Consider the following 115343-nt stretch of genomic DNA (forward strand, 5'->3'; position numbering starts at 1 on the left):
GCCGGACTCGGCGATGAGGTCGCCGGCGCGCTTCGCCTCCTTCTCGCCCAGCTCGCTGAGCCGGACGTCGACCCAACCGGTGAACAGGTTCTTCTGGTTCCAGTCACTGTTGCCGTGACGGAGCAGGACGAGCGTGGAGGTCATGGTTCCGAGTCTACCGAGCGGTACCGGCCCCGTACCCTTGACGCATGCCCATCGGGAACGTGACGCGCGGGACGACCGGGTACAACCGGCTCCGCCGCGTCGACCGGTGGATCGCGACCCTGCCGGTGCTGCGCCGGACGGACGACCCGCTCGTCGCCGACGTCGGCTACGGGGCATCACCGACCACCACCCTCGAACTGCGCGACCGGCTGGCCGCCGTCCGACCCGACGTCGAGGTGACGGGCATCGAGATCGAGCCGTCGCGGGTCGCGCTCGCGAACGCCGGGGCCCGCGACGGCGTCACGTTCCGACTGGGGGGCTTCGAGACGCCGACGCCCGGGCAGCGCCGGCCCGCCGTCATCCGGGCCTTCAACGTGCTGCGGCAGTACGACGAGTCCGCGGTGGTCGGGTCGTGGCGGATCATGCAGGACCGGCTGCAGCCCGGCGGTGCGCTCGTCGAGGGGACCTGCAACGAGGTCGGTCGGGTGGCCTCGTGGGTGACGCTCGACGACGTCGCGCCGCAGACCTTCACGGTGTCGCTCCGGCTCGCCGGGCTCGACGTGCCTTCGATCGTCGCCGAGCGCCTGCCGAAGGCGCTGATCCACCGCAACGTGCCCGGCGAACGGGTGCACGCGTTCCTGCGGGACCTCGACCTGTCGTGGGCGGTCGCCGCACCGCTCGGCACGTACGGGCCCCGGCAGCGGTGGCTCGCCACCGCGCGCGGGATGCGTGACCGCGGCTGGCCGGTGCTGCACGGGGTGACGCGCTGGCGGCTCGGTGAGCTCAGCGTCCCGTGGTCGGCCGTCGAGCCCGCCTGACGCCGCGATGCAGGACACCGGTGTTCGCGCTCCGAACACCCGCGAACCGCGGTGCGACCGGCGAACACCGGTGTCGTGCGACCCTCAGCGCGCAGGCTAGGAGCGCTTGACGGCTCCGAGGCGGGGCAGGCGCGGGACGTTCGCCGTGGCACCGGCCTCGGGCGGGACGATGGTCTCCTGCGCCGCGGTCACCACGACGTCGTCGGCCTCGAGCCGCAGGGTCGCGGTGGGGTCGAGCGAGCGCTTCACCACGGCGAGTCCGATCGGACCGAGCTCGTGGTGGATCGCCGACGCCGACAGCCGGCCGACGGGCTTGTCGTCGAGCAGCACCGGCGTGCCGGGCGCCGGCAGCACGCCGTCGGACCCGTCGAGGTGCAGCAGCACGGCTCGTCGCGGCGGGTGCCCGAGGTTGTGGACCTTGGCGACGGTCTCCTGCCCGCGGTAGCAGCCCTTCGACAGGTGCACGCCGGAGCGGAGCCAGTCGAGCTCGTGCGGGATCGTCCGCTCGTCCACGTCGGACAGGGTCGGGCGCCACGCGGCGATCCGCAGCGCCTCGTACGCGAGCAGCCCCGCGACGGGCACGTGCGACCCGGCGATCGCGGTCGCGGTGCCGGGGGTGACCACGGCGATGCGGAGGGTCCAGCCGGAGCCGGGGTGGGCCTCCTGATCGGCGTAGCCCCACCCGCCCGGCGTGACGGCGCCCCACGGGTCGACCCACTCGGCGACGGGCGGTTCCGGCAGTTCGACGGACGCGAACGGGGCGTCCGCCCCGAAGCAGCCGAGGGTGACGAAGTCGGCGGAGCGGTCGGCGACCTCGACCCGGAGCATGAAGCGCATCGAGTCGAGCCACCCGGCGAGCGGCGCGGCGTCAGCGCGCTCGGTGAGCAGCCAGGCCGTCGCACCGTCGTCGACGACGCGGGCCGCGTGCTCGACGCGTCCGGCCTGGTCGAGCACGAGCGTCTCGGTGCTGACGCCGGTCGGCAACCCGGTGAGCTGCTGCGAGGTGATCGAGTTGAGCCACGACAGCCGGTCCGGTCCGGTGACGGTGACGACACCGAGTCCGAGCTCGACGACGGCACGCCCCCGGGTCAGCAGGCGCTGCTCCCCGATCGGGTTGCCGAAGTGCGCGGCGACGGAGTCGGCGGCGACGAAGCCGTCACGCGCGGCGAACACCGACATCAGTCGACCTTCGCGAGCTGCCCCGAGGCGTGCGAGGTGAGTTCGCGACCGAGCGCGGCGATGTCCCACGCCCAGAAGAGCTTGCCCTCGACCAGTCCGTACAGGCGGGTCGCGGCGGAGTAGTCCTTCGCGTTCGGCGAGCGCAGCACGGCGTCGGTCGACAGGTCGATCCGGCCCTTCAGCACACGGCCGACGTAGAGCTCGTTGACGCCCGTCGGGTGGATGATCGCGGCCTCGACGTCGAAGCCGTCCGTGGTGTTGCGGAGCGCTTCGACGCTCTCGACCGTGCTGAAGGGCGTGGGCCCGTCGCCCAGGAGCATCGCGGGGCCGCGGTCGCCGGGCTCGGTCGGACGGTCGATCCGCCAGTAGCCCATCTCGGCGGCGAGCGGGGTGTGGTCGTCGTCGAGTAGCCAGGTGGTGGACGAGTAGTTCAGGTACGGCAAGCCGTCGTGGCTGAAGCTGACGCGCTGGCCGAACTCGTAGTTCCGGACCTCGTCGTCGTCACCGACCGGGTACTCGACCACACCGGTGCCCTCCCACACGCCGACCAGCCACGACAGCGGGACCAGTTCGGGGGCGAGGCCCTCGGGCAGCTCGATCAACGCTGGCCCTTGAACAGCTTCACGACGACGACCACCGAGATGAACGCGATCGCGAGCGACGCCAGGCCGAGGAGGCCGACGTAGAAGAGCTCGAGCGCAAGCAGCGAATCCATGCTCGGAGTCTACGCGGCTCGGCTCAACGCGCCAGGAGCACCACCGCGGTGACGAGGACCACGACGAACGCCCCGGACGACGCGATGCTGATCCGTTCGACCAGACCGTCCTTCGTGGCGGTGATGAGCTGCAACACGAAGCTGACCATCACGCAGGCGACGAAGACGAGCAGCAGCCAGGCGAAGGCGTCGCGCTCGGCCACGGTCAGCACGAGCACGGCCCCGACGACCGCCAGCACCCAGACCGGCAGGACGGACGTCAGCCGCAGGCGACGCTGGTCGGTGGGGTGCACGGGCTCGGTCACGCGCTCCATCATGTCAGGGACGTGCGGAACGCATGCACTGCGCGGTGCGATGCGTGCACCGTGGGGTGCGGTGCTCACACCGCGGGGTGCGGGACGACGCGCAATCCGTCCGGCCGGATGAGTCCTTCCCGAGCATCACTAGGATGTCTCCACGACGTCATCCACCTCCGGAGGTCCTGTGGCACAGCTCCTGGTACTCACCTCGACCGCGCCCGGAGACGTCCTGCCGAGCCTGGGCCTCCTGAGCCACCGGATCCGCCACGTGCCGGCCGAGGCCGCGCAGCTGGTCAACGCCCCGCAGAGCGACCTGATGTTCGTGGACGCCCGCACCGACCTGGTCAGCGCCAAGGCCCTGTGCAAGATCCTCGCGTCGTCGGGTTCGACCACACCGATCGTGCTCGTCGTCACCGAGGGCGGGCTGACCGCGGTGAACAGCGACTGGAACGTCGACGACGTCGTGCTCGAGAGCGCCGGCCCGGCCGAGATCGACGCCCGCATCCGGCTGTCGGCCGGTCGTGCGGCGAAGGGCCAGACGAGCTCGAAGATCCAGGCGTCCGGTGTCGTCATCGACGAGGCCAGCTACTCCGCCAAGGTGCGCGGCCGGCCGCTCGACCTGACGTTCAAGGAGTTCGAGCTCCTGCGCTTCTTCGCCACCCACCCGTCACGCGTCTTCACCCGCGAGCAGCTGCTCAGCGAGGTCTGGGGCTACGACTACTTCGGTGGCACCCGCACGGTCGACGTGCACGTCCGACGGCTGCGCGCCAAGCTCGGCGACCTCGAGTCGCTCATCGGCACCGTCCGCAACGTCGGGTACCGCTTCAACGTCTACGACGACGAGGCCGAGCGCCTGATGGGGCAGTAGTGCTCCCCGATCTCGGCAGCTTCGTCGCCCCCGGCGAGGCTCCCCCGTTCTCCGACCAGACCCTGGTCGACGTCCGCGCGGGGCGCGCGACCGTCCTGACCGTCGACCACGGGGTCGCGGTGGTCCGTGACGGCGAGCTGGAACTCGTCGTCGCCCAGGAGGCCCGTGGCCGGGGCATCGGCACGGCCCTGGTGTCGCAGGCACTCGCGCTGGGCGGCGGGGCCGCTCCCCGGCTCGCGTGGGCGCACGGGGACCACCCGGCAGCGCGTGCGCTGGCCGACCGGTTCGGCTGGCGCGCGGTCCGCACGCTGCTGCAGCTCCGGGCACCCGTCGCCGAGTCCGATGTCGACGTGGCGCTGCCAGACGGCTACTCCCTGTCGGCGTTCCGCCCCGGCACCGACGACGAGACCGACTGGCTCGCGCTGAACGCCGCCGCCTTCGCCCACCACCCCGAGCAGGGTCGGATGACGCTCGACGACCTGCACGCACGCGAGGCCGACGACTGGTTCGCAGGCGAGGACCTGCTGCTGCTCCGCGACGCCTCCGGGCAGCTCGCGGGCTCGTGCTGGCTCAAGGTCGAGGACGGCATCGGCGAGTTCTACGCCGTCGCCGTGCGGCCCGACCTGCAGGGGCAGCGACTCGGCGGTGTGCTCATGCGTGCCGGGACCGCTCGGCTGCGGGGCCGCGGCCTGACCGCCGCCGCACTCTACGTCGAGGGGGACAACGAGCCGGCGCTGGCGCTGTACCGGCGGTCGGGGTTCACGCAGCACGCGATCGACGTGCAGTACGCGGCGCCGGAGCAGGCCGCCGGCCGGTAACATTGCGTGGTCGGCGAGGGGTCGGCCATCGGGGGGATCGGGGAACGCGTGGCGCAGGACCGTCAAGGGCAGTACGGCCAGGGCGAACCGCTCGGTGCGTCTTACCGACTGGTCGAGCTCCTCGGGACCGGCGCCACCGGAGAGGTCTGGCTAGTCGAGCACTCCGCGACCGGCGAGGCCTTCGCGGCCAAGCTCCTGCGTGCCGAACTCGCCGCCGACCCGCAGATCGTCGAGCGCTTCGTCCGCGAACGCTCGGTCCTCCTCGCCCTGCAGCACCCGTCCATCGTGCGCGTCCGCGACCTGGTCGTCGAGGGTGACCGGCTCGCGATCGTCATGGACCTGGTGCCGGGCGGGTCCGCCCGCGACCTGCTCGCGTCGAACGGTCCGCTCCTCCCGCGGGACGCCCTGACGATCACCGCCGAGACCCTCGACGCACTCACCGCGGCGCACGAGCAGGACGTCACCCACCGTGACGTGAAGCCCGACAACGTCCTGCTCCAGACCGCGTGGGTCCCCGGTGCCACCGGCGCTGTCCGGGTCACCGACTTCGGGATCGCGTCGGTCGTCGCCGAACGTGAACGCACGACCACCGGGCTCCTCGGCACGCCGCAGTACATGGCACCCGAGTCGATCAGTCACGGACGCTCGGGTCCGGCCGCCGACGTCTACGGTGCCGGGGTCATGCTGTACGAGCTGCTGTCCGGTCGCACACCGTTCGCCGGACCGGGCACGGACTTCGCCGTCGCCTACCGCCACGTCACCTCGAACCCGCCCCCGCTCGACGTGCCCGACGCCCTGTGGGCCGCGGTGTCCGCCCTGCTCGCGAAGGACCCGAACGCGCGGCCGTCGGCGGCCCACGCGGCGGGGACCCTCCGTCGACTCGCACGGTCCCTCGCCTCGGCACCCGCACTGGTCGCCTCCAGCGACCCGGACTCGTTCGACGAGGTCGAGCGTCCGGCGACCGTCGTCCGTGGGGTCCGTCCCGACGACGCGGCGGGATCCCGGACCACCGCCACCGGGGACGACGCCGCGGTCGTCGGGCCGGCCCCGGAGCTCGGCCCCGCCGGGTCGCAGACCGTCATCCGGCCGATGGCGCGGCAGCCACTGCCCGCCGCACCGGCCGCTGAGCCCGAACCGACGCGTCGGTTCGCCCGCCCCGAGTGGCTGACCGACCGTGCACTCCTGTTCGGCGGCATCGGCGTCGTGCTCGTCGCCGCGCTGGTCGTCGGTGGCGTCGTGTGGCTGCCAGGGGCCCTCCGGAAGACGCCGGGCACCGGGACCGCGACCGCACAGGCCGCCAACGCCTACCAGCAGGACCGGCCACTGCCCACCGGACTGGCGACCACACGGCGCGCCACCGTCGACCCGGCGAAGGGCACCGTGGACCTGCGCGTCACGTACGCGGCACAGGCGGCCACCCTCAGCGGACCGTTCCTCGCGGTGCTGCCGGGTGCCCGCTCGGGAGCCTCCTGCCCCGCGGTCACCTGGTCCGGCGAGGGCATCACCGCGAAGCGCAACCAGCCGTCACTGACCGGCGTGGACACCGCGTGCGCGTGGAGCCTGTCCGGCGTCGAGGTCCCCGCCGGCGGAGACGTCACCGTGGAGGCCTCGGTGCCACTCGCCGTCGAGGACGGTGCAGCGCTGCAGACCTGGCTCGACGGCGTCGGCGAGGCGACGACCGCAGCCGTGACCGACGACACCGTGCGCGGGACGGCCTACCCCGTCCAGCGGCTGCAGGGTGTCGAGGTCCGGACGCCCGACCGGACGGTCAGCCAGACGGCGCTGCCGGTGACCCTGGTGCCGGTCTGGCCGAACGGTGCCGACGAGCTCAACCCGCTCTACCGCAGTCCGAGCAGCGGGCGCCCGTCGCAGATGCTCGTCGACGTGGCCGGCGGGGAGTCCGGAGTACGGTTCGCCGACGGCTGCTCGGGCGCGTTGGCCGTGTCATCCGACGGGCTCGTGGTCACCGCACTCTCCGTCGCCCCGTCGTGCACCGTCCGGGCGACGGTGGGGAACTTCACGAACCTCGAGAGCTCGCCCTTCGGGATCACGACGCGCGACTGAGCGCGTCTGCCACGCGCGTCCATCGCACGACTGAGCGCGACCAGCAGACGGACTGGAGGCCCGTGGCGGCGTCGCCACGGGCCTCCAGTCCGTCAGTCGGTCGGGTCAGCTGCCTGCGGACGCGGTCTGGACCAGGCGGACGGCTCCGCCGGACGACGCGTAGCCGCGTCCCACGGTCAGCGCGACCGGTGCACGGCGCGGGAGCGTGACGCCGAGCAGCTCGCCGTCGTAGTCGACGTCCGGCTGCAGGAGCACGCCGCACCGCGACTTGCGGACGGCGCGGGTCCAGTGGCTGTAGAGCGACCGGAGGTCGGCGGACCGACCGGCGGCGACCACGCACAGACCGGGACGCTCCGTCGCGAGCAGGGTGGCGATCGCCTGGTCGCCGTCGTCGAAGCGTTCGGCGTCGTCGATGAGCAGCAGGACCGGACCGCGCTCGAGCCGCAGCCCGGCCAGCAGTGCAGGGACCTCGTCGGGTCCGACGGCGACGCGGTCGAACGATCCCGAGGCGAGCGGTGACCGACGGTCACAGATCGCCCAGACGGCCGGGCGGACGCCCTCTGCAGCGCGTGCCAGTGCCGCCAACGCCAGCAGGACGGTCGACTTGCCCGAGCGGGCCGGCCCCGCGACGAGCACGTGTTCGCCGTCGTAGACCTCGAGTGCGGCCGGAGCGAGGTCGTCCTCGGCGATCCCGACCGGCAGCCGCCACGGCTCGCTGGAGAAGACCGCACCGGCACCGAGCTCGTCGACCAGGACGGCGTCGGGCAGCCGCCCGACCGCACTCGCCTTCGGAGCGGTGCCGGACCAGCGCTCCTCGAGGCGCTCGACCGCCTGCGCGAGCGGGACGTCGGGTGTCGCCACGTGTGACTGCAACCGCAGGACCGAGTCGATGAAGCGACCCGGCACCGGTGGCGGGACGTCCTTGGGGCGGACGCCGATCGAGGCGTAGTCGTACGGGTCCGCCAGGCGGAACATCCACTTCTGGGTGGTCACTTCGTCCATCGCGGACGGCACGGCCTTGGCCCGTGTCGTCGACACGGCGAACGAGATGCCCAGCGCGGGCCCCTCGGCGTAGACGCGGTACAGGGCGTCGAGCAGCAGCTGGCCCTCGAAGTCCTGGTACTCGTCGCGCAGTGCGGCGAGACCGTCGATCAGCACGACGGCACGGCGGCCGCCCGGAGTGGCACGACGGCGCTCGAGCTCGACGCGCAGGTGGCGGAGGAACCGCGCCTGCAACTCCCCCGCGCCGGCACCGGAGCCGACGTAGGCCGTGGTGTGCGGCAGCCGGGCGAGCGGAGCCAGGTCGCCTGGACCCATGTCGAGCACCAGCAGGTCGAGGTCGTCCGGGCTCGTCCGGTCGGCGAGCTGCAGTGCGAGGGTGGCGAGCGCGGTGCTCGTCCCGCTGCCGGGGATGCCCATGAGCATGAGGTTGCCCTCGTCGAGGTCCCATCCTGTGGTGACCTGACGCTGGTGGTCGGGGTCGTCCGCCAGGGCGACGGGCACCGTCCGCGACGTGTCAGCGGCGCCGGCTGCCGACAGCGCACCCAGCTCGACGCGGTCGCCGAGTGCCTCGGGCCAGATCGGGCGCGGCGGAGCGTAGCCGGCGGCGGCGTTCGCCTGACCGATCGACTCGATGAGCTGGTCGAGGTCGGTCACGTCGGACGCCGTCGGAGCCGGGGCGGGCATCGGCGCCGGAACGCCGAAGACGTCCGTCGGCCGGACGGACACCGGCTGTTCGGCGCGTTCGTCACGGGCTCGGCCGGTGACGAGGGCTGTCTGCACCGGGGTGATGTCGTCCTGCCCGAGCTTCACGTAGGCACGACCGGTCTGCTGGCGACCGATGCCGGCGGCCGCGGGGACGCCGATCACGTTGGTGGAGTCCTCGCGGCTCTGCACCCGCAGCGCGACACGCATGTTCGTGTTCGCCAGGATGTCCTCGCTCACCACGCCGGCCGGCCGCTGGGTGGCCAGGATCATGTGGACGCCGAGTGTGCGCCCGACCGCCGCGACGGCGACGAGCGAGGTCAGGACGTCGGGGAAGTCCTTCGCCAGCATCGCGAACTCGTCCACGACGAGGAGCAGGCGCGGCATCGGCTCGTCCGGCTTCGTCGCCAGGTAGGCGTCGAGGTTGTCGATGTCCGCCCCGGCCGCGGCGAACACCCGCTGCCGTCGCTCGAGCTCGGCCTCGAGCGCACGGATCGCCCGGTCGGCGAGCTGCTCGTCGAGGTTGCTGATCGTGCCGATGGTGTGCGGTAGCCGCTCGCAGGCGGCGAACGCGGCCCCGCCCTTGAAGTCGACGAGCAGGAAGTTCAGGCGCGTCGGGTCGTTCCGCGCAGCGAGCCCGGCGACGAGCGACCGCAGGAACTCGCTCTTGCCCGATCCCGTCGTGCCACCGACCAGGCCGTGTGGTCCGTCGCGGACGAGGTCGATCTCGAGGACGCCGCTCTCCGACGACCCGATCGGGGTCGAGAAGCCGGTGCGGGCGTCCCAGGCCGTGCGGATCGCATCGGCTGGGCTCGTGCCCGTCGGGGTCCGCGCGACCGTGTCGTCACCCGCGAGCAGCTCCGGCAGGCGGACGAGCGACGGCAACGACGCACCCGGCACCAGCAGTTCGGGATCGTCGAAGTGCGCCACGCTGCGGGCGCTCCGTTCGGCGGTCTCGGCGCTGAGGCCGGCGAGCACGACGTCCTCGACGCGGGTCCGGTCCTCCGGCCGGTAGACCGTCGCTGCGGCGTCGGCCCCGACCGTGATGATCGTCGTGCAGGCTGCGGGGAGCTGCTGCTCGTTGGTCGCGATGACGATCCCGCTCACCCGTCGGGGCTGCTCGCCGGGACGGAGCGACTGTCCGGGCACGGTGCGCCCTTCGCCGAGCAGGTTCCGGGCGGGTGCGTCGCGGCCCTCGGTGAGCACTTCCGAGTCGACCACGACGAGCAGGTTCGGGGTCGGGAGTTCGTCGAGCGACTCCCGCAGCCCCCGGAGCATCGCCGCGCTCTGGTCGCGCTGCGCCGACATCCAGCGGGCACCGGTGCTGCTCCCCGCCACGCGCGCGTGCGGCAGCCAGGAGGCCCATCCCCAGTCGTCCGCGCGGCCGGCGTCGCAGAAGATGCCCACCGTCAGATCGGCGGGCCCGCAGTGCACGGTGGCCTGCGTGAGCAGACTGCGCGCCAGCGCGAGCGCGCCCTCGCGGTCGCCGACGATCCCGACGACGCCGGCGTCGGACAAGTCCGCCACGACCGGCGCAGCGGTGAGGCGACTGTCGGCGACGGCGGCCTTCGCCTCGTCCTCGAGCTTGGACGACGCCGCCCGCTGATCGAGTTCGGGGCGCCACGGTGCGTCACCGGTGCCGGCGTGCAGGCTCAGGAAGTCAGCGTCCTCGGAGCGACGCTGCCACAGCAGGGTGGTGGGGAGCTCGGCCCGGCGGACGACGGTGGCCGGGTCGGGGACGAGTTCCTGCCGACGGGCCGCCTCGACCGCTGCGGCCTCGGCGATCTCACCCCGGAAGGACTCCACGGCCTCGGCGAAGCGGGTGTCCTCCTCCTTCAGGTTCTTCGCCCGACGGTGCTTCTGCTCGAACCACATGCCGATCGCGGTGACCGGCGACAGCAGCGCGAACAGGGCGAACCGGGCGTCGCCGAGCAGGAGCACCATCGCGCCGGCGAGGACCAGAGGCGCTGCGACGGTGATCCAGCTGAACTTCGAGGCCTGCGGGACCTCGCGCTTGGCCGGTGGGTCGACGGTCTCGGTCTCGGTGTTCCGCCCGGCTCGGGGCGGGCGGTTGAACGGCGCGGTCGCCGCGGGCGTCAGGTTGGCCAGCGAGCCCGCGGCCGGCACGGGGACCTCGTCCAGCGCTGGCCGGACCAGCAGCACGGCGCCGCCCACGATGACGCTCGTGGTCCCGGTGAGCAGGACTCCCTCGGCATCGATGCGCTCGCCCGCGATCACGGTGCCGTTCGTCGAACCGGCGTCACGCAGGCGGACCCCGTCGTCCTCGCGCTCGATCGTGCAGTGCTCCCACGAGGCGCTCTCGGTGGGCAGCACGACGTCGGCTTGCGGCGCCCGGCCGACGACGAGCTTCCGGCTGCGCGGGACCGGTACGACGAGACCCGCGTCGAGTCCCCCGGCGAGGGTGACGCTCCACCCGTCGATCGTCTGCGGTCGCTCCTGTGGTGCGCGGCCGATGCGGGACCCCTCGAGCAGGACGAGGTCGCGCAGCGGGGTCGCCGCACTGGTGCGGTGACCGTCGACCGCGAGGGTCGTCTCGGCATCGAGCTCGACGCCGATCGCCGCCGAGAGGAGCTCCCCCAGCGAGGACGCGCCGGACCACCCGTCGACCTCGACCGCTTCACGTCGGTCGTCGAGCTCGATCAGCAGGCGCATGCTCGCGGTGTCCTTCTCGGGTTGTGCGTGGGTGGGTCAGCGTGCGGTGGAGTCCTCGAACCACACCAGCGAGGTGGCCTGAGCCGCGTCATCGCCGGATGCGTCTTCGGAGCCAGCAGCGGCGGCGTTGTCGGGTCGGAGTCCGAGTGGCTGTGCCGAGGCCGCCAACACCGTCGCGGACGCACCGAGCGCCTGCTGCCGCGTGAAGTCGAGCGCCGGACCGGCGATGCCCGCCGCGGAGTCGAGGTCGAGCGCGGCGAGGGCATCGGTCACGTCGGAGGGCTCCGTGCTGCCGGCCTTGCCGACCGCGCGGACCAGGGCGACGACGGCATCGTGGCTGCGGGCGTCCGCTGCCCCGGCCACCGCCGAGAACGGCCGGTCGCCCGTCAGGTTCTGGGCGTCGGCATCGTCGGCGAGCACCCGGACCCCACCGAGGAACGCGGACATCGCCCGGCCTTCGGCGTCCGAGGAGAGCGCCCGTGCGTCGTCGGTGGCCACCCCGACGGTGCGGAAGGAGCCGCTCAGGCTGCCGCCGGCATCGATGAGTGCGGCGCCGAAGGCCGGACTCGTCGCGTCCGGGGTGAGGACGACCGGCACGGTGACGTCTGCGGCCTGGAGTGCTGCCACCAGGGCCCCCTGTCGTTGCGCGGACCCGCTGACGACGACAGCGTCCGAGTCCGGCGCGGCCTTCGGGTCGGCGTCCGCGGCCTCGGCGGTGTCGTCGTCTGCGTCGGTCGCGCCGGTCCGCGAGGCGATGGTCGAGGCGAGCTCCGCGGTGTCTGCGGTGTCGTCCCCGTCGAGGACGTGCGCCACTCGGAGGTCTGCGGGCGCACCACCGCCGAGGTTCACCAGGAGCGGCGACTTCGCGTCGCCGAGCGCCGTCGTCATCGCGGCGCCGATCGACTCGGCGGTCGGCGCGGTCGACCACGAGTCCTTCTCGGCCGAGGCGTAGGGCACCACCACCGGGATGTGCTTCTCGGCCGCCGTCGTCAGCGCTCCGGAGACGTGCTTGCCGGACGACGCGACGACGATGCCCGCGACGCCGCTCTTCACCAGGGACTCCACCGCGGTCTTCGCCCCCGCGGACGTCCCGCCGTCGTTCTTCGTGACGAGCGAGATGTCGGTCCCGCCGAGCGCCAGTCGTCGCTCGGCGACCAGGGCGCCCTGTGCCGCCTCGTTCCACTCGGAGCCTTCACCGTCGCCCAGGGTGACGACGACGCCGATCTTCGTGGTGTCGGGGACGTGCTTGACGGTGATCTCCACCGGCACGGTGGCCGGGACAGCCTCGGCCGGTGTGCTGCTGCCGATCGCCCGGAAGGTCAGGACGGCGGCGACCACCGCGGCGACCAGGAGCACCGCGATGGCGGCGATGACCAGCGGACGGCGATTACGCGGACGTCCCGCCTCGGTGCCATCGGACTCGTCGATCGTCTGGTCGCTCATCGGTCCGCCCCGATCCGGAAGGTGTACAGCGTGGTCGAGGTCGCGCTGGCCGGCACCTTGAGCTGGAAGGCGGGCAGCGTCGTCGCGGCGTCGAGGGAGGCTCGGAACTGCTCCTGCTGGAGCAGGATCCCGGCGACGTCCTCGGCGCGGACGTTCGCGTAGCCCGCGGCGTTCTGCGATGCCAGGGCGAGCTGGTAGTCGGCGGAGTCGGACTTCGCCGCGCTCGTGGCCATCGCGCCGAGGATGCCGGATCCGTTCACCTTGCGGTCGCCCAGGTCGAGCATCACCCGGTTGAGGTCGCCGGTCAGCAGCGTCGAGGCTCCCTGCACGTCGCGCGTCGAGGCGCTCGTGCTCGCAGCGATCTGCTCGAGACTCGAGGCCGTCTGACGGTCGACGGCGGATGCCAGCTCGGAGCCTTCCTGCTCGAGCGTCCCCCGCTGCTCGTCGATCGTGCCCTTCGAGTCCTTCGTGACCTCGCCCGAGGTGGACCGGAGCCCGGAGATCGACTTGTCGAAGGCCGAGATGACGGCGTCACGGCTGCCCTTCGCGGTCTCACTGACCTGCCGCACCTGCTGGTCGATGATCTTCTGCACGTCCTTCTCGGACTGCGTCGACGCGTCGGCGAAGGCCTTGCGGACCGCGTCCTGCAGCTGGGTCTGCTGCGTGCTGATGGCGGTCAGCTGGGTGCCGACCACAGCGCTCGACTTCGTTGCCTGCTCGACGAGTTCCTGGAGCTCCTGTGCCGCTCCCTCCACCGAACCACCGTCGTTGCGCACCGCCCGGCGGACCGCGGCGATGCCGTCGTCGAGCGCGTCGACGTCGTCGGACAGCGTCGTGACCGCGGCACCGATCCCGGTCTCGGAGCGGAGATCGGTCGCCGCGACCACCGCGTCCCACTGCTTCGCCTGCTCTGTGAGGCGTTCGTCCATCGGGGTACTGAAGCGTCCACCGGGCTGCAACGTCGTGCCCTCTTCGGCACCGGGGCACGGCGTGGCGGTCAGGTACCCGCGCAGCGCATCGGCCTGCTCCGCGTCGAGCTGGTCCGTCGCCGCGAGGGCGCAGAGCTGGTCGGCGACCTCGAGGTTCTGCGCCTGCATCGAGGTGCTGAACAGACCGTCGCCGGCGTTGCCCACCAGCCCGCGCGCTGCGACTGCCTGCCGGTTCACCGTCGTGACGGCATCACGCACGGGGCCGAGGTCGTCGGCGGTCTGGTCGCGGAGGTCCTGCAACGCCTGCAGGGTGCGCGCAACCTCGCCGGTGCCGTCGGCGCCGAGGGCCTGCACGGCGGTGTCGATCTCGCCGAGCTTGGCACGCAGGGCGTCCGACTGCTCGATCGCCGTGTCCGCCAGCTTGGGGTCGAGTTGGTCGGCGAGCTGCTGCCCGGTGCTGACCAGACCGATCAGCGAGGTGCTCACCGCACGCGACGAATCCCAGAGCGCGCAGGTCAACGATCCACGGGCCTCCTGGGGGGCGCACGTCGCTGCGTCCGGCGACGCCGGACCGACGGCTCCCGCCAGCTGCGCGCTCACCTGCTGCTTGCACGCCTCGCTCGCATCGGCGTAGCCGGTGAGCTGCGCCGAGACGCGGAGGAGGTTGCCGTAGACACTGCCCCCGGCGGACGGGGTCTTCGGCGTGGCCGCGCACCCGTTGCCGTCGAGCACCGTTGCCGGCGCGGTCGCAGACGTGTCGCCGAGCAGGCTGTCGAGACTCGTGGTGGTCTGCTGGAGCTGCTGCAGCACCGTCGACTGCGTGGCCTTGACCGTGGTGCCGAGGTCGCTGTTCAGGGAGCCGAGCTGTCCGGAGAGGGACTGCATCGTGCTGGCAAGGGAGGAGCTGCTCTCCTTGAGGCGCTCGGCCGTGCTGACGCCGAGGGTCTCCGACGTCGTCTCGAGGTTCGACCGGACCTCGGTGATGGTGCCACCGGCACGCGCCAGCACCTCGTTCACCTGCGAGATCAGGTCGATCGTGCGGCGCTGGAGCGCGAGTTCGGAGTCGCTGTCGGACCCGAAGGCCGCGTTGACGACGCCCGTGGAGGACAGGTCCGTGGACAGCCCGGGCTGCGCGGCGACGTCGATGGTCGGCGCGGTGAAGTCCTCGACGTCGGCGACGAGGTGCAGCGTGCTGCTCGCACCGGAGGTCGGCGGGGCGAGCAACCGGCCCCACTGGACGACCGCGTCGCCGTCCTCGTTGGTGCTCACGACACCGTCGGTCGACGAGCCGGAGTCGGCCGAGTCCGTGACGACGCGGTCGGCGGCGGTCCCCGTCAGCACGGTCGACGCCGCGATGCTGAAGGGCGCGCCCACGAGTGCCGGGGTCGAACGCGACGTGCCGGCGACGTCGTAGGTCAGGTTCTTCGAAGTGACCGTCAGGTTCTCGATCGTCAGGTCGATCGACACCCGACCCGAGTACCCGTCGAGGTCAGCCAGGTCCGTGCCGGTCTTCTTCTTGGTCGAGTACTGCGTCGTGATGCGCAACGGCAGGTCACTCGCCGCCTTCGCGGGGTCGTGCTCGGTCGTCGCGGACGACGAGTCCTTGCCTGCGACGGAGATCGCGGTGTCCGAGATCGAGGTGATCGAGCCGTCCGCGGCGAGGCGCGTGTCGACGGTCTGCAGGACCCTCGCCGGGTCGGCAACAGGCTTGTCGTCGGAAGTGCAGCCGGCGAGCACCAGCGCAGCGATCCCCGTGACGGCGACCGTCCCCGCGATCCGTCGTCCGGTCCGTCGTGCTCCGGTGTTCCCGGCACGCTGGTTCATCACGGTCTTCCCCCCAAGAGAATCGTCGAGCACATCGATGCTAGTTGCTGAACGGCGTCAGATCCGGGCTGGTCTCCCCCGGGAGCCACCCCCGTTCGGGCCACAGCTCGCTACTGAAATCCAACATAGAGCATCCGCGAGGGTGCTCGGGCCTGTCCACAGGGCGCTGATACTCTGCACGCATGATCCAGGGGGACCAGGGCGTCACGCCCTTCGAACGACGGCGCACGAACACACGAACGGGGGCGGACCGGTGAACATCAACCTGTCGCCGGTGCTCATCGCGCTGATCGCCATGATCGCCATCCCGGCCGCCGTCAGCGCGCTCGTCCGTCAGAACGACCGGAAGCGGCCACCGTCCACCGTCGTGGGCGACGAGGCGTACGGCGTGCTCTTCACCGTCCGCGCTCGCCGGTTCAGCTACCTGCTGCTCCGGATCATCGGGATCGTCGTCATCGTCGTCGGCGGGTTCTTCTTCCTGGCCACGCTCAGCCTGCTCGACGACCCCGACGCGATCGGCATGCTCATCGCCGGCGTCGGCATGGTGCTGTTCGGGATCCTGTTCGTCTACCTCGGCGTCGGTCAGAAGCGCCGTCGCGTCGAGGCGTACGACTCGCAGCTGGTCGTGACGCCGATGTTCCGTGCCGCGCGGACCGTCGACCCGGCGGCGATCAAGCGCATCCGGCCCACCACCAACCGGTTCGGTGGCCTGGACATCAAGGTGAACGGCCAACGCGGCGTGATCAGCGTCCTGTCGATCGACGCCGCCTATCCCGAGCTCTGTGCGTGGCTCGAGCAGCGGGCGCCCGCGCAGTGGGGTGAGTTCATCGGGGCCTTCGGGCGCTGAGCGGCGCGCTGCTGCTGCACTGGGCCGACGGACCTACCGTGTTCGCACGGGCTCGAAGCTCTTCACGTACACGGCCTGGCAGATCGTGTTCAGGAATGCCCGCATCGTGAAGGAACCCTCGCCGGCGTTCAACCGGTAGCGCTCCCCCTCGATGACGTCCCGCGCCAGTTCGTCCTCGTTGTCGCGGCTCACACCCCCAGCTCTGCACGAGCGTTCCGCAGTCGGACGTCTCGAGCACGACCTGCGACGTCGACGAGCCGACGCCCTTCAGGGAGTGAGACGAGTCCGCACTGCTGTGCGCGGAGCTGACGGTGCAGCCGTTCAGTCCTGGGTCACTCGACTGCAGCCCCGATGTCCGTCGTACGGTGCGGGGCAACTTTCCGTCGCACCGCTTCGGAAAAGGCCAGCACCAGCGCCCCCAGCTCGCTCTCGTAGGGCCAGGTGTCGGCAACAAGGCGGGCGGCGCCCTGTATCCCGCTGCGGTACGCCGGATGGCCGGGCGCCTGCTCGAATGCGGCAATGAGGACAGATCGTACGGCTGCTATCTGCACAGCCGACGCGGCGTCCTCGACGGCGTGATCGTCGAGTTGCTTGAGCAATTCCGACAAGGTCATGTTCTGCCGTGCCCCTTCAGCGCTGGAACAGCGAGTCCATCACGGGAATGTGCGCGTCACCCGCAGCAGCGCGGAGAGTGACCGCTGGAACGCTTCGGTCGCAGGGACATCGCCCGCGCCGTCAGGCGTGACCACGAACATGTCGCCCATGCCCCCTGCCCCCGTGTTCGACGCGGAGTAGATCCTTCGGTAGATCCGCCGCCGAGCAAGCCACGCCTCCTCGACGCGGAGTGCCTCGGCCTGGCGGAGGTAGAAGCCCTCCGCCTCACGAACCCCCATCCGGCAGAGGAATCCGGCCACCTCGTTGCACAGCACGACGACCTCGTCCCGTGTGCTCCTTCGTCTCAACATCCCCGCTCCGGCTCACTCGTCGTTTGGGCTGTCACGCGATCCACGCCGGGGCGTCTCCGAGGCGAGCACTGCGGTGTAGCTGTAGATCTCCGGCGCTACCTTCAGGATCTTGAGGCCGGCACGCAGCCTGAACGAGCCAGCACCGACCGTGAATCGGTAGCGCTCGCCTGGTTCCACCGCGGACGCTATCCGCTGCATGCTGGACCGATCGACGCCTTCCAGGTAGAGGAGATTCCCGCAATTCGTGTGGAAGGTGACCTGGGGTTGTGCACCGCCGGCTCCCTTCGCGGACCGGGAAGACGACATGTTCGCCTCTGCCGAATCGACCCGACACACAACCTTCATGCGGTGCCCATCGTCGTACCGCCCGAGAATCGACGGGCCGAAACCGAACGTGGCCACCGGGAGCCCGATGATCAAGAACAACAGTCCGACGGCCTGCAACCGCTCAAGGGAGACACGTGCAGGACTCTTATGAGCAGGACGAAACGTGCCATCAGGAGCAGCGATCATCAGTTCTTGCACCTCCCCTATTGCGAAACGCGGACATGAGGCAGGCCCGCCGCGACGAACCCCGCCAAGCCACCGAGGACCGAGTACGGCGTCGTCGCAAGAGCATGATCACCAGCGAGCACGAGGGGTACGGCGATCCCGAATGCGTGCGGGTATCCGACCGATAGAGACCGTGCGTGAAAATGGAGGCCGCCTCTCACGTTACCCCTCGGTTGCCTTGAAGTCGCGCACATCCGGTGCGACCTTAAACAGCTGAAGAACAGAGCGAAACCGGTAAGTCCCTTCTCCAACTATGAATCGGTAGCGTTGCCCCACCTTGAGCTCGTCGGCTACCCGATCGACATTCTCCTTGTTGATACCTGAGTCGATCAGCAACCGCCCACAGCCTTTGGTCTCGATGACAACTTGACTGCCCGAACTCCCAACGCCCTTCACCGAACGACTCGAGATGCTCCCCGCTTTTGCTGATTCAACGGTGCAAGTCACTGACATTGGATGAGAATCGTCGTACACGCCCAGAGCGATCGGCGCTACAAAGAATGCCATAATCGGGACGACAACGACGAGGAAGAGCAAGAGCACGGCCATCACGCGGTTCCGAAATACACGCCGCCGGGCGACGTCCGCCCCAAGCCGGGTCTCCGTCTTCGGCACGGGTACGCTCTCCTTCTCTCATCGCCCATCACATCCGCCAGTGCTCTGATTCTTCATGCCTTGTCTCCGCCGCTTGAATCGGCCATCGACTGCCACACATCATTGTTCGGACTCGAGGGCCGTCGGATATCGATTCATAACCCAGAGCGCACCTCGGAACCACCACGAAGATGCGCCAAGCGAGAACTGGAACGTCCTACCTCTGCACGCAACCCGCGCAATCTCGAAGGCGCGGGCCGGGCAGGCAGAGCTAAATGGCCTGATTGACGACGCCGATCCAGAAGGAGGAAGTGGATGTCAAGCGGGTTCTAAGCTCTTCACATATACGGCCTGACGAATCGTGTCCAAGAACTGTCGCACATTAAAAGACCCTTCGCCAACATCGAATCTATAACGCCCTCCCTTGTCCACGCTTCGGGCAATTTTGTCCTCGTTGTCGCGCGTGACACCCCACTGCAACACGAGCGTCCCACAATCTGACGTTTCAAACACAACTTGAGATGTCGACGATCCAACGCCCTTCAATGAACGAGACGAATCAACGCTGCTGTGCGCGGAGCTGACGGTACAGATCAGGCGAACCCGATGCCCCGCATCGTATGCCTTCAATGTCACCGGCCCGACGAAGAAGCCAAGCAATGGAACCAGGACAACGATCACCAGCACAATGGAAGCTAGGACCCTCCTCCTACGCGCAAGCCTTCTCTGCCCTGTTCGATCAGGCGCCGATCTCGTCAACTACAACTCCGATGTTCAGTGTTTCTCATCAGCGGGCGTGCGCACCAACAGTAAGGCCCACCCGCGCCCGAAACGGCGCCGTTGATGGCGTCTTTCAAGTAGTCACCCGGATCCTTCTCGGTGAGGACATCGTTCAAGACAGCGCCACCATCTCCAGCAGACCGATGGATGGCCTCCGACGTGATCGTGTTCCATGCCGCTGTCGCCCCTCGCACCGCGTACTCAGGGACAAAGACGTGCCGGCCGCTGGGCTCAGGGAGCATCACACGCCGGCCACTCGCCGGACTGAATGGCTTGGGGGCGAAGGCGCACTTCCAGGCCAGCCGGCCGGGAAAGTCAGCTACGGAATCCAGTCAGCTAGCATCACTTGGCCAGGACAGGACAGTCGCTCACGGAAGGCGGCGCCTCCTAGTCAGATCGTAATCCTGCCTCTGTTTCCGTGGACGCGCTACCCCTTTGCTCGTAGGAACGTCCTCGTGAAGTGCGCCACCGTCAATCACGGCAGCGAAGGCCGAACAGTCAACACCTCACCACCGCGCCAGGTTCCTGCGCCCTCATCAACCCTCTTCTTCGCAAGAAACGCTTCGACGATCTTCAACGCCGCTTCAACGTCCAGCGTGAGGCCTCGAGCCACGGGAGCGGAAACGTTTCCCATGGCGATCTCGACAAGATCCGACGCATCGATCGGGCCACCGAGCGGAAGCTCCCACCGCTCTTCATCGGTTGCGTCCTCAGTCCTGAACACGATGATGTCCCGTGCGGCATCACCGCAGATGTTGATCTGACGATCTCGGTCGATGACGATGACCAATGTTCGTTCACGGCCGTCGAGGCCACGAACCTTCGCCTCCACTTGAGCCGCAGTCGGGGAGTTCTGCACGTATCGCCGGCCGCGCACCCACCACTGCAGCGCAGGTCCCGAGGCTCTGTCACGACCAGGAAGTCCCCTATCGACGTACCGCCGGGCCAGTGCCCCGAGGGTCCAACCAGCGATGAGGCTCATGAACCAGGTCTGAATCGACAGCTGCGCGCCGACGAGCAAGAACTTGGTTGCAAGGGGCCCTCCGAAGAACGCGACCGCAAGGCCGACCATTGCCCACCCCGAGCCGAGGAACCCCAGCAGGCCGGCAACGGTGACGGCGAGCAGCACATTCGCCAAGACGACCGGAAACGTCAGCTGCTGCAATCCGAAGAAGAACGCGACCGCGGCTGTGAGGGCGATTAGCGTGACGTTACCGACGACGCCCGCTCGACTCAGCGGGCGATAACGGCGCTCTCGAGTACTCAATTCACCATCCCATCACGCCACTCACGGAATCGTGGATGACGTCTCCTCCAGCGCCGACAGCAGAACCGATCGCCGCGCCTCCCCGAAGGGCCACAGCGTTTCGCCCGCTTCCGGTCAATCCCTGCCACGTCTGGGTCTGAGTATAGGGAACCTTCCGAAGGGCATCGAAGTTGGTCTGGGTGTACTTCTCACCGAACGAGAGGTGGGGGGCGGCGGCACCCGACGCCGTGCTCCAGATCACGTCGTTCCAGGACATGTCCTCGCCGGATATCCAGTGGTCGACAGTCGTGCCAGCCGTAGCTCCCACCGATCCCACGGCCGATGTGCCCAACTTTGAGACCACTGACTCCACCGGACGCTGCAAGTGCTCTGCGATGCTCCCTCCGGCTGGACCGGCAAGGCCACTGACGGAGCCGGCCACGAACCCACCTCCAGCGGAACCAAGCAGCCCTCTCGCAGTGATCGGCTTGTTCGACGTCACGCTCGTGACGACGTTCGCAGCAACACCGAAGCCAGAGCCAGCCGCGCCGTTGACTGCCATGTTCGTTGCTAGGGACTTGACGACCCTCGTCGTAGGGGCAGCGACGTTTTCGGCGACACGAAGCCCTTGCCCGCCGTACTTCGCGGCCTTGAAGAGCGACCCTGCCCCTCCCGGGATCGCGCCAAGCGCGGTTGCGCCGGCCACCTGAGCCCAGTTGACGTTGTTAGTGGTGGCCTTCTGCGTGATGACATCGATACCGCCACTGATCAGCATCATCCCGGCTGGTCCGCCAACTCCCGTGAACATCAGGATGCCGCCGCCCACAATCGCAGCTCCGCCAACGACGTACTCCCAGTTGTCCTTCCACCAGCCGCCATCGAACACCCCTTGATGCGCATCCCGGTACGTCTGGAGGTCAGCGTCGGTCGCCGGCCGGAGACCTAAGGGATCCACCGCGTGCAACGGATCGTTCCCGGCGTAGGAGTACGGGTTCCCCGACCATCCCGACCCGGGCACGGGCGCGAGTGGGTCAACAGACAGGAAGCCACGGGCGGCAGGGTCGTAGACGCGAGCACCGAGCCACTCGAGGCCGCCGATGCTGATTCCACCGGTCGCGGTGAGTCCGACGGTTGCGGGCAGCGCGGCGCCGGACACCCCGGCGAGCACCGCCCATGGGTCGGACGCATCGGTCGCCCGGGCGTCGCGCCAGCCCGGCGTCGTCCACTTCGTTCCGACGGCGGTGACGCCACCCGGGAGGTCGAGGACGCTCGTCCCACCGATCGACACCAGGGAGGGCACGGCGGCCGCGGTGTCCCACCATGCCTCGACGTCATCCACGGCGGCGAGTTCGCCGAGCGCGTCCGTCCACACGTCGTTGCGCGCGGTCTCGGCGTAGGAGGCGTCGCGGGTTACGAGCCCCGCGAGGTACCCCAGCGGCGACCAGGTGTACTCGGTCGTCGAACCGTCCGGTTCGGTGCGACGCACCCGGCGGCCGAGCCCGTCGTGCACGTACTCCGTCCGCTGACCGTCGCGCAGCGTGGCGGTCAGCTGTCCGGCGCGGTCGTACTCGTACGTGGTCGTGACGCCGTCAACGGTCTCGGACACCAGCCGACCGGCGGAGTCATACTCCCAGGTGGAGTCGCCTGCGCGGACAAGCTGCCCGGCGCTGTCGAACGTGTAATCGACGCGTCCGTCGGGGCCATCGATCGCGGCGATCCGGCCGTCGTCGTCGCGTGCGATCCGGGTGACCTGGACACCGTCGGGCGTGGTCGTGGTGTGCGCCACTAGGACACCACCCTCGTACGACCACGCCTGCACGAGGTCCCCGGTCGCCGACTGGACAACGCGTCCGGCGGCGTCGTACGCGAAGGTGCCGGCTCCGAGACAGCCCCGCTCCACCGCGGTCACGCGTCCGACGGCGTTCCGGCGGAACGCGGTGTGGGTTCCGGCAGGGTCGATGCGCGCCGTGCTGTTCCCGTCGGCGTCGTACTCCCAGTCAATCGCCGCCGAGCCACGGCTTCGACGGACCAGGAGCCCCCGTCGGTCGTGGTGCAGCTCGTGCTCCACACTCCGTCCGGCACCGCGGGTGTGGTCGGTGACGACCAGAGTCCGGCCGAGGGCGTCCCGCCGGAGCTCGAACTGGACGACACCGTCGACGCCGACGTCCCGCTGCCGGCCAGCCGCGTCGTAGGACCAGGTGACGGTGTGGCCGTCGGGATCGGTCTGGCCGACCTGACGGCCCGCCGCGTCGTAGGCCGCGGTCGTGGTGCGCCCGAGCGGGTCGGTCACGCCTGTGATGCGGTCAGCGTCGTCGTACGTGCGGGTTGTGACGCCGCCCGTTGGGTCGGTGACGGTGGTGAGCCGACCTCGCACGTCGTGGGCGAAGGTGGTGACACCGCCGAGACCATTGACGATCGCGGCGAGCTGACCCGCGGCGTCGTAGCGGAACCGGCGACGGCCGTACCGTGCGTCATGGGCCGAGACGAGCCTCCCGGCAGCGTCGTAGCGGAACCGACTGGTGCCGGAACCCGGCGTCGTCCGCGCGACCACGCGCCCGACTGCGTCGTAGATGACCTGCTCTGTGTCCCCAGTGGGCAGCGTCCACCGGACGACACGCGAGTGCGCGTCGTACTCGAGCACGGTGCATGCGCCGGTCGGATCGGTTGCCGCCGACGGACGGCCGCAAACGTCGTACTCGTAGGTTGTGCGTGCGCCGGACGGGGTGGTGAGCGCGATCACCCGGCCCGCGAGGTCGCGTTCGATCCTGGTCAGTCCGCCCTCCCCGTCGACGAGTTCGATGGGGCGTCCCGCAGCGTCGTACGTGACGAGCTCGGAGCCGAACTCGTCGCTGGCGCTCTCGACCGGTCGTCCGTAGGCGTCGAACCGCACCGTGACCGCGTCGAAGGCGTCGCGCAGCGACGCAACCCCGGTCTTGACATCCTCCGAGAAGTCCTGACGGACCCCGGTCGGGTCGACCACGCTCGACAGGCGGCCGTTCACGTCGTATTCACGGCTCCACGTCGCGCCTGCCGGGTCGGTGACGGCCTGGAGGCGCGACAAGGCGTCGTGCGCGAACGTCCAGTCCGCGCCGCCCGGCATCTCGAGCCGCGCGAGGTTCGCCTGGTCGTCGTACGTCCCGGTCGTGGTGCGACCCAGGGGGTCGGTGACGGTGTGCAGTTCGCCGTCCGGTGAGTATGTGTACTCGGTGCGCGCCCCGAGTGGGCCGATGACCGCGCTGATCCGGCCGCCGGTGGCATACTCGAAGCGCCAGACCGCTCCGTCCCCATCCTGCCGGGACTCCAGCAGACCCGCGGCGTCGTAACGGTACTCGGTACGAGCGCCGGTGGGGCTGATCGCCGCAGTTGGCCGTCCGGCGGCGTCGCGCTCGATCCGAGCGGTGTCGCCGACGGCGTTGGTGGTCGAGACGAGCTCACCGAACGCGTCGTAGGAAAGCGTCAGGACCACGCCGGTCGGGTCGACGACGTGGGTGAGGGAGCCGTCCTGCCAGGTCAGCTCCGTCCGGCCGCCGACCGGGTCGACGATGACCGACGGGTCGCGGTCGTCGCCCACGTACTCGTAGCTCACGACGGCACCGGCCTCGGTGACGACCGTCGTCACGCGGTCCTGGTCATCGTACCCGTAGGTCAGGTCGCCGCCGGACGGCGTGACGGTCCGGGTCTTCCGGCCACGGTCGTCGTACGCGTGGACGGTCACCGACCCGTCGCGCTCGGTCGCCGACACCAGGTTGCCGTGCCGGTCGTAGCTCATCGACTGGCGTCGGTCGTCGGAGTCGATGACCCCGACGAGTCGTCCCTTGGCGTCGGCGATGTAGGAGTTCGACCGCGATCCGTCGTGGTCGGACACCACCGTGACGCGGCCGGGCAGGTACGCGAAGCGCACGGTGCGGCCGTGCGGGCTGATCTGTTCGACCACGCGGCGCTGGTCGTCGTAGGTGTTGTCGACCTCGACGACACCGGCCGCACTCGTGACCGTCGCGATGAGGTCATCGTCGTTCCAGCCGTAGGTCCGGGTGCCGACGGCGTCGGTCACCGAGACGAGTCGGCCGCGCTCGTCGTACCCGTACTCGACCCGGCGACCGTCGGAGGCGCGGAGCACCGCCACTCGGCCGTCGACGTGGTCGATGTCGATCGAGCGACCGCGCTCGTGCACCAGGCGCACGACGACGTCGTCGGCGTCCCGCTCGACGCGGACCGCGGTGCCGGCCCCGCCGCGCTGTCCGAGCCACAGCCCCGACGGCGAGAAGTCGATGCGCTCACCCTGGTTGTCACGGACGACGAGCCGGTCGCCCTCGGCCGCGAGCCAGCGGTTCTCGCCGACGCCGCGAGCCCACCCCTCGCCTTCGCGCGGGAACCGGACCTGACGACCGTCGGCGCCGACGAACGACGCGCCCTCGTCGTCGAGGAGCAGGCGGGTCTCGAGGATCGACGCCCACCCCGGACCGAAGAGGCCGACGTGCTGGTCGAGGGAGTTGTACATGCGGGTCACCTGCAGCGCCGCAGATGCACCGGTGAACGCCAGGTCGAGCTCCGGCTCGAGGAAGTTGCCCGTCGTGGTGTTCACCGGGTCCATCGAGTAGCCGGTCGTCGGCTGGGCGCCGTAGGCCGATGGTGGATCGAACTGCAGGTCGGTGCGGGACTGCGAGACCCCGGCGGCGGCCAGGGCTGCGGCGAGCGCGGCGTCCGAGACGGTGGACACGGCGCCCTCGCCGCCAGCTGCCGCGAACGCGTCGGCGATCGTGTTCGCCCACGTGACGTCCTGGTCGTTGGCATCAAGCCACTTGTCGAACGCCGACACGAGCCCGTCGGCGTTGATCGTGCCCCACGAGCACTTCGTCGCGAAGTCGTCGAGCTTGCCGCGGAGCCCCGCGGGCTTCCCGGCGAGGTCACTGTTGAGCGAGGTCGATCCGGCGGCGAAGGAACGCAGGTCCTCCGGCTTGGCGGACGAGGTCCCGCCGCCACCACTCCCACCCGCGCCCGGATTCGGGGTCTGGCGTGTGGTCGACTTCGCACTGGCGGGCGCGAAGGTCGGAGCATCCTCGTGCTTGACCTCGGGTGGGGTGTCGTTGCCACTGGCCCAGTCGACGGCGACTTCGATGAAGTTGCGGTTCTCGTGCTGTTCGTACCAGTCACTTGCCTTCTTGCGGCGAGCGTTCTCGCTCTTCGCTGCCGCCTTCATCTGGTCGACCCAGCCCGCGACGGTGCGCAGGTTCGTGGCGATGTCCTCGGCGTCACTCTTCGCGGTGCCGGCGTTCTGCGCGAAGAGCTCGGAGAAGTGCCCGCGGAACTCCTGCGATGCGGTGGTGACGTAGGACTGTCGCGAGCCGGCCTGACCCTCGATCGACTCGGCCGCGTCGTTCAGCGCCGTGCTGAGTGCGTCCGCCGTGCCGTTGTCGAACTTGACTGGCTCATTGCCGTGCAGGTCAACCATGGTTCATCCCCCGAAGTCGTGCTGATCGTGCTGGTGAAGCGGCCCCACCGACCGCGAACGCCCGGACCGCCGCGAATGCGACGGTCCGGGCGGGAACAGGCCGGTGCTTACGCGCCGCCACCTGCGGTGAAGATGTCCTGCGAGATCTTGTCGAGCTGCGTGCGGAGCTGCTCGAGCTCGGTCTTCGCCTTGTCCAGAGCAGCCTTGGTCTCCGGCCAGGTGGACCCGCGGAACGTCGCCGCGAGCGGGCCGTCCCAGACGTTCGAGTCGGACAGGATCCGGCCCTGGGCGTCGAGCTGCGAGATCTGGTCGGTGAAACCACCGTTGATGATCGACTGGACCTGACGGATGGCGGTCTTGGCCTGCTCGGTCGAAAGGACACGCGACATGATGAACCTCTTTCATTCGTAGCTGCACCCCCGCGCAGTGGAATCCCCCCGGAGGCTCTGACACGGCCCACCATACCCACAAACCCAGGCAGATGTCACCGTCGGTATATCGTGACCCTTCCTCCACATCCGAACGGTTCACCGCCGGTTTCCACAGCGTCCACCGAGCCCCCTCCGGTGGCAGGGGCCGGGTGGCAGGATGTGGGGATGGACACCGAACCGCAGCTCGACGGCGAATCCGTCGCACCCGACCTCGACGACTTCGACGAAGTCATCGAGATCGAGCACGAGTCACTGCCGACGGACCGCTACTTCGACCGTGAGCTCAGCTGGCTCCGGTTCAACCAGCGCGTGCTCGAGCTGGGTGAAGACCGCACGCAGCCCCTGCTGGAGCGGGCGAACTTCCTGGCGATCTTCGCGTCCAACCTCGACGAGTTCTTCATGGTCCGCGTCGCCGGCCTGAAGCGCCGCATCGACACCGGCATCGCCGTCCCGACCAACGTCGGCCGTGCCCCCAGCGACGTCCTGCGGGACATCGCGAAGAAGGCCCACGAGCTGCAGGACCGGCACGCCCAGGCCTTCATCGGGTCACTCAAGCCCGACCTCGACTCCGCGGGCATCCACATCGAGCACTGGTCCGACCTCGACGAAGCCGACCGGCAGCGGATGCGGGAGTACTTCAACGAGCAGATCTTCCCGGTGCTCATGCCCCTGGCCGTCGACCCGGCGCACCCGTTCCCCTACATCTCCGGGCTCTCGCTCAACCTGGCGGTGCGGGTCCGCAACCCGAAGTCGCAGCGCCAGGAGTTCGCGCGCCTCAAGGTGCCGCAGAACTTCTCCCGCTTCATCAAGCTCCCCGACGACAACTCCGGCCGGATGCGCTTCATCCCGCTCGAAGACCTCATCGCGAACCACCTCGACGACCTGTTCCCGGGGATGGAGGTCCTCGAGCACCACGTGTTCCGGGTCACCCGCAACGAGGACGTCGAGATCGAGGAGGACGAGGCCGAGAACCTCATCCAGGCCCTCGAGCGCGAGCTCCTGCGCCGCCGGTTCGGTCCGCCGATCCGCCTCGAGATCACCGAGGACATGGACCCGGTGACCCTCGACCTGCTCGTGCGTGAACTCGACATCACCGAGGAAGAGGTCTTCCGGCTGCCGTCACCGCTCGACCTCGGTGGGCTGTTCGAGATCTCCAAGATCAACCGTCCCGACCTGCACTACCCCAAGCACGTGCCGACCACCCCGGTGCAGTTCCAGCCGGGTGAGCCGAACACGAAGCCCGACCTGTTCCGCGCGATCAAGGCGAACGACGTCCTGGTCCACCACCCCTACGAGTCCTTCGCCACGAGCGTGCAGGCGTTCCTCGAGCAGGCCGCGGCCGACCCGAACGTCCTGGCGATCAAGCAGACCCTGTACCGCACCTCCGGCGACAGCCCCATCGTCGAGGCGCTGATCGACGCTGCGGCCGCCGGCAAGCAGGTCCTCGCCCTGGTCGAGATCAAAGCTCGCTTCGACGAGCAGAACAACATCACCTGGGCCCGGAAGCTCGAGAAGGCCGGCGTGCACGTCGTCTACGGCCTGGTGGGGCTGAAGACGCACTCGAAGCTGGTGCTCGTCATCCGGCAAGAGGGCGGGACGCTCAAGCACTACAGCCACATCGGCACGGGCAACTACAACCCGAAGACCTCGCGCATCTACGAGGACATGGGGCTCTTCACCTCGGACGACACGGTGGGCAAGGACCTGACCCGCCTGTTCAACGAGCTGTCCGGCTACGCCATCGAGAAGAAGTTCAAGCGCCTGCTCGTCGCACCGCTGCACCTGCGGAAGGGCCTGCTCAAGCGCATCCAGACCGAGGCCGCCAACGCCCGCGCCGGCAAGCCCTCGGGCATCCGGATCAAGGTCAACTCGATGGTCGACGAGCAGATCATCGACGCGCTGTACCTGGCGAGCCAGGCCGGGGTGCCGATCGACGTGTGGGTGCGCGGCATCTGCTCGCTCAAGCCGGGCATGGAAGGCGTCAGCGACACCATCCGCGTGCGGAGCATCGTGGGGCGCTACCTCGAGCACTCCCGCGCGTTCGCATTCCACAACGACGGTGACCCGGCGGTGTTCATCGGCAGCGCCGACATGATGCACCGCAACCTCGACCGACGCGTCGAGGCGCTCGTGCGGCTGGTCGCCCCGGACCACATCAACGAGGTCCAGGAGATGTTCGACCTGGCGATGGCCGACACCGCCAGCTCGTGGCACCTCGAGTCCGACGGCGAGTGGACGCGGCACTCCACCGACGATGCGGGCCGTCCGCTCGAGGACGTGCAGAATGTGACCATGCGGAAGATCTCGGCCCGGAAGCGCTCGACTCGGTGAGCGGCGGTCCCTCGGGCCCCGTCGTCGCTGCGGGTGCGGTCGTCTGGCGCGAACAGGACGGCACGCCCCTCGTGCTGCTCATCCACCGCGACCACCACAAGGACGTCTCCCTGCCCAAGGGCAAGGTGGACCCGGGCGAGGCCGTCCCGACGACCGCCGTGCGCGAGATCGACGAGGAGACCGGGTACCGCGTCCACCTCGGCGCACCGCTCGGCACCGCCGAGTACGTGCTGCCGAACGGCCGCGACAAGGTCGTGCACTACTGGGCGGCCCGGGTCTCGGCGAAGGAGTACGCCCGCGCGGGCGCCTTCGTGCCGAACCACGAGGTCGCGGCGCTCGAGTGGGTGACCATCGACGACGCCCGCAACCGCCTGACGTACGAGCGGGACGTCGCGATCCTCGACCGGTTCGCCGAACGCGCCGCCGCGGGACAGCACCGCACGTTCGCCCTGATCACCCTGCGCCACGCGAAGACGGTGCCCGGCTCGGACTGGGACGGCCCCGACGCCACCCGTCCGCTGCTGCCCGTCGGCCGCTCGCAGGCCAAGGCCGCCGCGGCACCGGTCGCAGCGTTCGGCCCGAAGAAGATCGTGAGCAGCACGGCGGCGCGGTGCCTCGCGACCGTCGAACCGCTGTCCGCCGCGACGAAGCTCGGCGTCTCGAGCACCCCGGACCTCAGCCAGGACGCCCACGACCGCGGAGCCGCCGACGTCAAGGGCGTCGTCCGACGCCGGCTCGACAAGGGCAAGACCGCCGTCTTGTGCTCGCACGGCCCGGTGCTGCCCGACATCATCGCCCGGATCGCCACCGCGACCGCCGACGAGTCCGGCCGCTTCGACCTGCGCCGCGCCGCGATGCTGTCGGTCGGGGACTTCTCCGTCATGCACATCGCCGGGGACACGCTCGTCGCGGTCGAGACGCACCGCAACACGATCCCGGCGTAGCCCGCCACCGGCGGACCGCAGCGGTCCGGCTGTCCACAGCGCCGGCGGACGGCAGCGTCGGCGGACGGCAGCGTCGGCGGACCGCAGCGCCGCCGGCCTGCAGCCGACGCGCCCGGCACCCGGCCACACGACGGGGCCGCGCCGCGCCCGGGAACGCGATCCGGGCCTCCCGACCGCTCGTCCGCGATCATGCGTGCGCATCTTCCAAACGAGCGCACAGTGCCCCCGATCCTGCTCCCTGCGCGGGTGCGGCGCACGCCGCCCCGACGCGGACAACCCCTCGTTCACCTCCCGTTCACCAGCGGGGGTGATTGCGGTCACCTCGCGTCCCTACAGTCGCTCCCGGGTCGGCACCGGCCCAGGGACCGCAGTGGTCCCACTGCATTCCATTCCCGAAGGGACCCCTGTGAACATCAAGCGAATCGGTTCGATCGCAGCAATCGCGATCGCCGGCGCAGTCGTGCTCTCCTCGTGCGCGGCAAACGAGGACGCGGGCAGCACCGAGTCCTCCTCTTCCACCAGCGGCAGCGACTACTCGAAGCTCTCCGGCACCCTGACCGGCTCGGGCTCGTCCGCACAGCAGACCGCGCAGGCCACCTGGGCCGCCGGTTTCCAGAACGAAGCCTCGGGCGTCACCGTCAACTACACGCCGGACGGCTCCGGTGCCGGCCGCGAGAACTTCATGTCGGGTGCCGCGGACTTCGCCGGCTCCGACGCCGCGCTGAAGGACGAGGAGCTCTCGGGCAAGTTCGAGTCCTGCAAGGCGGACACCAAGGGCATCGACATCCCCGTCTACATCTCCCCGATCGCGATCGCGTACAAGGTCGACGGCGTCAGCGACCTGACCCTCGACGCGAAGGCCATCGCGGGGATCTTCTCGGGCAAGATCACCAAGTGGAACGACTCGGAGATCGCCGGCCTGAACAAGGACGCGAAGCTGCCGGACGCGAACATCACGGTCGTGCACCGCTCGGACGACTCGGGCACCACGCAGAACTTCTCGGAGTACGTCTCCGCGAACGCCTCTGACGTCTGGACCGAAGAGCCCAGCCAGACCTTCCCGTACTCGGTCGGTGACAGCGCGAAGGGCACCTCCGGTGTCGCCTCCGCGATGGGCAACGCCACCAACGCCATCACCTACATCGACGACTCCGGTGCGGGCGACCTCGACCGCGCGAAGCTGATGGTCGGCGACAAGGCGACCGAGATCTCGGCCGACGGTGCCGCGCAGGTCGTCGCCGACTCGAAGATCGCGACCGGCCGCGAGGACAACGACCTCGCGATCGACATCGACCGCAAGGACACCGCTGACGGTGCCTGGCCGCTGGTCCTCGTCTCCTACGCCATCGCGTGCCAGGAGTACAAGGACGCCGACAAGGCCGAGCTCGTGAAGGGCTACCTCGACTACGTCGTCTCGAGCGCCGCTCAGGACGCCGCTGCCAAGGAGGCCAAGTCGGCCGCCCTCTCCTCCGACCTCGCGTCGAAGGCCAAGGACGCGGTCGCGTCCATCAAGTAAGGCCCCTTGAGCGCCCGGACGCCGGTCCCACCCACACGACCGGCGTCCGGGCACTCAGCCGTCCAGGACACCACCCGGACGGGCACCGCACCACCACCCCAGAACCCGTCGCCTCCCCCGGCGTTCCTCCGACAGGAGTACCCCATGACGACCGCACCGGCCCAGCCAGGGGCCACCGTCACCCCGATCAAGCCGAAGGCCGTCGTCCGTGTCGGCGACCGCGTCTTCTCCGCCGCGTCGGTCATCGCCGGCGGCCTCATCCTCTTCGTGCTCGTGCTCGTCGCCGCGTTCCTCGTGTGGCAGAGCATCCCGGCCTTCTCCGCCAAGGTCGGCGAGCTGCCGGGCAAGGCGACGAACTTCTGGGACTTCGTCGGCCCCCTGGTCTTCGGCACCGTCTGGTCCGCGCTCATCGCGCTCGTGATCGCCGTGCCGCTGTCCCTCGGGATCGCCCTCTTCATCTCGCACTTCGCGCCGCGTCGACTCGCGCCGGTCCTCGGCTACGTGATCGACCTGCTGGCCGCCGTGCCGTCGGTCGTCTACGGCCTCTGGGGCATCGCCGTGCTGGCGCCCCTGGTGAAGCCGTTCTACGTGTTCCTGAACGAGTACGTCGGCTGGTTCCCGCTGTTCTCCGGCCAGGTGTCCGGCACCGGCCGCACGATCCTGACGGCGTCGATCGTCCTCGCCGTCATGGCGATCCCGATCATGACCGCGGTCATGCGTGAGATCTTCCTGCAGGCCCCGACCCTCAACGAGGAAGCGGCCCTGGCCCTCGGCGCGACCCGCTGGGAGATGATCCGCCTGTCGGTCCTGCCGTTCGCGAAGTCCGGCATCGTCTCCGCGATCATGCTCGGCCTCGGCCGTGCACTCGGCGAGACGATGGCGATCGCGCTGGTGCTGTCGGTCTCGACGAACGTCACGTTCCAGATGCTGACGTCGCAGAACCCCTCGACGATCGCCGCGAACATCGCCCTGCAGTTCGCCGAGGCCTCGGGCACCGCACTCAACGCGCTCATCGCGTCGGGTCTGATCCTCTTCGTCATCACCCTGGTCATCAACATGCTCGCGCGGTACATCGTCCGCAGCCGAGTCAGCTGAGAGGTCGCACCCGATGTCCCTCGCGCTCCGTCAGACCGGCACCGCCGGCAACGTCTACGCCAACGGCAAGCTGCACGCCTCCGTCCCGTGGCTGCTGCTGGTCGGCAGCTGGGTCGCCCTCGTCCTGGTATTCGCCCTGCTCAACGCGGGTGGCGCCGTCAAGGACTTCAACGTCGTCGCCGCGATCTTCCTCGGCACGGTCCTGTTCGACGTCCTCATCGTCGTCATCTCGCGCATCGTCGAGGGTGGCCGCAAGGCGGTCGACCGCCTGGTCACCTCGCTCGTCATCACGGCGTTCGTCATCGCGGTCCTGCCGCTGGTGTCGCTGCTCTGGACGGTCATCGCCAAGGGCATCGCCCGCTTCGACGCGAACTTCTTCTCGTACTCGATGCGCGGGGTCATCTCCGAGGGCGGCGGCGCGGTCCACGCCCTCATCGGCACGCTCGAGATCACGCTGTTCGCGGCGCTCATCTCGGTGCCAATCGGCCTGCTCACCTCGATCTACCTGGTCGAGTACGGTCGCGGCGCCCTGGCGAAGGGCATCACGTTCTTCGTCGACGTCATGACGGGCATCCCGTCGATCGTCGCCGGTCTGTTCGCCTACGCGCTCTTCGCGCTGTTCCTCGGCCCGGGTGCCCGCTTCGGCCTGGTCGGCTCCGTCGCCCTGTCGGTGCTGATGATCCCGATCGTCGTGCGCTCGACCGAAGAGGTGCTGAAGATCGTCCCGATGGAACTCCGCGAGGCCTCGTACGCCCTCGGGGTGCCGAAGTACCTCACGATCCTCAAGGTCGTGCTCCCCACCAGCCTCGCCGGCATCACCACCGGCGTCATGCTCTCGATCGCCCGCGTCATCGGTGAGACCGCCCCGCTGCTCGTCACGGCCGGCTTCACCGCGAGCATGAACTACAACCTGTTCCGTGACCCGATGATGACCCTGCCGGTGTACGCGTACACGCAGTACTCGCAGCAGGGTGCCAACCCGGTGCCGTTCGTCGACCGGGCCTGGACCGCGGCCCTCGTGCTCATCCTGATCGTGATGCTGCTCAACCTGCTCGCCCGGTTCATCACCCGTCTCTTCGCCCCCAAGCTCAGCCGCTGACCCTCCGCCCCCGCGGAACCAGCGACACCACCCACCCAGAAGGATCAACGTGTCCAAGCGCATCGAGGTCGACGGCCTCAACGTCTACTACTCGAAGTTCAAGGCGGTCGAGGGTGTCGACATCACCATCGAGCCCCGCACCGTCACGGCCTTCATCGGCCCGTCGGGCTGCGGCAAGTCCACCTTCCTCCGCACCCTGAACCGCATGCACGAGGTCATCCCCGGCGCATGGGTCGAGGGCTCGGTCAAGATCGACGGCGACGACCTGTACGGCGCCGGCGTCGACCCCGTGCTCGTCCGTCGGCAGGTCGGCATGGTCTTCCAGCGTCCGAACCCCTTCCCCACGATGTCGATCCGCGACAACGTGCTGGCGGGCGTGAAGCTCAACAACAAGCGCGTCTCCCGTTCCGAGGCCGACGACATCGTCGAGCGCTCGCTGCAGGGCGCGAACCTGTGGAACGAGGTCAAGGACCGCCTCGACAAGCCCGGCATGGGCCTGTCCGGTGGGCAGCAGCAGCGTCTCTGCATCGCCCGCGCGATCGCGGTCGAGCCGGACGTGCTCCTGATGGACGAGCCCTGCTCGGCCCTCGACCCGATCTCGACCCTCGCCATCGAGGACCTGATCGAGGAGCTCAAGAAGGAGTTCACGATCGTGATCGTGACCCACAACATGCAGCAGGCGTCGCGCGTCAGCGACAAGACGGCGTTCTTCAACATCGCCGGCACCGGCGCACCCGGCAAGCTCATCGAGTTCGACGACACCGCGACGATGTTCTCGAACCCGTCCGTGCAGGCCACCGAGGACTACGTCTCGGGCCGCTTCGGTTGATCGGCATCCGTCCGTCGCGCTGACGGACTGCCTGGAGGCCCGGTGCACGTCCGCCACGGACGCGCACCGGGCCTTCGTGGTTGCGGCGGCGTTCGTGGTCGCGTCGGAGCAACGACTGAGCGCCGTACGGACGTGGAACGACGAAGCCGCTGTCGTGTGACAGCGGCTTCGTCGTTGTGCGTCGGTGGCAGTCCAGCAGGACCGCCCCTGGCATCAGGCCGTGGTGGTCGGGACCGCCATGATCGGCGAGGTGGTCGGCTGCTCGGAACCGCCCTCGGGCTCGACCGTCATGCCGATCGTCGCGCCCTCGGACATCGCACCCTTGAGCACGGCGGAGTGCACACCGTCGGCCGCACCGTCGACCAGGCCGGCCGACTTGATGGTGCCGCCCTGCTCCTCGGAGCCGATGTACCAGAGCTCGTACGTCTTGCCCTTCGGCGCCTGCTCGACACCGTCGAGGATCACCGCGGACTTGCCGAGGTCGTTCGACCACACGACCGTCGCCGAACCGCCGCCCGCGACCTTGGTCGTGGTGCGCTGGAAGTCCGACGCGGCGTAGATGCGGTCGAGGCCGCTCGAGGCCTGCGTGGTGCCGGTGCCGGAGCCGTTCGGGTCGAAGATCGATCCGACGCCGAGTCCGCCGAAGAAGACCGCGGCGACGGCAGCTGCGGCCGTCAGCATGACCGCCGGACGCTGGAACCAGCGGCGGCGAGCCTCGGAGGAAGCCCGGCCACCGGCGGTGGGGCCGTCGGCGATCGAGGCGACGTGCCTGGCGGGCTCGGGACGGGCCTCCTGGACGGAGGGGGTCTCGGCGACCGGGGTCCGATCGACCGTCGTGTCGGCGAGGGGTGCGGCCTGGGGGGTCGTGGCGATCTGGGCCAGCAGCGACGCCTTGAGCGACGCGGGCGGCTCGATCGGTGCGACGGCGTAGGCGAGCTGCAGCGCGGTCTCGCGCAGCGAGTCGTTCTCGGCCTGCAGCTCGGGGGACGTCCGGAGGGCGTCCTCGAGGAGCGCGCGCTCGTCGTCGGACAGCGCGTCGAGGGCGTGGGAACCCGTCATCAGTGCGGGGTCGTCGTGGCGTTCGGTCATGAGGTCACCCCCATCTCGTCTCGGAGTCGGATCATCCCGTCACGGAGACGGGTCTTGACGGTGCCGATGGGGACACCGAGGTGTTCGGCCATCTCGCTGTGCGAGTAGCCGCCGTAGTACGCGAGTTGCACGGCCTGCCGCTGGAACTCGGTGAGCTTCGCCAGCGCTCGGCCGACGCGCTCGTGCTCGATGCGGATCTCGACGGACTCGGAGACCTGGTCGAAACCGGCCTCGAGGTCGCGGATGCCGATCTTGGTGTCGCGGTCGTGCGACGACTGCGAGGCACGGACCCGGTCGACCGCTCGGCGGTGGGCCATGGTGAGGACCCAGCTGGCCGCGGTACCGCGCTTCCGGTCGAAGCGGGTGGCCTGCTGCCAGACCTCCAGGAAGACCTCCTGCGTGACCTCTTCCGACTGCGCGCGGTCCCGGAGGAGGCGCGTGATCAGACCGAGGACCCGACCGGAGAGTGCGTCGTAGAGGTCCGCGAAGGCGGCTTGGTCACCGGCGGCGACCCGGGCGAGGAGGTCGTCCGGCGATGCCTGAGCTGGCTCTGACGAGCTCCAGCGTTCGGTGTCGCTATCCACGAGGGCAAGCATTGCAGGTTTCCCTCCTCTCGGTTGCTTTCGTTGACCAGGCGGGTAGCACGAAGCCTCCGCATGGGCGGTCGAGACGAGGGGCCGGCGTGACCCACAGGGAATTGACCGGCGGTGCCGGTCCGGGTCACACCGGGCCTCTCGCTTCGTGACGGGCATTCCGACCGTCACGCAGATGATTCGGCGCGGTCCCCGCTGTGGATTGGATGGGGGTCGGGATTTCTCGGCAGGATGGGCGCGGCGGGCCTTCGAAGGGGTTCCCGCGGGCACGCCCGGGCCGGTTCTGTCCACCATGAGTGAACAGGGTCGAGTGATCAGCCAGCGTCTCGTAGACTTGGTGTCGCCGGGCCGCAGCAAGCCCCGGGCTCCAAAATTCGCCGCTTCGAGCGGCCTCGCGCCGAGAGGCGCTTCTGCGGCCCGGTCTTTTCATGCCCGGATGCGTTCCGGACTGCTGCACGGCCCCTGGAGGCCCGGTGCGGGTCCGTCCCGCCGCGTGCTCAGTCCAGGCTGTCGCGGCGCCAGAGCGCCGCCGCCTCGGTCAGGTCGGCCGCCAGCTCCGTCAGGCGGAGCGCCCGCGTCGTGAGTTCGCTCGCGCGCTCGGACGCGACCAGGTCCGACTCGTCCGCCACGGCGGTCGCGCCGGCGGCGGTCAGACGACAGAACGACGCCCCGCGGTCGAGCGCCACCGCGAGGTCGCCCGTGTAGAGGCCGTGCAGGATGCGGTCGGCGAGCGTCAGGATCTCGGCCGGGCCCGTCGGTTCCTCGGCACCAGCGACCGCCTGGTCGATCGTGCCGATCTGCGCCGTGCCCCGCTCGAACAGGTACGCGATCTCCTCCGGGTTCTGCCGGATGACGATGCGCACCAGGTACACCCGCCAGAGCGCCCCCGGCAGGGTGTGTGCCCCGACCCGTGCCCACAGCTCCGCGATGGCGTCGATGCCGTGCACGTCGGTGTAGGTGACGAGCCGCTCGACCACGGCGGGGTCCGGGTCTTCGCGCACCCGGTGCAGCAGTGCGTTCGCGGTCTCGTGCGCGACACGGTTCACCAGCGCCGGGTCCTCACCGCCCTGGATGGCGGCGAACTCGGCGTCGGTGAAGTGGACGGGACGGTGGTGATCGCGAGGCACCGCAGCAGTGTAGGCGCGGCCGGTGACACGCCCGCGTCCCGTTCGCCCAGAACGCAACGGCTGCGCCACGCGTACCGTGTTGCGGCAGGGAGGCGCTCCTCCCTGCACGTGAAGGAGAGGATCTTCCATGAACGCCCTGCTCATCATCCTGGCTGTGATCGCAGTCATCCTGCTGTTCGTCGGCGGGTTCGCCGCGAGCCTGAAGTTCCTGCTCTGGGTGGGCATCGTGCTGCTCGTCATCGCGGTCATCGCGTGGCTGCTGCGCTCGCTCACCGGACGTCGGGGCTGACCCGGACCGACGGTTCCTTCCTGGAGGCCCTCACCCGCTAGCCTTGCGGGTGAGGGCCTCTAGCTCAGTTGGTAGAGCACCGGACTTTTAATCCGAGGGTCGTGGGTTCGAGCCCCACGGGGCCCACACCCTCCCGAACGCCGGCTTTTCATCCGAGGGTCGTGGGTTCGAGCCCCACGGGGCCCACACCCTCCCGAACGCCGGCTTTTCATCCGAGGGTCGTGGGTTCGAGCCCCACGGGGCCCACACCTTCGCGAACGCCGCTGTGTCAGGCAGACGCTCCACCGGCGGCGATGCGGATGGCGGTGGACAGGATCGCCCCGGCCGTGGTGCCGGTCGCGACCGTCGGGTGGACGCCGTCGGAGTCAGCCGCACCGGACGCGTAGGTGCCGTCGAGGCGACGGACCGGGAACCAGGGGTCGACGAGCAGCCACCCCCGATCGGCCGTGAACCGCGCGAGGTCGCGGTTGTGGGCAAACCCGCCGGCGGCACGGTCGATGTGGTCGGCGCCGTAGTCGGTGAGGTTGGACGGTGCGACCTGCCCGATGACGACGTGGTCGGCACCGACGACCTCGACGATCGCCGCGATGTTGTCGCGGATGGTCGACCGACCCACGCCGAGGCGGATGTCGTTGGTGCCCACCATGACGACGAGGACGGCGGCATCCACGGGGGCCACGGCGTTCCGCACCGCCGCCGACGTCGCGCCGCTGATGCCGACACCGCTGACGAGCCGCAGATCGGTCCCGGTCAGGAACCGGGTCCAGGAGAACGAGTTCTCGGGGTTGGTGATGCTGTCGCCGGCGTAGGTGACGGTCGTCACGGGAGCTCCCAGGGTCGGTTTCGGTCGCGGGTGTCCAGCCAACCACGCCCAGGACAGCGCTCCGCGTGCCGCCAGCGGTGTTCGCGGACACTCCTCACCGGTCAGCCGAGGTGCGGATCGGGCCGCGTAGAATCCCGGCCGTGGCCCGACGAACCGACGGCGGATGGCCGGACGGTCCCCGTTCGCTGCTGCTCAGACGACGACGCCGGAGGCGACGCCTGGTACCGGCTGTCGCCCTCGGCGCGATGAGCCTCGGCGTCGCCGGGCTCCTCGTCCTGCTCCCGACGGTGTCGGACGCGTGCCAGCCGGATCCGGGAGCGCCGACCGTGTCGGCGAGCGAGGCCGCATCGGCGATCGCCGCCGGCTCGGACGTGCTCATCGTCGGCGACTCGTACACGACCGGGCGAGGCTCGTACGACGGCATGCACGGTTGGGCGCAGGACCTCGTCACGGAACGCGGATGGGACGCCACCATCGACGGCGTGCCCGGGAGCGGCTACGTGAACACCGGAAGGTCGCACTCCTCCGCACGGACCTACATCGCGCGGATCGAACGGCACGCGTCCCTCGATCCCGAGCTGGTCATCGTGCAGGGCAGCCAGAACGACTGGCTCGTCGACGCCGCGACGCTCGAGTCCCGCGTCGAGCAGACCCTGCGAACCGCGGAGCGACAGTGGCCGGACGCGGTCGTGGTGGCGATCGGCCCCTCGGCACCGCAGCCCCGCGCGAAGACCACCGTGGCCATCTCGGCGGCGGTCGCCGCCGGCGCACGAGACGCCCGGGTGCCGTTCATCGATGCGATCGACCGGCAGTGGTTCACGTCGGCCAACAGCGCGAGCTACGCGGCGGGCGACGGGCAGCACCTCAACGACGACGGGTACCGCTACCTGGCCGACAAGATCGACGGGGCGCTCGAGGAACTCACCAGGGCCGGGCCGAGCGAACGCTGCTCCTGACGACGCGACCGGGCGCCGGGGGCCGCGGCACCGGGGTACAAGTCCTCCTCAGCTGGCTCATGGCGGATCCCCTGCGCAGCCCAGCCCGCCCTCAGCGGATTGTTGGCATAGCGCCGATAGTGTCGTTCCCGGATCCGATCGACGGATCCTGCAGCACCGCACCACCACGAACGAACGGGGTACACCGTGATCGAGCCCATCGAAGCCACGCAGACCAGCACCACCGGTGACGCGCGCCGCATCGTCGAGCTCGCAGCAGCGACCAACACGACGATGAGCAACGAGCTCCTGCTCGACACGCTCCGCCGCAACGCCCAGGTCACGACCCGCCACATCCGCAAGGACTTCATCGAGGTCGCCACGGCCACCGCCGTGCTCGGCTACGTCTGCCGGCAGCGCAAGGACTTCATCGCGCTCCGCGGCGACGACCCGGCATGGGCGCACGAGGTCGGCCGGTACGCGACCGAGTCCCTCGCGGTCGAGGCGCTCCGGATGCGCCGCGGCTGACGCCCGGCTCCCGACACGAACGACGAAGGCCCCGCCGGACACCCGGCGGGGCCTTCGTCGTGTCAGCGGTGCGCGCCGACCGGAGTCCTCAGGACCAGACGCGGCGGATCCCCCACGAACCGGTCCAGGTCTCGTCCGGCTCGAGCCAGCGCAGGCCCTCGCCCGAGTTCAGGGCGTTGGCGGGTGCCGTCATCGGTTCGACCGCGACCGCCAGGCCCTTCCCGTCGCCACGCGGGTACTCGCGCGACGTGAAGACCTGCACGTAGGGGAACGAGGCGTCCTGCCAGAGCTCGACCCCGTCGCCCTCGGGCCCGTGCATCGTCGTCCGGCGGATCCCCTCGGCGTCCGGGGTGACGTCCTTGTACGCGGTGTCGAGGTCCGAGTCCCCGGCCCGCCGCCCCTGGCGCAGGTCGTAGGGCGTGCCCTCGACCGGCACCGAACCGTTCGGCACCTTCTGCTCGTCGACGGTGAATGCGGTCGCGGCGTCGAGCGTGACGACCAGGTCGTCGGCGGGGGTGTCACCGGCGCGCAGGTACGGGTGCGCACCGATCGCGAAGGGTGCACGGACGCCCGAACGGTTCGTGACCTCGTGCGTGACGCGGATGCCGTCGTCGACGAGTTCGTGCAGCACGCGCGTCTCGAGGGTGAAGGGCCACCCGTGCTGCGGGTGGATCGTCGCCTCTTGCTGGATCGACGTCTCGGTCTGCGAGACCACCCGGTACGGGGCGAACCGGAGCAGTCCGTGCGACGCGTTGCCGTACTTCGGCTCCGAGACTTCGAGTTGCTGCCGCTTGCCGTCGAGCTCCCACACGCCACCGGCGACACGGTTCGGCCAGGGTGCCAGGACGATCCCGTTCGCCCCCGGCGGCTGCTCGGTCACGGGGAACGGCTCGGTGATGTCGAAGCCGGCGACGCGGAGTTCGCGGATGCCCGCGGCGACCTCGGTGACCACGGCTTCGACGACCCCGTCGGGCCCGGCGTGGTGGAGGCGGTACTGGCCACCCGTGGGTGCTGCGGTCATGGGGTGTTCTTCCTTCCGGCTGGTTCGGTGTGCTGCTCGCCGTCGGCGACGATCACCTGGGCCCCGGCCGCCCGGATCGTGGCGACCGCGGCGGCGTCGGCCTCGGCGGTGACGACGACGTCGATGTCCTCGAGCGCGCGGACGACCCCGATGTGGGCTCGGCCGAACTTCGACCCGTCCGCGACCACGACGGTACGCCGGGCCGTCCCCGCGAGCATCCGCTTGGCCTCGGTCTCGGGCAGGTTCACGTTCGTCAGGCCGTGGTCGACGTCGAGGCCGGTGCCACCGAGGAACACGAGGTCGGCGGCGATCATCGGCAGGACCGCACCGTTGAAGGGCGCGACGAGTGAGTGCTGCAGGGGCCGGAGGGTGCCGCCGGTCACGATCACGGTGAAGCGCGGGACGGCTCGCTCGAGCGCGAGCGCCGTGGTGAGGGAGTTCGTGACGACGGTGACGCCGGTGAGTTCGGTGCGCGCCACGAGCGCCTCGGCGACGGCGGCGGGCGTGGTGCCGACGTCGAGGACGACGCACTCCCCCGGGCGCACCAGCGCCGCCGCCGCACGGCCGATGGCCGCCTTGGCCACCTGGTGCTCGACGGCGGTCTCCTCGAAGGGGCGCTCGGTGGACCCGGCCCCGAGGCGGACCGCACCCCCGTGCACCCGGCGGATCCGCGCCTCCTGGTCGAGGACGGCGAGGTCCTGGCGGACCGTCACCTCGCTGGTGCCGAGGGACGCGGCCAACGCGGCCGTCCGGACCATGCCCGGGGCGCCGTCGACGATCGCGACGATGCGGTCCTGCCGCAGGGGCGCGGGCAGCGCGCCGGCGAGGAAGGAGAGGTCGGCGTCCGTCATGTGGACAGTTTCGCTTGCTTCCGATGTCCTTCGCAACGCTTCGGATCGGCGCTAGGCTGTTCCGGTGATCACCAAGCGCGTGACGAAGCTCGCGGACGGCCGCGACCTCTTCTACTTCGACGACGCCGACTCGACGCTGCCCGCAGAACGCAGCATCGACGAGCGCGTGCTCGACCCGCGGCCCGAGACGGCGCGGATGCGGCAGGACGTCCTGACGGGCGAGTGGGTGTCGATCGCGGCGTCCCGGCAGAACCGGGTGTTCCTGCCGCCGGCCGACCAGGACCCGCTCGCGCCCCAGAGCCCGGCCAACCCGTCCGAGATCCCGAGCCGCTACGACGTCGCCGTGTTCGAGAACCGCTCGCCGTCGTTCGGCCCGCTGCTCGAAGCCGACGACGCTCCCGAGTCGCTCGAGTCCCTGAGCGACGTCGGCCTGAACCGCCAGCTCCGCTCGGTCGGCCGGTGCGAGGTCGTGTGCTTCTCGCCCGAGACCTCCGGGTCCTTCGCCTCCATCTCCGAGTCGCGTGCCCGCACCGTCGTCGAAGCCTGGGCCGACCGCACCGCCGCACTCTCCGCGATGCCGGGCATCCAGCAGGTGTTCCCCTTCGAGAACCGGGGCGAGGCGATCGGCGTCACGCTGCACCACCCGCACGGACAGATCTACTCGTACCCGTACATCACCCCGCGCACCCAGCGACTGCTCGCGAGCATCGAACGGTTCGGCCCGGACCTGTTCGAGCAGCACCTGGCGAACGAGCGGGGTTCCGAGCGGGTCGTCCTCGCCGGCGAGCACTTCACCGCCTTCGTCCCGTTCGCCGCGCGCTGGCCCATCGAGATCCACATGCTGCCGCACCGTCACGTCCCCGACTTCGCCGGCCTGACCGACGCCGAGAAGGACGAGCTGGCGCACATGCACCTCCGGCTCACCCGTGGGCTCGACGCGCTCTACGGCGACCCGACGCCGTACATCGCCGCGTGGCACCAGGCACCGGTGCACACCGCCCGCGACACCGTGCGGCTGATGCTGCAGATCACCTCGCCGCGACGTGCGGCGGACAAGTTGAAGTTCCTGGCCGGCAGCGAAGCCGCCATGGGCGCCTGGATCGGGGACCTCGTGCCCGAGAAGGCGGCCGAGTTCATCCGACAGGGAGTCGAGCGCGCATGACGTTCCAGCAGGTCTACGGGTACGAGCCGACGGTGCGGTACTCCGCCCCGGGTCGCGTCAACCTGATCGGTGAGCACACCGACTACAACGACGGTTACGTGCTGCCCTTCGCGATCGACCGTCGCACCACCGCCTCCATCGCGCAGCGCGACGACCGGACGATCCGCGTCGCCTCCGCCTTCGACGCCACGAGCGAGCCGGTGGCGCTGTCCCTCGACGACCTGTCGCCCGAGGCCATGAGCGGCTGGTCGGCCTACGTCCTCGGCATCGCCTGGGCCCTGCGCGAGCAGGCCGGTGCCGATCTGGGCGACAAGACCGGGTTCGACGTCTTCATCGAGTCCGACGTCCCGGTCGGCGCCGGCCTGTCGTCCAGCGCGGCGATCGAGTGCGGTGTCGCGCTGGCGTTCAACGACCTGTGGGAACTCGGCCTCGACCGGAAGACCCTGGCGCGCGTCGGGCAGTACTCGGAGAACCACGCCGTCGGTGCCCCCACCGGGATCATGGACCAGTCCGCCTCGCTGCTCGGCGAGCAGGACGCCGTCGTGTTCCTCGACTGCCGCACGCTCGACACCGCCGTCGTCGACCTGGCGCTCGAGGCGAACGGGCTCGAGGTCCTGGTCATCGACACCCGCGTCGAGCACGCCCACGCGACCGGTGGCTACGCGGCTCGTCGGGCCTCGTGCGAGAAGGGTGCGCGGGTGCTCGGTGTCGAAGCGCTGCGTGACGTCAGCGTCGAGGACCTCCCTCGTGCGCAGGAGCTCCTGGACGACGAGACCTTCCGCCGCGTTCGGCACATCGTGACCGAGGACCAGCGCGTCCTCGACACCGTCCGCACGCTGCGCGAACAGGGCCCCCGGGCGATCGGTTCCCTGCTCGTCGCGTCGCACGAGTCGATGCGCGACGACTTCGAGATCTCCGTGCCGGAGCTCGACCTGGCCGTCGCCACGGCGGTCGAGCACGGTGCCGTCGGCGCCCGCATGACCGGGGGTGGGTTCGGCGGCGCGGCGATCGCCCTGGTCGACCAGGAGTCGCGCGGTGTGATCACCGCCGCCGTCACCGCTGCCTTCGCCGACGCCGGGTACCGCGAGCCGAACGTGTTCACGGTGCACGCCGCGCAGGGCGCCCGGCGCGACTGACGGCGCGCGCGGCCGCTCGCGCGCTCGACGTTTCGCGCTCAGCGACAGCTCGCGCGGCGATCAGCCCGTGGGCTGTCGCTCAGCGCGAAAGAACGGCAGCACCCCGACAGCCGCGACCGCGCGCGTCCGCCTACTCAGCCGAGGTAGTCCGCGTACCGGACGTACTCCACGACGTTCCCGAGCACGAACGGGTGCGTCCGACCGTGCTCCACGGCCCACTCCACCCACGCGGTCTGCGCCGGCATGAGCAGCCACACCACGACGGTCGTCCCGAGCACGGCAGCCAGGGTCAGGCCCATCACGGTGTGCTCGTCGAAACGGGCTGCACCACGGCGGGCGATCGCGACGGCGAACCCGGCGACCGCGAACCCCACCGTCGCGAGCGTCCACCCGAACCAGGGGCCCGACGTGAACGTGTACTCCTGGCCGGCGTGCGCGAGTGTCATCGACCAGGTCGACCCCGGAGCCTGGAACAGCACGCAGAGCGCCACGATGACGATCAGCCACCGGGCGTCCTTGGTCAGTTGCGACGGCTCGGGCCGGGGTCGCATCACCGGCGCCGTCTGCAGTCGTTCGTCCCCCATGCCGCGACCGTAGCACCGGCGGAGTGCACTTCGTGAGCAGCAATGGTCGGGTGCGATGACGCAACCCGACCATTGCTGCACACAATCGGCACGCGAGAGCCAGCGCGCTACGACAGCTGGCGCTCGGCGGCCTCGACGACGTTCTTCATGAGCATGGCGCGGGTCATCGGCCCGACGCCACCGGGAGTCGGCGACAGGAAGCCCGCGACCGATGCGACCGCGGGGTCGACGTCGCCGTGCAGCTTCGCCTTGCCGGTCTCCTCGTTGACGACGCGGGTGATCCCCACGTCGATGACGGCGGCACCGGGCTGCACCCAGTCGGGCTTGACGAGCCCGGCGACCCCGGCCGCGGCGACGATGATGTCGGCACGACGGCACTCCGCGGCGACGTCCGCGGTCAGCGAGTGCGTCAGGGTCGCGGTCGCCTCGAGCCGCGTGAGCAGCAGGCCGAGCGGCCGTCCGACGGTCAGCCCCTGCCCGATGATCGTCACGTGCGCACCACGGATGGGGATCTCGTACGCGTCGAGCATCGCGACGATGCCCCGAGGGGTGCACGGCAGCGGTGCGTCGATCGTGCCGGCACCACCGGGCACGGCGAGCACCAGCTCGCCGAGGTTCGTCGGGTGCAGGCCGTCGGCGTCCTTCGCCGGGTCCATCAGCTCGAGCATCGGCGTCGGGTCGATGCCCTGCGGCAGCGGGAGCTGCACGATGAACGCGGTGACCCGGGGGTCGTCGTTCATCTGCAGGATCGCGGCCCGGATGTCGGCAGCGGACGCCGTCTCGGGCAGGTCGATGCGGTGCGAGTCGAGCCCGATCGACGCCGAGTCGCGGTGCTTGCCCGCGACGTAGGACATCGAGCCGGGGTTCGAACCGACCATGATCGTGCCGAGGCCCGGACGGATGCCGTGCTCGTGCAGGCGGTCGATCCGGCCCCGGAGTTCGTCGAGCGTCCGGGCGGCGAGGGCCGTGCCGTCGATGCGGACGGCACTGCCCTCACCGGCCCAGAGCTCGCGCGGGAGCGCCGCGCTGACCGAACCGCTCACGCGTAGAGCGGGAACGCGTCGGTCAGGACCTTCACGCGGGCCGAGAGCGCTGCGACGTCCGGGTTCGGCATGAGGGTCAGCGCGATGATGTCGGCCACCTCGGTGAACTCGGCGTCGCCGAAGCCGCGGGTCGCCAGCGCCGAGGTGCCGATGCGGACACCCGAGGTGACCATCGGCGGGCGCGGGTCGAACGGCACGGAGTTGCGGTTCACGGTGATGCCGACCTCGTGCAGCAGGTCTTCGGCCTGCTTGCCGTCGACCTCGGACGCGCGCAGGTCGACGAGCACCAGGTGCACGTCGGTGCCGCCGGTGAGCACGTCGATGCCCGCGGCCTTGGCGTCGTCAGCGGTCAGGCGGGCGGCGAGGGCCTGGGCGCCACGGATCGTGCGCTCCTGACGGTCCTTGAACTCCGGGGTGCCGGCGAGCAGGAACGCGGTGGCCTTCGCGGCGATCACGTGCATGAGCGGGCCGCCCTGCTGGCCCGGGAAGACCGCGGAGTTGAGCTTCTTGAACAGGGTCTCGTCGTTCGACAGGATGATGCCCGAGCGGGGGCCGCCCAGGGTCTTGTGGACCGTCGACGAGACGACGTGGGCGTGCGGGACCGGGGACGGGTGCAGACCGGCGGCGACGAGGCCGGCGAAGTGCGCCATGTCGACCCAGAGCTTCGCGCCGACCTCGTCCGCGATCTCGCGGAACTTCGCGAAGTCGAGCTGGCGCGGGTAGGCGGACCAACCGGCGATCAGGACCTTCGGCTGGTGCTCGATGGCCTTCGCGCGGATGTCGTCGTAGTCGACCTCGAACGTCTCGGGGTCGACGCCGTACGCCACGGCGTTGTAGATGCGGCCGGAGAAGTTGAGCTTCATGCCGTGGGTCAGGTGCCCGCCGTGCGCGAGCTCGAGGCCGAGGATGGTGTCGCCGGCCGAGGCGATGGCGTGCAGGACAGCGGCGTTCGCCGTCGCGCCGGAGTGCGGCTGCACGTTCGCGTACTCGGCACCGAAGAGCGCCTTGGCACGGTCGATGGCGAGCTGCTCGGCGACGTCGACGTACTCGCAGCCGCCGTAGTAGCGCTTGCCCGGGTAGCCCTCGGCGTACTTGTTGGTGAGCACGGAGCCCTGCGACTCGAGCACGGCGCGCGGCACGAAGTTCTCGGACGCGATCATCTCGAGGGTGTCGCGCTGGCGGCCGAGCTCCTGCTGCAGGACGGCGGCGATCTCGGGGTCGACCTCGGTGAGCGGGGCGTTGAACGCGGCGCGGGCGGCGGCCTGCTCGGCCACCTCGGCCGAGTCGGAGACGAACGGGGGCAGATCGGCAATGGACACGGGACTCCTACGGTGTGCGGACGACCAGCTGGTCGCACTCGGACGGTCGGTCGGTGCAGCCCAGGCGTACGGCCGCGCACCGTGTCTTTGTCGCTCCCCGATGGTGACCCATCCAACGCCAGTCGCGACCTGACGATCGTACCGAGCGACCCCGCCCTGTGTCACCCTGGATGCATGACGCTGCTCTCGCCCGACGTGGACGAACGGACCACCACGGACGAACGGACCAGTGCGCGGTCGGACACCCCGTGGGTCACGGTGGTGTGGGACGACCCGGTGAACCTGATGTCGTACGTCACCTACGTCTTCCAGCGGCACTTCGGGTTCTCGCGCGAGCAGGCCGAGCGACTCATGCACCAGGTGAACGACGACGGACGGGCGATCGTGGCGTCGGGCCCGCGCGAATCGATGGAGGCCCACGTGCAGTCCATGCACGGCTACGGGCTGCAGGCGACCGTCGACAAGGCCCCCGAAGCGTGATCCCGTTCGTCCGCCGCGCCGACGGCGTCCACCTCGGCCTGTCCTCCGGCGAGCGCGACCTGCTCGTCTCGCTCACCGAACAACTGCGGCAGGTGCTCGACGGCGACCTGTCCACCGATCCGATCAGCGAGCGGATGTTCCCGGACGCCTACCCCGGTGATGACGAGGCGAGCGCGGAGTTCCGGAAGTACACGCAGTCCGACCTGCTCACGCAGAAGACGACGAACGCCTCGATCGTGCACGACTGGCTGACGGGCACCCGCGACGGTTCGCTCGACGCCGAGGACGAGCAGGCGTGGCTCCGCACCCTCACCGACCTGCGGCTGACGATCGCCGACCGGCTGGGCATCGAGGACGCCGACGACGAGGAGCGCTCCGTCGAGGCCGACGCGGGCGTCGGCCTGCGCGACGTCTACGACTGGCTCGGCTACGTGCAGGAGCACCTGGTCGTGACGCTCACGTCGCGCTGACGGCCCACGGCCTGGAGGCCCGGATCACCTCCGGCGCGACGGGTCACCCCAGCAGGTCGTCGCGGTGGGCTCGCGCCCAGTCGGTCAGGCTCCGGGGTGCGGAGCCGGTGATGCGCAGGACGTCGTCACTCATCACGTCGACGCCGTCGAGGCCGCGTCGGACGACCCGGCCGAACTGCTGCCGGAGCCCCTCGGCCTGCCAGGCGGGCACCCCGCTCAGGCGGAGCACACCGGCGTAGACCCGGCTCGGCAGGTGCAGGGCGCGCACGGGTCGGCCGAGCCCGGCTGTGAGCGCGGCGGCGACACCCCGCGCGTCGAGCAGGTCCGGCCCGGTGAGCACCGGTTCGGTGCCGTCGTGGCCGTCCTCCGTCAGCACCCGGGCGGCGGTCCGGGCGATGTCCTCGGTGTCGATCCAGCCGATCACCCCGCGGCCCGTGGTGTGCGGGAACCACCCCCGTCGGATCGCGGGCGCCGAGGGCTGCACGTTCGTCATGAACGACGAGGGGTGCAGGATCGTCCACGCCAGCCCGCTCTCGCGCACCATCCGGTCGATGTGCCAGGCGGCGCTCGCCCACGACATCGGGGAGTGCTCGGCGGCGTCCCCGCCCGACAGCTGCACGATCCGGCCGACCCCGGCCCGCTGCGCCGCACGGACCCCGGTGGTGCCCTGCTCGCGCTGCCGCTGGCTGACCGGCGTCACGAGGAAGAACCGGTCGACCCCGTCGAGCGCCGCGGTGAGCGCGTCCTCGTCGTCCAGGTCGGCCAGGCGGCCGTCGATGCCCCGCGCCCGGAGCGCGTCGACCTGCTCGGGTCGTCGGACCACGGCTCGCACCGTCACCCCTGCCGTCCGCAGCAGCTCCGCCGTCTTGCCCCCGACGTCCCCGGTCACGCCGGTGACCGCCACGATCTCGCCCATGTCTGCTCCTCGTTCCACTGACCGGTTCTGGTATCAGTTTCCTGATACGTGAACGTACGCCGGTACGATCGCCCCGTGCCCCAGGAACTCCCAGCCCCGCGTGACGACGTCGACGGCATCGTGGCCTGGACGGTGATCCGGGCCGCACGGACGCTCTCCCGCCGACTCGCGGCCGAGCTGGCGCCGCTCGGGTTGACACCCGTCGAGTTCGGGGCGCTCATCCAGCTCGCAGCGGCCGGCGAGCTCAGCCAGGCCGACCTGGCGCGGGCGGTCGGCGTCCGACCGCAGAGCATGACGACGCTCGTCGGGGGGCTCTCGACGCGGGGACTCGTGGAGCGGGGTGCTGCACCGGGCCGGGGACGGGCCTCCAGGATGCGACTGACCGACCAGGGCGAGGCGCTGCTGGCACGCGCCCACCCGATCGTCCGGGCGAGCAACGCGTGGTTCGGCGACGGCGCGGAACCGATCTCGGCGACCCTGCTCCCGCTGCTCGAGCCGGACGCGGGCGACGACGGTCCCGCCGTTCCCTGACCGGTATCGGAAGGAAAACTTGCAAGGTGGACTGGTGACGGACTAGCCTCCGGGGCGTGACCGACGCACCGGAGACCGACCCGACCGACCTGGCCGACGCCGTGCTGACGATGCACGGACGACTGCGGCGGTCGTTGCTGGCCTCGAAGTCGGACGACGTCACGGCGTCACAGACCGCCGCCCTCGGACGCCTGCTGCGGCACGGGCCGGCCACCATCGCCGACCTGGCGCGAGCCGAGGGTGTCCGACCGCAGTCGATGGGCGCGACCGTCCAGGCCCTGGTCGACCTCGGTCTGGCCGAGCGGCAGGCCGACCCGACGGACGGCCGGCGGGCGATCGTCAGCGCGACGGCGGCCGGCCGGGACGCGCGCCAGACCGCCTGGGCCGCGCGGAACCACGAGCTCGCCGAGCGGCTCGCGACCCTGCCCGAGGTGGACCGCCGCGTCGTCGCGCGGGCGATGGACCTGCTCGGGCCGATCGTCGATCCCTGACCCGCACCCCTCGCCCAGTCCTGCAACCGGAAGAAGCGCTCTCACGTCCACCACCACCACGATCCCCGACACGACCACGGCCAGCGGCTTCGGTCCGAAGCTCCTCATCCCGGTGCTCGTCGGGCCCCTGCTCAACCCGATCAACACCACGATGGTGTCGGTCGCCCTCACCCCGATCTCCCGCGACCTGGGCATCGGTGCGGCGCAGGCGATCTGGCTCGTCGCGGCCCTGTACCTGGCGAGTGCGATCGCGCAGCCCACGATGGGCAAGCTCGCCGACCGGTTCGGCCCGAAGAAGGTGTTCCTGACCGGGCTCGTCATCGTCGGGATCGCCGGGGTGGTGCCCGAGGTCCTGACCGGGTTCGGCGGCGCCGTGTTCGCCCGGGTGCTCATCGGCATCGGGACGTCGTCGGCGTACCCGGCGGCGCTCACCACGCTCCGGCAGCACTCCGCCCGGATCGGGAAGCCGACGCCGCCGCTCGTGCTCGGGGCGCTGTCGATCACGTCGCTCGTGTCCGCCGCCGCCGGCCCACCGCTCGGCGGGGCGCTCATCGCCGCGTTCGGCTGGCACGCGATCTTCCTGGTGAACGTGCCGCTCGCGGTGTTCGGCATCGTCGTGGCGACGCTCTGGCTGCCGTCCGACCGGCTGCGTCCGCGCGACGACGCCGACCTGCCGGTGCTGCAGGCGCTCGACCCGCTCGGCATGGTGCTGATGACCGGGACCGTCTCGGCGCTGCTCGTCTTCCTGCTCGACCTGTCCGCCGGGCTGTGGTGGCTGCTCGCGGTGGCCGTCGTGTTGCTCGGCGCCCTGGTGGCGTGGGAGCTCCGGGCCGTGCGACCGTTCGTCGACGTGCGGCTGCTCGCCCGGAACGGCGCGTTGTCCCGCACGTACGGCCGCCTGTTCCTGACGTACCTGCTCGCCTACACGATGACGTACGGGTTCTCGCAGTGGGTGCAGGACGTCGCGGGTTACCCGAGCGACGTCGCCGGGTACATCCAGCTGCCGGCCGCGATCGTCGCCGGGGTGGCCTCGTTCGTCGTCGCACGGAAGACCGCGATCCGCGGGCCACTCGTCGTCGCCGCGCTGGTGCCGATCCTCGGCGGTGTACTCCTGCTCTTCCTGCACACCGGGTCGCCCGTCGTCCTGCTCGCCCTGGCCCCGGCGCTGTTCGGGGTGCCGCAGGCCCTGGCGTCGGTGTCGAACCAGGCGGCGCTGTACCGGCTCGTCCCCGCGGAGTACATCGGCACCGCGGCCGGGCTGTCCCGCACCGCGGTGTACATCGGGGCGATCGCGGCGTCCTCGCTGATCGGCGGCGTGTTCGGCCAGGCCCCGACGACGCCGGACCTGCACGTGCTGGCATGGGTGATCCTCGGCGTCGCGGTACTCCTGACCGTGCTGACCCTGGCCGACCGTCGCCTGCGTGACGCCGACGCACCGGCCCTTGCGCCCGCGCCCGCGCCCGACGCCACCGCCGCTGCGCCTGACGCTTCGTGAGCAGGAACGGTCGGGTCACCGCTGCCCACTCGACCGTTCCTGCTCACGAAGCACATCTCCCGCGGCCGGTACCCTGATCCGGTGACCGACCCGACCCCCACGCACTGGACCCTGACGCTCGTCTGCGACGACCAGCCCGGGATCGTGCACGCCGTCTCCGGAGCGATCGTCGCCGCCCAGGGCAACATCACCGAGTCGCAGCAGTTCTCCAGCGCCGACACGAACACGTTCTTCATGCGCCTGCAGGTGATGGCGCCGGTGGACCGCGCCGCCTTCGAGGCAGCGCTCGCCCCCGTCGCCGCCCGCTACGACGCCCGCGTCCAGCTCGACGTCGTCGGGCGTCCGCTGCGCACCCTCGTGCTGGTGTCGAAGGCGGGCCACTGCCTGAACGACCTGCTCTACCGGCAGCGCGGCGGACAGCTGCCGATCGAGGTCCCCCTCGTGCTGTCGAACCACGCGGACCTGTCCGAGCTCGCCGCGTTCTACTCCGTACCGTTCGAGCACCGCCCGGTCACCGACGCCGATTCGAAGGAGCAGATGGAGCGACGCGTGCTGCAGGCGGTGGAGGAGCACGACATCGAGCTCGTGGTCCTCGCGCGCTACATGCAGATCCTGTCGCCCGAGCTCTGCGCCGCGCTCGAGGGCCGTGCCGTGAACATCCACCACTCGTTCCTGCCCGGCTTCAAGGGCGCGAACCCGTACCGGCAAGCGCACGCCCGCGGGGTGAAGCTCATCGGTGCGACCGCGCACTTCGTGACGAGCGACCTCGACGAGGGCCCGATCATCGAGCAGAACGTCGTCCGCGTCGACCACACCAAGGAACCGGCCGAGCTGGTGTCCATCGGGCAGGACGAGGAGTCCCGCACGCTCACCCAGGCGGTGCGCTGGATCGCGGAGGACCGCGTCCTGCTCGACGGCGCCCGCACCATCATCTTCAAGTAGGCAGCACCATGACCAACGCCCCGCAGTCCCCCGTCGACTGGGAATCGGTTCCCGACCCGGCCGCCGTCCGGCAGCCACGACGGCGGTTCGAGGCCTGGATGGTCCTGCGGATCGCCGTGATGGTGTTCGGCCTGCTGTCCCTGGCCTTCTGGGGCTACTGGTCGTGGCAGCTCCCGCTCCCCGGCTACCTGTTCATGTTCGGCGCCCCGCTGTTCGCCGCGGTCGTCTGGTACTTCTTCCGGTCGCCGCGGTCCCCGATCGAGACCGACATCGTCGGCAAGACCATCGTCGAGGTCGCCCTGGTCGTCGCCGCAGGCGCGACCTGGATCTCCATCGGGCACCCGGTCGTCGGGATCGTCTTCATCGTGATCGCCGCCCTGAGCGGCCTGATCGCGTTCCGCAAGGAGACCGCATGAGCACCACGGGCCTCCAGACCGGCCAGGAGGCCCAGCGCACGCTGGTCCGCGTAGCCCGCGTCGTCGACGCAGCCGGCACCACGGCCGACGGCTGGGTCCTGGTCGTCGGCGACACGATCCACGCGACCGGCTCCGGCCCCGAGGCCCCCGCGGCCGACCGGGTCGTCGACCTGGGCGACGCGGTCCTGACGCCCGGCTTCGTGGACCTGCACGGGCACGGTGGGGCGACCGAGGCGTACGAGGACGACTCGTTCGACCGTTCGCTCGCGATGCACCGTTCGCACGGCACGACCCGCTCCGTCCTGTCGCTCGTCGCGAACCCGGTCCCCGCCCTCGCGGCGTCGCTGGCCCGCGTCCGCGCCGTGATGGCGAGCGACCCGCTCGTGCTCGGCGTGCACCTGGAGGGACCGTTCCTGTCCCCGCACAACAAGGGTGCGCACAACGAGTCGTTCCTGATCGATCCGACGCCCGCCGCGGTCGACGCGCTGCTCGAAGCGGGCGAGGGCGTCATCCGACAGGTCACGATCGCGCCCGAACTGCCCGGAGCCCTCGACGCCGTCCGCCGGTTCGTCGCGGCCGGCGTCACGGTCGCCGTCGGGCACACGGTCGGCACGTACGACCAGGCCCGCGCCGCCTTCGACGCCGGGGCGACGATCCTGACCCACGCCTGCAACGCGATGCCGGGGCTGCACCACCGCGCACCGGGGCCGATCGGCGCTGCCGTGGCGGACGACCGCGTGACGCTCGAGCTCATCCTGGACGCCGTGCACGTGCATCCCGTCGTGGCGGACACGCTCTTCCGGGCGACGCCGGGTCGTGTGGCGCTGATCACCGATGCGATGGGTGCCGCCGGCGCTGCGGACGGCTCGTACCGGCTGGGGTCGCTCGACGTCACCGTGACCGACGGGGTCGCGCACGTCGCCGGGACCGACACCATCGCCGGGTCGACGCTGACGCAGGACGTGGCGCTCCGCAACGCGGTCTCGCTCGCCGGGCGGACCCTGCCCGAGGCCGTGGCGGCGCTGACGAGCGTGCCGGCCGCGGCGCTCGGGCTCGGCGACCGCCTGGGTCGGCTCGCGCCGGGGTTCGCCGCGGACCTCGTGGCGCTGTCGCCGTCGCTCGAGGTGCAGCGCGTGTGGGGCGGCGGGCGCGAGCTGCGCTGAGGCGCGCAGCGTGTGTTCAGCGGTCGACCGGGCGCCCGCGCGCGCCGCTCGCCCACGACGTGTCCGCCGTCTCCCCGACCCGGAGCGACAGCGTGCCGCCTCGCGTCACGAAGGACGCCGGCACCCACGACTGCTCGAGCGTCCGGCCGTTCAACCGGGCTCCCTGCACGTACGGCTCGGTCCCGGTCGACCGGATGACGATCCGCTCGCCGCTCGCGCGCCGGATGTCGACCGTGCTGAACGTCGGGCTGCCGATGAGCATCTCCGCTCGCCCGGGCGTCTGCGGGAACAGGCCGATCGAGGCGAAGACGTACCAGGCGCTCATCGTGCCGAGGTCGTCGTTGCCGGGAAGGCCGCCGGGGCCGGTCGAGTAGGCGTCGTCCACGACCTGCCGCACGGTCTCCTGCGTCTTCCAGGGCTTGCCGAGGGCGTTGTACATCCACGGCGTGTGGATGTCGGGCTCGTTCGTCGGGTCGAACTTCGTGGCGTCGCCACCGGTGACCGCCCAGTTGCCCGAGGCGTCGTGGAAGAAGTCGTCGAGCCGTGCGACCGCGGCGTCGTCACCGCCGAGCGCGCCGGACAGCCCCTGCACGTCCTGCGGCACGAGCCAGGTGTACTGCGCGCTGGTGCCCTGCGCGAACCCGGTCCCCGTCGACGGCGACCAGCCCGGCGTCCACGAGCCGTCGGCCTGCCGCGCGGCCTGGTACCCGACGGCGGCGTTGAAGGTGTTCTTCCAGGAGGTCCCCCGCTCGGCGAACATCCGGGCGTCGGAACGAAGCCCGAGGGAACCCGCCCAGTACCCGAGCGCACTGTCGGAGATCGAGTCCTCGAGGGTCTCGGCCGCACCGCCCCAGCAGGAGCAGTCGTCGTTCGCCGCGTACTGCCGCTCCAGGTACTCGTCGAGTGCGGGCCGCTGCGCCAGGCACTGCCCCGGGCACCCGATGTCGCTCTCGGCGTCCGCGTTCTCGACCGTCGCCTGGCGTTTCAGCGAGGCGTAGGCGGCCCGGACGTCGAAGTTCCGGACGCCCATGGCGTACCAGGTGGCGAGCGTCGCGGCCGAGGGGTCGCCGGTCATCACGTGCGTCGGCGCGCCGAGGTGCAGCCACCGGTCCCACACCCCGCCATTCTGCTCGGCGAACCGCAGCATCGACTGCGCCATGTCCCCGGCGACGTCCGGCCGCAGCAAGGCCAGCAGCTGGATCTGCGCCCGGTACTGGTCCCACCCGGAGTACGTGCCGTAGACGGCCCGGTGTCCGCGGTCCATCCGGTGCACCCGCAGGTCCGGCCCGAGGTAGCGCCCGTCGCGGTCGTTCAGCGTGTTCGGCTGCATGAGTGCGTGGTAGACCGACGTGGAGAGCTGGGTGGTCCGGTCCGCCGTGCCGCCGCCGACGCGCAGGCGCGACAGTTCACGGTTCCAGGAGGCCCGTGTGCCGGCCGCCACGCTGGCGACGGTCGAGCGCTTGGTCACCTCGCCGTCACGGTTGGCGACCGCCCCGGCCGCGCTCACGTACGAGATGCCGATCTTCGCCTGCACCGTCGCTCCGCGACGCGCGTCGAACCCGACCCAGGCGCCGGAGCCGCGTCCGGCGCGGTCGGCCCCGGTCAGGTAGCCCTCCCCACCGGAGGAGGACGTGCCTCCAGGCTGGACCGTGCCGTCCTTCCAGGTGCCGGTGCTCGCGAACGCCGTGTCGAAGGTCGCGGTGAAGTACAGGCGGTAGTAGCTGCGGCGGTCCGGGTTGGTGGCGCCGCCGCCGTTCGCGCGGCGGCTGCAGAAGCCACCCGTCAGGACGCTGCCGCTGACCGTGCGGGTGCGGGGGTCGACGCGGGTGATCGCGGCCTCGCTGCCGTTGATCGAGTTCGACGTACGGAACAGCAGGTTCGCGTCCTTGCCGGCCGGGAACGTGAACGCGCCGACGCCCGCGCGCGTGGTGACGGCGAGGTCGGTGCGGACGCCGTTGTCGAGCGTGACGCCGTAGCGTCCGGGGCTCGCGGACTCCTGGTCGTGGGAGTACCCGGCGGCGTAGACAGCGTCCTTCGAGTCGGCCGACGGCGAGGTCGTGACCGAGGTCGTGACCGGCATGATCGGCACGTCTCCCGCAGCACCCGGAGCACACCCGGCCCCGTTCAGGTGCGTCAGGCTGAAGCCGCGCAGCCGGTTCACGTCGTACGAGTAGCCGTTCGCGACCGGGGTCGACGTCTGGTCGCCCGCGGTCCCGGTGGGACTCCACTGCACCATGCCGAACGGTGCGGTGGCCCCGGGCCAGGTGTTGCCGTCGTTGCTCGTGCCGACGAAGGGGTCGACGTACCGGGCCGGATCGCTCACGGCCCGTCCGGGCTGCGTCGACGGCGAGGCCACCGCCGGCGCGGCGACGATCCCCGTGCCCAGCAGTACGGCGATCGTGGCCACCGCGGCGAGCGGGAGCGGACGGACGAGCGGGCGACGGTGCACGCGAGATCGGTTCACGTTCGTGACGCTAGCCCCCTCGGACGGGGGACGCCGCTCTCGTCACCGAGCGCTCTCCCGCTGTTCACGTCGGGTTCGGCGACGGGTTCGGCCCCGCCCGGTCAGACGACGGTGCGCGCTGCGACCTCATCGACGAAGGTGCGGACCCGCTGCCGGAACCCCGGGTCGGCGGCTGCCCCGCGGACGGGGACGACGTGCAGCCGCCGATCACCCCGACGCAGCGCCGGCCCGACGAACACCCCCTCGGCGACGTCCGGTGCGGTGGCCGACCAGAGCGTCGAGCGAGCGCCGTCCTCCGCGGTCCGGGCCATGCTGCGGGCGACCAGGCCACCGAGGCGCTGCGTGAGGGTCTCGGCCTGGTCGTTCATCCCCGTCGCTGCGATGCCGGGGTGTGCGATGACCGAGCGGACGGCCGAGCCGGCCGCGCGGAGCCGCTCGCCGAGGTCGACCGCGAGCGCCGTCGCCGCCGTCTTCGAGTCGGTGTACACGGCGAACTGGGAGTAGCCGCTCGCATCGTCGACCCCGCCCGGTGCCGGCACGCGGCGGGTGCGCTGCGACAGGTTCGACCCGACGAGCACGACCCGGGGTGACGGTCCACCGAGCACCGGGAGCATCGCGTCGGCGAGCACGGCCGGGCCGACGACGTTGGTGGCCCAGGTGCGTTCGATGCCCTCGTCGGTCAGCCCGAACGCGCCGAGCGTCGCGCCGGCGTTGTTGACGAGGGCGTCCACGACGATGCCGTCCGCGGCGAGCTGCCGGGCGAACGCCGTGACCGAGGCGACCGACGCGGTGTCGACGACCCGCGCCTCCAGACCGGCGGGCAGGACACGAGCCGCCTTGTCCGGGTTGCGGACCGCCGCGATGACGCGCGCTCCGGCGGCGGCCAGTCGGGTCGCGACCACCAGACCGAGTCCGCCGGTCGCACCGGTGACCACGACCGTCCGCCCGTGCTGGTCCGCCATCTGTCCGGGCTCCCACGTGAAGGGTTCCATCGTCGTCTCCTGTCCGCGCTCCGTCTCGAATCGGATGATTCATCCGGAACGGTAGCACAACCGGATAGAGTGTCCGCATGACGATCGCCATGGCCCGTCCCGAAGCGCTGCGTTCCGATGCGCAGCGCAACCGGACCGCGCTGCTCGACGTCGCCCGGTCGTTCCTCGAGCGCTGCGACCAGCCGCTCCTGAACGCCGTCGCACACGAGGCCGGCGTGGGTGTCGGGACCGCCTACCGGCACTTCCCGTCGCAGCAGCACCTGCTCGAGGCGCTCGCGATCGACGCGCTCGAGGACATGCTCGACCTCGTCCGTGTCGCCGTCGCGCTGCCCGACACAGGGGACGCGCTCCGCGGGGTCGTGACGGCTGCCTTCCGGAGCATGGTCGACGATGCCGCCCTGGGCGACCTGCTGACGAACGGCGGGTTCTCGTGCGCCGACACCGCTGCGCTCGCAGGAGACCTGGTGGTGTCCGTCGACGCACTGCTCGCTCGGGCACGGGCCGAGGGGCTCGCGCGTGCCGACGTCGACGCGGACGACCTGCGACGGCTGCTGTGCGGGATGCGGGCGGCCGCCGTTGCCGGTGGCTCCCGGGTGCACGACCCCGAGCGCTACGTCGAGGTGCTGCTGGCGGGGCTCCGCCCGGCCTGACCACCACCCTCGCGCCCGGCGTGGCTCGCTGTCAGGATGGGCGCATGAGCGTCATGGTGTCCGTCTTCGATGCGTACCGGTCCCGCACGAGCGAGAAGTACACGGCCTACCCGCCGGACGTGCTCCCCATGTTCGTCGCCGAGATGGACAGCATGCTCGCCGAGCCGATCCGTGACGCCCTGGTCACCGCGGTGACGAACGGCGACACCGGGTACGTCGGGCACGGGCGGGCCCTGCCCGAGGCGTTCGCCGACTTCGCCGAGAGCCGGTGGGCGTGGCGGGTCGACCCCGACCTGGTCCGCACCACCACGGACGTGTCGGTCGCTGCGGTCGAGGTGCTGCGCCGGGTCATCGAGCCGGGCGACCAGGTGGTCATCATGCCGCCCGTGTACCCGCCGTTCTGGGAGTACGTGTCCGAGGCCGGCGGCACCGTCACCGAGGTCCCGCTGCTCGCCCCCGAGGGCCCGGCCGACCCCTTCGACACCACGGCCGGCTGGCGGATGGACCTGGACGGCCTCGCGCAGGCGTTCGCCGACGGAGCCCGCACGGTGCTGCTCTGCAACCCGCACAACCCCCTCGGCCTGGTGCACGACCGTGCATCGCTCGTCGCACTCGCGGAGCTGGCCGCCGAGTGGGACGCCGTCGTGGTGTCCGACGAGATCCACGCGCCGCTCGTGCACGCCGACGCGGTGTTCACGCCGTTCCTGGAGTCTTGCCCCGAGGCCGCATCGCTCGGGGTCGCCCTGACGAGTGCGAGCAAGGCCTGGAACCTCGCCGGCACGAAGTGCGCGATGATGATCGGCGCCTCGGAGCGGGCCCGCGCCTGGTTCGACGGCCTGCCGACCGAGGTCGTCGAACGCACCGGCATCCTCGGCTACACCGCGAGCGTCGCGGCCTTCAGCGAGGGCGAGCCGTGGCTGGCGTCACTGCTCACCGAGCTCGCGGCGAACCGGCGCTCCCTGGCCGAGCGGCTCGGCGACGTGCTGCCCGGCGCCGAGTACCGGCAGCCGCAGGCGTCGTACCTGGCGTGGCTCGATCTGCGGGCGCTGCCGTGGGGCGACGACCCCGCGGCGGAGCTCGTCGACCGGGCGAAGGTGGCGCTCGGCTCCGGCCCGGCGTTCGGACGGCAGGGCCGGGGCTTCGCGCGGCTGAACTTCGGGTGCTCGGCGGAGACCCTCGACGAGGGGCTCAGCCGCCTCGCCGCAGCCGCGCGCGCCTGACACCGGACCTGGATCGGGCCGGAAGACGCCGGCGTGCGCGTGCGACGCCCCGCAATCGTCGACACGCCCCCGAATTCGGCGGCGTGTCGGCGCTCGGGCGGCGTCTGAGCAAGCCGCCGGCGTCTACCGCAGCAAGATCGGCGGCCGCCTACTCGAACCGCTGCCAGGCCGGCTTGTGCGCGTACGTGTAGCGGTAGTAGTCGGCGAGCTGCAGCCCGGCGGCGGCTTCCTCGTCGACGACGACGGTCGCGTGCTCGTGCAGCTGCAGGGCCGAACCGGGCACGAAGGAGCTGAGCGGCCCCTCGACCGCAGCGGCGACGGCCGCCGCCTTCGACGGGCCCTGGGCGACGAGGACGAGCTCGCGGGCCTCGAGGATGGTGCCGAGCCCCTGCGTCATGCAGTGCGTCGGGACCTGCTCGGGCGAGTCGAAGAAGCGCGCGTTGGCGTCACGGGTCGACGGCGCGAGGGTCTTGATGCGGGTGCGCGAGGCGAACGACGACGTCGGCTCGTTGAACCCGATGTGGCCGTTGGCCCCGATGCCGAGGATCTGCACATCGATCCCGCCCGCGGCACGGATCGCGGCGTCGTACTCCTTGGCCGCGAACTCCAGGTCGGCGGCACGGCCGTCCGGCACCCGCACGCGCGACGCGTCGAAGCCGAGGGGCGCCACGACGTCGCGGGCGATCACGGCAGCGTACGACTCGGGGTGCTCGAGCGGGATGCCGACGTACTCGTCGAGGGCGAACCCACGGGCCTCGGCGAACGAGATCTCGCCCGCCTGCACCCGGCGCTGCAGGTCGGTGTAGATGCCCTGCGGGCTGGATCCGGTGGCGAGACCGATGACGGCGGACGGCTTCTTGGCGACGACGGACGCGATCTTGGCCGCGGCGACGCGACCGACCTCGTCCGGCGTGGGCAGGATGATGATCTCCACATGCCCAGCCTACTGGTCATGACCAGTCTGCGACAGGGGTCGTGTGGGTAGCGTGGAGGCATGCCGACCCCCGACTTCGTCCTGTCCCTGCGCGAGAAGATCGGCACGGCGCCGCTCTGGCTGTCGGGCGTGAGCGCGATCGTGACGCGCGGCTCCGGCGCCGAGCGCGAACTGCTCGTGGTGCGACGGGCCGACACGGGCGCGTACACGCCGGTCACCGGGATCGTCGACCCGGGCGAGGAACCCGCCGTCGCCGCCGAACGCGAGGTCCTCGAGGAAGCAGACGTCGTCGCCGTCGCCGAACGCCTGGCCTGGGTGCAGGTGCTGCCCGAGATGACCTACCCGAACGGCGACCGGTCGCAGTACCTCGACCTGGTCTTCGCCTGCCGGTACGTCTCCGGGACGCCGAACCCCGCCGACGGCGAGAACACCGAGGCGTTCTGGGCTCGGCTCGACGCCCTGCCCGACATGTCCGAGAACATGCGGGCACGCGTCGAGGCCGGGCTGGCGGACGAGCGCGAGGCGCGCTTCCAGCGCTGACCCCACCGGCCTGGAGGCGCGGTGCCAGGGCGCCACGGACCTCCCGTCCGCGCCCCCCCGACGTTTCGGGCACAGCGACAGTCCACGCATCTGGTCGCGCGTGGACTGTCGCTCAGCGCGAAACCTCGTCGCGACTACGCGAGCGGCGCGACCGCCACGGGTGCGCCGAGCAGGCGCACGGCGACGGGGTCGCCGGTGGCCCGGCGATCGCCGACCTCGTGCTGGACGGTCACGACGGTGTCGTCGTCCAGGCGGACGGTGGTGCGGCGGATCGACCCGAGGAAGCTCGAGGTGACGACGGTGCCGGTGATGCCCTCGGGGGCGAAGGCGATGTCCTCCGGCCGGACGTAGGCGAGCACCGGGCCGTCCGGCGCCGAGGAGTCGAGCGCCGGCACCCGGAACCCGTACACGAAGACGTCACCCCCGCGCAGGTCGCCCTGCAGCCGGTTCGACTGACCGACGAAGTCCGCCGTGAAGGCCGACGACGGGGTGCGGTAGAGCTCCTCGGGCGTGCCGATCTGCTCGATGTCGCCCGCCTGCATCACCGCGATCCGGTCGGAGACGGCGAGCGCTTCCTCTTGGTCGTGCGTCACGAACACCGTGGTGATGCCGAGGTCGCTCTGGATGCGTCGGATCTCGTCACGCAGCGAGACCCGGACCTTCGCGTCCAGGGCCGACAGCGGCTCGTCGAGCAGGAGCACCCGGGGACGGGTGACCAGGGCACGGGCCAGGGCGACGCGCTGCTGCTGCCCACCGGAGAGCTGGTGCGGGTAGCGCTCGGCGAACTCGCCGAGGTGGACCATGTCGAGGGCCTCGACCACGCGGCTCCTGCGCTCGGCGGAGGGAACCCGGCGCATCTCGAGGCCGAAGGCGACGTTCTGCCGGACCGTCATGTGCGGGAACAGCGAGTACTGCTGGAACACCATGCCGATGTCGCGTTTGTTGACCGGGGTGTCGGCGACGTCCTGTCCGTCGATGCGGATGGAGCCGGCGTCGATCGCCTCGAGGCCCGCGAGCGCCCGGAGCGCCGTCGTCTTGCCGCAGCCGGACGGGCCGAGCAGCGACACGAACTCCCCGGGCTCGACACGGAGGGACAGTCCCGCGAGCGCCCGGTGTGCGCCGTAGTGCTTCTCGACGGCGTGGAGTTCGACGACGGCACCGGTGGTGGCGAGGGACGCCGGGGCTGCCGGAGCGGTGACGGTCATGCGGACTCCTGGGTGCGGGGACGACGGGTGGTGCGGGTGCGGCGGCCCGTGCGACGGGTCCCGATGCGGCCGATGAGGACGAGCAGCACGAAGCCGAACACGAGCGCGGCGACCGAGAAGATCGCGGCGACGTACGGGTCGGTCCCCTGCACGAGCACGAGCCCGGTCTGGAACGTGCTGCGGGAGAGGAACGCGGCCAGGGTGTACTCGCCGAGGACCACGGTGATCGTGAGGAAGCACGCGGCGGTGATGCCCCGGCGCAGGTTCGGCAGGAGCACGCGCCAGGTGACGGTCCACCACGAGGCACCGAGCGAGCGGGCGGCCTCGGACAGGACGATCAGGTCCATCGCGGTGATGGCGGCGGCGATCGGGCGGAACGCGAACGGCAGCGTGACGATGCCGATCGCGAACGCCAGCGTCCAGGCGCCGGAGCCGAAGACCTGCGAGACGACCTGGTACACGGGGATGAACCCGACGACGAGCACCACGACCGGCACGGTGATCGGCACGATGCAGACGAACTCCAGGACGCGTCGGAGCCTCGGGTAACGGAGCGCGGTGATGATCTGGGCGGGCAGCAGCACGAGCAGCACGATCCCGACGGTGATCACGGCGATGAGCAGCGACGCCCCGAGCCCGTCGAACACGGGCTGGTAGGTGAACGCGTTGGCCGGGTCCCCGATCGCTGCCCAGTGCGTGAAGGTCAGGCCGCCGTCGGTGCCCTGCCGGAACGTGAACTGCAGCAGGGCGACCAGCGGGACGGCGAACAGCAGCCCGATCACGGTGAGCACGGTCACGGCCGCACCACGGGACGGGGCCGTGCCGAAGCGGCGGACGCGGGACGGGCCTCCGAGCCGAACCGGCTGCGCCGGGCGCACCGGGCGGACCGGTGCCGCCGCGCTCATCGCTGCCACCTGGCGGCTCGGCGCTGCAGCAGCGAGTAGGCGCCCATCACGACCGCCATCACGACGACCATGCCGAACGCGAGCACCCCGGCGACGTTCTGCAGGCCGACGAGCGTCTCGCTGGTGAGCTGCGTGCGGATCGTGAGCGGCACGATGCCGCCCTGCGAGATGAGGGCCGCGGCGGTGGCGAACGACGAGAAGCCGTTCGCGAAGAGCAGCAGGAGCGAGCCCCAGAACGCCGGTGCCAGGACCGGCAACGCGATCCGGCGCCAGTACGTCAGACGCGAGGCGCCGAGGGTCGCGGCGGCCTCGCCCCACTGGGCCTTGACGCCCTCGAGTGCGGGCATGAACGTGAGGACCATGAGCGGCACCTGGAAGTAGACGTAGGGGATGACGAGCCCGGGCACGGTGTACAGGAAGGCGCCGTCCGCGTTGAGGTCGACGTGGAAGACCGTGACCAACCACGTCGTGACGAGTCCCTGCACGCCGATCGTGGCGATGAACGCGAACGCGAGCATGACGCCGCCGAACTGGGCGAGGACGCTCGCCGCCGAGTCGATCATCGACCGGACCAGTCCGTCCGGCCGCAGTGCCGAGAGCGCCCAGCAGACAACCGCGCCGAGCACGGCTCCGATGACCGCGGAGGCGGCGGACAGGCCGAACGACCCGCCGAACGCCCGCAGCACGGACGGGTCGGCGAAGGCCGCGAGGTTCGCGAACGTGAACGCTCCGGAGCCGTCGAAGAAGCCGCTGCCGATCGCGATCACGGCGGGGACGGCGAGGAACAGCAGGACGTAGGCGGCGAAGGGGGTCAGCCCCAGCCAGGCGAGGCCGACGCGGCGCCGGACACGGGGTCCGGCGCCGCGACGGACGGCATCGGCGGGCGCGGACGCCGGGCGCACGGTGCTCGGAGCGCTCGTCGCGGGCGCGTCTGCCGATGCGGTGGTCATGCTGCTCAGGACCCCATCGTCGAGGACCACTTGGCCTTGAGCACCGTCGCGGCGTCGGCGACCTGCGCGTCGGTCAGCTCGACGTAGTCCTTCGGCGCACCACCGGCGGCGTCGAGGGCGTCCTGGTCGACCTTGCCGGACTTCTCCATCGCCGACAGGGTGGCGGGGAAGGCACCGGCCTGCAGGTACAGGTTCTGGGCCTCCGGGCTGGCGATGTACTCCTGCCACAGGCGGGCGGCCGCGGGGTGCGGGGCGTCCTTGGTGATGGCCTGCGAGTAGTACGAGCCGAGCGCCTGCCCCTTCGGGACGACGGTCTTCCAGTCCTTGTTGCCACTCGCGCCCGCTGCCGGTCCCCACGCCAGGTTGTTGTACGACCACTGGATGACCACGGGGGTCTCACCCGAGGCGACCGTGGCCTGCGTCGGCAGCACGTTCTGGAAGTTGCCGGCCTTCTTCAGGTCACCGAAGTAGTCGACGCCCTTCGTGATGTCGTCGGCCGAGCCACCGTTCTCGAGCGCCGCCAGGTACACGGCCGAGGCGGCCTGGTTGGCCTGCGTCGGGTCACCCGCGATCGAGACCTTGCCCTTGTACTCGCTGCCGAGCAGGTCCTGCAGGTCCTTCGGGGCGTCGGAGATCTTCGACGAGTCGTACCCGATCGACATCAGGCCGGTGTAGTCACGCGTCCACGCGCCGTCCTTCTCCTTCAGGTCGGTGGGGATGTCGTCCCAGTTCGCGACCTTGTAGTCGGTGAGCAGGTCGAGGTTCTCCTGCAGCACCGCGTTGCCGAGGTCGAGCACGTCGGGCGCGGTGGACTGGCCCTTCTGCGACTTCACGGCGGCGACCTCGTCGGCGCTCGAGCCGTTCGGGTTCGCGGAGTTGATCTTGATGCCGTACTTCTTGGTGAAGCCGTCGATGATCTTGCCGTAGTTGGCCCACGACGGCGGCAGCGCGATGACGTTCAGCTGGCCCTCGGCCTTGGCGGCCTTGACGAGGGCGTCCATGCCGCCGGCGGTCTCGGCGCTGGTGGCGGTCTTCCAGTCGGCGTCGCCGTCGGAGCCGGCGCTCGCGGAGCTCGTCGCCGAGCATCCGGCGAGGGTGACGATCGCTGCGGCGGCCAGGGCGATGCCGGCCAGGGTGCGCTTGTGCTGCACGGGTGGGCCTTTCGGGTGGGGGAAGGTGCTGAGGTGACCGGGGGTCCGGGTTCTGGTCGATCGTGGACGCGGCCGGTTTCCGGCCCGTGCTCCGGTGGTGAACGGCGGCGGAACAGCGGGTGCGGCTGTACGCTTTGCTCGATCTGGGCGCATGGTCGCGCCCACATCAGGCCTGGAGGCACGGATGCGGTTCACGACGACGGTCCTGCAAGCACGGAAGACGGCGACCGGACTCCCCGTCCCGGAGTCCGTCATCGAGGCGCTCGGATCCGGCAAGCGCCCCGCGGTGGTCGTCACGATCAACCGGGGACACACCTACCGCTCCACCGTCGGGGTCATGGACGAGCAGTACCTGGTGCCGCTGTCGGCCGCACACCGTGAGGCCGCCGGGATCGCCGCAGGGGACACCGTCGAGGTCGCACTCGAGGTCGACACCCTGCCCCGGACCGTCGACCTACCGGAGGACCTGGCCGCCGCGCTGCAGGAGGCCGGCGTGCGTGCGGCGTTCGACACCCTGTCGAACTCGCGGCAGCGGGCACTCGCCGACCCGGTCACGCAGGCGAAGGCCCCGGAGACCCGGGCACGGCGGATCGAGAAGGCCGTGGAGTCTCTGGGAGGGTAGTGGTGCGGAGGGTCGGGGGGGCGGGGTTGGGCGGCCTGGTCGTTTCGGGCATACCTGGTCGTTCCGGGCGTACCTGGTCGGAAGTTCTCGCCAGGTATGCCCGGAAGCACCAGGTATCGCGGGCGTTCTGGGAAAGAACGGGCTCAGGCCCCGAGCTCGACCAGGACCCGCGGGATCTCGGTCACGAGTTCGCTCGCCAGGTACCCGAGCGGCCCGACCTGCACCGCGAGTCGGTCGCCTGCGGCAGCGTGCACGTAGGACGCCCACGCCACGGCCTGTGCCGGATCGGCGCCGCGGGCGAGCAGGCCGGTGACCGCACCGGACAGCACGTCCCCACTGCCGCTCGTGCCGAGACCGCCGGAGCCGGTGCCCTTGAGCCACGCCCGACCCTGCGGTGTGGCGATGGCGTCGCCGAGGGCCACGACGGCACCGAAGCGGTTCGCGATCGCAACGGCGTCGGCCACGTCGTCGTCGCTGCACTCCCGCCCGAGCAGGCGTTCGGCCTCGCCGGAGTTCGGCGTCATCACGAGCCGTCCGCGCAGCGGTTCCAGGCGGTCCCGCACGTCGGCGGCCACCCCGAGGGCGAAGGCGTCGAGCACGACGGTGGTGTGCGGACCGACGACGTCGGCGAGTCCGGCCACGAGGTCACGGGAACCGTCCGGCTCGTCGAGCCCCGGCCCGACCAACACGGCGTCGGCACTCGACGCGCTGTCCGCGATGCCCTCGATCGCGCCGACGGCGATGTGTCCGTCCTGGTCCTCGTCGAGTGGTTCGACCCCGGACTCGGGCACCGCGACCGCGACCTCGTTCGCCACGCTCCGGCCGACCGCCAGGGTGAGACGACCGGCGCCGACCCGGAGTGCGGCGAGCGCGGAGAGCAGCGCTGCTCCCGGCGTCCGTGCGGCTCCCCCGATGACGAGCACCTGCCCGCGGCCGTACTTGCCGGCACCGGGTTCGGGCAAGGGCCAGTCCCGCAGGAAGTTCGGGGTGACGGGTTCAGTGGACATGTTCGTCGTCCTTCCGGCCGGTGTGCTGGGTGACCTCGTCGTCGTCCAGGTGCCCGACGGAGGAGAACTCCTCGAGCACCCACGGCGATCCGGCGTCGTCGCGACGGAGCCGGGTGAGGGAGGCGTTCGCGACGGCGTGGGTCCGGGCGAACTCCATGAGCGCCGGCTCGTCGAGGTCGAGGCACACCGCGACGGCGAGCATCACCACGGCGTCGTGCGCGGCGATCACCAGGCGCTCGGCGCCGTCGACCCGCTCGACATCGCCGAGGAGGGACCGGAGCCGGAGCATCACGTCGGCCCACGACTCCCCGCCCGCCGGCCGGTGGTAGTACTTGCCGAGCCACTGCCGACGGCGTTCCTCGTCCGGGTACCGGTTGCGGACGCCCTGCAGGGTCAGCAGGTCGAGGACGCCGAGTTCGCGGTCGCGCAGCCGCTCGTCCACCCGCTTCTCGGGTTCGGCGAGGCCGGCTGCCTCGAGCGCGATCGCGATGGTCTGTTGTGCGCGGAGGTACGGCGACACCCACAGCGCGACGGGAACGTCGTCGATCCCGCGGTCGGCGAGCTCCTGCCCGAGGGCCCGGGACTGATCAGTGCCGAGCGGGCTGAGTGGGACGTCGGCGTCCCGGAACTCGACGTCGACGACGTCGTCGCCCGCTGCTTCGGCCCGAGCCGCCGCGACGTTCGCGACCGATTCGCCGTGACGGACGAGCCAGATCTCCTGCACTGCCATGCCGCCACGCTAGCCAGAGCGTGCTGTGCCGGTTCACCGGTGCCGAACGGTCACCCCGTGCGGTGCCGAACGGTCACCCCGTGCGGCGTCGAACGGTCACCCCGCGCGGCGTCGAACGCTCCGGACCGGGCGGACCGCGCACGGGAGCCCCGCCGCCCGGAGTCGCAGTGCCAGCGCTTCGAGGTCGAAGAGGTCTCGCCACTCGAGCCGGATGATCGTCCGGACACCCGGCACGGTGAGCAACCGACCGTGCCGCCGCTTCTCGTCGAGGAACACCTCGGTCGGGCTCCGGCCGCCGAGGTAGCGCTCCTGGGAGTACTTGGCCCGTCCGTCGATCTCGACGATGACCCCGTGGTCCGGGAACCAGAAGTCGACCGCGGACCGACGGCCGTCCACGACGAACTCCTGCTGCAGAACCGGCGCGGGCAGTCCGAGCTCCCGGAACACGACCCGAGCGAGCGACTCGGCCGGCGACCCGGACCGACCGTCGGCCAGGTCGAGCACCTGCTGCGCCAGGGCTCGGGCGCGGGCCTTCGGAGGAACCGCTCGTCGGAGGTCGGCGTCGTCGAACCCACGTCGCAGCGCGGCGTCCGCGATGATGACGCCGGCCCGCAGGTCGCCGGACATCGCGATGTCGACGACGGTCCGGGGCACGGAGGTGACGGCGATCGCACCGACCGTGATCCGTTCGGCCCGGCCGACGGGTCTCGTGTGCAGGACCAGCTCGGCGCTCCTGCCCCGGTACATCGACTCCGGCACCGTCGCGTGCACCGGGACGTCCCACCCGGCGAGCGCCGGGAGGCCGTGCAGGGCCGCCGCGGACAGGTGCGAGGCCGTCGCCCGCGTGCCGAGCCGTCCGAGCCGCGCGAAGACCCGGGTGACGTACCGCTGACGAGGCCCGGCCGCGTCCCACGCGGCGCCGTCGACGAAGGCGTTCGGCCCGACCCGGACCAGGCGGCCGACACCCTGGGTCCGGGTCCGGCGGCGCAGGGTGGTGGCATCGAGGCCGGCCTCGTGCATGGCGGAGGCTCGGAGGATGGGCAGCGACTCGTTCATGCACGTGACGATGCCCGCTCAGCCACCCGCTCCTGGGGCCGATGTCGGGAACTGTGGACGGGCCTCCAGGCCTGGGCGGTTGTGGAGGGGAGACGTTCCTTCCCAGAACGGCCGCGATGCCAAGCGGAACCGGGCGTACCTGGCCGGAAGTTCCGACCAGGTACGCCCGATTCGACCAGCTACGCCCGATTCGACCAGGCCACCCGACCCGCCCGACCAGGCCACCCGACCCGCACGCGCACGCCGCACCCCGCACGCAACACGACGCCGAACGGAACGCACCCGTGTCCCGTCCGGCGCCGCGGTCTCTCCCCGACCGAACGCCGGGCCCGCTGCCTCAGGCCCGACGCACGCGCAGCGTCACGATCTCGAACGGCCGCAGGGTCAGTACGACCGGCTCCCCGGCCGACCACGAGCGCTCCAGCGGCCGCTCGAGCAGGTCGACCTGTGACACCGACTCGACGTCGAACCCGAAGGAGACCCCGACGTCCGACGCCCGGCCGCCGAGTCCCTCGTACAGTCGCACGACGACGTCTCCGGAGCGGTCCTCGGCGAGCTTGACGGCCTCGACGAACACCTGCGGCGACGACACCATGACGAGCGGCGCGACCTCGGCCGACCCGGGGACGCTCCGCACCGGCAGGTTCAGCCGGTACCCGGAGTCCGCGGCGTCGAGCACCGAGGCCCCGATCCGCAGCACCGTCCGGAACACGTGGTGCCCCTGGTCGGCGTTCGGGTCCGGGAACGTCGGCCCGCGCAGCAGCGACTCCCGCACGAGCGTGGTGATCCCGCCGTCCGGCCGGGTCTCGCGCGTGATGTCGTGGCCGTAGGTCGAGTCGTTCGCCACGGCGACGCCGAACCCGGGCTCCGCGACGTGCACCCAGCGGTGTGCCGAGGTCTCGAAGCGGGCGTGGTCCCACGAGGTGTTCTGGTGCGTCGGCCGGTCGATGTGTCCGAACTGGATCTCGCTCGAGGCCGACGACGCGAGCACGTCGATGGGGAACGCGAGCTTCAGCAGCTTCTGGTGCTCGTGCCAGTCGACCTCGGTCTCGACGGTCAGCTCCGGTTCGCCCTGCACGGCGGAGTAGCGCGTGGTGAGCGTCGACGATCCGAAGGACCGTTCCACCACGAGCGAGGAGCCGTCGACCAAGACGGACGACGCCGACAGCACCGTGCCGTTGCGCTGGTACGCGCGGTCGATGTCCCACGCCTCCCACTGGTTCGGGGTGTCACGGAACACCGTGTACTCCGCCGCCGCGGCGCCGGGCGCGATCGCGTCGCGTCCGGTGGCGTGGTCGACGAACGAGACGACGTGGCCGGCGGCGTCGATGGTCGCCGTGACGACGCCGGTGTCGAAGACGAAGTGGTCGCCGCTCCGGACGGGAGGCACGGGTCGCGGCGCGTGGACGACCGAACCTGCCAGGGCGGTCACGTCCCCTGCCGCGACGGGCGAGGCGTTGAAGCGCACGACCGACGCGGCGTCGTCGGCGCCGGCGAGCGCCGTCGTCGCGCTGCCCGCGAGCGCCGTCGTCGCGCTGCCGATCAGCCCCTCGAGCACCTCGGCGACCCGGGCGTACTGCTCCTCGGCGTTCTCGTACACCCACGCGATCGAGGACCCGGGCAGGATGTCGTGGAACTGCTGCAGCAGGACGGTGTGCCAGGCGTCCTCGAGTTCGGCGTACGGGTACTCGCTGCCGAGCCGGACCGCCGCCGTCGCTGCCCAGAGCTCGGCTTCGCGCAGCAGGTGCTCGGAGCGGCGGTTGCCCTGCTTCGTGCGGATCTGCGACGTGTAGGTGCCGCGGTGGAACTCGAGGTACATCTCCCCTGACCAGACCCCCGGCGTCGGCAGCTCGGCTTCGAGCTGCTCGAACACCTGCGCCGGCGTGCCGAGCGTGACGTGGGGCGACCCGTCGAGGTCGTGCTGGCGGTGTGCGGCGCCGACCATCTCGCGGGTGGGACCGCCGCCGCCGTCCCCGAAGCCGTACAGGAGCATCGAGGTGTTCGCGGTGCCGCGTTCCTTGTTGTTCCGTTCGCCGCGGCGCAGGTCGGCGGGCGAGACGTCGGAGTTGTAGGTGTCGGCCGGGGGCAGGTGCGTCAGGACGCGCGAGCCGTCGATGCCCTCCCAGTGGAACGAGGTGTGCGGGATGACGTTCGTCTCGTTCCACGACGGCTTCTGGGTGACGAACCACTTCGATCCGGCGGCGCGGACGATCTGCGGCAGGGCGCCCGAGTAGCCGAACGAGTCGGGGAGCCAGGCCTCGGGGGTGTCGATGCCGAACTCCTCGAGGAAGAAGCGCTTGCCGGCGACGAACTGGCGGGCCAGGGCTTCACCGCCGGGCAGGTTGGTGTCCGACTCGACCCACATGCCGCCGACCGGGATCCACCGGCCCTCGGCGACGCGCTGCTTGATGCGGGTCCAGATGGACGGGTACTCGTCACGGATCCACGCGTACTGCTGTGCGGACGAGCAGGCGAAGGTGAAGTCGGGGTCGCGGTCCATCAGGTCGAGCACGTTCGAGAACGTCCGCGCGCACTTGCGCTTCGTCTCGCGCACGGGCCACAGCCAGGCGGAGTCGATGTGGGCGTGCCCGACGGCGATCGCGCGGTGGGCGGCGGGGCTGGCGGGGACGGCGAGCACGGGCGCCAGGACCTGACGGGCGTCCGCGGCGGTGCCGGCGACGTCGTCCGGGTCCAGGGCGTCTGCGGCGCGTTCGAGTGCCCGCAGGATGTCGGCGCCGCGGGTGCCGTCGGTGGGGAGCTCGGCCATCAGCCCGCGCAGCACCCAGAGGTCCTGCTGCAGTTCCCACACGGTGTCGTCGCGCTCGACGACCTCGAGGGCCTTCAGGCGGTAGATCGGGTCGTCGCCGGCGGTGGAGCGCGAGCCGAGCGGCGTCGCACCCTGGAACGAGTCGCCGCCGATGTCCGGGTTCGCCCCGGCCTCGATCCAGAGCTCGAAGGACTCCCCCGGGCCGACCTCGAGCGGCACGGTGTCGTTCCGCGGCTCGATCGCCTTGATCGTGGAGCCGTCGGCGCGGAACGCGAGTCCCTCGGCCTGGAAGCCGGGCTGCCGCTTGGTGAACCCGAGGTCGACGAGGAGCTCGGCGGTGGTCCCCGGCGCGGTGCCGAAGTCCGCCGGCACGGTCCCGGTCACCCGGAACCACGTCGTGCCCCACGGGCGTCCGCCCCAGTGCGACCCCACCGTGAACGGTGTGTACGTCTCGCCCACGGCGGCGTCGAACGGCACCGGTTCGCCCGGCACCTCCCACGCCTCGATCGTCACCGGCGCCGAGCGACGGAGGACGGCGGGGTCGACGCGGTCGCGCACGAGGCGGGCGATCCGGGCCTCGACGAGCGGTTCGTCCTGGTGCATGTGCTTCCTTTCTGGTTCGCGGAACACCGGTGTTCGCGGATCGAACCGCGGTTCGCGGGTGTTCGACGCGCGAACACCGGTGTCTTGCGGGGGTGGGGGCCGGCGTCAGCCCTTGATGCCGCCGGCGAGGGCGTTGCCGCCGCCGAGGCCTCGGGACACGATCACGTAGAGGGCGATGACCGGCACGGAGTAGACGATCGAGAACGCGGCGAGCTGGCCGTACGCCACCGCCCCGTTCTGCCCGAAGAAGTTGAAGATGCTCACCGCGGCGGGCACCTTCTCGGGCGAGAGCAGCAGGACGAAGGGGACGAAGAAGTTCCCCCACGCCTGGATGAACACGAAGATGAAGACGACCGCGATGCCCGGACGCATGAGCGGGATCACGATGCGGGTCAGGGTGGTGAGCATCGAGGCGCCGTCGGTCCACGCCGCCTCTTCCAGCGAGATCGGCACCGAGTCCATGAAGTTCTTCGCCATCCAGATCGCCATCGGCAGCGACGTGGCGGCGAGGAAGAAGATGCAGCCCCACACGTTGTCGATCAGGTTGAGCGACACGAACAGCGCGTAGACGGGCACCATCATCGCGGTGATCGGCAGACCGGTGCCGAACAGGATGCTGTACAGGAACGGCTTGTTGACCCGCATCTTGTACCGGGACAGCGGGTACGCGGCGAGCAGGGCGAACACCACGGTGACGACCGCCGTGCCGCCGGAGAGCAGCAGGCTGTTCGCGAGCGGGATGAACGACAGCTCGGGGGTGAGCACCTTCGCGAAGTTGTCGAGGGTGAACTGCGAGGGCAGCTTCACCGACAGCGACGCCTGGGTGTCGAACGAGGCGAGCACGAGCCAGAGCAGCGGCACCGCGAAGCACACCGCGATGACGAGCAGCACGGTGTTCGACACCCACCGCATGGTGCGGCCGCGCGGTGACGTCATGTGCATCGACCCCGGTGCGGTCACCGAGCGGGTCGTGGTCTGGTCGAGGGACGGGGCGGTCATGGCCATCAGTCCACCTCCGGCTTGAGGGCCCGGATGTAGATGATCGAGAAGACCGCCCCCACCACGAGCAGGATGGTCGCGATCGCGGTCCCGAAGCCGAGCTGCGAGAACTTGAACGCCTCCTGGTACGCCAGGATCGGCAGGGTCGACGAGTTCGTGCCCGGACCGCCGCCGGTCATCACGAAGATCAGCGTGAAGACAGACAGGGTCTGCAGCGTCGTGAGCATGAGGTTCGTCGAGATGCTCCGGCGGATCACCGGGAGCGTGATGTAGACGAGCCGCTGCCAGCCGGTGGCTCCGTCGACCTCGGCGGACTCGGTGATCTCCTCGGGGACCTCCTGCACGGCGGCCGAGTAGACGAGCATCGAGAACGCGGTGCCGCGCCAGATGTTCGCCAGGATCACGGCGAGCATCGGGTACGTGTAGAGCCAGTTCGCGCCGGTGATCCCGATCGACGCGAGGAACGTGTTGAGCGTCCCCTCGTCGTTGAAGAACGCGTACGCCGCGAAGGACGCCACGATCTCCGGCAGGACCCACGCGGCCACCACGAAGGTGCCGACGATCGCCCGGACGGCCTTGTTCGCCGAGCGCATCAGCAGGGCCAGTCCGAGGCCGAGCACGTTCTGTCCCACCACGGCCGAGGCCAGCAGGAAGACGACGGTCAGGATGACGGACTTCGGGAAGTCCGGGTCCTGGAACAGCTCGACGTAGTTCTGGAACCCGACGAACTGCTGGTCGGCGGCGCTGGCACCGGTCAGCGCCGAGTTGGTGAACGACCCGTAGAACGACGAGATGACGGGGCCGAGCAGGAAGATGACGAGGAGGACCAGGGCGGGGACGAGCGGAACCGCTCGTCCGACGTTCCGCAGTGGTCGCCGCTTGCGCGGCACGGGTGGATCGGTGCGCTTCGGCGCACCGGGCGCCGACAGCGTCGGCGCGAGGGGGGTGCTGGACACGATGGGTGCCTTCCGGGTGCGGAGGGGTTCCGAAGGTGGGAAAGAGCGGACGGGAGGCGCGGTGCGGGACCGCCCCGCGCCTCCAGTCCGTCAGTGGGTGACGTCCGTCAACCAGCGGAGACGGTGTTCTCCTTGCCGACCACCTGCGTGACGGCCTTGTCGTAGGCGGCAGCCGCGTCCTTCGGCGACTGCTGGCCCGTCATGACCGCTTCCATCGCGACCTGGATCGCGTTGGAGACCTGCGAGTAGTCACTCGTCGCCGGGCGGAAGTTGGTGTTCTCCACCAGCCCCGAGAAGAACTTGAACGTCGGGTTCGCCGCCGTGTAGGCCGGGTCGTCCGCGACGTCCTTGCGGACGGCGATCTGACTGTTCTCGGTGTCGTACTTCAGCGAACCGTCCTTGTCGAGGAAGCTCGTGATGAAGTCGAACGCCGCCTGCGGGTTCTTCGACTTCGCGCCGACCGCCAGGGTCCAGCCGCCGGACATCGAGTTGTAGCCGGGAGCCTGCCCGTTCTGGGTCGGCATGGGTGCCTGGCCCATCACGTCGTTCCACTCGGGCCACGGCGCTGTGCCGGACTTCAGCCACGTGCCGGACTGCCACGAACCGTCCAGGTCGATCGCGAGCTTGCCCTTCGGCAGCCACGTCTGGGCGATGGTCGTGCCGACGTTCGTGTCGAGCGCCTGCTGCGGTGTCGGGCCGAGGCCGCCCTGGTAGACGTCCTTCACGAACTTGAGCGAGTCCTCGAACTGCTTCGAGCCGGTGACCCACTTCTTGTCCTTGTACAGGGTGTTGCCGGAGCCGTCCGCGCCGTACAGGAGCATCTCGAAGCCCTGCATGGTCGAGGCCTCGCCCTGCGCCTTGCCCGAGTAGATGTTGAACGGGATGACGTCGGGCTGCTTGTCCTTGATGGTCTTCGCCGCCGCGAGCACGTCGTCCCACGTCTTCGGCTTCCACGGGACCTCGAGCCCGGCCTTCTTGAAGATGTCCTTGTTGTACCAGAGGGCTCGGGTGTCGGTGCCCATCGGGACGCCGTAGATCTTGCCGTCGTCACCCTGCCCGGCCTGCTTGGCGTTGTCGAAGAACTGGTCCCACTCGTCCCACTTGTCCGTGTACTTGTCGAGTGGCAGCAGGTAGCCCGCCTCGGCATCGGCCTTGACGAGGAACGTGTCCTCGTACATGACGTCCGGGGCGGTGGCCGGCGCCTTGTTCATGAGCGCGAGCTTCGTGTAGTAGTCGTTGCCCTGCGCCTGGATGGGCACGAGGGTGACCTTCTTGCCGGGGTTGTCCTTCTCGTACTGCTTCTTGACGACCTTCATCTGGGCGTCGAGCTGCTGGAAGGCGCCGAACTTCTGGTACGCGATCTTGATCGTGTCGCTCGAGGCGGACCCCGAGCTCGAGCAGCCAGCCAGACCGACTGCGGCCACGGCCACAGCTGCGAGTCCGGCGATGATGCGGGTGCGTTTCATCGGTGCTCCTTTGCACGGGTGATGTCCGCGGGCACCATCGCCCGCGCGCAGGATTAGTCCACCGTATTGACTTAACCGTGTCAAGGAGTTTCTGGGGGAGGCCGTCGGCGGAATCGGGCGTACCGAGTGAAATCGGGCGTACCGGGTCGGAAGTTTCGACCAGGTACGCCCGATTCCGCTTCCCAACGCATGCGTTCTGGGAAGGAACGTCCGTCAGGAGATCGGCGTCGCGCTCCCCGTCACCGTGATCCCGCCGGCCTCGGGGACGTCCACGAGCAGCAGACTCGGACGCCCGACGTGCCGCCCCTGCCGGATCGTGATGGGGTCGCCCGGCTGCGCTGCACCGATCTGCCGCAGGTACGCCCCGGTCGACGCCGCAGCCGATCCCGTCGCCGGGTCCTCGGTGATGCGCCCGGCGGGGAACAGGTTGCGCGCCTCGTACTCCCGGTCGCCGGTGCGGTGCAGCACCGTGACGGTCCCCGCCCATCCGGCCTCGCGTTTGAGCTCGGCGAGGGGCCCCGGCGCGAACCGGAACTGGTGGAACAGCTCGCGGTCGTGCAGCACGAGGACCGGGTGCCAGTTGCCGGCGAAGGACTCCAGCACCGGGAACCCCGGAGCGATGTCCGCCGCCTCGAGTCCGAGCAGGTCGAACAGCCGCGCCAGCAGGGCCGGGTCGAGGTCCCGTGTGGCGGGCTCGACGCTCGTCATCGCGACCTGCACCGCGCCGTCCGCACCCACGGTCGCATCGAGGGCGACCTCGCCGGCCAGGGTCGTGAACACCCGGCGGCCCGTCCCTTCTCGCTCGGCCAACGCGACGGCCAGTGCGACGGTGGCGTGCCCGCAGAACGGGACCTCGGCGCTCGGCGAGAAGTAGCGGACCCGCGGCCCGGTCGCCGTCGAACCGACGACGAAGGCGGTCTCGGGGTACCCGACCTGCCGGGCGATCGCGAGCATCTGGTCGTCGGACAGCCCGGCCGCGTCGAGCACGAGCCCGGCGGGGTTGCCACCGCCCGGTTCGGCGGCGAAGGCGGTGTACCGGAGGATCTCCTGCTGCATGCCCCGACGCTACTGCGGCACGGTGACGGGGTGCGCGGGCCGATCCCCGACGGGTGGCACGGCGTGCTGCGGTGCCCAGGTGGGGCTAACCCCCGACCGCTTCCGGGTGCGCACGTGATGTTTCAGCGCCGCGTCCGTCGCGAGACTGGATCCATGAGCACCGACACGCGCCCCACCACCGCCCGCCGCACCCTCCGGATCGCCCTCGCCTCCACCGCCGCGGTGTCCGCCCTGCTGCTGACCGCCGGCTGCAGCGCGATCCAGGACATCGTGCCGAACAAGACCCCGCAGAAGCACTTCGACGCGTACTCCGACGCCCCGCGCTCCGGGGAGTCCGAGGACCTGGCGTTCTTCATGCCGAAGTGGGTGCCGGAGGACGCGAAGGACATCGACGTCCGCCTCCACGTCTCCCAGCCCGGGTACGTCATCGGGTTCGCCTCGAAGGACGGCGTCGACGTGGACGACTGCACCCCGCTCGACGAGTCGTACGGCGGCACGGCGATGACCGCCGACTTCCTGCCCGAGGAGCTCCCGACCAAGGGCCTGGTCACCTGCGGCGACGGTCGCGCGGTCACCGAGATCGACGGCCGCTGGTACGGCTGGACCACGAAGGACGCCATCCCCGGTCAGGATGACACCCAGACCATGCACGGGGCGGCGCACTGAACGCACGCACCCACCCGCCTGGAGGCGCGGGGCGGCCCCGCACCGCGCCTCCCGTCCGTCGCGCGGTCGCGCCCACCACCCATGGTGCGCAGAAACGGTCGGGTCCGCTGTTCGAACCCGACCATTCCTGCTCACGAAGTGCGCCCGTGGGGCGCGGGGACTACTCCGCAGCCACCGTCCGACGTCGGCGACGCACCACCAGCACACCCGCACCCGCCGCGAGCAGCAGGAACGCCACCAACGCACCGGCACCGAGCCCTGCGGCACCCGTGAACGCGAGCTGCCCGTCCGTGGTGATCGTGATCGGGGTCCACCCGATCAACGACCCGTCAACAGCCGTCACCGCCAACCGGTGCACCCCAGCCACCGTGTCCGACGGGATCGTCACCCGAACCGTCCCGTCAACAGCCACCACCGCGGCACCGATCAACGTCGGCTCCGAGAACAACCACACGTTCACCGTGTCACCGGCCGACGCCGTGCCCACCGTCACCGTGATCGTCTCCCCCGCACGAGCCGACGCCGGAGCCGACACCCCACCACGACTCGCCTCCGTCAACAGCGACCCCGACGGCGCCACCGGACCAACCGGGGCGGCCGAGGGACCCGGGGTCGGGCCCGCGGTGGGCGTCCCACCCGGGGTCGGAACCGGCGTCGGCGTCGTGCCGCCGTCGCCCGGGGTCGGAGTCGGGGTCGGAGTCGGCGTCGGCTCCGTGCCCGGGTCGGTGTCGCCGCCCTCGCACGGGTACGTCCCCGTGCGGAGCGAGAACCCGTCCGTGTCGTTGTCGTCGGCGTAGAAGGTCGCGCGCTCCCCGTCGGTGCAGACCCCCGAGATCGCGAAGCCCTCGTTGGCGAGCGTGCGGTCGGCGGCCGACGGCGCCTCGTACAGCGTCGATGCGGCGAAGGCCCCGTCGGTCACCTCGTACAGTGCGGTCCGACCCGAGCACACCTCGTCGCAGACCACCCAGAGCGCATCGAGCGTCGGGTCGAACTGCACGTCGGCGACGACGGCGAGCGAGGTCGCGATCGTGGCGACCCGCGCCGAGGACCCGTCGTCCATCAGGGCGTAGGCGTACACGCTCGAGGTGCCCTCGACCCCGACGAAGAACAGGCCCTCCCCGTGTCCGGCGTAGCGCGACGGTGCGTAGGCGGTGCCGGTGCGCTCGTCGGTGAAGCCGTGCGCGGTGAGCCAGGCGTCCGGGATCCAGGTGACGCCCTCGAGGCCGGCGTTCGCGCCGAGCCCGGGGAAGTTCGCGGCGAGGTTCCACTCGTCGGTGGCCCGCAGGGTGCCCTCGGAGCCGTCGGTCGTGGCGTAGCGCAGGACCGAGGGGCGGCTCGTGCTCGACACGTCGTTGTTCCGCTCGGTCGACACGTAGACGGCGCCGGGGTCGTCACTCGTGACCGTCACGCCCTCGGCGTCCGGTGTGCCCGTGCCGTCGGCGTAGCGCAGGTCGGTGCCCGCGGCGTTCGACGGCGCCCAGCCGCCCGTGCCGTCCGGGGTCAGGTGGTAGAGCAGGCCGTCGCCGTTCTGCACGGCCCAGAGCTGCCCGTCCCGCGAGGTCCCCGAGGTCGTCCAGTCGAGGCCGCTCAGGTCGCCCGTGAAGGTGTCCTCGTCGTCGAGCACGGTCTCGTCCGGGCCGCCGGGCCAGGCCTCGGCGGTGACGACGCCGGCGAACCGGTTCGCCGCACCCTTCGTGGGTGCTGCCGTCTCGGCGAAGTCCCCGGTGCCGTCGGGGTTGCGGCCGTACGTCGTGCTCGCGTGCGCCGTCCACGAGGTCGAGTCGACGACCGCACCGCGGGCGTCGAAGAGCCGCACGGAGTCCGCCTTGCCGAGTCCGAAGCCGAACGCCGCCTCGTCGAGGACGGTGAAGCCCCCGGCCGCGACGGTCGTGCCCGCGGGGATCGTGTACGTGTGGTCGTCCTCGCTGTCGCGCAGCACGTACCCGCCCAGGTCGACGGTGGTGCTGCCGGTGTTGGTCAGCTCCACCCAGTCGCCGGGGGTGCCGTCCTGCGACTCGACCTCGTTGATCCGCACGGGCGAGGAGCAGTCGTTCGCGGCACCCTTGGTCGAGGACGTGGTGTCCACGAGCGGCCCGACACCGTCGACGCAGCGACCGTAGGTGACACCCGCGTGGGTCGTCCAGGCGTACCGGAGCACCAGGTCGCCGGCGGGGTCGTAGAGACGCACGGTGTCGGCGCCACCGAGCCCGAAGTCGAAGCCGGGGGCGGTCGCGGACAGCTGGTCGACGACGAAGTACCCGCCGGCGGCGATCGTCGAGCCGGCGGGCAGGACGTAGGCGTCGTGCGAGCTGTCGGAGTCGAGGAACGCGTACCCGGTCAGGTCGATCGCGGCACCCGAGGTGTTCTTGAGCTCGACCCAGTCGGTGTCGTCGGCGTTCGACTCGACCTCGTTGATGACGAGGCCGTTCGCCGCGACGGCGCCGACGGCCGGGTCGTCGTCACCGACGGCGGCGAGGGCCGGGCTGGCGGTGACGACACCGGCCGCGACGACCAGGGCGGTCGCGACGACTGCGCCGATCCGCATCGTGGGTGGGCGCAGGGCAGGAGCACGCATGCAGGGTCCTTCTCGGGGGAGAGAGCGGGCGGAGACCTGCACGACTGTTCAGCATCCACGCGACCGGCCGGTGGCCGCCGGGTGAACGGGCGGTGTCCCGGGTCGCGACCGGTGCCCTGGACGCGCGCGTGCGGACGGGAGGCGCGGGTCGGGTCCGCACCGCGCCTCCCGTCCGCCCTGCGGTCGCGCTCACCGCCTCCGGTGAGCCCGCGCGCTCAGCGCCGGATCAGCAGGGTGCTGGCCCGCGGCGAGAGCGCGGCGTCGAGCACCAGGCAGGCGGCACCCACGGCGGCGACGTCGGCACCGCGGTCGCTCTCCACCACCTGCACGGCGTGCTTCGGCACGAGCAACGGCGACCCGACGATAGCGGTCCGCGCAGCCGGCAGCGCAGCGCTCGCGATGCGCGACCAGAACGGGCCGCCGAACACCACGCGGTCGATGTCGAGCAGGTTGACGATGAGGACGGCGGCGTTGCCCATGACGGTGCCGGCCTCGGCCGCGAGCGTGACGGCGGTGTCGTCCCCGTCGGCGATCGCCACGGCGAGCTCGTCCCACGCGGCGTTCACGGCGTCGACCGAGTCGGCATTCGCGGCGTCGGCGGCTGCGCCAGCACCAGCCTCCGTGACCGCGCCGCCGCCCGACAGCGCGAGCCCCCGCGACCGCGCGATCCGCACCAGCCGGTCCGGCGCGACGGCTGCACCGACCTCGCCGCGCGTGCCCGAGCCGTCCGGTGTGCCCGCGAGGGACCCCTGGTCGACCATGATGTGCCCGGCGTCGCCCGCGTTGGACCCCACCCCGCGCACGGGTTCGTGGTCGACGACGAGCCCGACGCCGAACCCGGTGCCGAAGTACACGAACGCGAAGTTCCGGGCCGAGGACTCCCCCGCCAGGAACATCTCGCCGACCGCGGCGGCCGTGACGTCCTTCTCGAGCAGGACCGGGTAGCCGGTGGCCTCGGCGAGCGCATCGCGCAGCGGCACGTCCCGCCACCGGGGCAGGAACGGCGGGTCGACCACGATGCCCGCCTCGACGTCGATGGGTCCGGGGCTCGCGATCCCGACACCGAGCACGCTGTCGACGGCCACCCCGGCGTCGGCGACGAGCCCGTCGACGGCCGAGGCGATCGTGCGCACCACCTCGGACGGGTCGTCGGCCGTGGGGGTCGAGGTGGTGGACGCGGCGACGACGGTGCCTGCGAGGTCGAGCAGCACGTAGGTGACGACGGCCGGGTCGACGTGCACGCCGACCGCGTACCGGCTGCCCGGTTCGAGCCGCAGGATGGTGCGGGGCTTGCCGCGGCCGGAGACGACGGTGCCGGACTCGACGATCATGCCGGCCTCGATCAGGAACCGGGTGACGTTCGACACGGTCTGCGCGCTCAGTCCGGTGCGGGCTGCGAGTTCGACACGGCTCAGGCCGTCGGGTGAGCGGCGGACGGCGTCGAGGACCACGGTGCGGTTGAACCCGCCGATCGACGGGAGGTTCGCTCCGCGTCGATGCTCTGCCATGCCGCGACCATACCGCGGCAACGGTGCGGTCTCGGTCTGCCCCGGTCTCTGGCTTCCGCAGGGTCTGCACCGTTAGCCTGGCCGCATGTCCGACCTGCGCCTGGAAGAACTCTCCGCGAAGACCGCTGCCGCGGCCAACTCCCTGACGCTCAAGCCGGGCCAGGAACAGTTCGTGCAGCCGACCACCTACGGGGTCGCCGAGTCCGACGTCAAGCCGAGCTCCGCGTGGACCCGTGTCGTCCTCGACGACGACGAGGTCCTCGGCCTGATCATCGGTTCGTTCGACGCCGACAACGCGCAGGAAGAGCTGCGCAGCTGCATCTGGCGCGTCAACGTGGCGGCGAGCGCACAGGGCCGGGGCGTCGGTCGCTTCGCCGTGCACGGCCTGGCGGACGAGGCACGCAGCCGTGGGTTCGAGCGACTGACGGTCGTGTACGAGCCGGGCGGCGACGACAGCCCCGAGGCGTTCTTCCGCGCCGTGGGCTTCGAGGTCGTTCGCGAGACCCAGTACGGCGACCACTTCGCGGTCCTGACGCTCTAGCGCTCCCCGACGACGTACGCTCCGACGCCGTGGCATCCGACACCGTGCCGTCCGACACTGTGCCCTTCGCAGACGCCGCCGGCGACTTCGGCGCCGCCGTCGCCGAGGTGGTGCGGATGATCCCGCCGGGTCACGTCATGACGTACGGCGACGTCGCCGCAGCCCTCGGGTCGCGGGCGTCGCGAGCCGTCGGCAAGGTGATGGCGCACGAGGGCGCCGACCTGCCGTGGTGGCGCGTGGTGCGCGCAGGTGGGCACCCGCCGCTCCACCACGAGGCCCGGGCACTCGAGCACTACCGCGTCGAGGGGACGCCGCTCGTGCAGGGGACGTCGACCTGGAGGCTCGACATGCGTCGTGCGCGCTGGTCACCAGCAACGGACGCGGACGACCCGTTCTGATCCCCGGTCCGCACAGGTCGGCCCGCCGGGGTCCGCCCTGGATCGGCCGTCAGCGGTCGAAGCGCGCACCCTTCGGGTTCGCGGGCAGCAGGCACAGTACGTACACGATGAGCGAGCCGAGGCCCGGCAGCACGTGCAGGAACTGCCAGAACCCGGACAGGTTGGCGTCGTGCAGCCGTCGGGCGCCGAGCGCGAGCGACCCGATGAGCGTCGCGAGCACCCACAGCATGAACAGGTACGAGCCGACGGGGTTCTCGAGCGCCGGGGTGTCCGGCGTGAACACCTGTGGCACGAGCTGCAGCACGAGCCCGATCGCGAACGACGTCAGCCACCACCACCAGAACTCGGCGCGCGATGCCCGTCCGGTGAACACGGTGTACTTCCGCCAGAACCGTCGGACGGCCTCGGTGAAGGGGGCACCGTAGAAGGGGTCGTGCAGGGCGACGCCGCCGGGCTGCACCACGCTGTCGTTGCTCATGGAGCAAGCCAACCACGTGGTGCATCGATGACATCTGGCCCATCCTGAGTCGAAATAAACGAAACCTGTTACGGTTGTTGCGAAGGAGATAAAGATGCCAGCACAGGTACACGCTTTGCAGCAGGAAACATATGAGGCTTCCGACGCCGGAGCGGTCGCGCAAGTTCATGACTTCCTCGCCGCCCATGCTGAAGCGGGCCGGGATGAGATCGAAGCCCGCTACTTCCTCGCTGGAGCCGAGGCAGGCGATCACGTCGAACTACCGGCCGAGGTCCATCGAGTTCTCCTACAGGTGATCGAAGCGATGCAGCGCGGCTTGGCCGTCACGATCTCACCGCAGTCCCGCACGCTGACGACCCAGCAAGTTGCTGAGCTGCTCAACGTGAGTCGACCAACGGTCGTGAAGATGCTCGACCGGGGAGACATCCCGTTCGAGAAGGTCAACACGCATCGACGGATCAAGCTCGCGGATGCTCTTGCATACCGGACGCGACGCCGAGATGAGCAGTACGAAGCACTGTCGGCGTTGTACTCCACCGAGTACGACGAAGGTGATGACGTCGACACGACACTGGCAGACCTTCGGCTCACACGGAAGCAACTCCGAGCAGGTCAACGAGAATAACTCGCGACACATGAGATACTCCTAGAGTGTTCACGGCGCTCCTCGACACCTGCGTGCTCTGGCCCAGCCTTCAGCGGGATCTCCTCCTGTCGCTCGCCATCGAAGGCGTGTACCGCCCAATCTGGAGCACGGCGATCCTCGAGGAACTCGAGTACCACGAGGCGAAGAAGCTAGTGCGTCGCGGTGCGGACGAGGCGGCTGCCGAGGAGCGAGCACACCGGTTGGTCGAGACAATGCGCCTGAAGTTCGACGATGCGGTCGTCACAGGATGGGAGCGCCTCGATGGTTCCTACGGCCTCCCGGATCCTGACGACGAACACGTGGTCGCCGCTGCAGAGCTTGGCGGAGCGGGCGCCATCGTCACACTCAACTTCAAGGACTTTCCTGACGACAAGATCCCGAGCGGAATCGATATCCTCGGCCCGGCCTCGTTCGTCCACGATCAGGTCTCGCTCCGCCCGGCGGCTGCGGCCCGGGCGGTACTCGAACTCGCGTCCAGGACTGGACAGCACGGCCCGAAGCTGTCGCCGACCCAGATCGTCGATGTCCTGGAGAGCCGCTACGAGATGCAGGAAGCCGCGGCACTTCTCCGCCACCAGTTAGCCGACCCCTCGTGATGTCGGCGATGACACTCTGCGGAGTGTCATCGCCGACATCACAACTCGTCACACGAGCGAGTCGCGCCAGGCCGCGTGCAGCTGGGCGAACCGCCCGGTGCCGGCGATGAGGTCGGCGGGGGTGCCGTCCTCGACGATCCGGCCGTGTTCCATCACGAGCACCCGGTGGGCGATCGCGACGGTGGACAGCCGGTGCGCGATGATCACCGCGGTGCGGTCGGCGAGCAGGGTCTCCAGACCCTCTTGCACGAGTCGCTCCGAGGGGATGTCGAGCGACGCCGTGGCCTCGTCGAGGATGAGCACCTTCGGGTCCGCGATGAACGCCCGCGCGAACGAGAGCAGCTGCCGCTGACCCGCAGAGACACGACCGCCGCGCTTGTTCACGTCGGTGTCGTACCCGTCGGGCAGCGCCATGATGAACTCGTGCGCGCCGACGGCCTTGGCGCTCGCCTCGATCTCCGCACGCGACGCACCGGGCTTGCCGAGCGCGATGTTGTCCGCGACGGTGCCGGAGAACAGGTACGCCTCCTGCGTGACCATGACGATCGCGCGGCGCATGTCCTTCGTGTCGAGGTCGCGCAGGTCCACACCGTCGAGCTTGACCGAGCCCTGCGTCGGGTCGTAGAAGCGCGCCATGAGCTTGGCCAGCGTCGACTTGCCGGCACCGGTGGACCCGACGAGGGCGATGGTCTGCCCCGACGGGATGTGCAGGTCGAACTCCGGCAGCACGACCTTGCCCTTGTTGTACGCGAAGACGACCTCGTCGAAGTCCATCTTCCCGGTGGCGTCCGCCAGACGGGTGGGCTTCACGGGGTCCGGCACGCTCGGCCGTTCCTCGAGGACACCGGAGATCTTCTCCATCGCCGCCGAGGCCGACTGGTACCCGTTGTAGAACATCGCGAGTTCCTGCGCCGGGTCGAAGAAGCGCTTGGCGTACAGCGCGACCGCGAGCAGCGCACCGACCTCGAGCGTCCCGCCGACGATCCGGAAACCACCGACGATGACGACCGCGGCGAGCGTCGCGTTGCCGATGAGCACGAGCACCGGGTCGAAGGTCCCGAACAGGTTGAACACCTTCGTGTTCGCCACCCGGTAGTCCTCGACGTAGCCGCCGTACTCGTCACGGTTGCGGGACTCCTTGCGGAACGCCTGCACCGCTCGGATGCCCGTCATCGTCTCGACGAAGTGCACGATGACGCGCGCCGAGGTGACACGGGTCGAGCGGAACAACGTCTGCGAGTTCGTCTGGAACCAGCGGATCAGGAACCAGAGCGGCACGAGCGACACCGCCAGCACGAGCCCGGACGTCGGGTCGAGCAGCACCAGGGCCACGGCGGTGAACGCCATGTACAGCACGCCCTGGATGAGCTGGTTCAGTCCGGAGTCGAGCAGCTCGCGGATCGAGTCGAGGTCACTCGTCTGGCGCGAGATGATCCGGCCCGACGTGTAGGTCTCGTGGAACTCGAGCGAGAGCCGCTGGGTGTGCAGGAACACCCGCTTGCGCAGGTCGAACAGGATCGCCTGGCTGATCCGTGCCGCGAGCACCGTGTACCAGGCCGTGAGCACCGCACCGAGGACGGCCACGACGATGTACGTCGCGACGACGGCGAACGCCGGCACCCAGTCGTTCTGGTCCATCACGGCGGGCAGGGCGTTGTCGATGCCCCACGCGATGAGCGCCGGACCCGCGACGGTGCCGGCGGTCGAGACCACGACCACGATGCCGAGCAGCACCAGCCGGAGCTTCAGCGGTGCGGCGAGGGACCCGAGCAGGGCGAGGGACCGGCGCCGCAGGCGCTTGCTCTCGGCCTTCGTGAAGTCCTCACGCTCCTCGCCGCGCACGCCCATGGTGGTGATCGAGGCGGTGACGGGCGCGGCAGCCTGCTCGTCCGGAGCTCCCTGCGGGACGGACGCCGTGCCTCCCGGCAGGTTCTGGTCGGTCTGCTGGCTCATGCCATCGCCTCCTGTCGTGCGGTCGCGTCGTCGTCGTCGAGCGACGAGATGACGTAGCGGTAGTGCTCGTTGGTGGCCATCAGGTCGTGGTGGGTCCCGACGGCCGTGACGACGCCGTTCTCCATCAGGGCGACCCGGTCGGCCAGCGTCACCGTCGACGGACGGTGCGCCACGAGGAGCGACGTGGTGTCGGCGAGCACGCGACGCAGGCCCGCCTCGACCCGCGCCTCGGTGTCGACGTCGAGCGCCGACAGCGGGTCGTCGAGCACGAGCACCGACGGCCGCGCGGCGATCGCGCGGGCGAGTGCCAGGCGCTGACGCTGGCCACCGGACAGCGACAGCCCCTCTTCACCGACTCGGGTGTCGACGCCGTCGGGCAGGTCGTCCACGAAGGACGCCTGCGCGATGTCGAGCGCCTCGCGCATGAGCGCCTCGGCCTCGGCGCCCTGCACGTCCGGTCGACCGAGCAGCACGTTCTCACGCACGGTCGACGAGAACAGGGTGGCGTCCTCGAAGGCGACGCCCACGTGCCGGCGCAGTTCCTCGCGGGTGAGGTCGCGGATGTCGACCCCGTCGATCGTCACCGAACCGCCGGTCACGTCGTACAGACGCGGCACGAGCGAGAGCAGCGTCGTCTTGCCGCAGCCGGTGAGCCCGACGAGCGCCATGGTCTCGCCCGGCTGCAGCTGCAGTTCGACGCCGTTGATCAGGTCCGGGTACTGCGGCGCGGAGTCCTGGTACCGGAAGTGCACGCCGTTGAACGACAGGGCACCGTGCGGCTCGGCGATCGTCTTCGGGTGCTCCGGGTCCGTGATGGTGTTCTCGGAGTCCATGACCTCGAAGAAACGGTCGACCGCCGTGCGGGTGTCGAACGTCATCGAGAGCAGGAAGCCGATCGACTCGATCGGGAACCGCAGCACCGTCGCCGTCGCGAAGAACGCGAACAGCTGGCCGACGCTGAGCTGCCCCTGCGACGCGAGCCAGATGCCGGCGAGCAGGCACAGGGCGAACGCGACGTCGGGCACGAGCAGCAGCCACAGCCAGATGCCCGCGATGGCCTTCGCCTTCTTGATCTCGGTGCCGCGCAGCGCCTCGGCCTGCTCGCTGAACTCCTCGAGCTTCGCGCCGCCGCGACCGAACGCCTTGAGCACGCGGATGCCGTGCACCGACTGCTCGACACTCGTGGCGAGGTCACCGACCTGGTCCTGGCTGCGGCGTGCGACGGCGGAGTACCGGCGCTCGAACAGCAGGCCGTTGATCCACAGCGGGATCGACGCGATCAGGAAGATCAGCCCGAGGATCCACCCGAAGGTGAACAGCACGACGAAGCCGACGACGATCGTCACGATGTTCACGACGAGCAGGACGACCCCGAAGGCCAGCCAGCGCCGGATCAGCGACAGGTCCGACACGGAACGGGACAGCAGCTGCCCGGACTCCCAGCGGTCGTGGAACGCGACCGGCAGGTCCTGCAGCTTCGCGTAGAGCGAGTTGCGCATGCTGGTCTCGATGCGGGTCGAGGGGCGCATCACCAGCCGGCGGCGCGAGGCGATGAAGAACGCCTCGAGCACGCCGAGGGCGAGCACCCCGAACCCGGCGGGCCAGATCTGTGCGGAGTCGCGCGACGACAGCGGACCGTCGACGAGCCACTGCAGCACGTAAGGGATTGCGAGCGCCACCAGGGAGGCTCCCATCGCTGCGGCCATGCCGCCGATGAGGCGCCCCTGGTAGGGCTTCACGTAGGGGTAGATCCGCGCGATCGCGCGGAAGGTGGACGGGCGCGCCGTGGTGGGCGACTTGGACATGCGTTGCGTCCTCATGCGTCTGCCGGGTCCCCGGGTCGCGCTGCGCGGTGCGTGCGTGCTTGCTTGCTTGCTTGCGGCTTGCTTGCTGCTTGCTTGCTTGCTTGCTGCTTGCTTGCTTGCTTGCTTGCTTGCTGCTTGCTCGCGTTGCGCGGCTTCGGCCTGGAGGCTCGGTGTGGCGTTGCGTGGTGATCATCGGCCGGGCGCGTGGTCGCGTCTCCGCCGTCACTCGCGTGACGTCGGTCGGGCCGGAGGCACCGAGGGAGCGTCGTCCCCCGGGTTCAGGCGGGTGGTTCGCGGACGCCGGTGGTGCTGCGCCGCGGGGCCGTGGGAACGGCCCGACTAGACGGCGGCCGCGGCGCGGGGCCGCGGTGCGATCAGGGATCGCCGTGCGGGAGTGGTCCCCACGACGGACACGAGACCTGCGCGGGCGGCCGTCGCCACGGTTCCGGTCATGTTGTCCATCGTCACTCCAGTCGTCGTCTTCGTCACCGTTGTGTCCGCGGTGCCGCCGGTCCCGAGGGATCGTCGGCTGCCTGCCGCGGAGCCTTACAGACTATTCACAGTGACTCACGGGGCGCAATGGTTCGCCACCGATTGTTCACATCAGTGGAAGAAGTGGCGCTCGCTCGTGAAGTACATCGTGACGCCGGCGGCCTTCGCCGCGGCGATGACCTCGTCGTCGCGGACACTGCCACCGGGCTGCGCCACCGCACGGACACCGGCGTCGAGCAGCACCTGCAGGCCATCGGCGAACGGGAAGAACGCGTCCGACGCCGCCACGCTGCCGGTCGCGCGGTCACCGGCCCGGTTCACCGCGAGGTGGCAGGAGTCGACCCGGTTGACCTGGCCCATGCCGACACCGACGCTCGCGCCCTGGTTCGCCAGCAGGATGGCGTTCGACTTCACCGAACGGCTCGCCTTCCACGCGAAGGCCAGGTCGGCGAGGGTCTGCTCGTCGGCGGGCTCGCCGGCGACGAGGGTCCAGGTGGCCTGGTCGAAGCCCGTGAAGCGGTCGGCGTCCTGCACCAGGAACCCGCCGGAGATCTGCTTGACCTCGCGGTCGGCGAGCGCGAAGTCGGCCGGCAGCGTGAGCAGGCGGATGTTCTTCTTGCGCGACAGGATCTCGAGCGCCTCGGGGTCGAACCCGGGGGCGACGACGACCTCGGTGAAGATGTCCTTCACGGTCTCGGCCATGGCCACGGTGACCGGGCGGTTCGCGGCGATGACCCCGCCGAACGCCGAGAGCGGGTCGCAGGCGTGCGCGGCGGCATGGGCCGAGGCGATCGGGTCGGCGGAGTCGGCCGGAGCGATCGCGATGCCGCACGGGTTGGCGTGCTTGATGATCGCGACGGCGGGCTCGTCGAAGTCGAAGGCCGCACGGACCGCTGCGTCGGCGTCGACGTAGTTGTTGTACGACATCTCCTTGCCGTGCAGCTGCGTCGCCTGTGCGATGCCGGTGCCGTCCGACGTCGTGTAGAGCGCCGCGGCCTGGTGGGCGTTCTCGCCGTAGCGCAGGGTCGCCGACAGCTCGGCCTCGACCGCCAGGTGCTCGTCGAACGCACCGGGGGTCCGGATGTCGCCGGCGGTCGTCGGGGCCGCAGCGGCGGTGACGACGTCGCTCGCGAAGTAGGACGCCACCGCGGTGTCGTAGGCGGCGGTGTGCGCGAAGGCCTGGGCTGCGAGGCGCTTCCGGAGCTCGAGCGTGGTGCCGCCGGCACGGACGGCCTCGACGACCTCGGGGTAGGACGCCGGGGACACGACGATCGCCACGTTCGGGTGGTTCTTCGCCGAGGCGCGGACCATCGCGGGGCCGCCGATGTCGACGTTCTCGACCACGGTCGCGGTGTCGGCACCCGACGCCACGGTCTCGACGAACGGGTACAGGTTCACGACGACGAGCTCGAACGGCGCGATGTCGAGGTCGGCGAGCTGCTGCTCGTGCGACTCGAGCCGCAGGTCGGCGAGCAGGCCGGCGTGCACCGACGGGTGCAGGGTCTTCACCCGGCCGTCGAGCGACTCGGGGAACCCGGTGACGCTCGCGACGTCGGTGACGGCGTAGCCGGCGTCACGGACGGTCTGCGCGGTGGAGCCGGTCGACACGATCTCGACCCCGGAGTCGGCCAGGGCGCCGGCGAGCTCGAGCAGGCCGGACTTGTCGCTCACCGAGATCAGTGCACGGCGGACCGGGACCACGTCTCGGTCGCGGTAGAGGCTGGGGTCGGCTGCGTGCACGCTCATGCGCTCGGGGTGCCCTTCAGGTCGGTGGTGCCGTTGGCGATGTCGAGGATGGTCTGGATGAGCAGGCGGCGCTCGACCGGCTTGATGCGGTCGTGCAGCGTCGACTCGGTGTCACCCGGCAGCACCGGGATGCGCTCCTGCGCGAGGATCGGCCCCGTGTCGACGCCGTCGTCGACCGCGATGACGCTCGCACCGGTCTCGGTGACCCCGGCGGCCAGGGCATCCCGCACGCCGTGGGCGCCGGGGAACTCGGGCAGGTACGCCGGGTGGGTGTTGATGATCCCCGGGGCGAACTCGGACACCACGGCCGGGGGCAGCAGGCGCATCAGGCCGGAGAGCACGAGCAGGTCGGGCGACCACGGGCGGATCTGCTCCGCCAGGGCCTGGCCCCACTCGGCGCGCGATTCGTAGCGGGTGAACGGCACCGTGAAGGTCGGGATCGAGAACTCCTCGCCCAGACCGAGGCCCTCGGCGTCACGGTCGGCACCGATGGCGACGACACGGGCGGGGTACTCGGCGTCGAAGGTCGCTTCGAGCAGGGCTCGGAGGTTCGACCCGGTACCGGAGATCAGGACGACCAGTTCGAGCACGGCACCAACCCTACCGGCAGGCACGCACTCGACGGGCGCTGTTACCGGTCGTCCTTCGGCTGACGCCACCAGGGAAGTTCGTCCTCGGGGATCTGGTCGGTGACGTCCCACTTCGTCGGGCGGGACTGCTCCGCCGGCCTCGAGGCGGGCCCACGGGTGTCCGGCGCGACGTCCACGCGGTCCGCCTCGGCCGTCTCGTCCACGTCGTCCCGGCCGGCGACGAACTCCTCGGTGCTCCACGGGAACGCGGGCTGGGCGTCGGTGGGCACCGGGGTGGGTGCAGCTGCCGGGGCGGGCGCTGCGGGCCGCTCGGAGCCGGGACGCTGGGGCTCGGCGTCGGAGCCGGTCACGCGGTCGCGGAGTGCACCGGCTCGCCCCCGGACACCCTCGGCCGCGCCGGCCAGGCGGTCGCGGAGGCCGCCCAGGGCTGCTCGTCCGACGCTGCGGCGCTCCGGTCCGGGCTCGGCGGCCAGGCGGTCGGCGGCCACCGCGTCGGTCTTCGCCCAGTCGGGGAGCTCGACGTCGTGGTCGGTGTCGCCCGCGCGCGGTGCGACGGGTGCGGGTGCGGGTGTGGGCCGTGCGGGTGCCGCGTCGGCGGGCTCGCTGCGGATCGGCTCGCTGCTGACCGGCTCGGTCGCGTGCTCGGTCGTCCCGCGGGGCCGTGCGGCGGTCGATCCGTCGTGGGACTCCTCGACCACGAAGCGGTGCACGTCGGTGGTGCGCCCGGCACCGGCCTGGTCGAGCGCGGCGAGCAGGGAACCCTCACCGAGGTCGACCCCGGCGCGCGCCGTGTCGTGGTCATCGTCAGATTCGTCGGCCTCGGTCCAGCGCTCCCGCGTCCATCCGCGGTCCGGCAGCCGGACCAGGTCACTGCCCGCGGCGAGGGCGATGATCGCCGGCAGGCCGACCTCGAGTGCGGCGAACCCACCGACCGCCAGGGCGTTCGGGCCGACGTCGGCCAGGCGCCCGGGGCCGAACGAACCGGAGGACACCCAGGCGATGAGCCCCGTGAGCACACCGGCCACGAGTCCTGCGACGACGCCGCCGAGCGCACGGTGCAGCGCGGAGTCGGCGGCGCCCAGGGCCCGCACCAACCGCGGTCGCATCGAGCCGCCGATCGCGAACCCGGCGATGACCGGCACGAGGACCCAGACGAGCCCGAAGGTGTGACCGGAGGTCGGCAAGGCGCCGAAGACCGGCAGACCGGGGATCGGGCCCAGGGTCGTGGCGATCGGGGACACGCTCGACCCGGTGCCGATGGCGAACCCGGGGCCGATCAGCCACGAGGTCGCCCACCCGACGAAGTCCGGCAGGAACGCGAGCTGCCCGACGGTGAGCGCGACGCCGCCGATGACCCCCGCGTGCGACTGCTCGTACAGGGTGATGACCTCGGCGAACGAGGTGAAGAGGAGCAGGCCGACGAGCACCGCGGCCACGCCGACGACCACGGCGGTCGCGGCGGTCCCGGCGCGCAGGCCGAACCCGGCGACGGACCGCCAGACGGCGGGGATGCGGTCGACCAGGTCGATGACCCGCTGGGTGCCGGCGTCGGCGGGCAGGTCACGGCGACGACGGCAGACCTCGGAGGCGGCGAGTGCGGGGATCCCGAACCAGAGCGCCGGCAGCACCACGGCCTGCCAGAGCGTGGGGCGGGTGGCGGCGGAGGTCGACGACAGCGCGACGGCCAGACCGAGGAGCGCGACGACGGCGGTCCCGACCAGCAGCCCGGTGGTGCGGTGCTCGGTCTCCGCGAACCGACGTCCGGCGCGGGCGCCGAGCCAGGCCGTCACGACCGCGAACCCGAGGGCCGCCAGGGTGACGTGGATGGGGTCGGCGGCGCCGCTGACCCCGGTGCTCTTGGCGAGTGCGGACCCGAGCAGGAACGAGACGTCGACGCCGTGTCCGACGAGCCACACGCTGCCGGTGGCCTTCCAGAACACGTCCCAGTCGACCTGCAGGCCGTACTCGAACCCCCAGAGCAGCGTCAGGGGCACGAGGGCGATCCCGATGCCGACGCCGACCGTCACGACCGCCTCGATCGCGGCGAGCAGAGCGGTTCCCAGGCGGTTCATCGCAGCGAGGATACGTGCCCCTCGCGCGGCCACCCCGGAGCCGCGCGGCTGCCGACGCAAAACACCGGTGTTCGCAGGACGAACACGCGCAGGACGCGGTTCAACCGACGAACACCGGTGTTGTGCGGAACGGACGGACCGCTAGCGAGCGGCGACGACCTCGCGCAGCAGCGCGGCGGTCTCGGACGGCGTCTTGCCGACCTTGACGCCGGCGGCCTCGAGCGCCTGCTTCTTCGCCTCGGCGGTACCGGCCGAACCGGACACGATCGCGCCGGCGTGGCCCATCGTCTTGCCCTCGGGAGCGGTGAAGCCCGCGACGTAGCCGACGACCGGCTTGGTGACGTGCGCCTTGATGAACTCGGCGGCACGCTCTTCCGCGTCGCCACCGATCTCGCCGATCATCACGATGGCCTCGGTCTCGGGGTCGGCCTCGAACGCGGCGAGCGCGTCGATGTGCGTGGTGCCGATGACCGGGTCGCCGCCGATGCCGATGGCGGTCGAGAAGCCGAGGTCCCGGAGCTCGTACATCATCTGGTAGGTCAGGGTGCCGGACTTCGAGACGAGCCCGATCGGGCCCTTGCCGGTGATCGTCGCCGGGGTGATGCCGACGAGGGACTCCCCCGGGGTGATGATGCCGGGGCAGTTCGGCCCGATGATCCGGGTCGTGCCGCCCTTCGCCTTGGCGTGCGCCCAGAACTCGGCCGAGTCCTGCACGGGGATGCCCTCGGTGATGACGACGACGAGCGGGATCTCGGCGTCGATGGCCTCCGTCACGGCGTCCTTCGCGAACGCCGGCGGGACGAAGACGATCGAGACGTCGGCACCGGTGGTGTCGATGGCCTCGCGCACCGAACCGAAGACCGGCAGCGACACGTCGCCGTGGGTGACGGTGGTGCCGGCCTTGCGGGCGTTCACGCCGCCGACGACGTTCGTGCCGGCCTTGAGCATCAGGGCGGTGTGCTTCGTGCCCTCGCCACCGGTGATGCCCTGGACGATGACCTTGGAGTCCTTGTTGAGGAAGATCGACATGGTCAGTCCCTTCAGGCCGCTGCGGCGGCGAGTTCGGCGGCCTTCTCGGCCGCATCGTCCATGGTCGCGGCGACGGTGACGAGCGGGTGCGCTGCCTCCGCCAGGATCCGGCGACCCTCTTCCACGTTGTTGCCGTCGAGGCGCACGACGAGCGGCTTGGTGGCCGCGTCGCCGAGGATGCCGAGCGCGGTGACGATGCCGTTCGCGACGGCGTCGCAGGCCGTGATGCCGCCGAAGACGTTCACGAACACGCTCTTCACCTGCGGGTCGCCGAGGATGACGTCGAGGCCGTTGGCCATGACCTCGGCCGAGGCGCCGCCGCCGATGTCGAGGAAGTTGGCGGGCTTCACGCCGCCGTGGCGCTCACCGGCGTAGGCGACGACGTCGAGCGTCGACATGACGAGCCCCGCGCCGTTGCCGATGACGCCGACCTGGCCGTCGAGCTTGACGTAGTTCAGCCCGTGGGCCTTCGCCTTGGCCTCGAGCGGGTCCTCGCTGGCGGTGTCCTCGAGGTCCTTGTGGCCCTCGTGGCGGAAGTCGGCGTTCTCGTCGAGCGAGACCTTGCCGTCGAGTGCCAGGATCTGGCCGTCGCCGGTGCGGACGAGGGGGTTCACCTCGACGAGGGTCGCGTCCTCGCCCTTGTACACGTCGTAGAGCTTCACGAAGACGTCGGCGACCTGATCGCGGAGCGACTCCGGGAAGTTCGCCTGCGCGGCGATCTCGAGCGCGGCGGCCTTGTCGATGCCCGTCAGCGGGTCGACCTCGACCCGGGCGAGCGCCTCGGGCTTCTCGACGGCGAGCTGCTCGATCTCCATGCCACCCTCGACGCTGGTGAGCGAGAGGTAGGAGCGGTTGGCCCGGTCGAGCAGCACGGAGAAGTAGAACTCCTCGGCGATGTCCGCACCCTGGGCGACCATGACGCGCTGGACGGTGTGGCCCTTGATGTCGAGGCCGAGGATGGCCTGCGCGTGCTCGAACGCCTCGTCCGGGGTCTTCGCGACCTTCACGCCGCCGGCCTTGCCGCGACCGCCGACCTTCACCTGCGCCTTGACGACGACGACGCCACCGATCTTCTCGGCCGCCGCCTTCGCCTGCTCGGGGGTGTCGGCGATGATCCCCTGCAACACGGGGACGCCGTAGGACTCGAAGAGGTCCCTGGCCTGATACTCGAAAAGATCCACGCTGTTCTTCTTCCCGCACGGTTCGTGCGATCGGCATCGGTTTCCCGGTCGCGCTCTCCACATCGAGGGTCGCTCGATGTCGAGACAACGGCCGCCACGCAGCCTAGCGCTGCTCGGTGGACGGCCGGTGCACGTCGGGCACACCCGAGGACAAGCCGATCGGGACCGGGCACCTGAAGCGCACGATCCGCTGCGCGCACTGCTGGGACCGGCCCGAGCTCGAGCTCGGCACTGTGGATCGGTGCAACCCGAACTCCGTACCCGCGCCACCGAGGTCTTCGGCTGGACGCTCCGCCCCGACCAGGAGTCCGTCATCGACGCCGTGCTCGAGGGCCGTGACGCCCTGGCGGTCATGCCCACCGGATCGGGGAAGTCCGCGATCTACCAGGTCGCCGGCCTCGGGCTGGACGGCCTCGTCGTGGTCGTCTCCCCGCTCGTGGCGCTGCAGGAGGACCAGGTGGTCGGGCTCGAGCACCACTCCGACGCACCCCGAGCCGTCGCCCTGAACGCCACGAAGAAGGCACGGGACGTCGCCGATGCGTGGGACGCCGTCGCCGCGAGCGAGGTCGGGTACGTGTTCCTCGCCCCCGAACAGCTGGTGAAGGACGACGTGCTCGAGCGACTCCGCGATGCCGGGGTCGCGCTGGTCGCCGTCGACGAGGCGCACTGCATCTCGTCGTGGGGTCACGACTTCCGACCGGACTACCTGGCGCTCGGCGAGGTCGCGGAGCGCCTGGGCCGCCCGCCGGTGCTCGCACTGACCGCCACGGGTTCCGCTCCGGTGCGGGACGACATCGTCGAGCGGCTCGGTATGCGCGACCCGTTCGTGCTCGCCTCGGGGTTCGACCGTCCCGGCATCCGGCTCGAGGTGGTCCGGCACGCCGAGGACGCCGAGAAGCGCCAGGCCGTGGTCGACCAGGTCGCCGAGCTCGACGGACCCACGGTCGTCTACGTCGCCACCCGCGCCGCGACCACGGAGTACGCCGACGCCCTCGCCGCCCGTGGTCGCCGCGCACAGCCGTACCACGCCGGCATGCGGGTGGCGGAGCGCGAGGCCGTGCACACCGGGTTCCTGGACGGCGACGTCGACGTGGTGGTCGCGACGAGCGCCTTCGGCATGGGCATCGACAAGCCCGACGTCCGGTACGTCGTGCACGCCGACGTCCCCGAGTCGATCGACGCCTACTACCAGGAGATCGGGCGGGCCGGGCGGGACGCCGAACCGGCCGGCGCCACCCTGCACTACCGCGCCGAGGACTTCGGCCTGCGCACGTTCTTCGCGTCCGGCTCGCCGCGACCCGCCTCGGTCCGGGCCGTGTTCGACGCCGTCCCGGCGACCGGTTCGATCGCCCGCTCCGCACTGGTGGAGGCCGCTGGCCTGTCGGCCCGTACCGCCGGTCGAGCACTCAACGCCCTGCTCGACGCCGGCGCCCTGCGCGACGACGTCGACGGTGTCTCCCGGGTGCCGGACGGCCCGCAGGACGCCGACCGTGCGGCACGTGCGACAGCCGACCGTGCCGCCGAACGGGAGCGGGTCGAGGAGTCCCGCATCGCGATGATGCGCCAGCTCGCCGAGACGACGGGGTGCCGCCGCCAGTTCCTGCTCGGCTACTTCGGCGACGAGCTGCCGGAGCCGTGCGGGAACTGCGACACCTGCTCGTCCGGCACGGCACGCGAGGCCTCCGCCCACGTCGCCGACGGGGCGAACGACGCGGCCTGGCCGCCGGATGCGCGCGTCGAGCACGCCGAGTGGGGCACGGGCGTGGTGATGAGCACGGAAGAGGACCGCGTCACGGTGTTCTTCGAGTCCGCCGGCTACCGCACCCTCGCACTCGCCGACGTCGAGCAACGCGACCTGCTCGAACGCGTCTGAACGAACCAGGGACGAAAGCGCAGGCGGTCAGCGCGCCGGCCCGGACGACCCGGGCGGGGAAGGCGCGGTCGCTCGACCACCCGTCGGCGACCGCGCTCCACTCCCCCGAGCATCGGCGATGCTGCCGTGGCGGTGTGACCGGCAGGTGACGCCCGGGTGAACACGACACGAAACCGGACGGCCGCCAAGCGCCGGCGGGTAGGCAGGAAGCCCGCAACGGAAAGGAACCACCATGAGCGACCCCGGCATCAGCCCCGTCGACGACTTCGAGTCCCAGCAGCGTCGCGACGACGACGTCGACCGTGAGCACGTCGGCCCGTACGAGGTGGACGAGGCCGAGGAGTCCCTCGAGACGGTGACGAACGACGCGGTCGCCGGCGAGACGGTCGAGCCGCAGCCCGGTGACGGCTCCGACGACGGTCCGACCGGTGGCTCCCCGCGCGAGGGCTCGCCCGACCTGTGGGAGCACGAGAACGAGCAGGACGAGGACCGCGCCGACCTCGGCAACGACCTCGGCACGAAGCCGCTCTGAGCTGATCAGGCTCCCCCGGAACACGGCTCGGTAGCATCGGGCCGTGTTCCGACGAGTCCGTGCCAGCGTCCGCAGCATGCCTTCGGCAGCGCGGCTGCTGGCGGTCGCGGCGATGCTCCTGGTCGCCGCCTCGGCGCACCTCGCCGCCCGCTCGGAACCCGGTGGCCGCTGGGTGCCGCTCCTCGTCGTCGGCGTTCTCGGTGCGGTCGTCACCGGGTCACCGGCCCATCTCTGGCCGCTCCCCGCGATCTGGCTCGTCGCGACGCTCCTCGCCCTGACCGGTGACGCACCCGTCGACGCCTCGTGTGCACTGGTCGCCCTGGTCGTCGGCGCCGTCGCGCTCCTGGCGGCGATCGCCGTGGACCTGTGGCCCGTCCTGCGGGCGCGACGCCGACGGGGTGCGGCGTGACCACCCCACGGCCTGGAGGCGCGACACACGACCCGCACCGCGCCTCCCGTCCGCCTGCTGGGCGCGTCCACGACCGTCACCTGCGTCGGTTCCTCGCCGACAGCACCCCCGTGGCCGCGGGCGGCCGCGCCATCCTGCTGCAGATCGCCGACCCGGTCGTCGCGGCCGGTGTCCGACGGCACTCGGACTTCGCCCGGCGACCCCAGCAGCGGCTCGCCCACACCCTGATGTTCGTCTACGCCGTCGTCATCGGCACGGAGACCGACTCGGCGACCGCAGCCGGCTTCGTCAACCGTGCGCACCGGCCCGTCGCCGGCGCCGACGACGTCGACCGGCAACTCTGGGTGGCCGCCACCCTGTTCGACTCCGCCCGGCGGGCGCACGACCTGTTCGGCACACGCGTCTCCGCGGCCCGCGCCGAGCAGGTCCTCGCCGCCTACGCCCCGATCGCGACCGCGCTGCGGGTGCCGCCGGAGCGTTGGCCGACCTCGGTGGCGGCGTTCGACCGGTACTGGCAGCGGACGCTGGAGGGGCTCGAGGTCACCGACGACGCCCGCGGGGTCGTCCGCGACCTGCTGCACCCGCGGTTCGCGCCGCTGTGGGTGCGGGCGGCGATGCCCCTCGTCCGCATCGTGACCGTGGGGATGCTGCCGGAACGGGTGCGCACGGCGTACGGCTTCGCGTGGGGGCCGCGGGAGGAACGGCGTTTCCGACGCACCGTCCGGGTGGTGGCCGGGGTGCGGGCGCTGGTGCCGAGCGTGCTGCTGCGGCTGCCGGGTCCGCTGCTGCTGCGGGCGATGCGGCGGACCGCCGGGCGACACGTCACGTGACCCAGCTCGGTGCGTCACGCCGGACTCCCCGAGCGCTGCCCGCAGGCGCACGGTTGGGTGGGTGCATGTCCTCTACCCCGCTCTCCGGTGACGACTCCCTGCGCCTGCCCGAGTTCGACGACCCGCACGCGGCCCTGCAGGCGTCCTGGCGCGAGACGATGCAGCAGCTCCGGTTCACCGGGCTCGTGTCGGTGCAGGTCCCGACGCCGTGACACGTGGACACGGCGGGCGGCGATGACGACGTACGACCGGATCGCGTACCGGAACGGCACCAGCGCCCCGGCGACCGTCACGGTGGAGGTGGACCTGACGAACCCAGACCGCCAGGCGCACTCCACCGTGACCGTGTCGCTGCTGGGCGTCGAGCACTCGGCCACGGCCGACGACGCCTTCGAGGCGCTGAGCCTGGTGCGCGCGGCACTCGACCGCGACGGGTGGCTCCTGGGTGTGCAGGGGGCCCGCGTCGATGTGTGGCCGAGCGGGATGGCTCGACAGCAGGGTGGTGGCCTGCGTGCGTACCGACACCGCCGCGGTCGTCGTCCACGCCTCGACGACCTGGTCGACGTGTTCGCCCCCGCCGACGAACGCCTCGGCACGGTGGAGGCACAGCGGTCGTTCGTCGGAGTGAAGCCGCTGGTCGCGCGACCAGAGGCCGTCGACGACACCGAGACGATCGCCACCTCGACCACGCTTGCTCCGACCCGCTCCATCGACGGACGGCCTTCCCTGATCGATCGCCTCCTCGGTCGCGCGCAGCCGGCCTCGTGGTCGGCACCGCAACGGTGGACCGCGGTGCGGGCGACGCTCGGTGACGCCCTGACTCCGGCCGAGTGGGCGGAAGCGGAAGTGCTCGCCGGCACGGTACTGACCGGCAGGCGCCAGCCGAGCACGCACCGGCTCACCCGAGCGGTGGGGTGGGACGACGAGGACACCCGGTGGGCCGACCTCATCGACGTCGCGGTCGAACCGAACGGCACGATCGGCATCCGGGTGTTCCACAGGCCGTACGTCGAGCGTCCCGGAGCGCCGTTCGAGGTGGTGCACGACACCCGCGTGGCCGACCTGCCACCGACGGAGTTCCGCCCGAGCGGACTCGAGACGTCCACACGCCAGGACCAGGTGTCCGCGCTCTGGGAGCACCTCCGCCGACTCGCGCTGATCCCGGACGAGGCGCTGTCCGTCATGTTCTGGCCGGATCACGGACGTGTCCCGACCGGCAGCGACGACGACCAGGGCCGAACCGTCACGTTCTCGGGCCTGGCGGACGGATCCGTCTGGACCGTCCTCGTCAGTGCGGTCGGACACCTCCGCATCACCCGGACGCTGCCGTCCGCGACGCCCTGACGAGGCCGAGGTCGACCCCGGCGGACGACCCCTTTCGAACACCGAGCCCTCGGGCACGGTTGGGTGGGTGCATGTCCTCTGCCCCACTCTCCGGTGACGACTCCCTGCACCTGCCCGAGTTCGACAGCCCGCCGGCGTCTCCGCTCGACCTCGCTCGCGACTGGCTGTCCGCGGCCCAAGACCGACAGGTCTCCGAGCCGTTGTCGATGACCCTCGCCACGGCCGGGGCCGACGGCCGTGTGTCCGCTCGCACCGTCGACGTGAAGCGCATCGAGGCGGACGGACTGGTCTTCGGCACGTCGGAGGACAGCCCGAAGGGGCGGCAGCTCGCCGAGAACCCGCACGCAGCCCTGCAGGCGTACTGGCGCGAGACGATGCAGCAGCTCCGGTTCGAGGGCCACGTCGTCCGGCTGTCGGACGCCGAGTCCGACGCCCTGTTCGCGGACCGCTCCCCGAAGTCACGCGCGGCGACGGCCATCGCGGACCAGTCGGCCGTGCTCGAGCCGCGGACCCTGCAGGACCTGATCGACGACGCGAACGACCTGCTCGACGACTCCGGCGACGACGTCCCCCGGCCTGCACGGTGGGTTGCCTGGCGTCTCGAGCCCGACATCGTGGAGTTCTGGCACGGCAGCCGCGACCGGATGCACCGACGACTGCAGTACGCATTCACCGAGGGTGCCTGGACGGCCACCCGCCTGCAGCCGTAGTCGGCGCGGCTCCGCACCGAGAGCCCCCGCCCCGCTACCGCCCGATCGGGTTCGCCATCGCCCCCGCCCGGATGAGCGACGCCGACTGGTCCGCCAGGTCCACCATCGACAGGGTGTTCCGCAGCTGCAACCGGTTCAGGCACGAGTGCTCGAACGTCGGCACCCGCAGGTCCAGGGGACGACGGCGGTCCGGGTGCGCGGCGGCGTGGGCGTCGATGCACTCCCCCACGACCTGCCAGAAGCGGGACTCGGGCAGCACCGCGTCGTCGTCGAGGATCGCGGCGACGAACCGGAGCACCCCGTCGAACACGTCGGTGAAGACCGCGAGCGCGGCCTCGTCGTCGGACACCGGGTGCACGATCCGGTCGATGTCGGCGGGGACCGGGCGGTCGTCGTGCCGACCGAGCACCGCGGCCTCCTCGCCGATGTCCTTCATCACGGCCCGGACCACGACGCCGTCGCGCACGACGAGCACCAGGTTCTCGCCGTGCGGCATGAACACCAGGTCGTGCACGGTCAGGCAGTGCACGACGGGCAGCAGGTAGGCGTCGAGCCAGCGCCGGACCCAGACGTCGGCGGGCAGACCAGAGGCCTCGATCAGCGCCGAGACCACGGCGTTCCCCGCGGCGTCCCGGTGCAGCAGCGCCGCCATCGTCAGCAGCCGCTCGCCGTCCGTCACCCGCGGCAGCGGGCTCTCCCGCCACAGGGCCGCGAGCATCTTGCGCTGCGGCGAGGACACGTCGACCCGGTGGTAGGCGTCCCCCGTGTAGCCGATGGCGGCGTGCTCCCGGAGCACCGAGAACCCGGCGGCGGCGAGCGCGGGGTCGGCGGAGACGATCGACTCGACCCAGTCGTTCACGGCCGGGGTGTTCCGCATGTACGCGGGCGACATCCCCCGCAGGAACCCCATGTTCTGCACGGCGAGCGCCGTCTTCACGTACGAGCGTGCCGGCTCGGTGCGGTTGAACGCGGTGCGGATGGACTGCTGCGGCTGGTACTCGTCGGGTCCCTCGCCCAGGTCGACCAGGTCCTGTCGGCCCAGGTCGGGCGCGAAGGTCACGGCGATCCGGTGCTGCCACTGCCACGGGTGCACGGGCAGCCACACGTAGTCGTCGGGGTCGAGCCCGCGACGCTCCAGCGCGGCACGGAACCCGGCCACGACCGCCGGTGACAGCTCTGCCTCCCAGTGCGCCTGCTCGGTCCGGTCGGCGGCGAGCGCCAGGTGCGTGTGCTCGCGTCGGGCGGCGAGCCACCGGTACCGGAACCGGCCGCCGGACTCCGGCGCGAACGTCCGGTACTCGTCGAGCCCGAACCCGATCCGGCCGTTGGCGGCGACGAACGCCGGGTGCCCCTCGGTCATCGCCGCCTCGACGTCCTGGAACGACGCGACGACGTCCTCGACGGACCCGGCCGAACCGGCCGCCCCCGCCCCGCCCCGCCCCCGTGCCAACTGCCCGGCCGACGGTCCGCCCCGCCGGTGCTTCGCCGCGGCACTCGCCAGCGTCGACGCGATCTCCTCCAGGTACGTGCCGAGCAACTCGTCGGGGATCCCGAGCACCGCGCGCAGCTCGAGCACGAGCTCCTGCGCGCTGAGCGGCGCCGGCACCCCCGCACGGGTCCGCGTCAGCGAGGCCTCGTCCATCGACCAGTGCTCGAGCACGTGCTGCCGGGCCCGGAACCGGTAGGTCGACTCCCCCGCGTCGAGCCGCCACCCGTCCCCGTCCGGTACGGGTGCGATCAGCCGTTCGTGGGTGAACTCCGCGATCGCCTTGGCGACCAGGTGCCGTTCGGCGGGTTCCAGGTGCTCGGGCCGCAGGTGTGCGGCTGGCCCGTCGTCGTCGGGGACGCCGATCCGGTCGGTGTCGAGCACCGACAGCAGGGCCCGCTTGCCGTCGACGTCCACCTGTCGCAGGGCGCGGAACCCGACCTCGGCGTTCTTCGCCTGCACGGCGGTGTTCCGCACGTCGGGTTCGACGACGACCCGGCGCGCGCCGAGGGCGTCCCGGCAGTGCTCGACGACGGTACGCATCACCGCGCTGGTCAGGCCGTGGACACGACCCTCGGTGGGCACCGGCGCGACGAGCAGGTGCATGCCGACGTCGCCGGGTTCGGCCGCCCACACGTCGGTGAGCAGGACGGCGGAGGGGTCGTAGGTCTCCGCCAGGAAGCACGGCTCGCCGTTCCGGCGGCCGAGCCACGCTGCCTGCGCGGGGTCCGCCTGCACGCCGACCAGGTAGGCGCGCACCCCTTCCACGTCGAGGTCGCCCATCTCCCACCACGACGACGCCGGGTGGGCGAGCCACGACTGCACGACGGCGGCGTCGCGTTCCGGGTCCACGGGCTCGACGGTCAGGAGGCCCGGCTCGGCTCCCCCGGACGCGGTCGCCCCGGGCGCGTCGACCGTCGCAGTGCCCGCCACACCAGTGCCCGCCGAACGGGCGCCCGTCACACCCGTGCTGTCGACGACGGCGCTCATGCGGACACCTCCGCCCGCTCGGACGCGCGCGGGGCCGGCGCGCGCTCCGCGGCGCCGGGGTGGGCGGTGGACGGCTCCGAGGCGGGCAGGCCGAACTCCTGGAAGGCGATCCGGGCCTCCAGGCCGTACACGGGGCGACCCGTGACGGACCGGATGATCGACGCGTTCCGCCACGCGCCCATGCCGAGGTCGGGCGCGGTCAGGCCGTGGGTGTGCTCCTCGGCGTTCTGCACCCAGATGCGCCCGCCCAGGGTGTCGACGTGGTGGTCGCGGGCGACCGCCAGGCGACCACGGGAGTCGCGGGCGACGAGGTGCTCGACCGGGTCGAGGAACCGCGGGACCCGCGGGGTGTACCCGGTGGCCAGCACCAGCTGCTCGACCTCGTGCTCGTACGTCTGGTCGAGCTGCTCGTGGCGGAGCGTCAGCCGGTACGTGCCACGGTCGGCGAGCCAGGCGGCGTCGACGACGCTCGTCTCGGTCCGGAGCGTCGTCGGGACCGGGCCGCGCGCGCTGATCCGGTAGAGCTGGTCGTACAGGTCGTCGACCAGGTCGGCGCTGATGCCCTTGTACAGGCCACGCTGTTCCCGCCCCAGGCGGTCGCGGACGGCTTCGGGCAGCCCGTGGAAGTGGTCCGTGTACTCCGGGCTCGTCATCTCGAGGGTGAGCTTGGTGTCCTCCATCGGGAAGAACCGGGGCGAACGTGTGATCCAGTCGAGGCGGTAGCCGTCCTGGCGGATGTCCTCGAGCAGTTCGCGGTAGACCTCGGCGGCGGACTGCCCGCTGCCGACGACGGCGATGGACCCGGCGTCGCGCAGGGCGTCGCGGTTCGGCAGGAACTCGGCGGAGTGGACGGCCGGTCCGCCGATCCCGCGCAGCGGGGCGGGGACGGACGGCTCGGTGCCGATCCCCACGACGACGTGGTGTGCGCGGTACGTCTCGGGACCCTGATCGGTCTCGGCGTGCACCGTGAACGTGTCGGTGACCGGGTCGTGCTCGACGGCGGTCACCCGGCGGCCCCACCGCAGGGTGTCGAGCCGGTCGGCGGCCCAGCGGCAGTAGGCGTCGTACTCGCTGCGCAGGGGGTGGAAGTCCTCGCGGATGTAGAACGGGTACAGGCGCCCGGTCTCCTTGAGCCAGGCGAGGAACGAGAACGGCGAGGTCGGGTCGGCCATCGTCACCAGGTCGGCGAGGAACGGCACCTGGATCGTGGCGTCGTCGAGCATCATGCCGTGGTGCCAGGCGAAGCCGTCGGCGGCGTCGAGGAACACCGCGTCGACGTCGGCGATCGGGTCGGTCAGGCAGGCGAGGCCGAGGTTGAACGGGCCGATGCCGATGCCGACGACGTCGTGCGCGGTGGGGTCGGCGGCGGTGCGGTCGGCGGTCATCGGTTCGCTCCCTCGGTCTCGGTGGTGGCTGCGCGCACCCGGGCGGCCGTCGCGACGACGTGCTCCAGTGACGCGCGCATCTGCTCCGGGGTGGTTTCGGGGTTGAGCAGCGTGAGCTTGTTGCACGGCCGGCCGTCGATGACCGTCTTGGCGATCAGCACCCGGCCCTCGGCGAGCAGGGCCGAGCGGATCGGGGCGACCAGCGCGTCGGCGGCCTCGTCCGTCATGCCGGCGGGCTGCCAGCGGAACAGCACCGTGCTGAGCTGCGTCGGCGCGACGAGCACCAGGTCGGGGTGCTCCTCGACGATCCGGTGGGTGGCCACGGCGAGGTCGATGACGGTGTCGAACGCGGCCCCGATCGCGTCGGCACCCGTCGCCCGCAGGGTGGCCCAGAGCTTCAGGGCGTCGAACCGGCGGGTGGTCTGCAGCGACTTGTCGACCTGGTTCGGCTCGGCGGCGTCCTCGGGGTTCAGGTAGTCGGCGTACCAGGCGGTGCGGCGCAGGTCCTCCGGGCGCTGCACGAGCAGGGCGCTCGACGACACCGGCTGGAAGAACGACTTGTGCAGGTCGGCGGTCACGCTCCGGGCCCGTTCGACGCCGTCGAGCAGGTGCCGGCGGGTCGGGGACACGAGCAGCCCGCAGCCGTACGCGGCGTCGACGTGCAGCCAGACTCCCTCGAGATCACAGACGTCCGCGATCGGCTCGAGCGGGTCGATCACCCCGCGGTCGGTGGTGCCGGCGGTGGCGACGACGGCCATCGGCGTCTGCCCGGCTGCGCGGGCGGCGGCGATCGCCTCCGCGAGGGCGGCGGGCACCATCCGGCCGGCGTGGTCGGTGGCGACGGCGACCACGGCCTCGAGGCCGAGCAGCCGCGCTGACTTCGCGATGCTGAAGTGGGTCTCCGCGGTCGTGAACACGGTGCCGCCGGTGCCGAGGGCCTCGCGCGCCAGCAGCAGGGCCTGCAGGTTCGACTGCGAGCCGCCCGAGGTGAAGATGCCGTCACCCGCGGCGAACCCGATCCGACCGGCGAGCCAGGCGACGACGTGCCGCTCGATCTCGGTGCCGATCCGGGACTGGTCCCAGGTGTCGACCGACGGGTTCACGGCGGCCAGGACCGACTCGGCGGCGACCGCGGGCAGCGCGACCGGACAGTTCAGGTGCGCGAGGTACGCCGGGTCGTGGAACCAGACGGCCTCACGGACGAACAGCTCGTCGAGTTCGGCGAGCGCGCGGTCCGTCCCGAGGGGTTCGGCGTCGAGGTCGACGTTCTGCACCCGGGCCCGGAGGACCTCGGGAGCGGTGTCGGTCGTCGGACGGTCGGCGGCGGCGAAGCGGTCGGCCAGGCGGTCCACCGTGGACGTCACGGCGGAGCGGTAGCGCTCGGCGGTGGCGGTGGTCAGGAGTTCGATGGGAGGTGTCACGTTAGGTAAGGCTAACCTCACAAAGTGTGATCGTGCCACCCGAACGAGGGGCGCACCGAACGGCCGGGCGTGTCAGACGCCCGTCTGCCGGCGGGGCGTCAGGCGTTCATGAACTCGTTCGGCTGCAGCGCCCGGCCGACGATGCGCACGTCGCCGATCGACCCGACGAACACGTTGTCGAGCTTGCCGCCGTAGCGGTAGCCGCCGAGCAGCCACGGCTTGCCGATCGTGCTCAGACCATGGTTCGGGGTGGACGGGTTCCGCACGACCGGGCACCCGTCGACGTACAGCACGGTGTGCGTCCCGTCGTTCACCACGGCCACGTGCCACCAGGCCCCGAGCGGCAACTCGTGCCCCCAGTTCGTCAGTGATCCGTCCTGGCTCGCCGGGTACACGCACCACTGCAGTTCGCGGTCCCCCGACAGGCTCAGGGTCACGGCGGGTTCGTCCGGGTCACCGTCGGCTCCGGTCGCCTTCCCCACCTGACCGGCGCTTGAGTACTGCGACAGCAGGGCGCTGAACCCGTTCGCGCTCGGGTCGAACGTGGTCGGCAGCGCGAAGAACGCCTCGACCGTGTAGCCGTGGGGGAACCGGGTCCGGTTGAGCGGAGCCGCGTCGACGGTCTGCAGGTGGTCCCCACCGGTCTTGCCGCCCTGCAGCGCGAGGCCGCCGGCGCCCGGCTGGTCGGCGTGGTGCGCCGCCGTCCAGCGCAGCGCCCCCGCGACGGCACCGGTCCGGCGAGCGACCACCAGGTCGTTCCCCCGCCCGCTCTGGTCGCGCACCCGCGTCGTCGGCGCGAGCGCCGCCCCGTCCGGGTTGCCGTCGAACCGCCAGTACGCCAGCGTCCCCGGCACCAGCATGCGTGCCGCCGGCCGGGAGGCCCGTGGTGCGACCGGCGCGAACCCCGCGAAGCGTGCGTCGAAGTCCACCGCCATGGTGAAGCGGTCGACGTCGCCGCTGAGGGCGGTCTCCTGGGCCGCGAGCTCGTTCGTCTCGCCGAGCCCACCGGCGAGCAGGAACGGCGACAGTGTCTCGACGTCGATGACGTTCCGCTCGAGGTCGACGTGGTACAGCCGGATCATGGCCGCCCCGCCGTAGTAGCGGTTCTGGTAGTTGGTCAGGTGCAGGGCGACGTCGTGCCCGACGGTGTTCTTCGCCGTCGTGCGGCCCGGACCCCAGTAGTGCCCGTTGAGCGTCAGGAACACCTGGTCGTGCTTCGAGATGAAGGAGTCCCAGAGCTGCTGGCCGTAGGGGTCGAACGCCGCTCCACCGCTGGCGTCCGAGTCGACGAGGGCGTGCGTCGTGAGGATGACCGGGGCGTGCGGCCGGGCCGCGAGCACGGAGCTGGCCCAGGCGAGCCCGCTCGCGCTCGTCCGCCAGTCGAGCGCCAGGACGACCCACTCGCGGCCGGCCGCGGCGAACCGGTGAGCGGTGTTGTAGCCGTCCGGGCTCGAACCGATCCAGCCCGGGGCCTTCCGGAACCGCTGCGGGCCGAACACGTCGAGGTACGGGGTTCGGCCACGCTGGTCGTCGGTCGACGAGTCGACGTCGTGGTTCCCGGCGAGCACGCTGTAGGGCGCACCGGCACGGTCGAGCACGTCGAAGACCGCGCCGGACGCACGCATCTCGGACGCCGCACCGTTCTGCGTCAGGTCGCCGAGGTGGACGAGGAACACCGTGTTGTGCCGGGCCTGCTCGCGGACGACGTACTCGAGCGAGGCGCGCATCGGCGCCGGGTCCACCGCGGCGCCGTCGAACATGTACTGCGTGTCCGGCATCACAGCGACGGTGAAGCGTGGCGAGGTCGTGTCCGGGCGCCACCGTCCGGTGTGCCCGCGCGCCACCGCCGCCTGAGCGGCCTCGGTCGATCCGCCGAGCGCCGCCGGGGCGACTGCGGGTGCCGCGGTCAGCGCATCGGCGACGGCCGGGGCGCCGCCGAAGCCGTTCGAGGCCACGAGACCGGCCGCACCGGCGAGTCCGGACCCGACCAGGAAGCCCCGGCGGGAGACCGGGATGCGCTTGCTGCGGTCTCCGGCGTGGTCGTGGGCGTCGTCGCGATCGTCAGGGCTGTTCTGCACAGCACCGCACCGTACGGACCGCGGGGGAACGCCCCGGGTCCGTTCCGTGAACTCCAGACCGGCTGCGGCTGCCGGTTCGGTGTGGACCGGTGAGGGCTCCTACAGCTTCTCGATCGGGGCGATCTTGATGAGGAGCTTCTTGCGGCCCGCGGAGTCGAACGCGATCTCGGCGATGCGCTTGGCTCCCTGTCCCGTCACCGCGGACACCGTGCCCTCGCCGAAGTCGACGTGCTTGATGCGGTCGCCGGCGACGAGTTCCATGTCGCCGTTGTCGCGCACCTGCCCGGACACCCGGTTCGCCCACTCGGTCTTCGGGCGGGTCTTCGACGCTGCCGCTGCGCGGTCGTACGAGCCGCCGCCCCAGCCGCCACCACCGCGGTAGCCGCCGCCACCGCCGCCGAAGCCGCCGTCGCGCTTGGCGTTCAGGGCGCGGGGCTGCGTGCCACCACGGCTGTTCGCCATGCCCGGGGACTGCTTCCACTCGATGAGCCCCTCGGGGATCTCCTGCAGGAAGCGCGAGGGCATCGCCACGTTCACGTCGCCGAACTGGGCACGGGTCATCGCGAGGGACAGGAACAGGACCTTCTTGGCGCGGGTGATGCCCACGTAGAACAGCCGGCGCTCTTCCGACGGTCCGCCGGGTTCGTTGGCGGACATCCGGTGCGGGAGCAGGTCTTCCTCGACGCCGGTCAGGAACACCGCGTCGTACTCCAGGCCCTTCGCGGTGTGCAGCGTCATCAGCGACACCGTGCCCGACGAGTCGTCGAGCTCGTCCGCCGCGGCGACCAGCGAGACCTCGGTCAGGAAGTCCGACAGCGTGCCCTCGGGGTTGTTCTTCTGGAACTCACGCGTCACGGCCACGAGCTCGTCGATGTTGTCGGCACGGGCGGCGTCCTGCGCGTCGGGCGACTTCCGCAGGTTGTCGAGCAGCCCGGAGCCGTCGAGCAGCTGCGTCAGGGTGTCGACCACCGGCTGCGTCGGGGCCTTCTCGGACACGGAGTCGAGCAGCGCCGCGAACTCGGTGATGGCGTTCCGCACCTTCGGCCCGAACCCGAGCTCACCCGCGTGCCGCAGGGCGTCGCGCATCGTGGTCTCGTGCTCGTCGGCGTAGCGCTGGAGCGTGGTCTCGGTGACCGAGCCGATGCCGCGCTTGGGCACGTTGAGGATGCGGCGCAGGGCCATCGGGTCGGCCGGGTTGGCGACGGTGATCAGGTACGCCATGGCGTCCTTGATCTCGGCGCGCTCGTAGAACTTCGTGCCGCCGAGCACCCGGTACGGGATCGCCGCACGGATGAAGATCTCCTCCAGCGCACGGGTCTGCGAGTTGGTCCGGTAGAACACCGCCATGTCGCGGTAGTCCATGCCGTCTTCACGCAGGCGCTGGATCTCGTCGGCGACGAACTGCGCCTCGTCGTGGCCGGTGTACCCGGTGAAGCCGACGATCTTCTCGCCGGCACCGACGTCGGTGAACAGGCTCTTCGCCTGGCGGTCGAAGTTGTTCGCGATGACCGCGTTCGCCGCGTCGAGGATGTTCTGCGTCGAGCGGTAGTTCTGCTCGAGCAGGATCGTCTTGGAGTTCGGGAAGTCCCGCTCGAACTCGACGATGTTGCGGATGTCCGCCCCGCGGAACGCGTAGATCGACTGGTCGGAGTCGCCGACCACCGTCAGGGACGCGGGCGCGATCGACCCGTCGGTCTCCCGCATCCGGGCGACGTGCTGGCCGGAGTCCTCGAGCTTGTCGACCTGTTCGACCGGCACCGGGCGGGTGAGCTCACGGATCAGGGCGTACTGGGCGTGGTTCGTGTCCTGGTACTCGTCGACCAGGATGTACCGGAAGCGGCGCTGGTACAGGGCGGCGACGTCCGGGAAGGCCCGGAACAGGAACACCGTCTGGCCGATCAGGTCGTCGAAGTCGAACGCGTTCGCCCGGCGGAGTTCGTTCGTGTAGCGCCGGAACACCTCGGTGAACATGACCTCTTGCGGGTCGTTCACGTTGATGTTGCGCGCGTAGGTGTCGATGTCCTGCAGCTCGTTCTTGAGCTTCGAGATCTTCGACGCCGCGGCACCGACGGTCAGCCCGAGGGAGTCGGCCTCGAGCTCCTTGATGATCCGCTTCAGCAGCGCCTTGGAGTCGGCGGAGTCGTAGATCGTGAACGACTGCGGGAACCCGAACCGCTCGGCTTCGCGCCGCAGGATGCGCACGCACGCCGAGTGGAACGTGGAGATCCACATCCCCTCGGCCTCGCCACCGACCAGGGCCCGGACGCGCTCGCGCATCTCGGCCGCGGCCTTGTTCGTGAACGTGATCGCCAGGATCTGCGACGGCCAGGCTTCGCGGTTGGCGAGCAGCAGTGCGATGCGGCGGGTGAGCACGCTCGTCTTGCCGGAACCGGCACCGGCCACGATCAGCAGGGACTCGCCGCGGTACTCGACGGCTTCCTTCTGCTGGGGGTTCAGACCCGCGGTGAACGGGTCTTCGTACGCGCGGGCACCGGCGCCCGGTTCGGGCGTCGATTCGAAGGGGTCGAGCACGATCGTCATGTCCTGGACAGTCTAGGCGGGACCCCCGACAGCGGACCGGGCGAGCACCGCCAGGTCCGGGTGGTCGGCGAACACCCCGTCGAGTCCGGTGCGGATCACGGACGTGAACCACCGCTCCCAGTCGCCGAACGCCGCGACGTCGCCACCTCGACGCAGCGGCGACGGCAGGAACCGGTTCTCCGGCCGGAGCGTCCACGTGTACACCGCGAGCCCGGCGGCGTGAGCGCGGTCGACGATCGCGCTGCGCACCGGCGTCGGGTCGTCGAGCGCGACGCTGTCGACGCCGGCCATCAGGGTGCCGAGGTCGACGCTGATGCCGTGGAACTCGGTCGCGAACGACGCGAGCGCGTCCTCGGAGCGCTCGGCGGCGTAGGTGGGGGCGAGCGATCCGTGGGACGCGACCTCGTCCGCGGCGCTGCCACGGGCCTCCTGGAGGTACACGAGCCGACCACCGGTCCCCCGCTCGCGCAGGTCGCGCAGCACGCCCTTCTCGAAGCTCTCCACCGTGAGCCGCTCGTCCTGCCGCCACCCGGCCTCGCCGAGCGCGGCGTCGACGAGTCCACCCATCGGGAACCCGGCGCGGTCGAAGTACGCGGCGTGCTTGACCTCGGCGACGAGCCCGACCGGGCGGGGTGCGGCGTCGAGGATCGCGAGCAGGTCGACGAGCCGCAGGATCGGCTGCGCACCATCGTGCTCGGCGGATTCCGGGCGCAGCACCGGCAGGCGCTCGCGGGTACGGAGCGTCTGCAGCTCGGCCCACGTGAAGTCCTCGGTGAACCAGCCCGTCAGGGTCTGGCCGTCGACGGTCTTCGTCGTGCGCAGGTGCCGGAACTCCGGGTGGTCGGCGACATCCGTGGTGCCCGAGACCTCGTTCTCGTGCCGGAGCACCAGGACGCCGTCCCTCGTGGGCACCAGGTCCGGTTCGATCGCGTCTGCACCGAGCTCGATCGCGAGCTCGTACGCGCTCCGCGAGTGCTCGGGGCGGTAGCCGGACGCACCACGGTGGGCGATCACGAGGGTCATGGCGCGACCCTACTGGCCGCGGGTGACCAGCGGGGCACCTGTGTCGCGGGACACACCCGTGGCTCCGGGGGCCCTCGTTCCCAGGGACGGCACCGAGCATCACCGCATGACCGTCCGTTCGCTCTCCACCGCCGTCGAGGCCCGGATCGACCGGGCCGCACGCCGACTGCTCGACGCCGGGCACCAACCGCACCGGCCCGTCCGGGTGCTCGTCACCGAGTTCCTGGTGTTCGGCGCGAAGCAGGCCTGGGCGTGCGCGTTCGGGGCGCTGCTGCTCACGACCATGGCCGTGGTGCACCTGACCGTGCCGGCGGCGATGCGGAACGACGTCCTGACGATCGCGGCCGTGCTGCTGCAGGTCGGGATGCTCGTGTTCAGGCTCGAGACCGTGCGCGAACTCCGGGTCGTGCTGCTGTTCCACGTCGTCGGCACCGCGATGGAGGTGTTCAAGACCCACATGGGCTCGTGGACCTACGAACCCGGAGGGCTGTTCGTCGTCGCCGGGGTGCCGCTGTTCTCGGGCTTCATGTACGGCGCCGTCGGGTCGTACATGGTCAGGGTCTACCGACTGTTCGACCTGCGGTTCGACCGGTACCCGCGGCAGTGGCTGCTGGCGGTCGTGGCGGGCGGGATCTACCTGAACTTCTTCGGCCACCACTTCGTCGCCGACGCCCGGTACCTGCTGCTCGCGCTCGTGCTGCTGCTCTTCGCCCGCACGACCATGCACGTCCGGATCCACCGGGCGACGCTGCGGATGCCCGTGCTCGTCGCGATGGGACTCGTCGCGGTGTTCATCTGGGCGGCGGAGAACGTCGCGACCTGGGCCGGGGCGTGGAGCTACCCGGCGCAGCTCGCGGTGTGGCAGCCGGTGGCACCGGCGAAGATCGTGGCGTGGTTCCTGCTCATGACGATCTCGGTCGCGCTCGTCACCTGGCTCTACCCGGCGCTGCCGTCGGGACGGGTGGGCTCGACGGCGGACTCTCGACGTCCTCGGGGCGCGCGTGCAGCGGGCGACCCTAGGCTTCCCTCGTCGGGGCCCGCTGGGCCCGCGTCCGCTCGCCGCGAATCCTCAGCCTTCCGCGACCGAGCGCCCCTAGGCTGAGAGGACTCGAATCTCCTAGGAAGAGGACACCATGGCCTTCAAGCCCGGTTTCGACCAGTCCCCCGCCTTCAACGCACAGGGGGCAAACACCTGGGGCGGGCGCGGTGCTGGTCAGCAGCAGGCCGGCTGGGGACAGACCCCGCAGCAGGCCCAGGGCGGCATGACCCCCGAGCAGCTGCAGTACATGTACGACCGCCCGACTGCGTCCCCGGTGGACACCGACCGCATGTCGTACGAGGACACCATCGTCAAGACGCTGCTCGCCTTCGGCGTGCTCGTCGTCGGCGCGGTGGCCGGTTGGAACCTGCCGCCGGTCGTCTGGATCGTCGGCGCGCTCGTCGGGTTCGTCCTGGCGCTCGTCAACACCTTCAAGAAGAAGCCGTCGCCGGGTCTGATCCTGACGTACGCGTTCTTCGAGGGGCTGTTCGTCGGCGGTATCTCGAACTACTTCCAGACCGCGTTCCCCAAGGCCGACGGCATCGTCGCGCAGGCCGTGTTCGGCACGCTCGGTGTGTTCTTCGTCACCCTGCTCCTGTTCCGCTCGGGCAAGGTCCGCGCGACCCCGAAGGCCACGCGCTTCTTCTTGATCGCGATGGTCGGGTACATGGCGTTCTCCCTCGTGAACCTGGTCCTGATGTGGACCGGCGTGACCCAGAGCGCGTTCGGCCTGATGGGCGTGACGCTCTTCGGCATCCCGCTCGGGGTCCTCATCGGCGTGTTCGTCGTGCTGATGGCCGCGTACTCGCTGATCCTCGACTTCGACCAGATCAAGACCGGTGTCGAGCGCGGCGCACCCCGCATCTACGCCTGGACCGCGGCGTTCGGCCTCATCGTGACGCTCGTCTGGCTGTACCTCGAGATCCTGCGCATCCTCGCCATCATCGCGAGCAGCTCGCGCAACTAGCACCACCGCACACGCGAAGGGCCCCGGCGCTGCCGGGGCCCTTCGTCGTTCCCGGACCGGTGGTCGGCCCCGGCTCTGCCGCCCGGGCCGGTGGTCGGCAGTGGGGGCGGGGCGGCGGCGGTCCTGCGGCGGTCCCAGTGGTCACAACACCCCGCCGGTCGCCCGCCGAGTGGTCACGAAGTGTCGTCCGGGGCGGTGCCAACCGACACTTCGTGACCGCTCGGCACCGGGCCCGCGGGGTGTTGTGACCACTCGACGGACCCGGCAGCGCCCACGAACCGCGCCCGCACCGCCCGCGGCAGCAAAACCCCCGCTCAAGACCCCGGCAGCGCCCCCGGACGCACGAAGGCCCGGCACGCGTGACGCGTACCGGGCCTTCCGTTGCTCAGGGGAGCCCTACTCCCACTCGATCGTCCCCGGCGGCTTCGACGTGACGTCGAGCACGACCCGGTTGACGTCGGGCACCTCGTTCGTGATGCGGTTCGAGATCTTCGCGAGGGTGTCGTACGGCAGACGCGTCCAGTCGGCGGTCATGGCGTCCTCGGACGAGACCGGACGGAGCACGATCGGGTGCCCGTAGGTCCGGCCGTCGCCCTGCACGCCCACGGAGCGGACGTCGGCGAGCAGCACGACCGGGCACTGCCAGATCTCCTGGTCGAGGCCGGCCGCGGTGAGCTCTTCGCGCGCGATCTTGTCAGCGGCACGGAGCAGTTCGAGCCGCTCCTTCGTGACCTCGCCGACGATGCGGATGCCCAGGCCCGGGCCGGGGAACGGCTGGCGACCGACGATGACCTCGGGCAGCCCGAGTTCGCGGCCGACCGCACGGACCTCGTCCTTGAACAGGGTGCGCAGGGGCTCGACGAGCTCGAACGTCATGTCCTCGGGCAGGCCGCCGACGTTGTGGTGCGACTTGATGTTCGCGGTGCCCGCTCCGCCGCCGGACTCGACGACGTCGGGGTAGAGCGTGCCCTGCACGAGGAACTTGACCTCGGCATCAGAGTCGGAAGCCTGCGCCTCGAGCACGAGTGCCTCGGCCGCGCCCTCGAACGTGCGGATGAACTCGCGCCCGATGATCTTGCGCTTCTGCTCGGGGTCGCTCACGCCGGCGAGGGCGTCGAGGAACTGCTGCTCGGCGTCGATCGTGATGAGCCGGACGCCGGTGGAGGCGACGTAGTCCTCTTCCACCTGCTTGCGCTCGTCGGCCCGGAGGAGTCCGTGGTCGACGAAGACGCAGGTCAGCTGGTCGCCGACGGCCTTGTGCACCAGGGCTGCGGCGACGGCGGAGTCGACACCACCGGAGAGCCCGGCGATGACCCGTGCGGAGCCGACCTGCTCGCGGATGCGGGCGACCTGCTCCTCGATGACGTTGCTGGAGTTCCAGTCGCCGGGCAGGCCCGCGGCACGGTGCAGGAAGTTCTCGAGCACGGCCTGGCCGTACACGGAGTGCTTGACCTCGGGGTGCCACTGCACGCCGTAGAGCTTGCGCTCGTCGGACGCGAACGCCGCGACGGGCGTCGACGCGCTCGAGGCGAGCACCTCGAAGCCGGCCGGTGCCTTGGCCACGGAGTCGCCGTGCGACATCCACGTCACCTGGTCCGCCGGCTGGTCGCCGAGCAGGGTGCTGGTGCCGGGGGCGAGGGTCACGTCGGTGGCGCCGTACTCGCGCAGACCGGTGTTCGCGACCTCGCCACCGAGGGCGGTCGCCATGGCCTGGAAGCCGTAGCAGATGCCGAGCACGGGGACGCCGAGGTCGAGGATGTCACCGTCGAGGGACGGAGCGCCTTCTTCGTACACGGACGACGGACCACCGGACAGCACGATCGCCGCCGGGTCCTTGGCGCGGATCTCGTCCGCGGTGATGGAGTGCGGCACGATCTCGCTGTAGACGTTCGCTTCACGGACCCGACGCGCGATGAGCTGCGCGTACTGGGCCCCGAAGTCGACGACGAGGACGGGACGCTGTTCGGTCTCGCTCACCGAGCGGCCTCCTTCTCACGCTGCTGGGCAGCGATCAGCTCGTGGTAGGTGTCCATGGCCTGCTGCTGCATGCGGTGTTCGACCACGAAGGACATGAACGGGATGATGCCCCCGAGGGCGATGAGCAGGAAGCGCGACGGCCTCCAGCGCATGATGCTCCACAGACGGAAGTCCGTGAAGAGGTAGAGCACGTACAGCCAGCCGTGGGCGATGAGGATCGCGATCGACAGGTTGAACGTGCCCGGGGTCTCGCCCGCCGTGCCGTTGGGCACGAAGAACGGGCCGTTGCCGAGCTGCATCTCGAGCTGCAGCGGCGTGTACTTGATGATGACCTCGACCACAAGGGCGAGCAGCAGCACACCGGTGATGTACGCCGAGACGCGGTACCACTTCACCGCCCCCGGGATCTTGGGGATGTCACGGGTTCGGACGGTCAGGGCCATGCCGGCAATCCTACCGTCGGAGCGCGTCGGCTTCGGTGGCGAGCGCTGCCTCGCGCTCCTCTTCCTGCTCGCGCTCCCAGGCGTCCTTCACGAACCGGTACCAGAGGAACACGGCGAAGCCGGCGAAGACGACCCACTCGATCGCGTAGAACAGGTTGAGCCAGTCGAACTGGACCTCGCGCGACG

At 70.9% G+C, this 115343-nt stretch carries 102 protein-coding genes, 1 tRNA gene and 1 riboswitch (2 of these 104 cut by a window edge); of the genes, 43 read left to right on the forward strand and 60 right to left on the reverse strand.

Features of this window, described 5'->3' with window-relative positions; translation table 11 throughout:
* A protein-coding gene (locus tag ORG17_RS15570) for a phosphoglyceromutase (RefSeq protein WP_071244006.1) crosses the window boundary here: on the reverse strand, positions 1-144 show its beginning. 603 nt of this gene lie to the left of the window's left edge; 144 of the gene's 747 nt are visible here — the first part of the coding sequence; its start codon is at positions 142-144; its stop codon lies beyond the left edge, outside the window.
* Between the two features lie 44 nt (positions 145-188).
* Between ORG17_RS15570 and ORG17_RS15575 the strand changes: the two genes are divergently transcribed.
* Entirely contained in the window at positions 189-962 is a 774-nt protein-coding gene (locus ORG17_RS15575) for a class I SAM-dependent methyltransferase (RefSeq protein ID WP_214526279.1), read from the forward strand.
* Between the two features lie 96 nt (positions 963-1058).
* Here ORG17_RS15575 and ygfZ read toward each other — a convergent pair whose 3' ends face one another.
* The 3 genes from ygfZ to ORG17_RS15590 form a co-directional block, all read right to left on the reverse strand.
* Positions 1059-2141 carry a CAF17-like 4Fe-4S cluster assembly/insertion protein YgfZ gene (gene ygfZ / locus ORG17_RS15580; protein WP_214526278.1) on the reverse strand — a complete coding sequence of 361 codons (1083 nt, stop codon included), beginning with the start codon at positions 2139-2141 and terminating at the stop codon, positions 1059-1061.
* The gene (locus ORG17_RS15585) at positions 2141-2743 is read right to left on the reverse strand and encodes a heme-binding beta-barrel domain-containing protein (protein ID WP_027466617.1); all 603 of its coding nucleotides are present in this window, start codon (positions 2741-2743) and stop codon (positions 2141-2143) included. The genes ygfZ and ORG17_RS15585 overlap by 1 nt, the downstream gene beginning before the upstream one ends.
* A gap of 136 nt (positions 2744-2879) precedes the next feature.
* On the reverse strand, positions 2880-3161 hold the full coding sequence (locus tag ORG17_RS15590) for a hypothetical protein (RefSeq protein ID WP_128780538.1): 282 nt from the start codon (positions 3159-3161) through the stop codon (positions 2880-2882).
* A 178-nt stretch (positions 3162-3339) separates the two neighbouring features.
* On the opposite strand from ORG17_RS15590, the gene ORG17_RS15595 reads away from it, so the two are divergent.
* From ORG17_RS15595 to ORG17_RS15605, 3 genes are read left to right on the forward strand one after another with little or no spacing between them, the layout of a single operon-like run.
* Positions 3340-4023, forward strand: a complete 684-nt coding sequence (locus ORG17_RS15595) for a response regulator transcription factor (RefSeq protein ID WP_017888078.1) — start codon at positions 3340-3342, stop codon at positions 4021-4023.
* Positions 4023-4841, forward strand: a complete 819-nt coding sequence (mshD, locus tag ORG17_RS15600) for a mycothiol synthase (RefSeq protein ID WP_214522061.1) — start codon at positions 4023-4025, stop codon at positions 4839-4841. Before ORG17_RS15595 ends, mshD begins: the two co-directional genes overlap by 1 nt.
* A 48-nt stretch (positions 4842-4889) precedes the next feature.
* Positions 4890-6905, forward strand: coding sequence for a serine/threonine-protein kinase (locus ORG17_RS15605; RefSeq protein WP_214526277.1), 2016 nt, complete (start codon positions 4890-4892; stop codon positions 6903-6905).
* 105 nt (positions 6906-7010) lie between these two features.
* On the opposite strand, the gene ORG17_RS15610 is transcribed toward ORG17_RS15605, so the two are convergent.
* The 3 genes from ORG17_RS15610 to ORG17_RS15620 are packed head-to-tail and all read right to left on the reverse strand — an operon-like array spanning position 7011 to position 15478.
* Positions 7011-11282: an FtsK/SpoIIIE domain-containing protein gene (locus tag ORG17_RS15610; RefSeq protein WP_214526276.1), complete on the reverse strand. Its 4272-nt coding sequence runs from the start codon at positions 11280-11282 to the stop codon at positions 7011-7013.
* A gap of 36 nt (positions 11283-11318) precedes the next feature.
* Positions 11319-12725, reverse strand: coding sequence for an ABC transporter substrate-binding protein (locus ORG17_RS15615; protein WP_214526275.1), 1407 nt, complete (start codon positions 12723-12725; stop codon positions 11319-11321).
* Positions 12722-15478 (reverse strand): hypothetical protein, encoded by a 2757-nt coding sequence (locus ORG17_RS15620; protein ID WP_214526274.1) that lies wholly within the window; start codon positions 15476-15478, stop codon positions 12722-12724. The genes ORG17_RS15615 and ORG17_RS15620 overlap by 4 nt, the downstream gene beginning before the upstream one ends.
* Positions 15479-15731: 253 nt before the next feature.
* Here ORG17_RS15620 and ORG17_RS15625 point away from each other — a divergent pair, with 253 nt between their 5' ends.
* Entirely contained in the window at positions 15732-16325 is a 594-nt protein-coding gene (locus ORG17_RS15625; RefSeq protein ID WP_214526273.1) for a hypothetical protein, read from the forward strand.
* 33 nt (positions 16326-16358) lie between these two features.
* On the opposite strand, the gene ORG17_RS15630 is transcribed toward ORG17_RS15625, so the two are convergent.
* The 9 genes from ORG17_RS15630 to ORG17_RS15670 all read right to left on the reverse strand — a co-directional run bounded on the left by ORG17_RS15630 (position 16359) and on the right by ORG17_RS15670 (position 26300).
* Positions 16359-16517: a hypothetical protein gene (locus ORG17_RS15630; protein ID WP_214526272.1), complete on the reverse strand. Its 159-nt coding sequence runs from the start codon at positions 16515-16517 to the stop codon at positions 16359-16361.
* A gap of 140 nt (positions 16518-16657) precedes the next feature.
* A complete protein-coding gene (locus ORG17_RS15635) occupies positions 16658-16939 on the reverse strand; it encodes a hypothetical protein (protein ID WP_214526271.1) in 282 nt (93 codons plus the stop codon).
* 39 nt (positions 16940-16978) lie between these two features.
* Positions 16979-17254, reverse strand: coding sequence for a hypothetical protein (locus tag ORG17_RS15640; protein WP_214526270.1), 276 nt, complete (start codon positions 17252-17254; stop codon positions 16979-16981).
* Between the two features lie 48 nt (positions 17255-17302).
* Entirely contained in the window at positions 17303-17815 is a 513-nt protein-coding gene (locus ORG17_RS15645; protein WP_214526269.1) for a hypothetical protein, read from the reverse strand.
* Between the two features lie 189 nt (positions 17816-18004).
* Positions 18005-18457, reverse strand: a complete 453-nt coding sequence (locus tag ORG17_RS15650; protein ID WP_214526268.1) for a hypothetical protein — start codon at positions 18455-18457, stop codon at positions 18005-18007.
* A 297-nt stretch (positions 18458-18754) separates the two neighbouring features.
* A complete protein-coding gene (locus tag ORG17_RS15655; RefSeq protein WP_214526267.1) occupies positions 18755-19117 on the reverse strand; it encodes a hypothetical protein in 363 nt (120 codons plus the stop codon).
* A 574-nt stretch (positions 19118-19691) separates the two neighbouring features.
* Positions 19692-20483 (reverse strand): hypothetical protein, encoded by a 792-nt coding sequence (locus tag ORG17_RS15660; RefSeq protein WP_071245768.1) that lies wholly within the window; start codon positions 20481-20483, stop codon positions 19692-19694.
* A gap of 1 nt (position 20484) precedes the next feature.
* Complete coding sequence (locus tag ORG17_RS15665) at positions 20485-25911, reverse strand: DUF6531 domain-containing protein (protein WP_214526266.1); 5427 nt, start codon at positions 25909-25911, stop codon at positions 20485-20487.
* Positions 25912-26018: 107 nt separating this feature from the next.
* Positions 26019-26300, reverse strand: a complete 282-nt coding sequence (locus ORG17_RS15670) for a hypothetical protein (protein ID WP_027466625.1) — start codon at positions 26298-26300, stop codon at positions 26019-26021.
* A gap of 207 nt (positions 26301-26507) precedes the next feature.
* Here ORG17_RS15670 and ORG17_RS15675 point away from each other — a divergent pair, with 207 nt between their 5' ends.
* From ORG17_RS15675 to pstB, 6 genes are all read left to right on the forward strand, one after another.
* Positions 26508-28673 carry an RNA degradosome polyphosphate kinase gene (locus ORG17_RS15675; RefSeq protein WP_214526265.1) on the forward strand — a complete coding sequence of 722 codons (2166 nt, stop codon included), beginning with the start codon at positions 26508-26510 and terminating at the stop codon, positions 28671-28673.
* The gene (locus tag ORG17_RS15680; protein WP_027466627.1) at positions 28670-29617 is read left to right on the forward strand and encodes an NUDIX hydrolase; all 948 of its coding nucleotides are present in this window, start codon (positions 28670-28672) and stop codon (positions 29615-29617) included. Before ORG17_RS15675 ends, ORG17_RS15680 begins: the two co-directional genes overlap by 4 nt.
* A gap of 406 nt (positions 29618-30023) precedes the next feature.
* On the forward strand, positions 30024-31133 hold the full coding sequence (locus ORG17_RS15685) for a phosphate ABC transporter substrate-binding protein PstS (RefSeq protein WP_027466628.1): 1110 nt from the start codon (positions 30024-30026) through the stop codon (positions 31131-31133).
* A 144-nt stretch (positions 31134-31277) separates the two neighbouring features.
* Positions 31278-32228: a phosphate ABC transporter permease subunit PstC gene (gene pstC / locus ORG17_RS15690; protein ID WP_027466629.1), complete on the forward strand. Its 951-nt coding sequence runs from the start codon at positions 31278-31280 to the stop codon at positions 32226-32228.
* 13 nt (positions 32229-32241) lie between these two features.
* On the forward strand, positions 32242-33327 hold the full coding sequence (gene pstA, locus ORG17_RS15695) for a phosphate ABC transporter permease PstA (protein ID WP_027466630.1): 1086 nt from the start codon (positions 32242-32244) through the stop codon (positions 33325-33327).
* Between the two features lie 49 nt (positions 33328-33376).
* Positions 33377-34156 (forward strand): phosphate ABC transporter ATP-binding protein PstB, encoded by a 780-nt coding sequence (gene pstB, locus ORG17_RS15700; RefSeq protein WP_027466631.1) that lies wholly within the window; start codon positions 33377-33379, stop codon positions 34154-34156.
* 213 nt (positions 34157-34369) lie between these two features.
* Here pstB and ORG17_RS15705 read toward each other — a convergent pair whose 3' ends face one another.
* The 3 genes from ORG17_RS15705 to ORG17_RS15715 all read right to left on the reverse strand — a co-directional run bounded on the left by ORG17_RS15705 (position 34370) and on the right by ORG17_RS15715 (position 36965).
* Positions 34370-35245 (reverse strand): anti-sigma factor, encoded by an 876-nt coding sequence (locus tag ORG17_RS15705; RefSeq protein WP_214526264.1) that lies wholly within the window; start codon positions 35243-35245, stop codon positions 34370-34372.
* On the reverse strand, positions 35242-35841 hold the full coding sequence (gene sigK / locus ORG17_RS15710; protein WP_027466633.1) for an ECF RNA polymerase sigma factor SigK: 600 nt from the start codon (positions 35839-35841) through the stop codon (positions 35242-35244). Before sigK ends, ORG17_RS15705 begins: the two co-directional genes overlap by 4 nt.
* 494 nt (positions 35842-36335) lie before the next feature.
* On the reverse strand, positions 36336-36965 hold the full coding sequence (locus tag ORG17_RS15715) for a hypothetical protein (protein WP_027466634.1): 630 nt from the start codon (positions 36963-36965) through the stop codon (positions 36336-36338).
* A gap of 127 nt (positions 36966-37092) precedes the next feature.
* Between ORG17_RS15715 and ORG17_RS15720 the strand changes: the two genes are divergently transcribed.
* Both ORG17_RS15720 and ORG17_RS15725 read left to right on the forward strand, forming a co-directional pair.
* Positions 37093-37254: a DUF2207 domain-containing protein gene (locus ORG17_RS15720; RefSeq protein ID WP_138801981.1), complete on the forward strand. Its 162-nt coding sequence runs from the start codon at positions 37093-37095 to the stop codon at positions 37252-37254.
* A gap of 53 nt (positions 37255-37307) precedes the next feature.
* Positions 37308-37380, forward strand: a tRNA-Lys gene (locus ORG17_RS15725).
* Between the two features lie 142 nt (positions 37381-37522).
* Here the strand turns inward: ORG17_RS15725 and ORG17_RS15730 are convergent.
* On the reverse strand, positions 37523-38077 hold the full coding sequence (locus tag ORG17_RS15730; RefSeq protein WP_214526263.1) for an SGNH/GDSL hydrolase family protein: 555 nt from the start codon (positions 38075-38077) through the stop codon (positions 37523-37525).
* A gap of 140 nt (positions 38078-38217) precedes the next feature.
* Between ORG17_RS15730 and ORG17_RS15735 the strand changes: the two genes are divergently transcribed.
* Together ORG17_RS15735 and ORG17_RS15740 are read left to right on the forward strand one after the other, a co-directional pair.
* Positions 38218-39033, forward strand: a complete 816-nt coding sequence (locus tag ORG17_RS15735; protein WP_214526262.1) for an SGNH/GDSL hydrolase family protein — start codon at positions 38218-38220, stop codon at positions 39031-39033.
* Positions 39034-39219: 186 nt separating this feature from the next.
* Positions 39220-39540 (forward strand): hypothetical protein, encoded by a 321-nt coding sequence (locus ORG17_RS15740; protein ID WP_027466636.1) that lies wholly within the window; start codon positions 39220-39222, stop codon positions 39538-39540.
* Between the two features lie 88 nt (positions 39541-39628).
* Here ORG17_RS15740 and ORG17_RS15745 read toward each other — a convergent pair whose 3' ends face one another.
* Positions 39629-40561 carry an aldose 1-epimerase family protein gene (locus ORG17_RS15745; RefSeq protein ID WP_214526261.1) on the reverse strand — a complete coding sequence of 311 codons (933 nt, stop codon included), beginning with the start codon at positions 40559-40561 and terminating at the stop codon, positions 39629-39631.
* Positions 40558-41412, reverse strand: a complete 855-nt coding sequence (locus ORG17_RS15750; protein ID WP_027466638.1) for a DeoR/GlpR family DNA-binding transcription regulator — start codon at positions 41410-41412, stop codon at positions 40558-40560. Before ORG17_RS15750 ends, ORG17_RS15745 begins: the two co-directional genes overlap by 4 nt.
* 64 nt (positions 41413-41476) lie before the next feature.
* On the opposite strand from ORG17_RS15750, the gene galT reads away from it, so the two are divergent.
* Together galT and galK are read left to right on the forward strand one after the other, a co-directional pair.
* Positions 41477-42574, forward strand: a complete 1098-nt coding sequence (galT, locus tag ORG17_RS15755; RefSeq protein WP_027466639.1) for a galactose-1-phosphate uridylyltransferase — start codon at positions 41477-41479, stop codon at positions 42572-42574.
* Positions 42571-43710 carry a galactokinase gene (gene galK, locus ORG17_RS15760; protein WP_071245346.1) on the forward strand — a complete coding sequence of 380 codons (1140 nt, stop codon included), beginning with the start codon at positions 42571-42573 and terminating at the stop codon, positions 43708-43710. The genes galT and galK overlap by 4 nt, the downstream gene beginning before the upstream one ends.
* A 134-nt stretch (positions 43711-43844) precedes the next feature.
* Here galK and ORG17_RS15765 read toward each other — a convergent pair whose 3' ends face one another.
* From ORG17_RS15765 to glyA, 3 genes are all read right to left on the reverse strand, one after another.
* Positions 43845-44294, reverse strand: coding sequence for a hypothetical protein (locus tag ORG17_RS15765; protein WP_214526260.1), 450 nt, complete (start codon positions 44292-44294; stop codon positions 43845-43847).
* 107 nt (positions 44295-44401) lie between these two features.
* A complete protein-coding gene (locus ORG17_RS15770; protein WP_111091219.1) occupies positions 44402-45337 on the reverse strand; it encodes a tetrahydrofolate dehydrogenase/cyclohydrolase catalytic domain-containing protein in 936 nt (311 codons plus the stop codon).
* Entirely contained in the window at positions 45334-46611 is a 1278-nt protein-coding gene (gene glyA, locus ORG17_RS15775; protein ID WP_017888107.1) for a serine hydroxymethyltransferase, read from the reverse strand. The genes ORG17_RS15770 and glyA overlap by 4 nt, the downstream gene beginning before the upstream one ends.
* A 96-nt stretch (positions 46612-46707) precedes the next feature.
* A riboswitch (ZMP/ZTP riboswitch) is annotated at positions 46708-46792 on the reverse strand.
* 38 nt (positions 46793-46830) lie between these two features.
* On the opposite strand from glyA, the gene clpS reads away from it, so the two are divergent.
* Entirely contained in the window at positions 46831-47136 is a 306-nt protein-coding gene (gene clpS, locus ORG17_RS15780) for an ATP-dependent Clp protease adapter ClpS (protein ID WP_027466643.1), read from the forward strand.
* Positions 47133-47606: a DUF2017 family protein gene (locus tag ORG17_RS15785; RefSeq protein ID WP_214526259.1), complete on the forward strand. Its 474-nt coding sequence runs from the start codon at positions 47133-47135 to the stop codon at positions 47604-47606. Before clpS ends, ORG17_RS15785 begins: the two co-directional genes overlap by 4 nt.
* Positions 47607-47649: 43 nt before the next feature.
* Here the strand turns inward: ORG17_RS15785 and ORG17_RS15790 are convergent, their stop codons facing one another.
* Complete coding sequence (locus tag ORG17_RS15790; RefSeq protein WP_214526258.1) at positions 47650-48522, reverse strand: NmrA family NAD(P)-binding protein; 873 nt, start codon at positions 48520-48522, stop codon at positions 47650-47652.
* Positions 48523-48597: 75 nt separating this feature from the next.
* Between ORG17_RS15790 and ORG17_RS15795 the strand changes: the two genes are divergently transcribed.
* From ORG17_RS15795 to nagA, 6 genes are all read left to right on the forward strand, one after another.
* The gene (locus tag ORG17_RS15795; protein ID WP_214526257.1) at positions 48598-49053 is read left to right on the forward strand and encodes a MarR family winged helix-turn-helix transcriptional regulator; all 456 of its coding nucleotides are present in this window, start codon (positions 48598-48600) and stop codon (positions 49051-49053) included.
* A gap of 56 nt (positions 49054-49109) precedes the next feature.
* Complete coding sequence (locus ORG17_RS15800; protein WP_214526256.1) at positions 49110-49544, forward strand: MarR family winged helix-turn-helix transcriptional regulator; 435 nt, start codon at positions 49110-49112, stop codon at positions 49542-49544.
* Between the two features lie 112 nt (positions 49545-49656).
* Positions 49657-51039, forward strand: a complete 1383-nt coding sequence (locus ORG17_RS15805; RefSeq protein ID WP_214526255.1) for an MFS transporter — start codon at positions 49657-49659, stop codon at positions 51037-51039.
* Positions 51040-51120: 81 nt separating this feature from the next.
* Positions 51121-51981, forward strand: a complete 861-nt coding sequence (gene purU / locus ORG17_RS15810) for a formyltetrahydrofolate deformylase (RefSeq protein WP_071245357.1) — start codon at positions 51121-51123, stop codon at positions 51979-51981.
* A gap of 8 nt (positions 51982-51989) precedes the next feature.
* Positions 51990-52397, forward strand: coding sequence for a YrdB family protein (locus tag ORG17_RS15815; RefSeq protein WP_214526254.1), 408 nt, complete (start codon positions 51990-51992; stop codon positions 52395-52397).
* The gene (nagA, locus tag ORG17_RS15820; protein WP_214526253.1) at positions 52394-53560 is read left to right on the forward strand and encodes an N-acetylglucosamine-6-phosphate deacetylase; all 1167 of its coding nucleotides are present in this window, start codon (positions 52394-52396) and stop codon (positions 53558-53560) included. The genes ORG17_RS15815 and nagA overlap by 4 nt, the downstream gene beginning before the upstream one ends.
* Before the next feature lie 16 nt (positions 53561-53576).
* On the opposite strand, the gene ORG17_RS15825 is transcribed toward nagA, so the two are convergent.
* Positions 53577-56024 carry a GH92 family glycosyl hydrolase gene (locus ORG17_RS15825; protein ID WP_301565260.1) on the reverse strand — a complete coding sequence of 816 codons (2448 nt, stop codon included), beginning with the start codon at positions 56022-56024 and terminating at the stop codon, positions 53577-53579.
* A gap of 101 nt (positions 56025-56125) precedes the next feature.
* On the reverse strand, positions 56126-57016 hold the full coding sequence (locus ORG17_RS15830; RefSeq protein ID WP_214526252.1) for an SDR family NAD(P)-dependent oxidoreductase: 891 nt from the start codon (positions 57014-57016) through the stop codon (positions 56126-56128).
* 77 nt (positions 57017-57093) lie between these two features.
* Here ORG17_RS15830 and ORG17_RS15835 point away from each other — a divergent pair, with 77 nt between their 5' ends.
* Complete coding sequence (locus ORG17_RS15835; RefSeq protein ID WP_214526251.1) at positions 57094-57666, forward strand: TetR/AcrR family transcriptional regulator; 573 nt, start codon at positions 57094-57096, stop codon at positions 57664-57666.
* 44 nt (positions 57667-57710) lie between these two features.
* Positions 57711-58886 carry a MalY/PatB family protein gene (locus tag ORG17_RS15840; RefSeq protein WP_214526250.1) on the forward strand — a complete coding sequence of 392 codons (1176 nt, stop codon included), beginning with the start codon at positions 57711-57713 and terminating at the stop codon, positions 58884-58886.
* A 148-nt stretch (positions 58887-59034) separates the two neighbouring features.
* Here ORG17_RS15840 and nagB read toward each other — a convergent pair whose 3' ends face one another.
* Positions 59035-59820: a glucosamine-6-phosphate deaminase gene (gene nagB, locus ORG17_RS15845; protein ID WP_214526249.1), complete on the reverse strand. Its 786-nt coding sequence runs from the start codon at positions 59818-59820 to the stop codon at positions 59035-59037.
* A gap of 60 nt (positions 59821-59880) precedes the next feature.
* Between nagB and ORG17_RS15850 the strand changes: the two genes are divergently transcribed.
* On the forward strand, positions 59881-60360 hold the full coding sequence (locus ORG17_RS15850; protein ID WP_027466654.1) for an NUDIX hydrolase: 480 nt from the start codon (positions 59881-59883) through the stop codon (positions 60358-60360).
* 134 nt (positions 60361-60494) lie between these two features.
* Here ORG17_RS15850 and ORG17_RS15855 read toward each other — a convergent pair whose 3' ends face one another.
* From ORG17_RS15855 to ORG17_RS15870, 4 genes are read right to left on the reverse strand one after another with little or no spacing between them, the layout of a single operon-like run.
* Positions 60495-61565 (reverse strand): ABC transporter ATP-binding protein, encoded by a 1071-nt coding sequence (locus ORG17_RS15855; RefSeq protein ID WP_214526248.1) that lies wholly within the window; start codon positions 61563-61565, stop codon positions 60495-60497.
* Positions 61562-62470 (reverse strand): ABC transporter permease, encoded by a 909-nt coding sequence (locus ORG17_RS15860; RefSeq protein WP_214526247.1) that lies wholly within the window; start codon positions 62468-62470, stop codon positions 61562-61564. The genes ORG17_RS15855 and ORG17_RS15860 overlap by 4 nt, the downstream gene beginning before the upstream one ends.
* Complete coding sequence (locus tag ORG17_RS15865) at positions 62467-63420, reverse strand: ABC transporter permease (protein ID WP_027466657.1); 954 nt, start codon at positions 63418-63420, stop codon at positions 62467-62469. The genes ORG17_RS15860 and ORG17_RS15865 overlap by 4 nt, the downstream gene beginning before the upstream one ends.
* Before the next feature lie 5 nt (positions 63421-63425).
* On the reverse strand, positions 63426-64571 hold the full coding sequence (locus ORG17_RS15870; protein WP_214522100.1) for an ABC transporter substrate-binding protein: 1146 nt from the start codon (positions 64569-64571) through the stop codon (positions 63426-63428).
* Positions 64572-64755: 184 nt separating this feature from the next.
* Here ORG17_RS15870 and ORG17_RS15875 point away from each other — a divergent pair, with 184 nt between their 5' ends.
* Positions 64756-65193 carry a YdeI/OmpD-associated family protein gene (locus tag ORG17_RS15875; RefSeq protein WP_214526246.1) on the forward strand — a complete coding sequence of 146 codons (438 nt, stop codon included), beginning with the start codon at positions 64756-64758 and terminating at the stop codon, positions 65191-65193.
* Between the two features lie 143 nt (positions 65194-65336).
* Here the strand turns inward: ORG17_RS15875 and ORG17_RS15880 are convergent, their stop codons facing one another.
* The 8 genes from ORG17_RS15880 to ORG17_RS15915 form a co-directional block, all read right to left on the reverse strand.
* On the reverse strand, positions 65337-66200 hold the full coding sequence (locus ORG17_RS15880) for an NAD(P)H-hydrate dehydratase (protein WP_111124316.1): 864 nt from the start codon (positions 66198-66200) through the stop codon (positions 65337-65339).
* Positions 66190-66930, reverse strand: coding sequence for a histidine phosphatase family protein (locus ORG17_RS15885; protein WP_214527969.1), 741 nt, complete (start codon positions 66928-66930; stop codon positions 66190-66192). Before ORG17_RS15885 ends, ORG17_RS15880 begins: the two co-directional genes overlap by 11 nt.
* Before the next feature lie 96 nt (positions 66931-67026).
* Entirely contained in the window at positions 67027-67986 is a 960-nt protein-coding gene (locus tag ORG17_RS15890; protein ID WP_214527968.1) for a hypothetical protein, read from the reverse strand.
* A 337-nt stretch (positions 67987-68323) separates the two neighbouring features.
* Positions 68324-71356, reverse strand: a complete 3033-nt coding sequence (locus ORG17_RS15895) for an alpha-mannosidase (RefSeq protein WP_214527967.1) — start codon at positions 71354-71356, stop codon at positions 68324-68326.
* Positions 71357-71461: 105 nt separating this feature from the next.
* Positions 71462-72355 carry a carbohydrate ABC transporter permease gene (locus ORG17_RS15900; RefSeq protein ID WP_371836703.1) on the reverse strand — a complete coding sequence of 298 codons (894 nt, stop codon included), beginning with the start codon at positions 72353-72355 and terminating at the stop codon, positions 71462-71464.
* A gap of 5 nt (positions 72356-72360) precedes the next feature.
* Positions 72361-73311, reverse strand: coding sequence for a carbohydrate ABC transporter permease (locus tag ORG17_RS15905; RefSeq protein ID WP_111056610.1), 951 nt, complete (start codon positions 73309-73311; stop codon positions 72361-72363).
* A 107-nt stretch (positions 73312-73418) separates the two neighbouring features.
* A complete protein-coding gene (locus ORG17_RS15910; RefSeq protein ID WP_027466665.1) occupies positions 73419-74777 on the reverse strand; it encodes an extracellular solute-binding protein in 1359 nt (452 codons plus the stop codon).
* Positions 74778-74990: 213 nt separating this feature from the next.
* The gene (locus ORG17_RS15915; RefSeq protein WP_214527966.1) at positions 74991-75833 is read right to left on the reverse strand and encodes a PhzF family phenazine biosynthesis protein; all 843 of its coding nucleotides are present in this window, start codon (positions 75831-75833) and stop codon (positions 74991-74993) included.
* A gap of 153 nt (positions 75834-75986) precedes the next feature.
* Here ORG17_RS15915 and ORG17_RS15920 point away from each other — a divergent pair, with 153 nt between their 5' ends.
* Positions 75987-76499, forward strand: a complete 513-nt coding sequence (locus ORG17_RS15920; protein ID WP_027466667.1) for a hypothetical protein — start codon at positions 75987-75989, stop codon at positions 76497-76499.
* 160 nt (positions 76500-76659) lie between these two features.
* On the opposite strand, the gene ORG17_RS15925 is transcribed toward ORG17_RS15920, so the two are convergent.
* Together ORG17_RS15925 and ORG17_RS15930 are read right to left on the reverse strand one after the other, a co-directional pair.
* Positions 76660-79074 (reverse strand): lamin tail domain-containing protein, encoded by a 2415-nt coding sequence (locus tag ORG17_RS15925; RefSeq protein ID WP_214527965.1) that lies wholly within the window; start codon positions 79072-79074, stop codon positions 76660-76662.
* A 215-nt stretch (positions 79075-79289) separates the two neighbouring features.
* Entirely contained in the window at positions 79290-80582 is a 1293-nt protein-coding gene (locus ORG17_RS15930) for an ROK family transcriptional regulator (protein WP_214527964.1), read from the reverse strand.
* An 85-nt stretch (positions 80583-80667) separates the two neighbouring features.
* Here ORG17_RS15930 and ORG17_RS15935 point away from each other — a divergent pair, with 85 nt between their 5' ends.
* Together ORG17_RS15935 and ORG17_RS15940 are read left to right on the forward strand one after the other, a co-directional pair.
* Entirely contained in the window at positions 80668-81123 is a 456-nt protein-coding gene (locus ORG17_RS15935) for a GNAT family N-acetyltransferase (protein ID WP_027466669.1), read from the forward strand.
* A 29-nt stretch (positions 81124-81152) separates the two neighbouring features.
* Positions 81153-81521, forward strand: a complete 369-nt coding sequence (locus tag ORG17_RS15940; protein WP_232536539.1) for an MGMT family protein — start codon at positions 81153-81155, stop codon at positions 81519-81521.
* A gap of 49 nt (positions 81522-81570) precedes the next feature.
* Here the strand turns inward: ORG17_RS15940 and ORG17_RS15945 are convergent, their stop codons facing one another.
* Positions 81571-81999, reverse strand: coding sequence for a DUF805 domain-containing protein (locus tag ORG17_RS15945; protein ID WP_027466671.1), 429 nt, complete (start codon positions 81997-81999; stop codon positions 81571-81573).
* 94 nt (positions 82000-82093) lie between these two features.
* Between ORG17_RS15945 and ORG17_RS15950 the strand changes: the two genes are divergently transcribed.
* Together ORG17_RS15950 and ORG17_RS15955 are read left to right on the forward strand one after the other, a co-directional pair.
* Positions 82094-82624, forward strand: coding sequence for a helix-turn-helix domain-containing protein (locus tag ORG17_RS15950; protein WP_173032823.1), 531 nt, complete (start codon positions 82094-82096; stop codon positions 82622-82624).
* A gap of 26 nt (positions 82625-82650) precedes the next feature.
* Positions 82651-83241 carry a PIN domain-containing protein gene (locus ORG17_RS15955; RefSeq protein ID WP_173032821.1) on the forward strand — a complete coding sequence of 197 codons (591 nt, stop codon included), beginning with the start codon at positions 82651-82653 and terminating at the stop codon, positions 83239-83241.
* Between the two features lie 48 nt (positions 83242-83289).
* On the opposite strand, the gene ORG17_RS15960 is transcribed toward ORG17_RS15955, so the two are convergent.
* From ORG17_RS15960 to sucC, 7 genes are all read right to left on the reverse strand, one after another.
* The gene (locus ORG17_RS15960) at positions 83290-85089 is read right to left on the reverse strand and encodes an ABC transporter ATP-binding protein (protein WP_214527970.1); all 1800 of its coding nucleotides are present in this window, start codon (positions 85087-85089) and stop codon (positions 83290-83292) included.
* 101 nt (positions 85090-85190) lie between these two features.
* Positions 85191-86999: an ABC transporter ATP-binding protein gene (locus ORG17_RS15965; protein ID WP_214527963.1), complete on the reverse strand. Its 1809-nt coding sequence runs from the start codon at positions 86997-86999 to the stop codon at positions 85191-85193.
* 603 nt (positions 87000-87602) lie between these two features.
* Positions 87603-89237, reverse strand: a complete 1635-nt coding sequence (purH, locus tag ORG17_RS15970) for a bifunctional phosphoribosylaminoimidazolecarboxamide formyltransferase/IMP cyclohydrolase (protein WP_111056605.1) — start codon at positions 89235-89237, stop codon at positions 87603-87605.
* Positions 89234-89827, reverse strand: coding sequence for a phosphoribosylglycinamide formyltransferase (purN, locus tag ORG17_RS15975; protein ID WP_214527962.1), 594 nt, complete (start codon positions 89825-89827; stop codon positions 89234-89236). The genes purH and purN overlap by 4 nt, the downstream gene beginning before the upstream one ends.
* Positions 89828-89868: 41 nt before the next feature.
* A complete protein-coding gene (locus ORG17_RS15980; RefSeq protein ID WP_214527961.1) occupies positions 89869-91899 on the reverse strand; it encodes a cell division protein PerM in 2031 nt (676 codons plus the stop codon).
* Positions 91900-92040: 141 nt separating this feature from the next.
* Entirely contained in the window at positions 92041-92928 is an 888-nt protein-coding gene (gene sucD / locus ORG17_RS15985; protein ID WP_071250213.1) for a succinate--CoA ligase subunit alpha, read from the reverse strand.
* 11 nt (positions 92929-92939) lie between these two features.
* The gene (gene sucC / locus ORG17_RS15990) at positions 92940-94109 is read right to left on the reverse strand and encodes an ADP-forming succinate--CoA ligase subunit beta (protein ID WP_214527960.1); all 1170 of its coding nucleotides are present in this window, start codon (positions 94107-94109) and stop codon (positions 92940-92942) included.
* Between the two features lie 241 nt (positions 94110-94350).
* Here sucC and ORG17_RS15995 point away from each other — a divergent pair, with 241 nt between their 5' ends.
* The 7 genes from ORG17_RS15995 to ORG17_RS16025 all read left to right on the forward strand — a co-directional run bounded on the left by ORG17_RS15995 (position 94351) and on the right by ORG17_RS16025 (position 99807).
* On the forward strand, positions 94351-95982 hold the full coding sequence (locus ORG17_RS15995; protein ID WP_214527959.1) for a RecQ family ATP-dependent DNA helicase: 1632 nt from the start codon (positions 94351-94353) through the stop codon (positions 95980-95982).
* 232 nt (positions 95983-96214) lie between these two features.
* Positions 96215-96514 (forward strand): hypothetical protein, encoded by a 300-nt coding sequence (locus tag ORG17_RS16000; RefSeq protein WP_214527958.1) that lies wholly within the window; start codon positions 96215-96217, stop codon positions 96512-96514.
* A gap of 76 nt (positions 96515-96590) precedes the next feature.
* Complete coding sequence (locus ORG17_RS16005; protein WP_214527957.1) at positions 96591-96923, forward strand: hypothetical protein; 333 nt, start codon at positions 96591-96593, stop codon at positions 96921-96923.
* Positions 96920-97753 (forward strand): oxygenase MpaB family protein, encoded by an 834-nt coding sequence (locus tag ORG17_RS16010; protein ID WP_214527956.1) that lies wholly within the window; start codon positions 96920-96922, stop codon positions 97751-97753. The genes ORG17_RS16005 and ORG17_RS16010 overlap by 4 nt, the downstream gene beginning before the upstream one ends.
* A gap of 65 nt (positions 97754-97818) precedes the next feature.
* Positions 97819-97965 carry a hypothetical protein gene (locus ORG17_RS16015; RefSeq protein WP_214527955.1) on the forward strand — a complete coding sequence of 49 codons (147 nt, stop codon included), beginning with the start codon at positions 97819-97821 and terminating at the stop codon, positions 97963-97965.
* Between the two features lie 22 nt (positions 97966-97987).
* Positions 97988-99097 carry a hypothetical protein gene (locus ORG17_RS16020; RefSeq protein WP_214527954.1) on the forward strand — a complete coding sequence of 370 codons (1110 nt, stop codon included), beginning with the start codon at positions 97988-97990 and terminating at the stop codon, positions 99095-99097.
* A gap of 71 nt (positions 99098-99168) precedes the next feature.
* Positions 99169-99807 (forward strand): pyridoxal 5'-phosphate synthase, encoded by a 639-nt coding sequence (locus tag ORG17_RS16025; RefSeq protein WP_214527953.1) that lies wholly within the window; start codon positions 99169-99171, stop codon positions 99805-99807.
* A 34-nt stretch (positions 99808-99841) separates the two neighbouring features.
* Here the strand turns inward: ORG17_RS16025 and ORG17_RS16030 are convergent, their stop codons facing one another.
* The 6 genes from ORG17_RS16030 to ORG17_RS16055 form a co-directional block, all read right to left on the reverse strand.
* On the reverse strand, positions 99842-102283 hold the full coding sequence (locus tag ORG17_RS16030) for a GNAT family N-acetyltransferase (protein WP_301565261.1): 2442 nt from the start codon (positions 102281-102283) through the stop codon (positions 99842-99844).
* Positions 102280-103668: a lysine N(6)-hydroxylase/L-ornithine N(5)-oxygenase family protein gene (locus tag ORG17_RS16035; RefSeq protein ID WP_214526149.1), complete on the reverse strand. Its 1389-nt coding sequence runs from the start codon at positions 103666-103668 to the stop codon at positions 102280-102282. The genes ORG17_RS16030 and ORG17_RS16035 overlap by 4 nt, the downstream gene beginning before the upstream one ends.
* Complete coding sequence (locus tag ORG17_RS16040; protein WP_214526148.1) at positions 103665-105089, reverse strand: pyridoxal phosphate-dependent decarboxylase family protein; 1425 nt, start codon at positions 105087-105089, stop codon at positions 103665-103667. The genes ORG17_RS16035 and ORG17_RS16040 overlap by 4 nt, the downstream gene beginning before the upstream one ends.
* A gap of 98 nt (positions 105090-105187) precedes the next feature.
* On the reverse strand, positions 105188-107167 hold the full coding sequence (locus tag ORG17_RS16045) for a LamG-like jellyroll fold domain-containing protein (protein ID WP_214526147.1): 1980 nt from the start codon (positions 107165-107167) through the stop codon (positions 105188-105190).
* Between the two features lie 99 nt (positions 107168-107266).
* Positions 107267-109708 carry an ATP-dependent helicase gene (locus ORG17_RS16050; protein WP_111090924.1) on the reverse strand — a complete coding sequence of 814 codons (2442 nt, stop codon included), beginning with the start codon at positions 109706-109708 and terminating at the stop codon, positions 107267-107269.
* A gap of 12 nt (positions 109709-109720) precedes the next feature.
* Positions 109721-110731 (reverse strand): glycerophosphodiester phosphodiesterase family protein, encoded by a 1011-nt coding sequence (locus tag ORG17_RS16055; protein WP_214526146.1) that lies wholly within the window; start codon positions 110729-110731, stop codon positions 109721-109723.
* A 106-nt stretch (positions 110732-110837) separates the two neighbouring features.
* On the opposite strand from ORG17_RS16055, the gene ORG17_RS16060 reads away from it, so the two are divergent.
* Together ORG17_RS16060 and ORG17_RS16065 are read left to right on the forward strand one after the other, a co-directional pair.
* Entirely contained in the window at positions 110838-111833 is a 996-nt protein-coding gene (locus ORG17_RS16060; protein WP_214526145.1) for a DUF817 domain-containing protein, read from the forward strand.
* Between the two features lie 31 nt (positions 111834-111864).
* Positions 111865-112737, forward strand: a complete 873-nt coding sequence (locus ORG17_RS16065; RefSeq protein WP_111087755.1) for a Bax inhibitor-1/YccA family protein — start codon at positions 111865-111867, stop codon at positions 112735-112737.
* A gap of 396 nt (positions 112738-113133) precedes the next feature.
* Here the strand turns inward: ORG17_RS16065 and guaA are convergent, their stop codons facing one another.
* The 3 genes in view from guaA to ORG17_RS16080 are tightly spaced (at most 10 nt apart) and all read right to left on the reverse strand, a layout consistent with a single transcriptional unit that may run on beyond the window.
* The gene (gene guaA / locus ORG17_RS16070) at positions 113134-114714 is read right to left on the reverse strand and encodes a glutamine-hydrolyzing GMP synthase (RefSeq protein ID WP_027466690.1); all 1581 of its coding nucleotides are present in this window, start codon (positions 114712-114714) and stop codon (positions 113134-113136) included.
* The gene (locus ORG17_RS16075) at positions 114711-115157 is read right to left on the reverse strand and encodes a DUF3817 domain-containing protein (protein WP_027466691.1); all 447 of its coding nucleotides are present in this window, start codon (positions 115155-115157) and stop codon (positions 114711-114713) included. Before ORG17_RS16075 ends, guaA begins: the two co-directional genes overlap by 4 nt.
* Positions 115158-115167: 10 nt before the next feature.
* Positions 115168-115343, reverse strand: partial view of an SURF1 family cytochrome oxidase biogenesis protein gene (locus ORG17_RS16080; protein WP_214526143.1) — the end only. The gene runs 601 nt beyond the window's last position; 176 of the gene's 777 nt are visible here — the last part of the coding sequence; the start codon falls outside the window, past its right edge; it ends in the stop codon at positions 115168-115170.

This window comes from Curtobacterium flaccumfaciens pv. betae, from assembly GCF_026241855.1.
Classification (GTDB): Bacteria; Actinomycetota; Actinomycetes; order Actinomycetales; family Microbacteriaceae; genus Curtobacterium; species Curtobacterium flaccumfaciens.

Excerpts from the sequence above, each read along its gene's own strand:
- ORG17_RS15575 (WP_214526279.1), top strand. The coding sequence starts at position 189 with ATGCCCATCGGGAACGTGACGCGCGGGACGACCGGGTACAACCGGCTC.
- ORG17_RS15945 (WP_027466671.1), bottom strand. The coding sequence starts at position 81,999 with ATGAGCAACGACAGCGTGGTGCAGCCCGGCGGCGTCGCCCTGCACGAC.
- ORG17_RS15895 (WP_214527967.1), bottom strand. The coding sequence starts at position 71,356 with ATGCACCAGGACGAACCGCTCGTCGAGGCCCGGATCGCCCGCCTCGTG.
- ORG17_RS15720 (WP_138801981.1), top strand. The coding sequence starts at position 37,093 with ATGAACGCCCTGCTCATCATCCTGGCTGTGATCGCAGTCATCCTGCTG.
- ORG17_RS15930 (WP_214527964.1), bottom strand. The coding sequence starts at position 80,582 with ATGGCAGAGCATCGACGCGGAGCGAACCTCCCGTCGATCGGCGGGTTC.
- nagA (WP_214526253.1), top strand. The coding sequence starts at position 52,394 with ATGAGCACCACGGGCCTCCAGACCGGCCAGGAGGCCCAGCGCACGCTG.
- pstC (WP_027466629.1), top strand. The coding sequence starts at position 31,278 with ATGACGACCGCACCGGCCCAGCCAGGGGCCACCGTCACCCCGATCAAG.
- ORG17_RS15915 (WP_214527966.1), bottom strand. The coding sequence starts at position 75,833 with ATGCAGCAGGAGATCCTCCGGTACACCGCCTTCGCCGCCGAACCGGGC.
- ORG17_RS15925 (WP_214527965.1), bottom strand. The coding sequence starts at position 79,074 with ATGCGTGCTCCTGCCCTGCGCCCACCCACGATGCGGATCGGCGCAGTC.
- ORG17_RS16065 (WP_111087755.1), top strand. The coding sequence starts at position 111,865 with ATGGCCTTCAAGCCCGGTTTCGACCAGTCCCCCGCCTTCAACGCACAG.
- ORG17_RS15665 (WP_214526266.1), bottom strand. The coding sequence starts at position 25,911 with ATGGTTGACCTGCACGGCAATGAGCCAGTCAAGTTCGACAACGGCACG.
- ORG17_RS15910 (WP_027466665.1), bottom strand. The coding sequence starts at position 74,777 with ATGAAACGCACCCGCATCATCGCCGGACTCGCAGCTGTGGCCGTGGCC.
- ORG17_RS15615 (WP_214526275.1), bottom strand. The coding sequence starts at position 12,725 with ATGAGCGACCAGACGATCGACGAGTCCGATGGCACCGAGGCGGGACGT.
- ORG17_RS15790 (WP_214526258.1), bottom strand. The coding sequence starts at position 48,522 with ATGGGCGAGATCGTGGCGGTCACCGGCGTGACCGGGGACGTCGGGGGC.
- clpS (WP_027466643.1), top strand. The coding sequence starts at position 46,831 with ATGACGCTGCTCTCGCCCGACGTGGACGAACGGACCACCACGGACGAA.
- ORG17_RS16035 (WP_214526149.1), bottom strand. The coding sequence starts at position 103,668 with ATGACCGCCGACCGCACCGCCGCCGACCCCACCGCGCACGACGTCGTC.
- ORG17_RS16020 (WP_214527954.1), top strand. The coding sequence starts at position 97,988 with ATGACGACGTACGACCGGATCGCGTACCGGAACGGCACCAGCGCCCCG.
- ORG17_RS16075 (WP_027466691.1), bottom strand. The coding sequence starts at position 115,157 with ATGGCCCTGACCGTCCGAACCCGTGACATCCCCAAGATCCCGGGGGCG.
- ORG17_RS16030 (WP_301565261.1), bottom strand. The coding sequence starts at position 102,283 with ATGAGCGCCGTCGTCGACAGCACGGGTGTGACGGGCGCCCGTTCGGCG.
- purH (WP_111056605.1), bottom strand. The coding sequence starts at position 89,237 with ATGAGCGTGCACGCAGCCGACCCCAGCCTCTACCGCGACCGAGACGTG.
- ORG17_RS15920 (WP_027466667.1), top strand. The coding sequence starts at position 75,987 with ATGAGCACCGACACGCGCCCCACCACCGCCCGCCGCACCCTCCGGATC.
- ORG17_RS15875 (WP_214526246.1), top strand. The coding sequence starts at position 64,756 with ATGCGGTTCACGACGACGGTCCTGCAAGCACGGAAGACGGCGACCGGA.
- ORG17_RS15610 (WP_214526276.1), bottom strand. The coding sequence starts at position 11,282 with ATGCGCCTGCTGATCGAGCTCGACGACCGACGTGAAGCGGTCGAGGTC.
- pstA (WP_027466630.1), top strand. The coding sequence starts at position 32,242 with ATGTCCCTCGCGCTCCGTCAGACCGGCACCGCCGGCAACGTCTACGCC.
- ORG17_RS15855 (WP_214526248.1), bottom strand. The coding sequence starts at position 61,565 with ATGACCGTCACCGCTCCGGCAGCCCCGGCGTCCCTCGCCACCACCGGT.
- ORG17_RS15815 (WP_214526254.1), top strand. The coding sequence starts at position 51,990 with ATGACCAACGCCCCGCAGTCCCCCGTCGACTGGGAATCGGTTCCCGAC.
- ygfZ (WP_214526278.1), bottom strand. The coding sequence starts at position 2,141 with ATGTCGGTGTTCGCCGCGCGTGACGGCTTCGTCGCCGCCGACTCCGTC.
- ORG17_RS15835 (WP_214526251.1), top strand. The coding sequence starts at position 57,094 with ATGACGATCGCCATGGCCCGTCCCGAAGCGCTGCGTTCCGATGCGCAG.
- ORG17_RS15850 (WP_027466654.1), top strand. The coding sequence starts at position 59,881 with ATGCCGACCCCCGACTTCGTCCTGTCCCTGCGCGAGAAGATCGGCACG.
- ORG17_RS16015 (WP_214527955.1), top strand. The coding sequence starts at position 97,819 with ATGTCCTCTACCCCGCTCTCCGGTGACGACTCCCTGCGCCTGCCCGAG.
- ORG17_RS15965 (WP_214527963.1), bottom strand. The coding sequence starts at position 86,999 with ATGTCCAAGTCGCCCACCACGGCGCGCCCGTCCACCTTCCGCGCGATC.
- ORG17_RS15935 (WP_027466669.1), top strand. The coding sequence starts at position 80,668 with ATGTCCGACCTGCGCCTGGAAGAACTCTCCGCGAAGACCGCTGCCGCG.
- ORG17_RS15960 (WP_214527970.1), bottom strand. The coding sequence starts at position 85,089 with ATGGGCGTGCGCGGCGAGGAGCGTGAGGACTTCACGAAGGCCGAGAGC.
- ORG17_RS15880 (WP_111124316.1), bottom strand. The coding sequence starts at position 66,200 with ATGTCCACTGAACCCGTCACCCCGAACTTCCTGCGGGACTGGCCCTTG.
- ORG17_RS16025 (WP_214527953.1), top strand. The coding sequence starts at position 99,169 with ATGTCCTCTGCCCCACTCTCCGGTGACGACTCCCTGCACCTGCCCGAG.
- ORG17_RS15980 (WP_214527961.1), bottom strand. The coding sequence starts at position 91,899 with ATGAACCGCCTGGGAACCGCTCTGCTCGCCGCGATCGAGGCGGTCGTG.
- ORG17_RS15705 (WP_214526264.1), bottom strand. The coding sequence starts at position 35,245 with ATGACCGAACGCCACGACGACCCCGCACTGATGACGGGTTCCCACGCC.
- ORG17_RS15675 (WP_214526265.1), top strand. The coding sequence starts at position 26,508 with ATGGACACCGAACCGCAGCTCGACGGCGAATCCGTCGCACCCGACCTC.
- ORG17_RS15750 (WP_027466638.1), bottom strand. The coding sequence starts at position 41,412 with ATGACGGACGCCGACCTCTCCTTCCTCGCCGGCGCGCTGCCCGCGCCC.
- ORG17_RS16050 (WP_111090924.1), bottom strand. The coding sequence starts at position 109,708 with ATGACGATCGTGCTCGACCCCTTCGAATCGACGCCCGAACCGGGCGCC.
- ORG17_RS15830 (WP_214526252.1), bottom strand. The coding sequence starts at position 57,016 with ATGGAACCCTTCACGTGGGAGCCCGGACAGATGGCGGACCAGCACGGG.
- ORG17_RS15620 (WP_214526274.1), bottom strand. The coding sequence starts at position 15,478 with ATGAACCAGCGTGCCGGGAACACCGGAGCACGACGGACCGGACGACGG.
- sucD (WP_071250213.1), bottom strand. The coding sequence starts at position 92,928 with ATGTCGATCTTCCTCAACAAGGACTCCAAGGTCATCGTCCAGGGCATC.
- ORG17_RS15885 (WP_214527969.1), bottom strand. The coding sequence starts at position 66,930 with ATGGCAGTGCAGGAGATCTGGCTCGTCCGTCACGGCGAATCGGTCGCG.
- ORG17_RS15865 (WP_027466657.1), bottom strand. The coding sequence starts at position 63,420 with ATGACCACCGCATCGGCAGACGCGCCCGCGACGAGCGCTCCGAGCACC.
- ORG17_RS15670 (WP_027466625.1), bottom strand. The coding sequence starts at position 26,300 with ATGTCGCGTGTCCTTTCGACCGAGCAGGCCAAGACCGCCATCCGTCAG.
- ORG17_RS15745 (WP_214526261.1), bottom strand. The coding sequence starts at position 40,561 with ATGACCGCAGCACCCACGGGTGGCCAGTACCGCCTCCACCACGCCGGG.
- ORG17_RS16055 (WP_214526146.1), bottom strand. The coding sequence starts at position 110,731 with ATGACCCTCGTGATCGCCCACCGTGGTGCGTCCGGCTACCGCCCCGAG.
- ORG17_RS15840 (WP_214526250.1), top strand. The coding sequence starts at position 57,711 with ATGAGCGTCATGGTGTCCGTCTTCGATGCGTACCGGTCCCGCACGAGC.
- ORG17_RS15635 (WP_214526271.1), bottom strand. The coding sequence starts at position 16,939 with ATGACCTTGTCGGAATTGCTCAAGCAACTCGACGATCACGCCGTCGAG.
- ORG17_RS15900 (WP_371836703.1), bottom strand. The coding sequence starts at position 72,355 with ATGACCGCCCCGTCCCTCGACCAGACCACGACCCGCTCGGTGACCGCA.
- ORG17_RS15765 (WP_214526260.1), bottom strand. The coding sequence starts at position 44,294 with ATGGGGGACGAACGACTGCAGACGGCGCCGGTGATGCGACCCCGGCCC.
- sigK (WP_027466633.1), bottom strand. The coding sequence starts at position 35,841 with ATGCTTGCCCTCGTGGATAGCGACACCGAACGCTGGAGCTCGTCAGAG.
- ORG17_RS16000 (WP_214527958.1), top strand. The coding sequence starts at position 96,215 with ATGAGCGACCCCGGCATCAGCCCCGTCGACGACTTCGAGTCCCAGCAG.
- ORG17_RS15860 (WP_214526247.1), bottom strand. The coding sequence starts at position 62,470 with ATGAGCGCGGCGGCACCGGTCCGCCCGGTGCGCCCGGCGCAGCCGGTT.
- ORG17_RS15890 (WP_214527968.1), bottom strand. The coding sequence starts at position 67,986 with ATGAACGAGTCGCTGCCCATCCTCCGAGCCTCCGCCATGCACGAGGCC.
- ORG17_RS15950 (WP_173032823.1), top strand. The coding sequence starts at position 82,094 with ATGCCAGCACAGGTACACGCTTTGCAGCAGGAAACATATGAGGCTTCC.
- ORG17_RS16005 (WP_214527957.1), top strand. The coding sequence starts at position 96,591 with ATGCCTTCGGCAGCGCGGCTGCTGGCGGTCGCGGCGATGCTCCTGGTC.
- ORG17_RS16060 (WP_214526145.1), top strand. The coding sequence starts at position 110,838 with ATGACCGTCCGTTCGCTCTCCACCGCCGTCGAGGCCCGGATCGACCGG.
- galK (WP_071245346.1), top strand. The coding sequence starts at position 42,571 with ATGACGTTCCAGCAGGTCTACGGGTACGAGCCGACGGTGCGGTACTCC.